Annotated in this window: 95 protein-coding genes (1 of these 95 running past the window's edge); 60 read left to right on the top strand and 35 right to left on the bottom strand. The window is 70.2% G+C overall.

All coding sequences use genetic code 11. The features are described from left to right. On the bottom strand, positions 1 to 147 hold the 5' end (the start) of the coding sequence (locus tag NLX83_RS33595; protein WP_254239277.1) for a ScbR family autoregulator-binding transcription factor. The gene continues 513 nt to the left of window position 1, outside the view; 147 of the gene's 660 nt are visible here — the first part of the coding sequence; the start codon lies at positions 145 to 147; its stop codon lies beyond the left edge, outside the window. Between the two features lie 106 nt (positions 148 to 253). Between NLX83_RS33595 and NLX83_RS33590 the strand changes: the two genes are divergently transcribed. Then, positions 254 to 1231 carry a ScbA/BarX family gamma-butyrolactone biosynthesis protein gene (locus NLX83_RS33590; RefSeq protein ID WP_254239276.1) on the top strand — a complete coding sequence of 326 codons (978 nt, stop codon included), beginning with the start codon at positions 254 to 256 and terminating at the stop codon, positions 1229 to 1231. 154 nt (positions 1232 to 1385) lie between these two features. Here NLX83_RS33590 and NLX83_RS33585 read toward each other — a convergent pair whose 3' ends face one another. Next, positions 1386 to 2594, bottom strand: coding sequence for an aminotransferase class V-fold PLP-dependent enzyme (locus NLX83_RS33585; protein WP_254239275.1), 1209 nt, complete (start codon positions 2592 to 2594; stop codon positions 1386 to 1388). Between the two features lie 267 nt (positions 2595 to 2861). Here NLX83_RS33585 and NLX83_RS33580 point away from each other — a divergent pair, with 267 nt between their 5' ends. The 7 genes from NLX83_RS33580 (at position 2862) to NLX83_RS33550 (ending at position 14376) form a co-directional block, all read left to right on the top strand. Further along, complete coding sequence (locus tag NLX83_RS33580; RefSeq protein ID WP_254239274.1) at positions 2862 to 4454, top strand: hypothetical protein; 1593 nt, start codon at positions 2862 to 2864, stop codon at positions 4452 to 4454. A 134-nt stretch (positions 4455 to 4588) separates the two neighbouring features. Beyond that, positions 4589 to 6139 carry a sugar ABC transporter ATP-binding protein gene (locus NLX83_RS33575; protein ID WP_254239273.1) on the top strand — a complete coding sequence of 517 codons (1551 nt, stop codon included), beginning with the start codon at positions 4589 to 4591 and terminating at the stop codon, positions 6137 to 6139. Then, positions 6136 to 7164, top strand: coding sequence for an ABC transporter permease (locus NLX83_RS33570; protein ID WP_254239272.1), 1029 nt, complete (start codon positions 6136 to 6138; stop codon positions 7162 to 7164). The genes NLX83_RS33575 and NLX83_RS33570 overlap by 4 nt, the downstream gene beginning before the upstream one ends. Positions 7165 to 7223: 59 nt before the next feature. Then, entirely contained in the window at positions 7224 to 8171 is a 948-nt protein-coding gene (locus NLX83_RS33565; RefSeq protein ID WP_254239336.1) for a substrate-binding domain-containing protein, read from the top strand. Positions 8172 to 8298: 127 nt separating this feature from the next. Beyond that, a complete protein-coding gene (locus NLX83_RS33560) occupies positions 8299 to 10908 on the top strand; it encodes a glycoside hydrolase family 172 protein (protein ID WP_254239271.1) in 2610 nt (869 codons plus the stop codon). An 84-nt stretch (positions 10909 to 10992) separates the two neighbouring features. Beyond that, positions 10993 to 11655, top strand: coding sequence for a YwaF family protein (locus NLX83_RS33555; protein ID WP_254239270.1), 663 nt, complete (start codon positions 10993 to 10995; stop codon positions 11653 to 11655). A 117-nt stretch (positions 11656 to 11772) separates the two neighbouring features. Continuing rightward, positions 11773 to 14376 (top strand): glycoside hydrolase family 172 protein, encoded by a 2604-nt coding sequence (locus NLX83_RS33550; protein ID WP_254239269.1) that lies wholly within the window; start codon positions 11773 to 11775, stop codon positions 14374 to 14376. 168 nt (positions 14377 to 14544) lie between these two features. Here the strand turns inward: NLX83_RS33550 and NLX83_RS33545 are convergent, their stop codons facing one another. Further along, entirely contained in the window at positions 14545 to 15540 is a 996-nt protein-coding gene (locus NLX83_RS33545) for a LacI family DNA-binding transcriptional regulator (RefSeq protein ID WP_254239268.1), read from the bottom strand. Positions 15541 to 15662: 122 nt separating this feature from the next. Between NLX83_RS33545 and NLX83_RS33540 the strand changes: the two genes are divergently transcribed. From NLX83_RS33540 to NLX83_RS33530, 3 genes are read left to right on the top strand one after another with little or no spacing between them, the layout of a single operon-like run. After that, the gene (locus NLX83_RS33540) at positions 15663 to 17078 is read left to right on the top strand and encodes an L-fucose/L-arabinose isomerase family protein (protein WP_254239267.1); all 1416 of its coding nucleotides are present in this window, start codon (positions 15663 to 15665) and stop codon (positions 17076 to 17078) included. A 6-nt stretch (positions 17079 to 17084) separates the two neighbouring features. After that, positions 17085 to 18656: a family 43 glycosylhydrolase gene (locus tag NLX83_RS33535; RefSeq protein ID WP_254239266.1), complete on the top strand. Its 1572-nt coding sequence runs from the start codon at positions 17085 to 17087 to the stop codon at positions 18654 to 18656. Continuing rightward, a complete protein-coding gene (locus tag NLX83_RS33530; protein WP_374118842.1) occupies positions 18637 to 20157 on the top strand; it encodes an FGGY-family carbohydrate kinase in 1521 nt (506 codons plus the stop codon). Before NLX83_RS33535 ends, NLX83_RS33530 begins: the two co-directional genes overlap by 20 nt. An 81-nt stretch (positions 20158 to 20238) precedes the next feature. Here NLX83_RS33530 and NLX83_RS33525 read toward each other — a convergent pair whose 3' ends face one another. The 3 genes from NLX83_RS33525 to NLX83_RS33515 all read right to left on the bottom strand — a co-directional run bounded on the left by NLX83_RS33525 (position 20239) and on the right by NLX83_RS33515 (position 23121). Further along, complete coding sequence (locus NLX83_RS33525) at positions 20239 to 20667, bottom strand: hypothetical protein (protein ID WP_254239264.1); 429 nt, start codon at positions 20665 to 20667, stop codon at positions 20239 to 20241. Positions 20668 to 21002: 335 nt separating this feature from the next. After that, on the bottom strand, positions 21003 to 21734 hold the full coding sequence (locus tag NLX83_RS33520) for an SDR family oxidoreductase (RefSeq protein WP_254239263.1): 732 nt from the start codon (positions 21732 to 21734) through the stop codon (positions 21003 to 21005). Continuing rightward, on the bottom strand, positions 21724 to 23121 hold the full coding sequence (locus NLX83_RS33515) for an LVIVD repeat-containing protein (protein ID WP_254239262.1): 1398 nt from the start codon (positions 23119 to 23121) through the stop codon (positions 21724 to 21726). The genes NLX83_RS33520 and NLX83_RS33515 overlap by 11 nt, the downstream gene beginning before the upstream one ends. A gap of 83 nt (positions 23122 to 23204) precedes the next feature. Between NLX83_RS33515 and NLX83_RS33510 the strand changes: the two genes are divergently transcribed. The 23 genes from NLX83_RS33510 to NLX83_RS33400 all read left to right on the top strand — a co-directional run bounded on the left by NLX83_RS33510 (position 23205) and on the right by NLX83_RS33400 (position 50467). Next, positions 23205 to 24713: a peptide ABC transporter substrate-binding protein gene (locus NLX83_RS33510; protein WP_254239261.1), complete on the top strand. Its 1509-nt coding sequence runs from the start codon at positions 23205 to 23207 to the stop codon at positions 24711 to 24713. A 216-nt stretch (positions 24714 to 24929) separates the two neighbouring features. Further along, positions 24930 to 25670, top strand: coding sequence for a peptidoglycan recognition protein family protein (locus NLX83_RS33505; RefSeq protein ID WP_254239260.1), 741 nt, complete (start codon positions 24930 to 24932; stop codon positions 25668 to 25670). 7 nt (positions 25671 to 25677) lie between these two features. Next, on the top strand, positions 25678 to 27327 hold the full coding sequence (locus NLX83_RS33500; RefSeq protein WP_254239259.1) for a phage tail sheath family protein: 1650 nt from the start codon (positions 25678 to 25680) through the stop codon (positions 27325 to 27327). Positions 27328 to 27340: 13 nt separating this feature from the next. Then, positions 27341 to 27874 carry a phage tail protein gene (locus tag NLX83_RS33495; RefSeq protein WP_254239258.1) on the top strand — a complete coding sequence of 178 codons (534 nt, stop codon included), beginning with the start codon at positions 27341 to 27343 and terminating at the stop codon, positions 27872 to 27874. After that, positions 27871 to 28581, top strand: a complete 711-nt coding sequence (locus tag NLX83_RS33490; protein WP_254239257.1) for a hypothetical protein — start codon at positions 27871 to 27873, stop codon at positions 28579 to 28581. The genes NLX83_RS33495 and NLX83_RS33490 overlap by 4 nt, the downstream gene beginning before the upstream one ends. Then, positions 28578 to 29363, top strand: coding sequence for a hypothetical protein (locus NLX83_RS33485; RefSeq protein WP_254239256.1), 786 nt, complete (start codon positions 28578 to 28580; stop codon positions 29361 to 29363). The genes NLX83_RS33490 and NLX83_RS33485 overlap by 4 nt, the downstream gene beginning before the upstream one ends. Beyond that, a complete protein-coding gene (locus NLX83_RS33480; RefSeq protein ID WP_254239255.1) occupies positions 29360 to 30565 on the top strand; it encodes a DUF4255 domain-containing protein in 1206 nt (401 codons plus the stop codon). Before NLX83_RS33485 ends, NLX83_RS33480 begins: the two co-directional genes overlap by 4 nt. Further along, entirely contained in the window at positions 30565 to 32592 is a 2028-nt protein-coding gene (locus tag NLX83_RS33475) for an ATP-binding protein (protein ID WP_254239254.1), read from the top strand. Before NLX83_RS33480 ends, NLX83_RS33475 begins: the two co-directional genes overlap by 1 nt. Beyond that, on the top strand, positions 32589 to 32828 hold the full coding sequence (locus NLX83_RS33470; RefSeq protein WP_254239253.1) for a hypothetical protein: 240 nt from the start codon (positions 32589 to 32591) through the stop codon (positions 32826 to 32828). Before NLX83_RS33475 ends, NLX83_RS33470 begins: the two co-directional genes overlap by 4 nt. Further along, complete coding sequence (locus NLX83_RS33465; protein WP_254239252.1) at positions 32818 to 34281, top strand: eCIS core domain-containing protein; 1464 nt, start codon at positions 32818 to 32820, stop codon at positions 34279 to 34281. The genes NLX83_RS33470 and NLX83_RS33465 overlap by 11 nt, the downstream gene beginning before the upstream one ends. An 11-nt stretch (positions 34282 to 34292) precedes the next feature. Then, on the top strand, positions 34293 to 35279 hold the full coding sequence (locus NLX83_RS33460) for a hypothetical protein (protein WP_254239251.1): 987 nt from the start codon (positions 34293 to 34295) through the stop codon (positions 35277 to 35279). Next, complete coding sequence (locus NLX83_RS33455; RefSeq protein WP_254239250.1) at positions 35279 to 35884, top strand: hypothetical protein; 606 nt, start codon at positions 35279 to 35281, stop codon at positions 35882 to 35884. The genes NLX83_RS33460 and NLX83_RS33455 overlap by 1 nt, the downstream gene beginning before the upstream one ends. Next, the gene (locus NLX83_RS33450; RefSeq protein ID WP_254239249.1) at positions 35881 to 36531 is read left to right on the top strand and encodes a hypothetical protein; all 651 of its coding nucleotides are present in this window, start codon (positions 35881 to 35883) and stop codon (positions 36529 to 36531) included. The genes NLX83_RS33455 and NLX83_RS33450 overlap by 4 nt, the downstream gene beginning before the upstream one ends. A 3-nt stretch (positions 36532 to 36534) precedes the next feature. Continuing rightward, positions 36535 to 36897, top strand: a complete 363-nt coding sequence (locus NLX83_RS33445; RefSeq protein WP_254239248.1) for a LysM domain-containing protein — start codon at positions 36535 to 36537, stop codon at positions 36895 to 36897. Beyond that, positions 36887 to 38014 (top strand): hypothetical protein, encoded by a 1128-nt coding sequence (locus NLX83_RS33440; protein WP_254239247.1) that lies wholly within the window; start codon positions 36887 to 36889, stop codon positions 38012 to 38014. The genes NLX83_RS33445 and NLX83_RS33440 overlap by 11 nt, the downstream gene beginning before the upstream one ends. Continuing rightward, positions 38011 to 38550 carry a phage baseplate assembly protein V gene (locus NLX83_RS33435; protein ID WP_254239246.1) on the top strand — a complete coding sequence of 180 codons (540 nt, stop codon included), beginning with the start codon at positions 38011 to 38013 and terminating at the stop codon, positions 38548 to 38550. The genes NLX83_RS33440 and NLX83_RS33435 overlap by 4 nt, the downstream gene beginning before the upstream one ends. A 10-nt stretch (positions 38551 to 38560) precedes the next feature. Then, positions 38561 to 38890, top strand: a complete 330-nt coding sequence (locus NLX83_RS33430) for a hypothetical protein (RefSeq protein WP_254239245.1) — start codon at positions 38561 to 38563, stop codon at positions 38888 to 38890. Then, positions 38890 to 39252, top strand: coding sequence for a GPW/gp25 family protein (locus NLX83_RS33425; protein WP_254239244.1), 363 nt, complete (start codon positions 38890 to 38892; stop codon positions 39250 to 39252). Before NLX83_RS33430 ends, NLX83_RS33425 begins: the two co-directional genes overlap by 1 nt. Further along, positions 39249 to 42095, top strand: coding sequence for a putative baseplate assembly protein (locus NLX83_RS33420; protein ID WP_254239243.1), 2847 nt, complete (start codon positions 39249 to 39251; stop codon positions 42093 to 42095). The genes NLX83_RS33425 and NLX83_RS33420 overlap by 4 nt, the downstream gene beginning before the upstream one ends. After that, positions 42092 to 45439: a putative baseplate assembly protein gene (locus NLX83_RS33415; protein WP_254239242.1), complete on the top strand. Its 3348-nt coding sequence runs from the start codon at positions 42092 to 42094 to the stop codon at positions 45437 to 45439. Before NLX83_RS33420 ends, NLX83_RS33415 begins: the two co-directional genes overlap by 4 nt. Next, positions 45439 to 47580, top strand: coding sequence for a hypothetical protein (locus NLX83_RS33410; RefSeq protein ID WP_254239241.1), 2142 nt, complete (start codon positions 45439 to 45441; stop codon positions 47578 to 47580). Before NLX83_RS33415 ends, NLX83_RS33410 begins: the two co-directional genes overlap by 1 nt. A gap of 12 nt (positions 47581 to 47592) precedes the next feature. After that, positions 47593 to 49008 (top strand): DUF6519 domain-containing protein, encoded by a 1416-nt coding sequence (locus NLX83_RS33405; protein WP_254239240.1) that lies wholly within the window; start codon positions 47593 to 47595, stop codon positions 49006 to 49008. Position 49009: 1 nt separating this feature from the next. Next, on the top strand, positions 49010 to 50467 hold the full coding sequence (locus NLX83_RS33400) for an eCIS core domain-containing protein (RefSeq protein WP_254239239.1): 1458 nt from the start codon (positions 49010 to 49012) through the stop codon (positions 50465 to 50467). Here NLX83_RS33400 and NLX83_RS33395 read toward each other — a convergent pair. Beyond that, a complete protein-coding gene (locus tag NLX83_RS33395) occupies positions 50464 to 51417 on the bottom strand; it encodes an aldo/keto reductase (RefSeq protein ID WP_254239238.1) in 954 nt (317 codons plus the stop codon). The genes NLX83_RS33400 and NLX83_RS33395 overlap by 4 nt on opposite strands. A 242-nt stretch (positions 51418 to 51659) precedes the next feature. Here NLX83_RS33395 and NLX83_RS33390 point away from each other — a divergent pair, with 242 nt between their 5' ends. From NLX83_RS33390 to NLX83_RS33370, 5 genes are all read left to right on the top strand, one after another. After that, positions 51660 to 52472, top strand: coding sequence for a helix-turn-helix transcriptional regulator (locus tag NLX83_RS33390; protein WP_254239237.1), 813 nt, complete (start codon positions 51660 to 51662; stop codon positions 52470 to 52472). Positions 52473 to 52534: 62 nt separating this feature from the next. Continuing rightward, the gene (locus tag NLX83_RS33385; RefSeq protein ID WP_254239236.1) at positions 52535 to 53713 is read left to right on the top strand and encodes a type III PLP-dependent enzyme; all 1179 of its coding nucleotides are present in this window, start codon (positions 52535 to 52537) and stop codon (positions 53711 to 53713) included. 64 nt (positions 53714 to 53777) lie between these two features. Then, on the top strand, positions 53778 to 54155 hold the full coding sequence (speD, locus tag NLX83_RS33380; protein ID WP_030431858.1) for an adenosylmethionine decarboxylase: 378 nt from the start codon (positions 53778 to 53780) through the stop codon (positions 54153 to 54155). Between the two features lie 50 nt (positions 54156 to 54205). Further along, positions 54206 to 55024, top strand: coding sequence for a spermidine synthase (locus tag NLX83_RS33375; RefSeq protein ID WP_254239335.1), 819 nt, complete (start codon positions 54206 to 54208; stop codon positions 55022 to 55024). Positions 55025 to 55121: 97 nt separating this feature from the next. Further along, complete coding sequence (locus NLX83_RS33370) at positions 55122 to 56396, top strand: glycosyltransferase 87 family protein (protein WP_254239235.1); 1275 nt, start codon at positions 55122 to 55124, stop codon at positions 56394 to 56396. Here the strand turns inward: NLX83_RS33370 and NLX83_RS33365 are convergent. The 7 genes from NLX83_RS33365 to NLX83_RS33335 form a co-directional block, all read right to left on the bottom strand. Further along, positions 56335 to 57216 carry a TIGR03620 family F420-dependent LLM class oxidoreductase gene (locus tag NLX83_RS33365; protein ID WP_254239234.1) on the bottom strand — a complete coding sequence of 294 codons (882 nt, stop codon included), beginning with the start codon at positions 57214 to 57216 and terminating at the stop codon, positions 56335 to 56337. The genes NLX83_RS33370 and NLX83_RS33365 overlap by 62 nt on opposite strands. A 52-nt stretch (positions 57217 to 57268) precedes the next feature. Then, complete coding sequence (locus tag NLX83_RS33360; protein ID WP_254239233.1) at positions 57269 to 57871, bottom strand: TetR/AcrR family transcriptional regulator; 603 nt, start codon at positions 57869 to 57871, stop codon at positions 57269 to 57271. Between the two features lie 114 nt (positions 57872 to 57985). Beyond that, a complete protein-coding gene (locus NLX83_RS33355) occupies positions 57986 to 58639 on the bottom strand; it encodes a peptidoglycan recognition protein family protein (protein ID WP_254239232.1) in 654 nt (217 codons plus the stop codon). 190 nt (positions 58640 to 58829) lie between these two features. After that, the gene (locus NLX83_RS33350; RefSeq protein ID WP_254239231.1) at positions 58830 to 59798 is read right to left on the bottom strand and encodes an ABC transporter permease; all 969 of its coding nucleotides are present in this window, start codon (positions 59796 to 59798) and stop codon (positions 58830 to 58832) included. Beyond that, positions 59795 to 60760 (bottom strand): ABC transporter permease, encoded by a 966-nt coding sequence (locus NLX83_RS33345; protein WP_254239230.1) that lies wholly within the window; start codon positions 60758 to 60760, stop codon positions 59795 to 59797. The genes NLX83_RS33350 and NLX83_RS33345 overlap by 4 nt, the downstream gene beginning before the upstream one ends. Further along, a complete protein-coding gene (locus NLX83_RS33340) occupies positions 60753 to 62306 on the bottom strand; it encodes a sugar ABC transporter ATP-binding protein (protein WP_254239229.1) in 1554 nt (517 codons plus the stop codon). Before NLX83_RS33340 ends, NLX83_RS33345 begins: the two co-directional genes overlap by 8 nt. 187 nt (positions 62307 to 62493) lie before the next feature. Next, complete coding sequence (locus NLX83_RS33335) at positions 62494 to 63594, bottom strand: ABC transporter substrate-binding protein (RefSeq protein WP_254239228.1); 1101 nt, start codon at positions 63592 to 63594, stop codon at positions 62494 to 62496. 270 nt (positions 63595 to 63864) lie between these two features. Here NLX83_RS33335 and NLX83_RS33330 point away from each other — a divergent pair, with 270 nt between their 5' ends. The 3 genes from NLX83_RS33330 to NLX83_RS33320 all read left to right on the top strand — a co-directional run bounded on the left by NLX83_RS33330 (position 63865) and on the right by NLX83_RS33320 (position 70872). Then, entirely contained in the window at positions 63865 to 64887 is a 1023-nt protein-coding gene (locus tag NLX83_RS33330) for a terpene synthase family protein (protein ID WP_254239227.1), read from the top strand. 155 nt (positions 64888 to 65042) lie between these two features. Beyond that, positions 65043 to 67184, top strand: a complete 2142-nt coding sequence (locus NLX83_RS33325) for a serine/threonine-protein kinase (protein ID WP_254239226.1) — start codon at positions 65043 to 65045, stop codon at positions 67182 to 67184. A 190-nt stretch (positions 67185 to 67374) separates the two neighbouring features. Continuing rightward, positions 67375 to 70872 (top strand): S8 family peptidase, encoded by a 3498-nt coding sequence (locus NLX83_RS33320; protein ID WP_254239225.1) that lies wholly within the window; start codon positions 67375 to 67377, stop codon positions 70870 to 70872. Positions 70873 to 70881: 9 nt separating this feature from the next. Here the strand turns inward: NLX83_RS33320 and NLX83_RS33315 are convergent, their stop codons facing one another. The 5 genes from NLX83_RS33315 to NLX83_RS33295 are packed head-to-tail and all read right to left on the bottom strand — an operon-like array spanning position 70882 to position 76275. Then, a complete protein-coding gene (locus NLX83_RS33315) occupies positions 70882 to 71511 on the bottom strand; it encodes a uridine kinase (RefSeq protein ID WP_254239224.1) in 630 nt (209 codons plus the stop codon). Positions 71512 to 71519: 8 nt separating this feature from the next. Continuing rightward, positions 71520 to 72125, bottom strand: coding sequence for a GTP-binding protein (locus tag NLX83_RS33310; RefSeq protein WP_254239223.1), 606 nt, complete (start codon positions 72123 to 72125; stop codon positions 71520 to 71522). Then, the gene (locus NLX83_RS33305; protein WP_374118841.1) at positions 72106 to 72621 is read right to left on the bottom strand and encodes a DUF742 domain-containing protein; all 516 of its coding nucleotides are present in this window, start codon (positions 72619 to 72621) and stop codon (positions 72106 to 72108) included. Before NLX83_RS33305 ends, NLX83_RS33310 begins: the two co-directional genes overlap by 20 nt. A gap of 31 nt (positions 72622 to 72652) precedes the next feature. Further along, a complete protein-coding gene (locus NLX83_RS33300) occupies positions 72653 to 73078 on the bottom strand; it encodes a roadblock/LC7 domain-containing protein (RefSeq protein ID WP_254239222.1) in 426 nt (141 codons plus the stop codon). Then, positions 73075 to 76275 (bottom strand): sensor histidine kinase, encoded by a 3201-nt coding sequence (locus NLX83_RS33295; protein ID WP_254239221.1) that lies wholly within the window; start codon positions 76273 to 76275, stop codon positions 73075 to 73077. Before NLX83_RS33295 ends, NLX83_RS33300 begins: the two co-directional genes overlap by 4 nt. 769 nt (positions 76276 to 77044) lie before the next feature. On the opposite strand from NLX83_RS33295, the gene NLX83_RS33290 reads away from it, so the two are divergent. The 4 genes from NLX83_RS33290 to NLX83_RS33275 are packed head-to-tail and all read left to right on the top strand — an operon-like array spanning position 77045 to position 80538. Then, a complete protein-coding gene (locus NLX83_RS33290) occupies positions 77045 to 78079 on the top strand; it encodes an ABC transporter substrate-binding protein (protein WP_254239220.1) in 1035 nt (344 codons plus the stop codon). Between the two features lie 14 nt (positions 78080 to 78093). Beyond that, positions 78094 to 78861, top strand: coding sequence for an ABC transporter permease (locus NLX83_RS33285; RefSeq protein WP_254239219.1), 768 nt, complete (start codon positions 78094 to 78096; stop codon positions 78859 to 78861). Continuing rightward, on the top strand, positions 78858 to 79670 hold the full coding sequence (locus NLX83_RS33280; protein ID WP_254239218.1) for an ABC transporter permease: 813 nt from the start codon (positions 78858 to 78860) through the stop codon (positions 79668 to 79670). Before NLX83_RS33285 ends, NLX83_RS33280 begins: the two co-directional genes overlap by 4 nt. Position 79671: 1 nt before the next feature. Then, complete coding sequence (locus tag NLX83_RS33275) at positions 79672 to 80538, top strand: ABC transporter ATP-binding protein (protein ID WP_254239217.1); 867 nt, start codon at positions 79672 to 79674, stop codon at positions 80536 to 80538. A 448-nt stretch (positions 80539 to 80986) separates the two neighbouring features. Here the strand turns inward: NLX83_RS33275 and NLX83_RS33270 are convergent, their stop codons facing one another. Continuing rightward, positions 80987 to 82009 carry a LacI family DNA-binding transcriptional regulator gene (locus tag NLX83_RS33270; protein ID WP_254239216.1) on the bottom strand — a complete coding sequence of 341 codons (1023 nt, stop codon included), beginning with the start codon at positions 82007 to 82009 and terminating at the stop codon, positions 80987 to 80989. A gap of 66 nt (positions 82010 to 82075) precedes the next feature. Then, complete coding sequence (locus tag NLX83_RS33265) at positions 82076 to 82636, bottom strand: hypothetical protein (protein WP_254239215.1); 561 nt, start codon at positions 82634 to 82636, stop codon at positions 82076 to 82078. A 90-nt stretch (positions 82637 to 82726) separates the two neighbouring features. On the opposite strand from NLX83_RS33265, the gene NLX83_RS33260 reads away from it, so the two are divergent. Continuing rightward, a complete protein-coding gene (locus tag NLX83_RS33260; RefSeq protein ID WP_254239214.1) occupies positions 82727 to 83404 on the top strand; it encodes a response regulator transcription factor in 678 nt (225 codons plus the stop codon). Next, complete coding sequence (locus tag NLX83_RS33255) at positions 83401 to 84777, top strand: sensor histidine kinase (protein WP_254239213.1); 1377 nt, start codon at positions 83401 to 83403, stop codon at positions 84775 to 84777. The genes NLX83_RS33260 and NLX83_RS33255 overlap by 4 nt, the downstream gene beginning before the upstream one ends. A gap of 88 nt (positions 84778 to 84865) precedes the next feature. Here the strand turns inward: NLX83_RS33255 and NLX83_RS33250 are convergent, their stop codons facing one another. Continuing rightward, positions 84866 to 85498 carry a TetR family transcriptional regulator gene (locus NLX83_RS33250; RefSeq protein WP_254239212.1) on the bottom strand — a complete coding sequence of 211 codons (633 nt, stop codon included), beginning with the start codon at positions 85496 to 85498 and terminating at the stop codon, positions 84866 to 84868. A gap of 83 nt (positions 85499 to 85581) precedes the next feature. Here NLX83_RS33250 and NLX83_RS33245 point away from each other — a divergent pair, with 83 nt between their 5' ends. Further along, the gene (locus NLX83_RS33245; protein WP_254239211.1) at positions 85582 to 86598 is read left to right on the top strand and encodes an NADP-dependent oxidoreductase; all 1017 of its coding nucleotides are present in this window, start codon (positions 85582 to 85584) and stop codon (positions 86596 to 86598) included. Positions 86599 to 86642: 44 nt separating this feature from the next. On the opposite strand, the gene NLX83_RS33240 is transcribed toward NLX83_RS33245, so the two are convergent. The 7 genes from NLX83_RS33240 to NLX83_RS33210 form a co-directional block, all read right to left on the bottom strand. Next, complete coding sequence (locus NLX83_RS33240) at positions 86643 to 87875, bottom strand: SAM-dependent methyltransferase (protein WP_254239210.1); 1233 nt, start codon at positions 87873 to 87875, stop codon at positions 86643 to 86645. Positions 87876 to 87949: 74 nt separating this feature from the next. Then, on the bottom strand, positions 87950 to 88687 hold the full coding sequence (locus NLX83_RS33235; protein ID WP_254239209.1) for an amino acid ABC transporter ATP-binding protein: 738 nt from the start codon (positions 88685 to 88687) through the stop codon (positions 87950 to 87952). Beyond that, a complete protein-coding gene (locus NLX83_RS33230) occupies positions 88680 to 89528 on the bottom strand; it encodes an amino acid ABC transporter permease (RefSeq protein ID WP_254239208.1) in 849 nt (282 codons plus the stop codon). The genes NLX83_RS33235 and NLX83_RS33230 overlap by 8 nt, the downstream gene beginning before the upstream one ends. After that, a complete protein-coding gene (locus tag NLX83_RS33225) occupies positions 89525 to 90391 on the bottom strand; it encodes an ABC transporter substrate-binding protein (protein ID WP_254239207.1) in 867 nt (288 codons plus the stop codon). The genes NLX83_RS33230 and NLX83_RS33225 overlap by 4 nt, the downstream gene beginning before the upstream one ends. Positions 90392 to 90698: 307 nt before the next feature. Next, a complete protein-coding gene (locus NLX83_RS33220) occupies positions 90699 to 91889 on the bottom strand; it encodes a cation:proton antiporter (protein WP_254239206.1) in 1191 nt (396 codons plus the stop codon). Positions 91890 to 91901: 12 nt separating this feature from the next. Next, the gene (locus NLX83_RS33215; RefSeq protein ID WP_254239205.1) at positions 91902 to 92384 is read right to left on the bottom strand and encodes a cation:proton antiporter regulatory subunit; all 483 of its coding nucleotides are present in this window, start codon (positions 92382 to 92384) and stop codon (positions 91902 to 91904) included. A 25-nt stretch (positions 92385 to 92409) separates the two neighbouring features. Further along, the gene (locus NLX83_RS33210; protein WP_254239204.1) at positions 92410 to 92934 is read right to left on the bottom strand and encodes a winged helix-turn-helix domain-containing protein; all 525 of its coding nucleotides are present in this window, start codon (positions 92932 to 92934) and stop codon (positions 92410 to 92412) included. Between the two features lie 53 nt (positions 92935 to 92987). On the opposite strand from NLX83_RS33210, the gene NLX83_RS33205 reads away from it, so the two are divergent. The 5 genes from NLX83_RS33205 (at position 92988) to NLX83_RS33185 (ending at position 96844) form a co-directional block, all read left to right on the top strand. Next, a complete protein-coding gene (locus NLX83_RS33205; RefSeq protein WP_254239203.1) occupies positions 92988 to 93635 on the top strand; it encodes an O-methyltransferase in 648 nt (215 codons plus the stop codon). 80 nt (positions 93636 to 93715) lie between these two features. After that, positions 93716 to 94390 carry a (d)CMP kinase gene (cmk, locus tag NLX83_RS33200; RefSeq protein ID WP_254239202.1) on the top strand — a complete coding sequence of 225 codons (675 nt, stop codon included), beginning with the start codon at positions 93716 to 93718 and terminating at the stop codon, positions 94388 to 94390. Further along, positions 94387 to 95088: a lysophospholipid acyltransferase family protein gene (locus NLX83_RS33195; protein ID WP_254239201.1), complete on the top strand. Its 702-nt coding sequence runs from the start codon at positions 94387 to 94389 to the stop codon at positions 95086 to 95088. Before cmk ends, NLX83_RS33195 begins: the two co-directional genes overlap by 4 nt. Beyond that, positions 95085 to 96491: a ribosome biogenesis GTPase Der gene (gene der, locus NLX83_RS33190; protein WP_254239200.1), complete on the top strand. Its 1407-nt coding sequence runs from the start codon at positions 95085 to 95087 to the stop codon at positions 96489 to 96491. The genes NLX83_RS33195 and der overlap by 4 nt, the downstream gene beginning before the upstream one ends. Then, positions 96488 to 96844 (top strand): DUF952 domain-containing protein, encoded by a 357-nt coding sequence (locus NLX83_RS33185; RefSeq protein WP_254239199.1) that lies wholly within the window; start codon positions 96488 to 96490, stop codon positions 96842 to 96844. Before der ends, NLX83_RS33185 begins: the two co-directional genes overlap by 4 nt. Before the next feature lie 290 nt (positions 96845 to 97134). Here the strand turns inward: NLX83_RS33185 and NLX83_RS33180 are convergent, their stop codons facing one another. Together NLX83_RS33180 and NLX83_RS33175 are read right to left on the bottom strand one after the other, a co-directional pair. Continuing rightward, positions 97135 to 98622 carry an alpha/beta hydrolase gene (locus NLX83_RS33180; protein ID WP_254239198.1) on the bottom strand — a complete coding sequence of 496 codons (1488 nt, stop codon included), beginning with the start codon at positions 98620 to 98622 and terminating at the stop codon, positions 97135 to 97137. 57 nt (positions 98623 to 98679) lie between these two features. Continuing rightward, positions 98680 to 99738: an SDR family oxidoreductase gene (locus NLX83_RS33175; protein ID WP_254239197.1), complete on the bottom strand. Its 1059-nt coding sequence runs from the start codon at positions 99736 to 99738 to the stop codon at positions 98680 to 98682. 71 nt (positions 99739 to 99809) lie between these two features. On the opposite strand from NLX83_RS33175, the gene NLX83_RS33170 reads away from it, so the two are divergent. The 3 genes from NLX83_RS33170 to NLX83_RS33160 all read left to right on the top strand — a co-directional run bounded on the left by NLX83_RS33170 (position 99810) and on the right by NLX83_RS33160 (position 102533). Further along, complete coding sequence (locus NLX83_RS33170) at positions 99810 to 100739, top strand: LysR family transcriptional regulator (RefSeq protein WP_254239196.1); 930 nt, start codon at positions 99810 to 99812, stop codon at positions 100737 to 100739. 172 nt (positions 100740 to 100911) lie between these two features. Next, complete coding sequence (locus NLX83_RS33165) at positions 100912 to 101784, top strand: GNAT family N-acetyltransferase (RefSeq protein ID WP_254239195.1); 873 nt, start codon at positions 100912 to 100914, stop codon at positions 101782 to 101784. Then, positions 101781 to 102533 (top strand): hypothetical protein, encoded by a 753-nt coding sequence (locus NLX83_RS33160; protein WP_254239194.1) that lies wholly within the window; start codon positions 101781 to 101783, stop codon positions 102531 to 102533. The genes NLX83_RS33165 and NLX83_RS33160 overlap by 4 nt, the downstream gene beginning before the upstream one ends. On the opposite strand, the gene NLX83_RS33155 is transcribed toward NLX83_RS33160, so the two are convergent. Then, positions 102505 to 103704 carry an RCC1 domain-containing protein gene (locus NLX83_RS33155; protein ID WP_254239193.1) on the bottom strand — a complete coding sequence of 400 codons (1200 nt, stop codon included), beginning with the start codon at positions 103702 to 103704 and terminating at the stop codon, positions 102505 to 102507. The genes NLX83_RS33160 and NLX83_RS33155 overlap by 29 nt on opposite strands. A 101-nt stretch (positions 103705 to 103805) precedes the next feature. Beyond that, on the bottom strand, positions 103806 to 106949 hold the full coding sequence (gene ileS, locus NLX83_RS33150; protein WP_254239192.1) for an isoleucine--tRNA ligase: 3144 nt from the start codon (positions 106947 to 106949) through the stop codon (positions 103806 to 103808). 638 nt (positions 106950 to 107587) lie between these two features. On the opposite strand from ileS, the gene NLX83_RS33145 reads away from it, so the two are divergent. Further along, positions 107588 to 109177 (top strand): glycosyl hydrolase family 18 protein, encoded by a 1590-nt coding sequence (locus tag NLX83_RS33145; protein ID WP_254239191.1) that lies wholly within the window; start codon positions 107588 to 107590, stop codon positions 109175 to 109177. A 22-nt stretch (positions 109178 to 109199) separates the two neighbouring features. On the opposite strand, the gene NLX83_RS33140 is transcribed toward NLX83_RS33145, so the two are convergent. Continuing rightward, the gene (locus NLX83_RS33140; protein WP_254239190.1) at positions 109200 to 109988 is read right to left on the bottom strand and encodes a hypothetical protein; all 789 of its coding nucleotides are present in this window, start codon (positions 109986 to 109988) and stop codon (positions 109200 to 109202) included. Beyond that, positions 109985 to 112708: an ATP-binding protein gene (locus NLX83_RS33135; protein ID WP_254239189.1), complete on the bottom strand. Its 2724-nt coding sequence runs from the start codon at positions 112706 to 112708 to the stop codon at positions 109985 to 109987. Before NLX83_RS33135 ends, NLX83_RS33140 begins: the two co-directional genes overlap by 4 nt. A 156-nt stretch (positions 112709 to 112864) precedes the next feature. On the opposite strand from NLX83_RS33135, the gene NLX83_RS33130 reads away from it, so the two are divergent. Both NLX83_RS33130 and NLX83_RS33125 read left to right on the top strand, forming a co-directional pair. After that, on the top strand, positions 112865 to 114034 hold the full coding sequence (locus tag NLX83_RS33130) for a S8 family peptidase (protein WP_254239188.1): 1170 nt from the start codon (positions 112865 to 112867) through the stop codon (positions 114032 to 114034). Further along, positions 114031 to 115173, top strand: a complete 1143-nt coding sequence (locus NLX83_RS33125; RefSeq protein WP_254239187.1) for a S8 family peptidase — start codon at positions 114031 to 114033, stop codon at positions 115171 to 115173. The genes NLX83_RS33130 and NLX83_RS33125 overlap by 4 nt, the downstream gene beginning before the upstream one ends. Positions 115174 to 115343: the final 170 nt, after the last annotated feature.

The following is a 115343-nucleotide window of genomic DNA, read 5'->3' as shown; positions in this document are numbered from 1 at the left end:
GTGGAAGTAGAGCGCGCCCTTGGTCACGCCCGCGGCCTCGCACACGTCCTGCAGGCTCGTTCCCCGGAAGCCCTTGTCGTCGAAGGTGGTCGCCGCGGCTTTGATCAGCTTGGCCCGGGTCAGCTCCGCCCGTTCCTTTTTGCGCATTGGCGCTCTCCATCATGCTAATTGGGGAAAGCTCGCATACCTACCCGCCGGTATGCTAAACGAACTCCGGAAGCGTCCCCCGTCAGGGACTCCAGGTGCTGGAGCGATGACAGTTATGACGTCCTTCACCCAGAACGTGCTCGGTTGCCGGTGTTGCCTTCTCCAATCGATACCAGATCCGCCCAGTCCGCTATTCCACAGCACGGTCGACCGGCGGCTCGTGCACCGCGCCGCCGTGCACGAGGTCCTGCTGACCGGCTGGGCCCGGACCGCCGGTGACCGCTACATGATCGGTGCTCAGTGGCCCCGAGACCATAGTTTCTACCGACCGGTGCCGCCGGGGGCGCACGATCCCCTGCTCGTGCTGGAGACCGTGCGGCAGGCCGGGCTGCTGGTCGCGCACGTCGGCGAGGGTGTGCCGATCTGTCACCACTTCGTCATGCACTCCATCGGCTACGACGTCGATCCCCGGCTGCTGCGGCTCGGGACGGTGCCCGCGGACCTGACCATCGACGTCACCTGCCAGGTGCACAACCGTCGCCCGACCGGGGCGGTCAAGCTGGGCATTCGCACGCTGATCGCCAGGGACGGCGAGGTGCTGGGGGCCGGGTTCGGCGAGATGACCTGCCTGCCGGAGGCGGTCTACCGCAACCTGCGGGCCCGTTCCCTGCCGCCGGGCGGGGTGGGGGAGGGGGCCTGCCCGCCCCCGGTCGAGCCGCACCTGGTCAACCGGCTGCGCGCGGCGGACGTCGTGCTCAGCCCGGGTGCGGGCCCGCTGGCGTGGCGGGTGCGGGTGGACCGCGATCACCCGGTGCTCTTCGACCACCCGCTGGACCACGTGCCGGGAATGCTGGTGTTCGAGGCGATGCGGCAGGCACTTGCCTACACCGGGCGGGGGCTGCTGCCGCTGGGCTGCCACGCCGAGCTGGCCAGGTACGTGGAGCTGGACCCGCCAGCGGAGGTCGTGCTGCGGCCCGGTGGCGGTGATCCGGTGTTCGATCTCGAACAGGGCGGGAAAACGGCGGGAACGGTGTCCTGGTTTATGTCGCCGGGCGGTGGGTGGAGAGTTCCCAACCCCCGTTGATAATGTGGGCGGAAGTTGATCTTCATGATTCGGTGATCGATTCATGTTTGCCGCTTCCGGTGAAATCTGGTCGGCAATTCCCTACCAATTCCGAGGGGTGGACCGTTGTCCGCGGCGCCCGTCCTCGGCTACGCGCGAGCCACTCGAATCGCACTCAAGAGGTGGCGAGGGCGATCGTGCCGGCGGGGGTGTCGGAGTGCACGGAGAACCTGAGATAGCCGGGGCGCGCGGTGGCCACGACGCCCAGTTCCCGCAGGCGTTCGGTGACGGCGGTCCACCGGGGTTCGGCGAGGCGGACGGAGACGATGCCCGCGCGGTGCTGCGGCTCGGCCGGGGTGAGCAGGTCGGCGCCCGTTGACAGCAGGCGCTCGACCAGCAGGTCGGCGTTCGCGGTCACCGCCTCGGCGACCGCGTGTTGGCCCGTCCGCTCCAGCTCGGTCAGCGAAGCGAGCAGGCCCGTGATCGCCAGCGGGTTGAGCATCGTCATCGTCACCCGGCCCGCGTCGGCCAGCGCCGGGTGCTCGGTCGCGTCGAAGACGGCCCGGTCCTCGACGCCGGACCACCCGGTCAGCCCGTCGGAGAGCCGGTCCAGCGCCCGCGGCGACGCGGCGAACAGCGCGGCACCCCAGCCGGAGCGCAGCCACTTCTGCCCGCCCGCCACCACGACGTCGGCCAGGTTCCACGGCTGGTCGCTGACGCCGAAGCCCTGGATCGCGTCGACGACGAGCAGCCGGTCGCCGATCACCTCGCGCAGCGCGGGCAGGTCCGCGCGGCGGCCGGTGCGGTAGTCCACCGCGCTGACCGTGACGGCGACGGTGTCCGGGCGCAGTGCCGCCGCGACGCGCTCCGGCGAGGTGTGGCCGTCCGGGTTGTCGAGGAAGTCGACGGTGAGGCCGCCGCGCTCCTGGGCGCGCAGCCACGGGTAGACGTTGGCGGGGAAGTCGTGCCGGGGGACCAGCACGCGCCCCGGGCCGTCCAGGCCGAACGCGACGTGGAACAGCCCGGCGCTGGTGGACGGCACCAGGGTGACGCCCGCCCGGTCGAAACCGGTCAGCCTCGCCGCGATGTCCGCCGCGGCGTTCTCGCGGTCGTGCAGTTCGTCGACGACGCCCGGTGCGCCCGTCGCCGACAGGCGGACCGCGTCCAGCAGCGCGTCGCGCACGGCGGGCGGCGGTGGGCCGAAGCGCGCGAAGTCCAGGTAGTGCGGGGAGCCGGTGTTCGACCATGGCGTTCCTGCGGTTTCGAACGCGGCGGTTTCGGACAGGGCTGTTTCGGACAGGGCTGCTTGCTGGTGCGCGGGGCCGGATCGGGTGGTGCGGGGCGCCGGGTTCGAGTGGGTTGCCGGGTTGGGCTGTTGGGACACGGCGTCATCCTCATGCAGGGCGTCGGTGGCGCGGGCCGGGGACGTTCAGTGTCCCCAATGGTCTGTTCGGGGCTGGTGGCCGCCACCCGGGCTAGCCGGTCGATCACCGGCTGTGTCCACTGTGGATGATCGCGGCGGGTGTGCCCGATCGGACGCGTTGACCTCGCCGGGCGGGGCGCGGTTGCATGATTTCCAACCGCCCGGTGCAGTCCGGGAGGAACAGACCTCACTCCCCGGCAGTGCCGCCGGGGGTCGGGAGGAGGCTCCGTGCCGGAGAACGTGCTGCCGGAAAGATCGGTGATGCCGCCAGAACAGCCCGTGCTCGGTCGGCGCGGAGTGCTCATGGGACTCGGTGGCCTGGGGGCCTTGGCGGTGCTGGGCGGTACGCCCGCGCTCGCGGCGGTGGCCCCGGAGCGGGGTCCGCTGGACCTGCGTTTCCGCGTGACGGACCAGTTCCGGCCGTTCGACCTGATCGCGCCGGGCTTCGAGCAGTTCGACACCGCGACTGCGCGGGACCGGGCCGTCGCGGCCGCCCACGGCGTGCGGATCAGTGACGACGGCGCGGTGCGGCTGGCGGGGGACACGCTGCTGATCACGTCGTCGGGCCCGCGCGCGCCGTTCTGCTCGGTGCTGGTGGAGGTGGCCTCGCTCGCGGCCGACTCCAGTGTCGTCGCGGGGATCGCGTTGGACCAGGCCAACTCCGTGCTCGTCAGGTACAGGTCGGACGGCTCGGCGACGATCGAGGTCACCGTCGGCGGCAAGCGGACCATTGTGGACTCGGCGAAGCAGGTGCCGTTGCGCGCGCCGTTCCGATTGGCGTTCGTGCTCAACGAGAACGCGGTCACGGTGCTCGTCGATCCGACCAACACCGGCACCGGGTGGACGCCGTTGGTCAGCGAGCGCGAGGGTGTCTCGGGCCTGGTCGATCTCCGAGTGCCGGACCGGCTCCGGGCGATGCGCTACGCCTTCGGCGGGTCGGGGACGAGCACGCTCGGGCGCGTCCGAGCGGGCTACTTCGGTCAAGCCGGGTTGCGCGACGGGCACCTCGTGCAGACGGCGGAGGGCAAACCGCTCATCCGCGACAACAAGATCTACTTCACCTTCACGTGCGCTGGACTGGGATTTTTCCAGCAGGCGCACTGGGGTGTGTGGGCGATGGACATCTCGGACCCCCGTCGCCTCGAACAGGTCTCGCAGCTGTTCTTCCAACGCGATGGGGTGATCGTCGGGGACCACGCCGGGCAGGTCGTGTACGACGAGCGCAGAAACCGGTACATCGTGGCGATGAGCTCTTGGGGCGACTTCGCGTTCAACGGGGTGCACGTGCGCCACGTGGAGACCGCCGCGAACGTGCTCTCGGGCGTGCACGTGCTGCGCACCGCGCGGTTCCCGCTGCCGACCGCGGTCAGCGCGTGGGACCCGTCGCTGACCAGGATCGGCGACCGGTGGCACGTGGCGTTCGTGGAGAGCCCCCGGCAGTCCCCGGTGTTCGAGTTCCACCCGGCGCTCGCGGTCGGCCCGCCCGGCGGGACCTACCACCAGGACCTGCGGTTGCGTCGCGCGGACACCTCGCTGGACCAGACCGAGGGCACGATCATCCAGCGGGTCGGCGACCAGTGGTACCTCTTCGCCAGCGACGGCGACGCCCGCGAGTACCGCGTCTACGACCTGGAGACCATGAGCTACCTGGGTTCGCTGGACGCGCCGTACCGCACCAACATCCCGCACCCGCAGCTGGTGGAGGTGCCTTCGGCTGGAGGCCCGCGCTGGTGGCTGGTGACCTTCGACGGGACGCAGTACGCCGAGGGCGTCCTCGGCTACGGCGGGCACGGGGACGTCCTGGTGATGCGGGACGGCTGAGACGAACGGTGGAAAAGGCGCGTCGTGCCCGTGCTGTGACCGCGTGACGCTTGACACACCGGTGGGCCGGTCATAGCGTCCGCAGTAATCGTTTTCCCGTAACGTGCCGTTCACTTCGTCCGGTGGAGCAGGGTATGGCCAACGACGCACCGAGGCTGGTCCGCATGACCGGCATCGGCAAGCGCTACGGCGGCGTTCTTGCCTGCCAGGACGTGGATTTCGACATCCGCGCCGGTGAGGTGCACGCGCTGCTCGGCGAGAACGGCGCGGGCAAGTCGACCCTGATGAAGATCCTGTCCGGGGACATCACCGACTACTCGGGCGAGATCGCGGTCGAGGGCGCCCCGGCGCGCTTCGGCGGTCCGGTCGACGCGCAGCGCGCGGGCATCGCCATGATCCACCAGGAGCTCGACCTGGTGCCGGGGCTGTCGATCGCGGAGAACCTGTACCTGGGCCGGGAACCGCGCACGCGGATCGGCACCGTCGACGGCAGGCAGATGCGGGTGTGGACGCAGGCCCTGTTGCGGCGCATCGGGATCGACCTCGATCCGCGCCGCCCGGTCGGCGAGCTGCGGGTGGGCGAACAGCAGCTGGTGACCATCGCCCGCGCGCTGTCGCTGGACGCCAAGGTGCTCATCATGGACGAGCCCACCTCCGCGCTGTCGACCGCCGAAGTTGAGCAGTTGTTCGCCGTCATCGACGAACTGCGCCGCGAGGACGCGGGCATCGTCTACATCTCGCACCGGATGGACGAGATCGGCCGCGTCGCCGACCGCGCCACGGTGCTGCGCAACGGCCGGATCGTCGAGGAGTTCGACGCCAGGTCGATGACCGCGGAGCAGGCCGCCGAGGCGATGGTCGGCCGCCCGGTGCGGACGCTTTTCCGCGCCTCGCACGGGGAAGCGGGCGAGGAGCTGCTGCGCGTCGAGGACCTGACGGTGCACCCGCGCCGGGTCCGGTCCGGCCGCAACGAGCCCGCCGGGATCAGCCTCACGGTGCGCCGGGGGGAGATCGTCGGGCTGGCCGGGTTGCTCGGCGCGGGCCGCACCGAGCTGCTGGAGACGTTGTACGGGGCGGGATCCGCCGGTCGCTGGGACGGCCGCGTGCTGTTGGACGGGGTGGACGTGCGGCCGAGGGGTCCGCGCGCCGCGCTGGCCAAGGGCATCGCGTTCGTGCCGGAGGACCGGCGGATCAGCGGCCTGGTGCTGGAGCACTCGGTGCTCGCCAACACGGTTGTGTCCATTGTGGACAAACTGCGGACGGCCGGGCTGGTGGTGTCGCGGCGGGCCGAGCAGGCGAACGCGGCGGAGAGCGCGAAACGCCTGCGCGTCAAGCTGTCCTCGCTCGCCGACCCGGTCGGCACGCTCTCCGGCGGGAACCAGCAGAAGGTGGTCTTCGGCCGGATGCTGCTGACCAAGCCGAAGCTGCTGCTGCTGGACGAGCCGACCCGCGGCGTGGACATCAACGCCAAGGCGGAGATCTACCAGCTGCTCGGCGAGATCGCCGGGCAGGGCATCGGGGTGCTGCTCGCGTCGTCGGAGCTGGCCGAGCTGATCGGCGTCTGCGACCGGGTCGTCGTGCTCCGGGGAGGGCGGAACGTGCGGGAACTGCGCACCAGTGAGATCGGGGAGGCGGACCTGCTCGCCGCCACCATGGGCGAGACCGCGGCAGGGGGTGCGCGATGAGCCCGGACCCGGACGTGACCGAGGTGACCGAGAACGGCAGGCGCCGGATCGACTGGCGGGAGACGCTGTTCTCCTTCCAGAGCTTCTTCGGGCTGATCGCCGTCTTCGTCGCCGCGATCGTGTTCTCGCCGAGGCGCAACGGCGAGATCCTGTTCCTCACCAGCGACAACCTGTTCAACGTGGTGCGCGCGGTCTCCGAGATCGGCATCATCGCGATCGGGATGACGTTCGTGATCCTGGTCGGCGGCATCGACCTCTCGGTCGGCGCGGTGCTCGGGTTGTCCGCGGTGGGCTCGGCCGTGCTGCTGGTGCACGACGACCTCGGGGTGTTCCCCGCGGTGCTGATCGTGCTCGCGGTCGGCCTGGTCTTCGGTCTGCTGCAAGGAATGGCGAGCGCGCTGTTCGGCATCCAGGCGTTCATCGTGACCCTCGCGGGGTTGCAGATAGCCAGGGGCCTGGCGCGGATCTGGTCCGACGGGCAGGGCGTCGCGATCGCCTACGGCGACGGGCCGAACGAGGCGCCGGTGACGTTCTCCCTGCTGGGCGAGCGCACCTTCGGCGGCGTGGTGCCGATCCCCGCGCTGATCTTCGCGGGGCTGGCCGTGCTGGCCATCCTGTTCCTGCGCACCAGCGCGTTCGCCCGGCATCTGTACGCGGTGGGCGGCAACGAGAAGGCGGCGCGGCTCTCCGGTGTCCCGGTGAACCGCGTGAAGATCATCGTGTTCGGCATCTCGGGTCTGCTGGCCGCGCTGGCCGGGATCGTGCATGCCGGGCAGCTCAACCAGGGCAGCCCCAACGACGGCGCGGGCTACGAGCTGGACGCGATCGCCGCCGTGGTGATCGGCGGGACCGCGCTCACCGGCGGCCGGGGCTCCGTGGTGGGCACCGTGACCGGTGCGCTGCTGCTGGGCGTGCTGAACAACATCCTGGCGTTGAACAACATCGACGCCAACGTGCAACTCCTGATCAAGGGCCTGGTGATCGTGGCGGCTGCCGCATTGCAACGACTGCGGCCTTCGTCATGAACCGCCCGTGGAAAGGGATTTTCGACGTGAAGAGAACGATCGCATTCACCGCCTGCCTGATGCTCGCGGTCACCGCGTGTGGCACGACGAGTCAGAACAGCGGCAAGGGCCCGGCGACGCAGGCCAAGTGCGAGGGCACCGGCGGCAAGTACGTCATCGGGATGAGCCAGGCCAACGTGGCCGAGCCGTACCGGCAGCGGATGGACGACGACATCCGCACCGCGGCGGCGAAGGTGCCGCAGTTCGAGGTGAAGTTCGCCGATGCCGCGCAGGACAACGCTAAACAGGTCTCCGACGTGGAGAACTTCCTGACCCAGCAGATCAACCTGCTGATCATCAGCCCGAACGAGGCGACCCCGCTGACCGCGGTGGTGAAGAAGGCCTACGACAAGGGCATCCCGGTCCTGGTGCTGGACCGCAAGGTGGACGGCGACGCGTACACGAGCTTCATCGGCGCCGACAACCGCGACATCGGCCGCCAGGCGGGCAAGTACGTGGCGGAGAAGCTGCTGCCCAACGGCGGCAAGCTGGTCGAGCTGAAGGGCCTGCCGGGCTCCACGCCCGCGCAGGAGCGCAGCGAGGGCTTCCACGAGACGCTCGGCACCAAGGTCCAGGTCGTGGCGACCGGTGTCGGCGACTGGTTGCGGGAGAAGGGCCAGCAGCAGCTGGACGCGATCCTGAAGGCCAACGCCGAGGTCGACGTCGTGTACTCGCACAACGACCCGATGGCCGAGGGCGCCTACCTGGCCGCGAAGGCCGCCGGACGGGAATCGAAGATCAAGTTCATTGGCATCGACGCGCTGCCGATTCCATCCGGTGGGGTGAAAGCCGTTGAACAGGGCCGGATCTCGGCTACGTTCACCTACCCCACCGGCGGCAAGGAAGCCATCGCTGCCGCCAAGACGCTCCTGGTGGACTGCAAGCAAGTCGAGAAGAAGCAGACCCTGCCGACGCAGTTGATCACCAAGGAGAACGCCGAGCGGGTGTACCGGGAGGCGAACGGTTAGTCCCTGCCACGTCCTTTGAGGACATTCGCCAGTGAGGGGGCGGATCATGCGCAGACACGTTGACCACCTTGATCCAATGGGACCCGGACATCGCCGCAAGGGACGGCACCGGACACTCAGGCTCCTCATGTCACTGGCCTCGGTCGCGGCGTTGTCCTTCGCGGGCACCGCCGTGACCCCCGCGCAGGCCCAGCCACCGGCCGTTTCGGCCTTGCCCACCGGCAAGGGGCCGGTCGGCTGGGCCACCTACCGGCAGCTCGACTCGGTCGGCACGCTGCGCGGCGCGGTGGACACCCGGCAGTTCTCCGGCTACGACCGGACCGGGCGCAACAACGACGGGTTCGACGGGCAGTTCTCCTGCCTGCGCATGATCGGCAGCAACTGCGTCATCGCCGAGCGCACCGGCGCCGGGGAGATCGAGTCGATCTGGTTCACCCGGGACGACGGCGTGGTGGCGCGGACCGGCTGGATCAGGATCGAGCTGGACGGCACCACGGTGCTCGACGCGCAGCTGCAGGACGTGGTGGACGGCAAGCTCGGCGCGCCGTTCGTCTGGCCGCTGGTGGGCAACCGCGCGGACACCTCCGGCGGCGTGGTCATCAAGGTGCCCATGCCCTACCGGCAGTCGATGCGGATCACCACGCAGAACAACCCGTTGTTCCAGCACGTGGTGTACCGCAACTTCGCCGACGCCGACGGGGTGTCCACGTTCAACCGGTCCGACCAGGCCAACGACGTGATCGCGAAGCTGCGCGCCTTCGGCCTCGCCGATCCCAAGCCCGCCAAGTGGAACGCCACCAGCAACCGGTCCACTGTGGACATCAACCCGGGCGCGACGGCGCGGGTGGGCGAGCTGACCGGGCCCGCGCAGATCACCCAGCTGAAGGTGCGCCTGCCGCAGGTTCAGGCCAGCCCGCACGTCAACGACGACGGCAGGGCCTTCGGCGCGGGCGGCGAGAGCGCGTTCCGGGTCGCGGTGGACCCGCGCAACCAGGGCGTGCGGCTGACCCGCCGGTTCGACCCGCACATCGAGGAGCAGCGGGCGAGGTTGTTGGTGGACAACGCCTTCGTCGCGGACTGGTACCACGGCCCGAAGTCCCGGCCGACGCTGTGGGCCGACCAGTCGATCGACATCCCGCCGCAGTTCACCTCGGGCAAGTCGCGGCTGAACATCCGCAACCAGTTCGTCTCGTCGTCTTTAGACTTCAACGAGTTCCGCTACGACGTGCACAGCATGGTGAACGGCACCTGGGTGCGCACGGACGTGATGGACATGGGCTCCGACCGCCCCGGTGAGGAACTGAGCCACGGCTACCGCGTCACGCAGCAGAAGTGGGAGGGGCGGCACTACTTCAACTACCCCTTCGACGCCGGGCAGATCTCCGCGTCGGACGCGGTGCTCGCCGGTGCGCGGCTGCGGATCTCCTTCGACGGTCGGACCACTGTGGACGCTCCGATCGGGGAGTTCTTCGGTTCGGGGCTGGGTGAGTACGACACGCGGTCGCTGATGTTCTCCATGGACTCCACAAGGGACGGTTGGTACACCGCGTGGTGGCCGATGCCGTTCGCCGAGCGGGCGGTGGTGGAGGTCGTCAACACCAGCGGTGTGCGGATCTCCGACGCCTCGGTGGAGCTGACCTGGGCGGCCGACAACGCCATCCGGGATCGCTTGCTCCCCAACGGAACGCTTGGCTACTTCAACGCCACGCACCGGCAGGGGCCGACCGGGCACGCGAAGGACTGGATCTTCGTGGACACGCCGGGCCGCGGGGTGTTCTACGGGGTCACGCACTCCATGCGCGGCCGAATCCCGCTCAGCGCCGAGGTTCCCCGGCTCTACCTGGAAGGTGACGAGCGCGTCTACACGGACGGACTGCTCACGCCGGTCCAGCACGGCACCGGCACGGAGGACTTCTACGAGTCCGGGTGGTACTTCCGCACAGGGTCGTTCGCGATGCCGTTGGCGGGCTACCCGGCGCACGAGGTCGGACGGGACGGCTGCGTCTACGACTGCACCGGCGCCTACCGGCTGATGATGCCCGACGCGATCCCGTTCAACACGGGGCTGCGCTTCGGCATCGAGCACGGGCCGGTCGCCGACGTCGCCGCGGACTACAGCTCCACGGCGTACTGGTACGGCCAGCCGCGGTGGGCCCTGCGCAGCACGGACGGGCTCAACCCGACCGACCAGGCCAGCAGGGACCAACACGGCTACCGCGCGGCGGGCGAGACCTCCGGGCACCTCACGTCGGTGTTCGAGGGCGACGACGACCACGCGACCGCGGGCGGGCGGGTCACCGAGGCCACCGGCCCGATCAGCTTCACCGTCGCGGTGGACCAGAACAACTCGGGCGTGCAGATCATCCGCACGGCCGACCAGGTCCGCTCGTACCAGCAGGCACGGGTGCTGGTCGACGGGCAGTTCGTCGGCGTGTGGCTGATGTCCTCGGGCAACATGTTCCAGCGGTGGTTGCAGGACACGTTCATGATCCCGTCTCGGTTCAGCGCGGGGAAGCGGATGCTGGCGATCACCCTGGAGCCGCTGCCCGGTTCGCCGCCCTGGTCCTCTTCGGACTACCACATCAGGTCGTGGGTGGATCCCTTCGAGCCGGGCCGAAGTGGCGCGCAGCAACGGATCGAGCCGCCCGCGCTGGACTGGCGCGCGAAGGACCTGGGTCCGCACGTGCTCGGACCGCGTGACCCGATCTCGACGAAGGAAGGTCAGGTAGGCCGCTAGTCCCGGCGTTGGATTCCCTGAACGACCCGTTCAGGGAATCCAACGCCCCGAACTCCGGTGAAGGGACTGGGTTAGAGTTGTCGCGTGTTCGAGCCGTACGGCCTCTCGCACGGCATCGTCGCCGTGGTGTTCGTGGCGGTGACGGCGCTGCTGCTCGTCTTTCGCACGGCGTGGACCAGCCGCGTGCTCGCGATCGTGATCGTGGCGGTGCAGCTGCCGTTCCAGATCCACACGATGTTGCCGGGGCAGTGGGACATCGCGTACTCGCTGCCGTTGCAGCTGTGCGACCTCGCGCTGATCGCGGCCGTCTGTGCACTGTGGACACACAGCCCGGCGGCCACGGCCCTGACCTACTACTGGGGCCTCACGCTGACCGCGCAGGCGCTGCTCACCCCGGCCTACCGCGGCCCGGACTTCCCGGACTGGCAGTTCCTCATGTTCTGGGGGATCCACCTGTTCACCATGTGGGCCGCGATCCACCTGACCTGGGGAATCGGCATCCGGCCGGACTGGCACGGCTACCGGCTCACCCTGGTGGCGACGGCGGTCTGGGCGTTGATCATGTTGATGCTCAACGGTGTGATCGGCGCCAACTACGGCTTCCTCAACGCCAAGCCGGGCGGCTCGGTGCTCGACCTCTTCGGCCCCTGGCCGCTCTACCTGGTGGTCGCCGCCCTGCTGCTGGCCGGTGTCTGGGCCCTGATCACCGCGCCGTTCACCCGCGCGGCCTCGCACAGCTCTCGCTGAAACCCTTTCACACCCGGCACTTGCGAACATCCGACATTTCGCGTGACCGTGTGCCCGCTCCCTGGTGTGCGCTCGATTCCTGCCTTGCGTTTCCACATCCGCAGAGATGGGTTGACCATGCGTAAGAAACGTCCCTTACTGTCCGCACTCCTGCTCGCGGTCCTGGCGATGGCGACCGCCCCCGAGGTCTCCGCCCAGACCGCCCCCGCCGACAAGGGGCCCCTGGGCTGGGCCACCTACCGCCAGCTCGACGGCATGGCCGCGCTGCGCGGAGCCTCGGAGACCCGCCAGTTCTCCAGCTACGACCGCACCGGCCGCAACAACGACGGTTTCGACGGCAAGTACTCCTGCCTGCGCCAGGACCTGGGCGGCTGCGTCATCGCCGAGCGCGCCGGGGCCGGTGAGATCGGCTCGATCTGGTTCACCCGCGACGAGGGCGTGGTCACCAGGACCGGCTGGATCAAGGTGGAGCTCGACGGCCGGGTCGTGCTCAACGCCCAGCTCCAGGACGTGGTCGACGGCAAGCTCGGCGCGCCGTTCGTCTGGCCGCTGGTGGGCAACCGCGACGACACCTCCGGCGGCGTGGTCATCAAGGTGCCCATGCCGTTCCGCACGTCGATGAAGGTGACCACGCAGCACAACCCGCTCTTCCACCACGTGGTCTACCGGAGTTTCCCCGACGCCGTGGGGGTTCCGGCCTTCGACCCCGCGGACCGGGCGACCGACGTGGTCGACAAGCTGCGCTCCTTCGGCCTCGCCGACCCCAAGCCCGCGCGTCCCGGCTCGCACACCACCCGCTCCACCGCGGACATCGAGCCAGGGGCGACCGCGCGCCTGGCCGAGCTGTCCGGGCCCGCGCAGATCGGCCAGCTGCGGGTGCGGCTGCCGCAGGTGGTGCCCGGCCCGGCGGTCGACGACGACGGCAGGGCGTTCGGCGCGGGCGGCTCCAGCACCTTCACCGCCGCGGTGAGCCCGGAGAACTCCGGGGTGCGGCTGACCCGCCGCTTCGACCCGGACATCGAGAAGCAGCGGGCGAACCTGCTGATCGACGGCCGCCCCGCCGGGCAGTGGTACCACGAGTCCAGGATCGGCCCGATGACCTGGGCCGACCAGTCCATTGACGTTCCGGCCGCGCTCACCGCGGGCAAGTCGAAGGTGGTCGTGCGCAACGAGTTCGTATCGTCCACTGTGGACTACAACGAGTTCCGCTACGACGTGCACAGCCTGGTCAACGGCACGTGGGTGCGGACCGACGTGGTCGACCTCGGCCACAACCACCTCAGCGTCGAAGCCGCGCACGGCTACCGCGTCGAGCGGCAGCAGTGGCAGGGCAGGCGGCACTTCTACTACCCGACCGATCCCGCGCAGGTGACCGCCTCCGACGAGGTGCTCGCCGGGGCCCGGCTGCGGATCAGCTTCGACGGGCAGACCACCGTGGACGCGCCGATCGGCGAGTTCTTCGGCTCCGGGCTCGGCGAGTACGACGTGCGGTCACTGATGTTCTCGATGGACCCGCACAAGGACGGTTGGTACACCTCGTGGTGGCCCATGCCGTACGCGCAGCGGGCCGTCGTGGAGATCGTCAACGACAGCGGTCGCCGGATCACCGGGGCCTCGCTCGAAGTGACATCGGCGGCCGACCGCGCGGTCCCGGAGAGGTTGCGCGCCAACGGTTCCCTGGGCTACTTCAACGCCACGCACAAGCGCTCGGCCACGGAGAACGGCAAGGACTGGATGTTCGTGGACACCGCCGGGCGCGGCGTGTTCTACGGCGTCACGCACTCCATGCGCGGCAAGCTCCCGCTGGCCGTCGAGGTGCCGCGGCTCTACCTGGAGGGCGATGAACGCGCCTACGCGGACGGCCTGCTGACGCCGATCCAGCACGGCACCGGCACGGAGGACTTCTACGAGGCCGGGTGGTACTTCCGCACCGGCGCGTTCGCCATGCCGCTGGCCGGTTACCCGGTGCACGAGATCGGTGGCGACGGCTGCCAGTTCGACTGCACAGGCGCTTATCGGTTGATGGTGCCGGACGCGATCCCGTTCTCGACGGGGCTGCGCTTCGGCATCGAGCACGGGCCGCTGGCGGACGTGCCCGCGGACTACAGCTCCACCTCGTACTGGTACGGCCAGCGGCAGTCCACGCTGCGCGAGACCGACCGGCTCAACCCGACCGACCTGGCCAGCCGCGCGGAGCACGGCTACACGGCGGTCGGCGAGACGGTGAGCAAGGTGACCTCCAGCTTCGAGGGCGACAACGACCACGCGGTCTCCAGCGCGCAGGTCACCGCCGCCACGGGCGCGATCGGCTTCAAGGTCGCGGTGGAGCCGGGGAACTCGGGCGTGCAGCTCGTGCGCACGGCCGACCAGGCGCGGGCCGGACAGCGGGTCGAGGTGCTGGTGGACGGCACGGTCGCGGGCACGTGGGCGCAGCCCTACGGCAACGCCGAACACCGTTGGCTCCAGGACACGTTCACGATTCCGGCGCAGCTCAGCGCGGGCAAGCGAGCGCTGTCGATCACGCTTCGGCCGGTGTTCGGGTCGGCGCCGTGGACCGCGTCGGACTACCACGTGCGGTCCTTCGTCGCGCCGTTCGACTCGGGCGGTGTCGTGACCCAGGTGGCGCCGCAGGGCATGGACTGGTCGCCGAAGGACCGCGGGCCGATGATCCGCACCGAGCGCGACCCCGTCTCGCCGAAGAACGGCACGACCGGCGGGTGATGTTGTGGCGCGGGGTCTAGAATGCGTGCATGCGCTTCTCGGCCCCGCGTCCCCATCCGTAAGCTCGCGTGGTCCAAACCAATCCCGTTTCGTACTCATAACGGGATTTGGGAGCGCTCTCTTTCCCGGCAAGAGTACGAAACGGGAAAACGACGGCCCTGGCGGAGGTTAGGTGCGGCGCGAGCTGCCGCGGACGACCAGCTGGGCGGAGAGCGTTGTGGTGGTGGGGTCCTTGTGGGAGCCGGTGACGCGGTTCAGCAGGAGCTGCGCGGCCAGCGTGCCGATCTCGTAGGCGGGCTGGGCCACCACGGTCAGCGGCGGGTCCAGCAGCTCCGCCCAGGGCGCGTCGTCGAAGGCCACCACGCCGACATCGCGGCCGGGCCGCAAGTTCAGCTCCGCCAACGCCTGTAGCACTCCGACGGCCATCGCGCTGTTGGCGACGAGCAGCGCGTCCGGCGGCTCCGGTTGCGACAACAGGTCCAGCGTCGCCTCGCGCGCGCCCGCGGATCTGTACTCCGAGCGCCGCACCAACCTGGTCGCGCTGCGCTGTTTCGCGGCCCGCAGGCCGTCGCGGTACCCGGCGAGGCGGTCGTCGGCGGTGCGCACCCCGGACGGGCCGGTGAGACAGCCGATGACCCGGTAGCCCTGCTCCGCCAGGTGCACGGTCGCCTGCTTGGCCGCCTGGCGGCTGTCCACCAGCACCGTGTCGGTCGGCTCGCCGGGCAGCGGGCGGTCCACCGCGACGATCGGGGTTCGCCTGTCCCGCAACGCCTCCACCGCGCCGGGCACCCCGGAGGGGGACAGGATCACGCCCGCCATCTGCTCCTCGATCGCCACCTCGACGTAGCGCCGCTCCTTGGCCGCCTCCTCGTCGGTGTTGCACAGCACCACCGAGTAGCCCGCCGCCTGCGCCACGTCCTCGACGCCGCGGGCTATCGCGGTGAAGAACGGGTTCTCCACGTCGGAGATGATCAGCGCCAGCACCGCGGTCTCGCGCCTGCGGAGGTTGCGCGCCAACCCGTTCGGGCGGTAGCCGAGCTCCCGCGCCGCCGCGACCACCCTGGCGGCCAGCACCGGGTCGACCGAGGATTTCCCATTCAGGGCACGGGAAGCCGTCGCCGTGGAAACGTTGGCAAGTGCGGCGACATCGCTGATCGTCGTCATCGCGGGGGCTCCTCGTGCGCCATCGGCCTATTGACAGCCGTCAGCGCTGAGCATAGCTTCCGAGAAAACGATTGCTCGTGTTCTGTCGGCGTTTGCCGCCAATCGTGACCCTGGAGGGCACAGTGGCCCGGATCGGCGTGATCAGTTTTTCCGACGGTCGTGACTACGTCCACGACGGCATCCGCGAGTTCATCGCGACCACCGAGGACAAACTGGTCGACCGGCTCACCGCGGCCGGTCACGAGGTGGTGCGCGGCAAGGAGATCGTCGCCACCAACACCGGCGCGAGCGCCGTGGCCCGGCAGGTCGCCGCGGCCGGGGTGGACCTGACCGTCTTCCACTACGCGGTCTGGGCCTTCCCGCACTTCACCATGCTGGCCGCGGGCGCGACGCCCGGACCGCTGCTGCTGCTGTCCAACATCGACCCGGTGCAGCCCGGCATGGTCGGCATGCTCGCCGGTGGCGGTGCGCTGGACCAGATCGGCCGCGTGCACACCCGGCTGTGGGGAGACCCGGACGAGCGCGCGCTGATCGACAAGATCGGCGTCCAGGCCACCGCCTCGTCGGCGGTCGCCTCGCTGCGCGGGTCGACGTTCGGCCGGATCGGCGGGCGCCCCATGGGCATGAACACCGCGGTGGCCAACACCGACCAGTGGCAGTCGGTCTTCGGCGTGGACGTCGAGGAGATCGACCAGTGGGAGATCGTCCGGCGCTCCGAGCTGGCCGACCAGAAGGAGGTCACCCAGGCGCGCGAGTGGCTGGAGACCAACGCGGCCGGGGTGCACTACGACGGCAAGAAACTCACGCCGGAGCTGCTGGAGCGGCAGATCCGCTCGTACCTGGCGATGCGCGAGCTGATCGAGGAGTGGAACCTGGACTTCTCCGGCATCAAGGGCCAGCCGGAGATGACCCAGTACTTCGCCACCATGGACATCGTCGAGGCGTTCCTCAACGACCCCTATGACTGGAACGGCCCCAAGGAGACCCACGTCTGCGCCACCGAGGCGGACATGGACGGCGCGCTGACGATGCAGCTGCTCAAGCACATCGCGCGCACGCCGGTGCTCTTCGCCGACGTCCGGCACTACCACGCCGACCGCGACATCTGGGACCTGTGCAACTCCGGCCAGCACGCGACCTGGTACGCCGCGCGCAGCGACGACCCGCTGGAGAACCTGTCCAAGGTCCACTTCTACCCGGAGGTCTTCTTCTTCCCGGCGGGCGGCGCGTCCGTGCACCACCTCGCGGCGCCCGGGCAGATGACGCTGGCCCGGCTGACCCGCCGCGGCGGGAACTACCGGATGCACCTGATGCTGGGCGACTTCGAGACCTACGACGACGAGACCAACACCAAGCTGATGCGCCAGTCCACCTTCGAGTGGCCGCACGCGTTCGCGCGGCTGGACGCGAAGGCCGACGACTTCCTCTCGCGCTTCGGCGCCAACCACATCCACGCGGTCCCCGGCGATCACCGCGCCGAGGTCAGGGCCGCCTGCGAGCTGCTCGGAGTGGAGTTGGACGAGTTCACCAGGGGGTGAGCGGAGATGCCCGCGCTGCCGGACGGAGTTTCCCTTCAGGAGTACAGCGAAGTCCGAGACGAGGTGAGCGCGGGCGAATGGCGCCATCTCTACGACCCGACGATCGGTGAGGACCGCAACTGGTACCTCAACGACCACACGTTCGTCCGCGATGCCGGTGGCACCTGGCACATGATCGGCATCACCCACGCGGAACCGTTGAACCCGTTGGACGAGAAGCACTTCGCCCACGCGACCGCGCCCTCGCTGCACGGTCCGTGGGCGAAGCAGCCCTTCGCGATGAGCGTCGACCCCGGCTACCACGGAGAAGCGCACCTGTGGGCGCCGCACATCGTCCTCCACGACGGCCGCTACTACATGTTCTACTGCGGCGGCGACGCCGACCACAGCTTCTACGCCATCAACCTGGCCACCTCGACCGACCTGCGGACGTGGACGCGCCACCCCGGCGGACCGCTGTTCCGCGACGGCTTCGACGCCCGCGACCCGTTCGTCACCCGGATCGACGGGCGCTGGGTCATCTTCTACACCGCCACCGTGTACCCGGACGGCGGCAACTTCGTCGTCGCCTACCGCACCAGTGACGACCTGGTGCACTGGAGCGGCCGCAAGTTCGCCTACTCCGAACCGCTCGGCGGGGTGATGACGGAGTCACCGTTCCTGGTGCGGCGCGGCAGCGACTGGTACCTGTTCATCGGCCCACGCCGCGGCTACGTGGGCACGGATGTGTTCCGCAGCAAGGACCCGCTGAACTTCAACGCGAACTCGTGGGTGGGCAACCTGCCCTCGCACGCCGCCGAGGTGATCTTCGCCGAGGGGCGGCACTGGGTCACGCACGCGGGATGGGGCCAGCGCGGGGTGTACCTGGCCCCGCTGAACTGGCAGACCACGTTCCGCGGGGTCCGGGTCACCGCGCCGGACTACCGCGTCGACCTGCAGACCTCGCCGACCTCGGAGCTGCGCGAGCTGTCGGTGCGGATGCGCGACGGCACGTGGCGCAACGTGCTGGACAACCACCACCGCGGCTCCGGGCCGTACCTCGGCATCGGCCTGTTCGGCGCGACCGAGAAGCCGCGCGCCGCCCCGAAGGTCTCCGTTCAGGGTGGAACCGTTGCGCTGCAAGGGGTTCCGATCGGCCAGGAGAAGATCACGGTGGACTGGAAGCTGGACTTCCACGCCGACAGCTTCGACAGCTCGCTGACCTGGCACGTCGCCGCGCCGACCCGGAACCCGTTGTGGGAGCTGGCGTTCTCGATGGACACCTGGCTCGGCACGCTCGGCGACGACCAGGTGTTCCCGCGTCGCGGCGACGCGCCGGGCTTCACCCGCTGGGCGATGGCGACCGGGTTGTCGGTGACGATGGCGATGGCCTACCGCAGGGGCTCCGCGTGGGCGGAGGCCAACCGGTGGTACTCCGACGGGGAATCCTCGATCTGCTGGCAGCCGGTGTGGCAGCCCAACGGCGGCTCGATCGCGCCGGGTGACTACTTCGGCGGCACCTGGCGGATCGGGGTGAGCGCGCGGGCCCGGGACCGCGAGCTCGCCGAGCGGCTGGCCAATGGGATCAACACACACTAGGAGCGTTGGCGTGACGAACGAACTGCTGCTCGGGGTGGACATCGGAACGTCGAGCTCGAAGGGCGTTCTGACCACAGTGGACGGTCGCGTCGTCGCGCGCGCCGATCGTCCACACGGGACGTCAACACCACACCCGGGGTGGTTCGAGCACGACGCGGAGACCGTGTGGTGGCAGGACTTCGTCGAGATCACCAGGGAACTGGTGTCCAAACTGGACGGACGTTCACTGGTCGGCATGGCGGTCAGCGGGATCGGTCCCTGCCTGCTGCCCGCCGACGCTTCCGGCACGCCGTTGCGGCCGGGCATCCTCTACGGCGTGGATACCCGCGCCACCAAGGAGATCGACGAGCTGACCGAGGAGTTCGGCGCGGACGAGGTGCTTGCCCGCTGCGGTTCCCGGCTGACCAGCCAGGCGGTCGGCCCGAAGGCGCGGTGGCTGGCCCGGCACGAGCCGGAGGTCTACGGCCGCACCAGGATGCTGCTGATGGCCAGCTCGTTCCTGGTGCACCGGCTGACCGGGCGGTACGTGCTGGACCACCACTCGGCCAGCCAGTGCACGCCCATGTACGACCTCGGCGCGCGGGACTGGGCGCACGACTGGGCCGCTTCGGTCGCGCCCGGGTTGCCGTTGCCGGAACTGGCCTGGCCGACCGAGATCGTCGGCCGTGTCACCTCGGCGGCTGCTTCGTTGACGGGGCTGCCCGAGGGGCTGCCGGTGACCGCGGGCACGGTCGACGCGTGGGCGGAGGCGGTCAGCGTCGGCGTCCGGTCGCCCGGCGAGACGATGATCATGTACGGCACGACCATGTTCCTCGTGCAGGTGCTGACCGATCCGCGTCCGCACTCCGGGCTGTGGGGGACCTGCGGGGCTTTCCCCGACACCTACACGCTCGCGGCGGGCATGGCCACGTCCGGTTCGGTCACCGACTGGCTGCGCGGACTGGTCGGCGGTGAGTTCGGCGGGCTCGTCGCGTCGGCCTCTTCGGTGCCGCCCGGGAGCCGGGGCCTGTTGGTGCTGCCGTACTTCGCGGGGGAGCGGACGCCGCTGTTCGACCCCGACGCGCGCGGGATCATCGCCGGGCTGACCCTCGGGCACGGGCAGGCGGAGCTCTACCGCGCCGCGCTCGAAGGGATCGGCTACGGCGTCCGGCACAACCTGGAGGCGATGGCGGCCGCGGGCGGGGACGCGGCGCGGCTCGTCGCGGTCGGCGGTGGCACGCAAGGCGGTCTGTGGACGCAGATCGTCTCCGACATCACCGGTCAGCGCCAGGACGTCCCGGCGGAGACGGTGGGCGCGTGCCTCGGCGACGCGTTGCTTGCCGGAGTGGCAACCGGTGCGGCGTCCTCGCCCGACACGTGGAACCCCGTGGCGTCCACGGTGAAGCCGGATCCCGCGCGGCATGAGCGCTACAGCGCCTACTACGCGCGCTATCGCGAGCTGTACACGTCGACGATGGGCATCGCGCACTTCCTGGCGGACGAGCACCGCGCCTCATCCTGACGCCCGTCGTTCGCCCGTTTCGTACTCATAGCGGCCGGTGAGAGCGCTCTTTTCCCGCTAAGAGTACGAAACGGGAAAGCTTTAGGCGGCTGTGCGGTGGCGGCCCGCGGGGCGGACCGGGTTGCGGCCGACGTCTTCCGTGGTGTGCGAGGTGCGCGGGAGCCGGAGGCTCTTCGTGCCGCGGCGGAACGGGTTGCGCGAGCGGCTTCGTGACTGTGCGTTGCCCAGCGCCGGGATCGGGACCGTGGGCGGTTCGAGACCGCGGGCGATCACGACGGGCCCGCGGTGGCGGTGGCGGCCGTGGTACGGCGAGCGCGGCTCGGCCGGGGGCTGCGTGCGGCTGGCGCGGACGGCCTCCGCGGTGCGGTGCGTGCGCCAGGCCGTGACCAGATCGCGCAGCGGGTGCGCGCGGTTGAGGCCGATGAAGGACAGCCTGTTCAGGACGTGGAAGCGGTGCAGCACCGCGAGCGTCGTCATGACGAGCAGGGGCGGCAGGGTGAGCTCAAGCATCGCGGCACGCTCCTCGTGCCACGGGTGGATGCGCGTTGCTGCCCATGCCTCGGGTCACCTCCGGTTGGTGCGGACGACGCAGTGGCGTGCGACCGGAGGAGGAGCGTAATGCATGTTGCACTCCGACTGGCGCATGCAAACGAGTGCGTTTCCGACTCGTCACCCGTTACTACCAGTGACCGTCGTGCTCGCCCTCGGCGCTCCACGCCCACCCCACGCCAATGTCGCGTTTGGGGCGTTGGAGTCCCTGAACGACTCGTTCAGGGACTAAACGTGGGGGGTTGGGGGTGGTTTGAGACTGTGGGGGTGGGGGTTGGGGGGTCTTGAAGACCGCGTCACGCGTGGAGGCCGCCGGTCGCGTTGAGGATCTCGCCGGTGAGCCAGCGGGCGTCGGGGCTCGCGAGGAAAGCGACCACGTCGGCGACGTCGGAGGGCTGGCCCACGCGGCCGAGCGTGGTGAACTGGCTCAGCATCTCCAGCACCTCGGGCGTGTTCGAGGAGAGCAGCAGGTCGGTCTCGGTGGTGCCGGGGCGGACCACGTTCGCGGTGATCCGCCTCGGCCCGAGCTCGCGCGCGGCGACCTGGGTGATCAGCTCGGCGGCGGCCTTGCTGGCGCCGTAGGCGGACGTGCCGGGGAACGGGAGGTGCACGTTCGCGGTGGAGATCGTGATGATCCGGCCGCCGTCGCGCATGTGCCGCGCGGCGTGCTGCACGGCCAGGAACACCGCCTTGGTGTTCAACGCGATGAGCAGGTCGAAGTCGGCCTCGGTCAGCTCGGGCAGCGGCTTGGGGATCGCCGTCCCGGCGTTGTTGACCAGGATGTCGAGCCCGTCGAGGTGTTCGCCCGCGGCCTCGAACAGCTTCTCGACCGAGCCGGGCTCGGAGAGGTCGCACCGGACGCCGTGCGCCTTGCCGCCCTCCTCGGCCACCAGGCGCTCGACCTCGGCCGCAGCCGAAGCGTTGCTGACGTAGTTGAACACCACGTGCGCGCCGTCGCGGGCGAGGCGGCGCACGATCGCCCGGCCGATGCCGCGCGAGCCGCCGGTGACAACAGCATTACGAGTCACAGCTTGCCCCGGTGAACCTCAGGATGTCCACGCCGCGCGCGTTGTCGGCGACGAAGAGGAGGCCACGGTGCCACAGCGGCTGCCACGAACGCGCGTCAGCCGGGCGGAAGTAGCCGACCTGCCTCGGCCTGCTCGGATCGCTGATGTCCAGGAAACGGGTGCCCTGCCCGTAGAAGGACTGCGCGAGGATCTTGCCGCGCACGTCGAGGTAGTGCGCCGAACAGTCCCCACTATTGGGGTCGCTGCCCTCCTGGCCCGCCACGCTCCAGGTGCCGATCGTGTTCAGCCGGTAGGGCTTCTCCGGGGTGGAGCGCCAACCCTCACCGCCGTAGGACCCCTTCAGCGAGGAGATCACCAGCACGCCGTCCGCCGCGCAGCCGTCGGCGAAGTTCTCCTCGGTGGCGAACACGGTCTGGCCGTAGCCCCACGCGCCGACGTCCGGGCCGTCCACGACCTTGCGGCCGACCGGGCGGTAGCTGTTGTGCAGGAACTTGCTGGTCGCGGACAGCTCGGAGATCCCGCCACCGGCGAAGGGCACCGGGTCGACCGCCGTGGCCCTGCGGAACTTGCGCTGCACCGGGTCGAAGCGCAGGCCCTCCGTCCAGTACCCGCGGACCCCGCCGCGGCCGGAGACCCAGGCGACGCCGTCCGCGTCGACCTGCACGTCGTGCGCGTAGTCGGTCTTGCCGTCGTTGCGCGCGGTGTCGATCGGGTTCGGGAAGACCTTGGGGTTGCGCGGGTCCCGCACGTCGGTGACCCACACCGGGCGCCCGCCCCAGTCCGCGGGCATGTGGCTGGCCTTGGCGGGGCCGCCGGTCCACAGGTAGCGGCAGTCGTTGACGCAGCTGGTGGTGTGGCCCGCGGGGATCTCCACGAAGGTGAGCGTGGTGAGCTTCGCCGGATCGGCCGCGTCCACGATGTAGACGCCGGACCTGCCGGTCGCGGTGGTGCCGCCGAACGCGCGCGGATCGCGGGCGAGGAAGATCAGCTTCCGCTCCGGGTCGAGCTCGGTGTCCTCCATCTCCCACATGCCGGGCATCGAGATCTCGCCGAGCGGGCGGGGCTTGGCGGGGTCGGCGGTGATGTCGTAGGACCTCAGCCCGAACTCGCCCGCGACGATCATGACGTCCCGGTGCGGGTGGGAGTACTGGAGGAAGTTGACCGAGATCGCGCCCTGCGCCTCCGGCAGCGTGCCGAGCAGCTCCACGTTCTTGACGGCCCCCTTGTCGGGCACGGTCTTCGCGCCCTTGACTCCTCCTGCGGAGTGCGAATGGCCCGATTCCGGTGCGGTGCCGAAAGCCGGGGCGTCCCCGCACGCCCAGGCGGGCACCCCCATCGCGAGGACGACCGCGGTGATCGCGGTGAGCAACCCGAAGCGCCTCGGCATCACGTACCCCCGTCGATTGATGTCCGTGTGGGAACTTAGAACTGTGAACGATTTCTCTCAAGGGTTTTCGTAGGCTTCAGGCCATGCGTCGCACACTGGCTGCTCTGGCTGTAGGAACGCTCCTGCTGGCGGGGTGTTCCGGCGGCCCGTCCGCCGAGCCCGGCGTGCTCTCCGTGGGCGTGCGCGAACCCACCAGCCTGCTGCCCGGCCGCGTGGCCGACCTGTCGGGGCGCCAGATCGCCGGAGCGCTGTGGGCGCCGCTGACCGAACTGGGCGCCGCGGACCAACCGCCCATTCCGGTCGCGGCCGAGTCGGTCACCGGTCCGGACCGTCTCTTGTGGACGATCGTGCTGCGGCAGGGGTGGCGTTTCCACGACGGGAGCCCCGTTACCGCGCGGTCCTACGTGGGTGCGTGGGAGGCGTCCATGCGCGAGGGCTGGCCGGGCGCGCGGGTGCTCACCCAGCAGCTCCGGGTGGCCGGGCTGCGCGCGGTGGACGAGCGCACCATCGAGGTGCGGCTGCACCGGCCGCTCGGCGAGTTCCCCAAGGCGTTGACCTCGCCCGCCCTGCTGCCGTTGCCCGAGTCGGTGCTCGCTTCGCGGGACTGGGACCGTTTCGCGGAGCGCCCGATCGGCAACGGGCCGTTCCGGCTGACCGCGCCGTGGACGCGCGGCAAGGGGGCTCGCGCCGAACCGTTCGCCGGGTTCGCCGGTGCCGTGCGGCCGAAAGCGCACGGCGTGGACTTCCGGGTGATCAGCGATCCCGCCGACCAGTACGAGCAGGTCGGCGACGGCACGCTCGACCTGGCGACGGAGGTCCCGACCGTCCGGCACGCGGCGTTGCAGCAGCAGTACGCGGACCGGCATTGGAACTGGCCCTCCCCCGAGGCCACCTATCTCGCGTTTCCGTTGGGGGACAAGCGTTTCGCTGACCCATCGGTGCGGCACGCGATCTCGCTGGCCATCGACAGGGCCGCACTGGCGACGGGACCGCTCGGCCACCAGGTCACGGCGGCGGCCTCGTTCGTGCCGCCCGCGCTGACCGGCGAGACGACTCCCGGCACCTGCCGCCCGTGCACGCACGACGCGCAGGCGGCTGGAGTGCTGCTGCGCCAGGGCGGGACGGAACTCCGCGGGCTGACGCTGTACTTCGAGTCGGAGGAGGCGGGCCAGCGCGGCTGGGTGTCGCAGATCGCGGAGCAGCTGCGGTCCGGGCTGGCGCTGTCCGAGGTCCAGGTGCGCGGCCTGTCCGCCGAAGAGTACCGGAAAGCCTTGTCCAGCAAGGCTTTCGACGGGCCCTACGTGTACCGCGCCGATGCCGGGTACCCCAGTCCGCAGGCGTTGCTCGAACCGCTGCTGAGCGGCACCAACTCCGATGTGGACGCGATGCTCGGTGAGGCCGCCGCGGCGGCACCGGCGGCCGCTTCGCGGTACTACCGGCTCGCCGAGAACACCGTGCTGCGCGATCTGCCGATGACGCCACTGTGGAGCGCGCACGGGCACCTCTACTGGGCCAAGGGGATTTCCGGCGTCGTCACCGATCCCACGCGCGGCGTGCTGCTCGACCGGATCGAGGTCCTCGGCCGCCCCTAAAGGCGCGGCGGCTTCCTCAAAGTGCACGCCCGTTCCTGATTCCTTGTTGCGAACGGGAATCTCCCCGACCCTCGGTGTCGAGCCACGCCAGTTCCGCGTGGCACGGCCGTGGGGGTCTGAATGCCTTATCTGACATGGATGGCCGACGTCCTGCGCGATGCGGGACTTCGGGTCGTAGAAGTGGACGGCTGGCAGAGCCGGGGAAATCGCAGAGGTATGAGCGACGTCCGCGGCGTGCTGCTGCACCACACCGGAGGCTCGGGCGCGGGCAACTTCCCGGCGCTCAACTACCTGATCCAAGGTGAGCTGCCCGCCAAGCCGCCGCCCGTGGCCAACCTCGGCCTGGCCCGCGACGGCACCTGGTACACGATCGGCGCCGGGCTCGCGAGCCACGCCGGTCGGGGCAAGTGGCCGGGAATCCCCACCGACAACGGGAATCCCCACCTGATCGGGGTCGAGGCCCAGTCCACCGGCAAGGGGGACTGGACCCCGGAGCAGCTGGAGAGCTACCCGCGCGGCGTCGCCGCCCTCCTCCGCCACCTGGGGCTGCCCGCCGACCGCGCGATCGCCCACAAGGAGTGGCGGCCGGGCGACAAGATCGACCCGGCGGGGTGGCCGGGCGACATCAATGGATTCCGCGACACGGTTCGCGCTTACCTGGAGGACGACATGCCGCTCAGCGACCAGGACATCTACCGCATCTGGGACTTCAAGGCGCACGAGCTGAACAACCCCGCCGCCGTGCACTCCGCCGCGGTGTGGCTGGTCGGCGCCAACATGGGCGCCTGGCAGGCCGAGAAGCAGCTCGTGGGACTGCGCACCGCCGTGGAGAAGCTGGCCGAGGCCGTCGGCTCCGCCCAGGGCGTCAACCCCGACGACCTGAAGAAGGCCATCAGCGACGCCATCGCCGAGGCCGCTCCGCCCGCCCTGGCGGCGCCGGGCAACGGCGAGGGGTGATCGGCCCATGCCTGTGAACCCGACGTATCCGGGCGTCTACATCCAGGAACTGCAGAGCACGGTCCGCACGATCACCGGTGTGCCGACCTCGGTCGCCGCGTTCGTCGGTCCCGCGCTGCGCGGTCCGATCGACAAGCCGGTGCACATCACCAGCTTCGCCGACTTCCAGCGGATCTTCGGCGGGCTGGACCGCAGGTACAAGATGAGCCTGGCGGTCTACCACTTCTACAACAACGGCGGCGCGGAGGCGGAGATCGTCCGGGTCGCCGGTCAGGTGGACGACCCGGACAGCACCAAGCCGGAGGACAAGGTGAAGTCCTACCCGGCGAAGGTCGAGCTGGGGGATGAGCCGCAGACGGGGGAAGGCGAGCCGGGCGGCAACGTGGTGGTCGTGCTGCACGCGTCCGGTCCCGGTGACTGGGGCCGGAACCTGAAGGTCCGGGTCGACCACAACACGATCGAGAAGCTGGACGGGGGCAATCCGGCGAACCCGAGGCTCTACAACCTCACGATCCGGGACGAGGACGCTGATCAGGAGGAGCGCTTCCTCAACATCAGCGTCGACGACACCGACGCGCGCAGCCTGAAGAACGTGCTGGCGGGCTCGCAGCTCGTGGTGCCGGGCACGCCCCCGCCGTCGACGACGCCGCGCAAGGTTCCCTACAAGAGCCTTGACAAAGCGCCCGACGCTGATCAAGAGAAAGACGTGTGGAAGAACCCCAAGTGCCACGCGAGGCTGAAGGGTGGCGAATACGCGGAGCCCGCGCTGGGTGACTACCTCGGGGACTCGATCGCCAAGACCGGTATGAACGCGTTGCGGGACGCGGACATCTTCAACATCCTGTCCACGCCCGACTTCCCGTTCACCCCCGAGACCGACACCGAGCTCGACAAGATCGCGAAGTTCTGCGTCGAGATGCGGGCGATGTTCATCCCGGACCTGCCGCTGGCCTCGATCGCCGCCGCGTCGGCGGAGGCCGACAACTTCCCGATCAGCCGGGCCAACCGGAAGAACGCCGCGCTCTACTTCCCGCAGCTGAAGATGGCCGATCCGACGCAGGACTACGCGGTCGTGGACACCTTCAACTCCGGTGTCATGGCCGGGGTGTGGGCCCGCACGGACGTCGAACGCGGCGTGTGGAAGGCACCCGCCGGCACGGACGCCTCGCTCGGAAGCGTTGTCGCGCCGTCGGTCCAGATGAACGACCTGGAGAACGGGGTCCTCAACCCCAAGGCGGTGAACTGCCTGCGGCAGCTGCCGGTCTACGGGAACCTCTCGTGGGGCGCGCGGACCATGGCCGGGGCGGACGTCGCCAACGACCAGTGGAAGTACCTGCCGGTGCGGCGGCTGGCGCTGTTCATCGAGGAGAGCCTGTTCCGCGGCACGAAGTGGGTGGTGTTCGAGCCCAACGACGAACCGCTGTGGGCCTCGATCCGGCTCAACGTGGGCGCGTTCATGAACAACCTGTTCCAGCAGGGCGCGTTCCAGGGCACCAACCCGGACGAGGCGTACCTCGTCAAGTGCGACAAGGACAACAACCCGCAGAACCAGATCGATCTCGGGATCGTGAACATCCTGGTCGGCTTCGCCCCGCTGAAGCCCGCGGAGTTCGTCGTCATCAGCATCCAGCAGCTCGCCGGCCAGATCCAGGTCTGAGAGGAGTAGGGCGATGCCACAAGTCTCAGCCAAGGGAATCCCGGTCGATCCCTACAAGAACTTCCGGTTCCGCGTGCGGTACTCCGACCGCAGCGACTACATCGCGGCGGTCAGCAAGATCTCCGGGTTGAAGCGCTCGACGGAGGTGGTCAAGCACCGCGCGGGCGGTGACCCGACCACCAGCCGCAAACTGCCGGGGCGCACCGAGTACGAGGCGGTCACCCTGGAGCGCGGGGTCACCTTCGACACGGAGTTCGCCAACTGGGCCAACTCGGTGTGGAGCTTCCGCAGGGCGGGCGGCGGGGTAGCGACGTCACTGGCCACCTTCCGCAGGGACCTGGTGATCGACGTGCTCGACGACGGCGGCAGCGTGGTCTCCAGCTACAGCCTGCACCGCGCGTGGGTGTCGGAGTACCAGGCACTGTCCGATCTGGACGCCAACGCCAACGCGGTGCTGATCGAGCACATCAAGCTGGAGAACGAGGGCTGGGTGCACGAGGGCCCGAAGGGGCCGCCCGCTGAGACGAGCTTCCAAGATCCGTCGTGATCGCGGTGGCTCCGTCGTTCTCCGAAGCGGAGCTGCTGTCCTTGTGGGAGAAGGGTTTCTCCCTCGGGGCGGCGGGCAGGGCGCTGGCGCTGGCCGAGGCGGGCGGCGGTGCCGAGCCGGGCACCGCCGCGGACCTGCCGATCGGGCGGCGGGACGCGATCCTGCTCTCGCTGCACGAGTCCTGGTTCGGTGAGCGGCTGCGCTGCTCGGTGACCTGCCCGTCCTGTCAGGGGCGGCTGGAGACTGAAGTGTCCACTGTGGACCTCCGGGTCTCCGCCGGGACAACGGGTCCGGTCCTCTCAGGCGGGCTGGAGCTGGACGTCCGGCCGGTCAGCACCGCGGATCTGCTCGCGGTGCGGGACCGGCGGGCGTTGCTGCTGCGGTGCGTCCGCTCGGCCAGGAAGGGCAAGCGGGCGGTGCCTCCGGCGAAGCTGCCGGAGGAGGCGTTGGACGCGGTGGCCGCGGCGCTGCCGGAGCTGGACCCGCAGGCCGACGTGTCGCTCGGGATGAGCTGCGCGTCGTGCGCGCACGAGTGGGGCGCGCCGTTCGACATCGCCGGGTACCTGTGGGCGGTGCTGGACACGCACGCCCGGCGGCTGTTGTACGAGATCCACGAGTTGGCGACCGCTTACGGCTGGACCGAGCGTGAAGTTCTCTCGGTCGGTCCGGCCCGGCGGCGGTTCTACCTGGAGGCGGCGCGGACATGACCACGATTCCCCAGCCGGACTTCGTCGGCAGGCTGCTCGGTGACGGCGCCGAGCTGGCCGTGCGCCCGCTGCTGCCCTCGTTGTTCGACCCGGTTCCGGTAGCCGAGCCGTCGCCGGAACCTGGTGTTCAGCACCAGCATCGGCCAAGTCCGCAGCAGAAGGACGCAGAACCGGTGATCCTCCGGCCCGAGGCGGTCGTCCCGGAGCTGGCGCCCGGGCCGGTGGACACGGCGACACCGGTGCACCCGGCTCCGGAGCCTGTGTCAACCCGGACTCCGTTGCCGCGTCCGGAAACGGAGCCGGTGGTCGCGTCACCGCCTGTCAGGGCTGCCCTGCCGGATAGCCCGGCGGCGGTGAGAAAAGACGTTGCACCACAACAGGAAAGCGTCCACGCGCCGAAGGCGGCCGAGGTCCTGCCGACGACTCCGGTCAGGAGGTCGCGACGGGCGCCCATCGTCGTCGCGACAACGCCACCGAAGGAGATCGCGGTGCCGGTTCTCCACGAGGTCGTGAAAAGCGTTGTGCAGCAGGAGAAAGCCGCTGTCACGCCAGTCATCCCGGTAGTCACCCCGGTCGCTCCGGTGGCGCCGATCGCGGAGGCACCGCGGCCGGTGGCGCCGAGGCGGTCGCGGCCAGTGGAACAGACGGTGCACATCACCATCGGCCGCGTCGAGGTCAAGGCGGCCGCCGAGAAGACGCCCGAACGCCGGGCACCGGCACGGCGGCAGCCCACCACGAGCCTGGAGGACTACCTCCGCCGCCGGGGAGGGGGCACGTCATGAGCAACCACCTGGCGATCAGGGCGGTCACCGAACTGCTGCTCGGGCGAATCCAGACGGTGGTGGGGGAGCTCGGGGCGAGAGCGAGCGCGTTCTCGCCGGACAAGGCCGCGGCCGAGGCCACCACACTGGTCAACCTGTTCCTGTACCAGACCACTGTGGACGGTCACTGGCGCAACGAGCCGTTCCCGGGCGCGCGCACCAGGGCGGGTGAGCGGCCGAGGCCGCCGCTGCCGCTGGTCCTGCGCTACCTGGTCACCCCGTTCATCAACCAGGGCGACGACCTGCCCGCGCACGAGCTGCTCGGCGCGGCGATGCGGGAGCTGCACGACTACCCCGAGTTCAGCGGCGAGGACCTGGCCGGGGGCAACGTCAAATCCGACGTCGCCAAGGAGGTCGAGTCGGTGAAGATCTCGCCGATCTCCATCTCCACCGACGAGATCTCCAAGCTGTGGTCGGCTTTCCAGACCCAGTACCGGATCACCGTCGGCTACGAGGTGCGGATCGTGCTGATCGAGAGCAGGCGCGGGGTCCCGGCGGCGCCGCCGGTGCTCCGGCGGGGCAAGGACGATCGCGGACCGGTCGTCGAAGGCAGCGCGGCGCCGCCGTTCCCGTTGCTCACCGCGGCCGACCTCGCCGACAACGACGTGCTGGCCGGGGAACCGTTCGTGCTGCGCGGGCTGAACCTGACCGCCGGTCCGGCCAAGCTCCGGCTCACCCACCCGGTGGTGCCGAAGGCGGTGGAGCTGACGGGTAACCAGATCGCTGTCACCGCAACAGAAGTGCGTGCCGTGTTCCCGAATGATCCCGATCTCGGCGGTGGGCTCTGGTCGGCGGCCGTGCACCTCGACACCCCGGAGGGCGAGCGGGTGACGAACTCGGTGCCGTTGCCGGTGGGCGCGGGGATCACCGCGGGTGTGCCGAGCGAGGTCAGCCGGGATATCCAAGGTGTGGCGACGATCCAGGTCTCCACCAAGCTGAGCGTGCACCCGGGGCAGCGCGCGTTCCTGTTGGTGGGCCCGTACACCGTCACCGCGGAGCCGATCACGGACGCCACGAGGTCGCTGGTCTTCAGGATGGCCAATGCGAAGCCCGGGTCCTACCTGACGCGGTTGCGGGTGGACGGCGTGGACAGCCGGATCATCATCAGGCGCCCGGACGTGCCGCCAGTCTTCGACGAGAGCCAGAAGGTGGTGATCGTCTGATGGACCTCGCCTGGCTCCAGAACAACGACCGCTACCTCTCCGCGTCCCTGAACTGGTTGCGGATGCGGCTGACGCTGGCGATCGACAACCGAACGGTCAGCACCGTGGTCCCGCCGCCGCCCGAGCAGCGCTCGCGTTGGTGGGGATCGAGGCCACAACCCGTTGTGGCGCAACCACAACAGAGGATCTCGCCCCGAGCGGTGGAGCAGGCCGCCGCTGCTCGCACGCAGGCTGCAGCGATCTCGCCGGAGCCGGCGCTGCACACGGTCGCGCGGTTGTTCGGGCTCTCGGACTTCGAGCGGGACACGCTGTTGTTGTGCGCGGCCATGGAGCTGGACCCGGCGTTGGGCGGATTGTGCGCGCAGGCACACGGGAACTCGGGCATGGCGTACCCGACGCTCGGGCTCGCGCTGAGCGTGCTGCCGGAACCCGCGTGGGACGTGGTCGCACCGCATCGCGGGCTGCGCAGGTGGCGGCTGATCGACATCGTGCAGGGCGCGGGCCAGCCCTTGGTGACGGCGACGCTGCGCGCGCAGGAGCGGATCGTCAACTACCTCAAGGGGTTGAACTACCTCGACGACCGGTTGGAGCCGCTGGTCGCGCCGCTGACGGCAAGGGCGGGACTGGCTCTGCCGCAGTCGCAGCTGGAGGCGGTCGCCCTGCTGCGGGACGAATGGCTCAACGGCGGCAACGCTGTCGTGCAGCTCGTCGGCGCGGACGAGGCGAGCAAGCGCCTGGTGGCCGCGCGCGCCGCCGCCGAGGTCGGCCTGGTGCCCTACCGGCTGGAAGCGGCGCTGCTGCCCGCCACACCGTCCGAATTGGACGAAATGGCCCGGCTGTGGCGGCGCGAGGCCGCGATGCTGCCGCTGGCGCTGTGCCTCGACGCCGCCGAGCTCAGCGAGGAGATCGGGAAGTTCTCCCCGGTGGCAAGGTTTCTCAGCCGGATCGGCGGGGCGAACGTGCTCATCGCGCGGGAGAGCTGGCCGGAGCTGGGCAAGCGCACGGTCGTCGTCGACGTGTCGCCGCCCACGGCAAAGGAACGCGCCGAGGCGTGGCGTGGCGAACTCGGCGGCGGCGCGCCCGCGGAGTTGGTCAGCGAGCTGGCGGGGCAGTTCGCGCTCGATGTCGGGGCTATCGCGGAGATCGCCGCCGGAGGCGCGCAGCGGGACCGGTTGTGGCGGGCGTGCCTGCACGGGACCCGGCCGCGGCTGGACTCGCTGGCGCAGCGGCTGGAACCCGCGGTCGGGTGGGACGACCTGGTGCTGCCAGAAGAGGAAATGACCGTGCTGCGCCAGGTCGCCGCGCAGGTGGCCAACCGCGGCACCGTCTACGACGAGTGGGGCTTCGGCGAGCGGATCGTCCGGGGGCTCGGCGTGAGCGTGTTGTTCAGCGGTCCCAGCGGTGTCGGCAAGACCATGGCGGCCGAGGTGCTGGCGGCGGAGCTGGACCTCGACCTCTACCGGATCGACCTCTCCGCCGTGGTGAGCAAGTACATCGGTGAGACCGAGAAGAACCTGCGCCGGCTGTTCGACGCGGCCGAGACCGGTGGCTCGATCCTGCTCTTCGACGAGTCGGAGTCGTTGTTCAGCAAGCGCAGCGAGGTCAAGGACGCGCACGACCGCTACGCCAACATCGAGGTCGGCTACCTGTTGCAGCGGATGGAGGCCTACCACGGCCTCGCCGTCCTCACCACGAACCTGCGCAGCGCACTGGACGTCGCGTTCCTGCGGCGGCTGCGGTTCACCATCGACTTCCCGTTCCCCGGGGTGGAGCAGCGGCGCGAGCTGTGGCGGCGCGCGTTCCCGGCGAACGCGCCCAGCATCGGCCTGGACTTCAACCGGCTCAGCCAGCTCCAGACCACCGGCGGCATGGTCCGCAACATCGCGCTCAACGCGGCGTTCCTGGCCGCGGGCGGCGGTGGCGTGATCACCATGCCGCTGGTGCTCCAGGCCGCGCGGACCGAGTTCCGCAAGCTCGAGATCCCCTTCCAGGAACGGGATTTCGTCTGGACCGGTGATGCGCGATGACCAGGATCGAGGTGCACATCGACCAGCTGGTGCTCGAAGGCGTCGACCGGCGGCACATTGGCGCGATCCAGGAAGCCGTGCAGGCGGAGCTGGGTCGGCTGCTGGGGAACCGGACCACGTGGGCGGATCACCGGGTGCGCAAGGCTTCCGCTGAAGTCCACAGTGGACTTTCCGGAGCGGAGTTGGGCCGGTCCGTCGCGCGGTCGGTGTACGGGGTGATCCCACATGGCCGGTGAACACACGCGGATGGCTCGTGCGGTGCAGAACGAGGACCAGTCGTTCCGCTTCGCCCAGGGCGGTGAGCGCCTGCCCGAGGAGGCGCGCCAGCACATGGAAGCGCGGCTGGGCGGGGACTTCGCTCAGGTGCGGGTGCACACCGACCAGGCGGCGCACCAGGCCGCGGTGGACCTCGGTGCCGAGGCGGCGACGGTCGGCGACCACATCCTGTTCCGCGACGGCCACTTCGGGTCCGACCTGTTGCGGCACGAGCTGGCACACGTGCTTCAGCAGCGGCATGAAACCGTTGGTGGAGAACAGATCGCGCCCGGCCTCAAACTGGGCAGCGAGCGCTTCGAACGGGAAGCCGACGCAACGGGACCCATGGTGAAGTCCGGCGGTGGAACCCGTGAGCTGGTGGTGCAGCGGAGCGAGGTGCCGGAAGGCGCTGGGGAACCCGCGCTCGGTGACTGGCGGGAGTCTGACCGTCTCAACTGGACGGACACGTGGAAGAAGGCTTGCAAGCACAACCTGGAGAACGTGCGGAGGGACCAGTACCACCAGGTCGCGGAACGCCGGGACTTCTACCGCTGGTTCTTCGAGGAGGTCACCAAGAAGGGCCATGAGACCAAGTGGCCGCTCGCCGCGTACGCGGTGGCCAGTGGCGCGGCCGAGGTGGTCGACACGGGAGGCGCGAAGGAGAAGGTGTCCCCGATCACCAACGACATCCAGGCGATGGTCCGGCAGGGCAACCAGGTCATCTTCGACGACGTCCTGCCGAAGCTGAAGGCCCTGTGGGAGTTGAAGGACCCGCTCAAGGGCGACGCGGCGACCGCATGGGACGCGCACACCCTCGCCGAGGAGCAGAACCTGATCAAGGGCGTGTACAGCGAGGCTCCGGAGGCGGCCAGGACCGGGTTCGGGGAGCTGGCATCGGGCCGTGGAGCCCGGCTCAACGCGGGCAAGACCTTCGGGCTCGGCAGGATCGAGGGATTCCCGATCGAAGGCCACCCGAGCGTCATCGGCGGGGAGATGCCCAACTTCACCGGCGACATCATGAAACCCGAGGACCGGTGGAAGTACGGCATGCGGGTGGGCGCGCACTTCTCCGCCCCGCCGACGAGACGCCGCCTGTTCAGGGCCGACCGCGCCCCCGCCCCCGATCCGACGACCTCGATGCCCCAGGTGGGGCCGGACTACACCGGCGGGGCCGCCCTCGGCCGGGTCAACACCATGCCGAAGCTGCACCAGCTCGACGCGTTCCTCAACGACCTCGACGTGAAGGAACGCGAGGTCGGCGATCTCATCCGGGCGCTCCCGGCCAACGAGCAGCGGTTGTTCGACAAGAGCCCGTGGAGGCTGCGCAAGCTCGCCGAAGCGCTGAGCCGCGAGGAGATGGAGTACGCGCTCCACCTCAGCACGCACATTCCGGACAAGGTCAAGGCCGACTTGATCAAGGCCGCGGGGGACTGAGGGGGTGCGTCATGGGGGATGAGCGCGAAGCGAAGAAGGTGCCTGCCAGCCCGGCCGCGACGGCGTGGCGGCCGAAGCAGGCCGGACCGATGACGGCTGGACCGACGATGACTGGACCAGGCGCGACGGCGATGCAGGGCGACTTCAGCTCGGTGCCGTCGCTCGGCGGCGACCTCCGGCTGAACATCGCGTCGTTCGACGGGTTTGACAAGGGCGGGGCGAAGGTCACCGCGATGCACCGCAAGGACGCGGAGTTCGTCGCGATGCAGCTGACGAGTTGGCTGAGCAGGACGCCCGGCATGCGGTTCTGCATCATCGGCCACGGCTCGGTGGACCTGGGATCGCGGCGCGCCAACGAGATCCGGCGGCTGCTGATCGCGGCGAAGGTCCCGGCGCACGTGCTCACCGTGGACACGATGCCCGGAGCGGATGACGGCCGCGTCGAGATCAGGGTGCTGAGCGGGCTTCCCGACGCACCGCCGCGGCCGGTTCCCGACATCGGGCTCACCACGCTGCCGTCGGCGGGACCGGTCCGGACCCAGCCGACGTTGCCGTCCGCTCCGGCGCCCACACCCGGTTCGCAATGGCGGAAAGACCCCGATCCGTTGCCGCGAGGGAAAGAGCCTGAGCCGACCAGGCCAGGTAGCGCGGGTGACGTCCTCAAGGCGGGGAGCAAAGTTCCCGTCGCCGCCACGGCGATCGAGCTGCTGACGAAGGTCGCCGAACAACGCTGGCGCGAAGCGGTCACCAAGATGAAGGCGGGCGAGTGGGTCGCGCTCGGCGCGGTGGCCGGGAGCCTCGCCGGTGGGCTCACCGTGGGCTCCATCCAGGACCCGGAGGTCGGCGAGTTCGTCGTGCGGATGATCAAGACGATCAGCCCGTCGCTGCCGGTTCCGGGCGCGGACAAGGTCAAGGTCCAGTTCCTGCCGAACTACTCGCGGAGCACGGTCGGTCCCTCGGACATCGGCATCAGCTTCCAGATCACGGGGAGCTTCTGATGACGTCACGGGAACCGACGCGGAAGCAGGACGCGGCACCGACGCGGAGGTTGGTCGTGCCGCCGAACGCGGTGCCGCCATTCGGCATCACCCCGCTGAGCCTTCCGTTGTCCGCACTGTCCCAACAGGACAGACAGCAGCTCGCGTCAACACTGGAAGCTCAGGTGGGCCGCAAGGATTCGAAGCTGACCCAGTTCCAGATCTTCGAGCTGCGCCACTACGCCGTCCTGCTGCGTTCGGCGACCGTGCGAGCCCTGCCGATGGTGCAGAAGCGCCGTGGTGCGCTCGACCGGAGAGACCCGGAACAGCCAAGGCGCGGCGAGGAAGTCGATCCGACGCGGCCCTTCCAGTGGTCGGATCTGTTCCGGCTGCTGGGAGAGGTCGGCCTGGACGACGTCCTCAGCCGGTACACCTCGGTTCTCGACCGGGCCTTCGAGAAGGTGTTCGGGTTCGACCCGGACCTGAAGCTGGAGACCCTGGCACCGACCGGGACCGTCCAGCCGGAGGCCGAGGAGCCCGACGGCGCCGCTCCGGAAGCGGAGCACGGCAAGGACCAGTACAAGCCCGATGGCGGCACCGCTGTGGTGAGTGGGAGATTTCCGTGAGCGTTCAAGGGATTTCGCCGAAGGTGGTGCGCGGCGGCTTCGTGCTGTCCTACCCGGGCGGGCCGCGGCGGGTGATCGTGTTCCAGTACAACCCGGACACGCTCACCAGGACGATGAAGCCGCAGGTGCCCCCGGACGAGCCGGGCGACCGGCTGGAGGCGTTGCGGCTCAAGGGACCGCCGCAGGAGAACTACAAGTTCGACGCGGAGATGGACGCCGCCGACCAGCTGGAGCGACCCGAGGTGGAGCGGCACGGGCTGCACCCGGCGCTGGCCGCGCTGGAGGCGTGCTTCTCGCCGACGCTGGCGCAGCTGAACCGGGAGAACGACCGGGCGGGCGAGGGCGTGCTGGAGATCGAGCCGATCGAGGGGCCGCTGACCCTGTTGGTGCTGGGCAGAAACCGCGTGATCCCGGTGCGGATCACCGAGTTCAGCGTCACCGAGGAAGCCTTCGACATCGAGCTGAACCCGATCCGCGCCAAGGTGTCCATCGGCGCACGGGTGCTGACGGTGGACGACGTCGGCTTCTCCCACCCCGCGGGGTTGCTGTTCAAGAAGAACCTCCAGGCGCGACAGGACCTGGCCGCCCTGCACTTCACCGGCGGGGGCGCCGAGGCCGCCGCACTGGACCAGCTGGCCGGAGGCTGAGCGATGTTCTCGATAACCAGTCGTTACCTTGGACTTCCGACCGCGGAGCTGGCCCTGCCGGACGGCCGCGTGGTGACCTACGTGCGCAGGCGCATCCTGCCCGATCCGAACTCGCTCGGAGTGGTCGGAGAACACGTGGTCGCGCCCGGCGAGCGGCCGGACCACATCGCGCACAAGGTCTTCGGCGACGCCGAGCTGGCGTGGCGGCTGGCCGACGGCAACGGCGCGTTCGAGCCCGAGGAGTTGACCGTCCATCCGGGACGGAGGCTGCGGATCACGCTGCCGCAGGGGATTCCGGGCAGCGGCGGCGCGGGCTTCTCGCTCGGCGCACCGCCCACTCCACCGGCGGGTGGCCATGTTCACTGACCTCCAGGTGCGCCTGCTCATCGGCAAGGTGGCGGTGATCCCGGCGCCCGCCGCGCTGACCGACGCGCTCCAGTCCATCCAGGTGACCACCAGCGACGGCTCGCGCTCCGGCTTCCGGCTGGACTTCGCCGTCAGCAAGCGCTCGATCATCACCAGCACGCTGATCCCCGCCGGGCTCTTCGACCCGAAGACCAGGGTGATCCTGGTGGCGATCGTCAAGGGCATGCCGCAGGTGCTGGTCGACGGCGTGATCACCCGCCAGGACATGAACCCCGGCAACGATCCCGCCGGGTCCACCTTCACCGTCACCGGCGAGGACCTGAGCCTGCTGATGGACCTGACCCACGAGCACTCCTGCTACCCGGGGCTCCCGGTGCAGGCCGCAGTGATGAAGGCGCTGACCAAGCCGAAGTACCTGATGTACGGGATCGCGCCGGTCGCCGTCAGCCCGGTGATCCAGGTGACCTCCAGCATCCTCAACAAGATCCCGATCCAGTCGTCGACGGACCTGGCCTACGTCAGCGGGCTGGCCAAGGACGTCGGTTACACCTTCTACGTCGAACCGGGTCCGCTGCCCGGGACGAACGTGGCGTACTGGGGACCGCAGGTGCGGGTCGGCGTCCCGCAACCGGTGCTGACGGTGAACTCCGGCACGGCGTCCAATGTGGAGTCACTGAGCTTCAGCTACGACGGGCTGTCGAAGGTGCGCTACACCGTGCCGGTCACGCTGCCCGACACCAAGATCGGGTTCGACATCTCGGTACCCGACATCAGCCTGCTCCAGCCGCCGCTCGCCCCGAAGCCCGCACTCGCGCTCCGCGAGAAACCCCTTGAGGAGACGCACAAGGCGGACTTCGCCGAGGCCGCGGTGCTGGGCCTGGCGCGCACGCAGAACGTGGCCGACGCGATCAGCGGCCAGGGCAAGCTGGACGTGCTGCGGTACGGCCACGTCCTCAAGGCCCGCGGCCTGGTCAGCGTGCGCGGCGCCGGGATCGCCTACGACGGTTTCTACTACGTCAAGAGCGTGAACAGCGAGATCAAACGCGGTGAGTACAAGCAGAGCTTCACGTTGAGCAGGGACGGCCTTGGTCCCCTGAGCCCGGTGGTGCCGACATGACCGAGATGAGCACTGGGGGCAACGACCTCCAGCAGAAGAAGTACTACGGCCGCTACAAGGGCGTGGTGCGCAGCAACTTCGACCCGCTGGACCAGGGGCGGCTGCTGGTCGCGGTGCCGGAGGTGCTCGGCAACGACCCGTGCATCTGGGCCTCCCCGTCGACCCCACTGTCCACTTTGGGCGGTGGTGGTGCGTACATGCGGGCGCTCGAAGGCGCGGGCGTGCTGGTCGAGTTCCTGGACGGCAACCTCGACTATCCGATGTGGACCGGCTTCTGGCGCGGCACCTTCGCCGACACGCCCGCGGCGGTGAAAACGGCCAACCCCAAGGCTTCGGTGATCGTGCTGGCCACCTCGGCGAAGAACTCGCTGGTCATCGACGACACCCCGGGGGTGGGCGGGATCACGCTCAAGGTCGGCGCCTCGGAGATCTCGGTGACCGAGCAGGGGATCAAGCTCCGCTGCGGTGGCTCGTCGATCGAGCTGCTGCCCACCGGGCAGGTCAGCGTCAACGGTCCCGCGCTGACGGTGCTGTGAGGGGGAGACGATGCCGGGATTCCTGTTCCACCAGAACAACAAGGTGACCTGCCCGCACGCCGGGGAGGTCAAGGTGAACTCGCCGGGGCAGGCGCGGGTCATGGTCAGCGGTCTCCTGGTGGCCGGGGCGGGCTTCCAGAACGAGGTCATCGGCTGCTCGCTGCCGCAGGGCCCGTGCGTCAAGGTCAAGTGGGCCAACCTGGCCACCAGGGTCAAGGTTTCCGGGCAGCCCGTCGTGCTGTACGAACCGGCCGCCGGGGTGGGAAACGGGGCGACGGAGAGTTCTTCGCCCGGTCCGCCGCAGGGCGCTGGTGTCCAACCGAGAGTCCGGGGGCTGTGATGCACGTCGACCACCCGCTGCACTTCGACCACCGCGGCCGCACCGCGCGGACCGACCACGCCGGGCACGTGCGCGACATGATCGAGCAACTGCTGTTCACCGCGCCGGGGGAGCGGGTGAACCGCCCGGACTTCGGGTGCGGGCTGATGGAGCTGGTGTTCGGGCCGAACAGCCCGGAGCTGGCCGCTGTGCTGGAGGCGACCGCGCACGCCGCGCTGCTCCAGTACCTCGGTGACCTGATCGTCGTGGAGGCGTTCAGCGTCCGGGCCGAGGACGCCACGTTGAGCGTCCGGCTGGTGTACCGGCTCATCGCCACCGGCGAGCGCCGCACGGAAGTCTTCGAGAGGAGTGGTTACCGATGACCTCACAGCTCGATTGCGGCGTTGACGGGCGTCGGGCGAAGCTCCGCGCCAGTGGCCGCAACGGTTTCGACGCGGTGGAGGTCAGCGCGGACCAGCGCGAGCTGACCGTGCTGCTGTTCGGTGAGACGCCGGACGACCTGCGCAAGGAGAACTTCCGGGTGCTCGGCGGCAGGCGGGTCACCGGGGTCGAGGTGATCGCGCTGACCCGGCTGGGCACCGAGGAGCCCGACCTGGAGGACCGGATTCGGCTGACCGTGGACCGGATCGGCGACTTCTCCACGTACACGCTGATCGCGGTGGACGCCGAGACCGGCAAGCCGCACCCGTGCTTCGACCCGCGGTACGCGCGGATCGACTTCAGTTTCAAGCAGAACTGCCCGACGGACCTGGACTGCAAGGCGGCTCCGCCCGCTCCGGGCCCGGAGCGGCGCGCGCCGACCATCGACTACCTGGCCAAGGACTACGCCAGCTTCCGGCAGCTGATGCTGGACCGGCTCAGCCTGACCATTCCACAGTGGACGGACAGGCACGTCCCGGACGTCGGGCTGACGCTGGTCGAACTGCTCGCCTACGTGGGGGACCAGCTCAGCTACCGCCAGGACGCGGTCGCCACCGAGGCGTACCTGGACACCGCGCGCGAGCGGATCTCGGTGCGCAGGCACGTGCGGTTGATGGACTACCCGATGCACGACGGCTGTGCTGCGCGGACCACCGTGCACGTCGCCGTGGACGGCCTGGTCGAACTGTCCGAAGGGGACTACCGCTTCATCGCGCTCGACCCGGACGTGCTCTACAAGCGGCACGCGCTGCGTGAGCTGGACCTGCTGACCAACAAGGTCCCGCCGGAGTCCTACGAGGTCTACCGCCCGTTGGTCGACGGTGATCTCACGTTGCGCGAGCCGCACAACAAGATTCCACTGTGGACTTGGGGTGGCCAGGAACGCTTCCTTCCCAAGGGGAGCACGGCAGCGACCCTCAAGGACGACTGGGCCGACGAGAAGTGCGAGCGCAGGCTGCTCAGCCTGGAGCCCGGTGATCTCCTGCTGTTCGAGGAAGTCCTCGGACCGAACACGGGCAAGGAGGCCGACGCCGACCCGAGCCACCGGCAGGTGGTGCGGCTGACCTCGGTGGAGGAGTCGGTCGATCCGCTCTACGACGACCAGCCGCTGCTGGAGGTCACCTGGGCCCCCGAGGACGCGCTGACCTTCCCACTGTGCTTGTCCAGCAGGGATTCCGACTGCTGCGAGGTGGAGAACGTCAGCGTCGCGCGGGGCAACATGGTCCTCGTCGAGCACGGCCGCCCGATCACCTGGTGCGATGGCAAGGACGAGGAGATCTGCGTTCCAGAGCGGGACACGGAGCGGGTCTGCCCGGAGCGCGACGGCTTCGGCTGTGACGACCAACCCGTCGAGGTGCTCGCCTATCCGCCGATCAGCACGCCGTTCCGGGTCATGCTCAAGCAGTCGCCGGTCACGCAGCGCGCGGCCTTCGGCGACTACGAGCAGATCGCCGAACGGCAGGCCGACATCCTGCTGCGCATCCCGGAACAGGTGCGGGAGCGCGTTCGCGAGCTGTGGAAGGCCGTCCGCGGCGGACATCGCCCCACCAAGGACGAGATCGCCGAACTCACCCTGGTCTTTGGTGCGAAACCGTTGCGGCGCGTCCGTAAGTACCCACTGTCCACTTTGGTCAGGTTGCTGTCGGACTTCGACGAGCTGCTACACGCGAAGCTCCGCCGGGTGCGGCTGCTGGCCCGGCGTGCTCGCTGCGGCGTGGTGCTCGACGACGGCGTAGTCGCGGAGATCGAGCAGTCGTGGAACGACGACCTCGGTCACCAGCTCCACCCTGATCGCTCCCTCTTCCTCGGGCCTGTGGTGGACGCGCTTCGGCCGGACGCGCGGACCGCGCTGCCGGATGTGGTGCTGACCGATGGTTGCGAGACGTGGACGCCAAGGCGTGATCTGCTTGGCAGCAGTGCGTATGACCGGCATTTCGTCGGAGAGCTCGACGACGAGGGCAAGCTGTGGCTGCGCTTCGGTGACGGTGTGCACGGCAAGGCCCCGGAACCCGGCTCGATGTTGGTGGCCCACTACTGGATCGGCAACGGCGCCGCGGGCAACGTCGGGCGCGAAGCGATCACTCGTCTCGTCTGTCGCAACACGGACGCGGGCGGTGTGCTCAAGGTCCGCAACCCGCTGGCGGCTCGCGGGGGCACCGAGCCCGAACCGCTGTCGCAGGTAAGGGATCGGGCTCCGGTCGAGCCGCGCCTGCGGTTGCTCCGCGCGATCATCGCGGAGGACTACGCCGCCCTCGCCGGGCAGGTGCCCGGGGTGCAGCGCGCCGCCGCGAGCCTGCGGTGGACCGGGAGTTGGTACGAGGCACAGGTCGGGCTCGACCCCGCCGGTGGCACCGAACCGTCCGAGGCGCTCATCGACGCGGTGCGGGACCGGCTGCGCCGCTACCGCCGCATCGGTCACGATCTCCTTGTGGGACCGGCGAAACTGGTGCCACTGCACATCGAGATGGAGATCTGCGTCGCGTCGAACCACATCGCCTCGCACGTCAGGGCCGCGGTGCTGCGCGCGATGAAGGCGTTCTTCCACCCCGACAACCTGACCTTCGGTACCCCGGTCCGGATGAGCGCGGTGGTCGCGGCCGCCGCGGCCGTGCCCGGGGTGCGCGGCGCGTGGCTGACGAAGTTCCAGCGGCAGTTCGCGCCGCCCAACGGAGAGCTGGAGAACGGCGTGCTGCCGATCAGCGACCTGGAGGTCGCGCAGCTCGACAACGATCCCGTCCGGCCGGAGAACGGCAAGCTCGTCGTGCGTGTTGGAGGCGGCAGATGAGCACGAAACAAGACTGCTCCTGTGGCTGCCAGGGCGTGGAAGTGTCCACGCCGCAACGCATCCACAACCGTCCCGGGCTCGGCGCGCTGCGCTACCGGGTCGGCGCGCACGGCACGTTCCTCGACACGATGCTTGCCAGGTTGGCAAGTCGTCGCGAGCTGGACGGGCTGACCGAGCGCGGCACCGACGACTTCTCGATCGCGTTGCTGGACGCGTGGGCGGTGGTCGGCGACGTGCTCACCTTCTACACCGAGCGCATCGCCAACGAGGGCTACCTGCGCACCGCGACCGAGCAGTGGTCGGTGGAACAGCTCGGCCGCCTCGTCGGTCACAAGCCGCGTCCCGCCGTCGCGTCGAGCGTTTTCCTGTCGTATGACCTCGAACCGAACCAGGAGACGCTGATCCCGGCCGGATCGCGGACCAACAGCGTCCCGCCGCCCGGTGGCGCGCCGCAGACCTTCGAGACGGCCGAGGACATCCAGGCCAAGGCGGCGTGGAACGACCTCGGCGTCCGGAGGTACTACCCGTTCGACGTCCGGCCCGGCTTCGCGCCCGGACTGCAGAAGATCTTGGTCAAGGGCATCACCGCGAACCTCACCGGAGGCGAGCGCCTGGTGTTCGACTACGGCGTCGCCGCGGAGCCGGACCGCGCCATCGTGGTGTCCAGCGAGGCCAAGAACGAGCAGGGGCACACGGTCGTCAAGCTGGACAGCTACATCGGCGGCGACATCGAAACCGCGGGGCTGCTGGCTCAGATGCTGAAAGCCGCCGCGGCGGCGCTGGCGCCAACCACTCCGCGGACGACCTTCAGCGGTCAGATCAACTCCGAGTACATCACCAAACTCGTCGCGGAGTTCCCCCAGCGGCCGGAACCGACAACGGACCCCGTCGTCAAGCTCCGGAAGGTGCTGACGTTCCTGGCGCCGTTGCAGGAGGCTTTGGCGGTCGCGGAGGGGAATGCGCTGGCGCATCCCGACTGGATCACCGCAGTGGAAGCCATCACCACGAACCTCTACGACTTCCTGGTGCGGGCGTTCGCCCTCGCGGGGCTGCGCCCGCCGGACGAGCCGCCGGTGGGCTGCGAGTGCTCGGGCGGCGGGGCCAGGCTGCTGTTCGACGGCGCCGACGAGTGCACCTGCGAGGCGTTGCCGGAGAACGACCCCACCGCGATCGTCGCGCTCGCGCGGCTCATCTCCCCGTTGACGAAGGAGCCGTCGAGGCCGCCCGCGGGCTCGTCCAACCTGGGGCGCTCGGTGAAGGACGCGTTCGCGCCGGGCTCGGACGTGGGCGCGCAGTTGATCACCGCGGCGGAACCGCGGCTCCAGCCCACGCTGTACAAGGCATGGCGCAAGCTGGAACTCGCCGATCCGGCCAAGCTGAACCGGCTGTTCGTGTTGCGGCAGAACACCACGGTGTTCGGCGCGACCTACCAGCCCGCGGTCGGCTCCGGCACTGGGGCGCGGGCGCTGCCCTACGACCCGGAGGGCGCTTCGAGACCCGAGGAACTCGCGCTGTCCGGTCCGTACGACGGGATCACCCCGGGGAGCTGGGTCCTCATCGAGGATTCGGGAAGACCCAAGACCGAGACGACGCCGGAGATCCCGGCGCGGCACTTCTTCCGCAAGGTGAAGGCCGTCACGCAGCGCGTGGTCTCGATGGACGTGACGATCAACAGGAAGGCCGAGCGGGTGTCCGCGACGGTCACGGTGCTCACACTGGAAACGGCCTGGCGAGCGGAGGAGGAGAGCCACGAGACGATCGCCCGGTGCACGGTGCGGTTCAAGGCCGACGAGCTGACCCCGCTCGGCGACCCGATCTCCAGTGATGTCAAGGGAAAGCGGATCCAGCTGGGCGAGCTGCACTCGGACCTGCGCAGCGGCCGCTACCTGATCGTCTCCGGCGAGCGCTCCGACCTGCCCCGCCGGATGCGCGGGGTGCGGGCCAGCGAGCTGGTGATGATCGGCGGGGTCCAGCAGTCGGCGGACACCCAGCCCGACAGCAGGAAGCCGACCCCGGGCAGCAAGCCGCTGACCACGTTGGTACTGGCCGAAGAACTGGCCTACACCTACCACCGCGACACGGTTCGGGTGCACGGCAACGTGGTCGAGGCGACGCAGGGAGAGAGCCGTCTCGAAGTGCTCGGCAGCGGTGACGCCAGTCAGGCCAACCAGAGCTTCCCAGTGCGTGGCACGCCGATCACCTGGCTGCCGTCCGACACGCCACTCGGCGCGACGAGCACGCTGCGGGTCAGCGTGAGCGGTGTGAGGTGGCACGAGGCGGAGGCCGTGAGCCTGCTCGGGCCCACCGATCGCGTCTACCTGACGAAGTCGATCGAGGGCGGAGCGACCTCGGTGACCTTCGGCGACGGCGTGCACGGTGAGCGGCTGCCGACCGGGCCGGAGAACGTGCAGGCTCGCTATCGCGCCGGGGCGGGGAACGCGGGCAATGTCGACCCCGACACGATCACGCAGCCGGTCAGCAGGCCGCGCGGGGTCTCCGGGGTGAACAACCCGATCGCGGCCAGCGGTGGCGGCGATGGGGACGGCCCGGCGGACGCGCGCCGGGTGACGCCGCTGCGCACAATCGCCTTGGACCGCTTGGTTTCCGTCGCGGACTACGAGAGCTTCACCAAGGCCCGCGCGGGAATCGGCAAGGCCAGCGTCCGCGAGCTCTCCGACGGTCAGCGCGATGTCGTGCACCTGACGATCACGGGCATCAAGGACGCGCGCATCGATCCGTCGTCACGGCTGTACCGGTCGCTCGTGGCTTCGCTGAGCCATTTTGGCGAGCTCAACCTTCCGGTCACTGTGGACAGTCGCGAGCTGAAGGTGCTCGTGCTCAGCGCCGGGGTGAAGGTGCACCCGGACTACGAGTGGGAGCTGGTCGAGCCGAAGATCCGCGAGAACCTGTTGCACCGCTTCGGCTTCGCCGCGCGCGAGTTGGCCGAGCCGGTGTACCAGAGCGAGGTCGTCTCGGTCATCCAGGCCACCGCGGGCGTCGACTACGTCGATGTGGACGTCTTCGACGGCGTCTCGGGGCGGCTCACCCCGCAGGAGATCGTGGATCTGGCGAAGGACCTGAAAACGCCGAAGGTCGTGGTCCCCGCCCGCCCGGCGCGCCTGGTGGACACCGAGCACACGGTCAAGACGGACGCGGAGACGCTGACCTCGGTCGCCGCGCAGTACGGGCTGGACCTGGCCGGCCTGGTCGAGCTGAACCCGCGGCTGAGCTCGCTCGACCTGAAGGCGCAACAGAAACTCGTCGTCGCGCGGGGCATCGCCCCGGCCCAGCTGGTGATCTTCAGCCCGGCCGTGCGGGACACGCTGATCCTGCGGAGGCTGTGATGAAGGACCTGTACGAGCTGCTTCCCGCGGTCCACCGCGTGAAGGACTCCGAACGCGGCTACCCGTTGCGGGAACTGCTCGGGGTGATCGAGGAGCAGGCCCGGCTGGTCGGGGCGGACCTGGACCAGCTCTACGCGAACTGGTTCGTCGAGACCTGCCAGGACTGGATCGCGCCCTACATCGGCGATCTGGTCGGCTACCGCCCGCTGGAGGGACCGGGCGAGGAGGGCCCGCCGGGGCTGATCTCCGCGCTGGCGCCGCGCCGGGACATCGCGAACACGATCGCCAACCGCCGCCGCAAGGGAAGCCTCGCGCTGCTGGAACAACTCGCGCTCGACGTGGCGGCCTGGCCCGCCCGCGCGGTGGAGTTCTACCGCCTGCTGGGCCGAACCCAGCCCGTGCGGCTCTACGGCACCGACGCCGGGATGAACGCGGTTCGCCGCCGCAGGGGAGGACTGGTGGACCTGCGGCACGGTGACGCGCTGGACCGGCTCTCCGGCGGCAGAACGCTGCATGCCGGGCTGTCCGGCCCCTTCGACGAACTGAGCCACACCGTCGAGGTCTCGCGTGCGTCCTCACGACGGCGGCAGGGCCGCACGAACATTCCCAACGTCGGCGTGTTCCTGTGGCGACTGCGCCCGTACTCGGTGACCAAAGCACCGGCGAACTGCGAGGAGCGCAAGAGCGCGACCTACACGTTCTCCATTCTGGGCAACGAAATCCCGTTGATCACCAAGCCCGTACCAGAACCATCCACTTTGCACATTGCCGCCGAGGACAATGTTCCGGCGTTCATCCGTAGGCGCGCGTTCGAAGAGCGCACGGCGGACTACTACGGCGAAGGCAAGAGCCTCTGCATCTGGCGCGGTGACCAGGAAGAACCGGTGCCACTGAGCGCGATCGTGCCCGCGAACCTCAGCGGGGGCGGCTATCGACCGCAGCCGGGACAGGTCGCCGTCGACCCCGAGCTGGGCAGGTTCGTCTTCGGCGGGCGCCCGCCGGACTCCGGGGTCTGGGTGACCTACCACCACGGCTTCTCCGCGGACATCGGTGGGGGCGAGTACTACCGCGACCTGAGCGGCGACGAGGACGCGGAGCCCTACTACGTGGGTGGCGACGAGGGCCATGAGCGGATCATGGACGCCGTCAACGAATGGCGCCAGGAGCGCGAGAAGCACCCGCACGCCGTCATCGAGATCCGCGACAACGGCGCCTACCAGGAGCAGATCGATCTCGACGTGCGCCCGGGGGAGCGCCTGGTTCTCCGTGCCGCCCAAGGGAAGCGACCCGTTCTCCGGCTGCTCGACTGGTACAGCAACCGTCCTGACGCGCTGAGGATCATCGGGCCGGAGTGCGAGCCCGACGACGCCGACTGCTGCGCCAAGCCCGAGGTGGTGCTCGACGGGCTCGTGATCACCGGGCGCAGCGTGTGGGTGACCGGATGGCTTGGCAGAGTGCAGATCCGGCACTGCACGCTGGTGCCCGGCTGGTCGTTGGACCAGCACTGCGAGCCCGCCTTCGAGGAGGAGCCCAGCCTCGAACTCGTGGACACCACCGCGTGCACCGAGATCGGGCACAGCATCCTCGGCACGATCCGGGTCACCCAGAACGAAGTCACCGCGGAGCCCTCGCCGATCTTCCTGTCCGACAGCGTGCTCGACGCCACCGGCGAGGACCTGGACGCGCTCACCGGCCCGCAGGACTGCCACGCGCACGCGGTATTCAGCGCCGCACGGTCCACTGTGGTCGGACGACTGCGCACCCACCAGATCGGCTTGGTGGACAACAGCATCCTGCTCGGCGAGGTGTGCGTGGCGCGCCGGATGGACGGCTGCGTCCGGTTCAGCTGGGTCGAGCCCGGCTCGCGCACCCCGCGACGGCACGAGTGCGAGCCGGAGTCCACAAAGGATGGTGACGTCGGCAGGCTGCGGCCCCGGTTCACCAGCCTGCGCTACGGCCAGCCGGGCTACGCGCAGCTGGCGCTCGACTGCTCCGAGGAGGTCCGCCGCGGCGCCGACGACGGCTCCGAGATGGGCGCGTTCCACGACCTGTTCCAGCCGCAGCGCGAGGACAACCTGCGCGCCCGGATCGACGAGTTCACACCGGCCGGCTGCGACGCCGGGCTCTTCTTCGTTTCCTAGGGGGACTTTGCCATGCACGGAGATTTCTCGCGGGCGAGCTTCGACCGCAGTAAGCACTACTCCGGGGTGCTGGCCCAGCAGGGGCGGGTCACCCTGGACGCCGACCTCAACGAGCAGGCCGCGATCCAGCAGCACCTGCTGCGCATGTTCGTCACCGACGTGGTCGGGCAGCACGCGGGCCCGGTGGCCGACCTGGGCTTCGAGATCACGCTGGACGCGACCGCGCGCGGCAAGGTCCAGATCGGGCGCGGCCGGTACTACGTCAACGGCGTTCCCGCGGAGAACGAGACGGACGTCGACTTCTGGGAGCAGCCGGAGCGCTACCTCGACCAGGTCGTCGACTCCAGGGAACTGCCGCCCTCCGACAAGGCGTACCTGGTGTACCTGAAGGTCTGGGAGCGGATGCTGACCTCCGTGCAGGACCCCGCTCTGCGTGAGGTCGCGCTCGGCGACTTCGCCCCGGACACCGCCGTGCGCGGCAAGGTGAGCTGGCAGGTGCACGCCATCGACCGGGTGCCCGGCCAGATCTTCTCCGAGCTGCAGGACCCGACCCGGGCCAAGGTCCAGGAGGTGTGGGACAAGTGGCGCGCGGAGGAGGACAAGCTCACCGCACGGCTGAAGGTCAGCGCGAAGACTCCGGCTGATGCCAAGGAAAGCCCGTGCAACGCGGCGCCGGACGCGCGCTACCGCGGCTTGGAGAACCAGCTGTACCGAGTGGAGATCCACAAGAGCGGCACGGCGAATGGCGACACCAAGGCCACCTTCACCTGGTCCCGGGAGAACGGCTCGGTCGTGTTCCCCGTCGCCGCCGTCTCGGGCCAGAAGGTCCGCCTCGCCGCCGCGGGCCGGGATCACAAGCTGGACCTCGACGTCGGTGACTGGGTCGAGTTCGTCGACGACGCGTCCGCGGTTCGCGGCCAGTCCGAGTCGCTGCTCCGCGTCGAGGACATCGACGCCGAGCGCCAGTGGGTCACGCTCAGCGGTCCGCCGCGGCCGACCCGCGCGACGCTGCACCCGTACCTTCGGCGGTGGGACCAGCGCCCGGAGAAGAAGCCGGAGGACGGCACTTCGGGGCCGTACCTGGCGAAGGACAACGCGATCGAGTTGGTCGAGGACGTGTGGATCGATCTGGAGGACGGCATCCGGATCATGTTCGAGAAGGGCGGCGCCTACTCGTTCGGCGACTACTGGCTCATCCCGGCGCGCACGCTGCTCGGCGACGTCCAGTGGCCGCGGGACGCGACTGGTGGTCCGGCTTTCGTCGAGCCGCACGGCGTCCCCTGCTACTACGCGCCGCTCGCTTTCGTGCCCAACACCTCCGGCGCCCCGCTGGACCTCCGCAACCAGTTCCCCGCGCAGTCCGTGCCGGTCCCGCCCGCTCCGGTCGAGGAGTCCGCGAAGCGCACCCGCAAGCAGCCGGGTTCGTGACGTGTCCGGCGACCGCGAACACGTGACGAGGGCTCCGCGGATCGTCCACGATGTCCTGCGGACGCCGGGCCTGCCGCTGGAGGACTCGGCCCGGCAAGTGATGGAATCGCGGCTGGGCAAGGATTTCAGCCAGGTTCGCGTGCACACCGACCAGCAGGCCGCGGATTCCACCGGAGCTGTGGGGGCGAACGCCTACACCGTGGGCAACCACATCGCGTTCGCCCCCGGCCGGTACCGGCCGGGCTCCGTGGACGGGGACCGCCTGCTGGCGCACGAACTGACGCACGTGATCCAGCAGCGCGGCGCCCTCCCGTCCTCGGACCTGATGGTCGGCGCCGAGCACCACGCGAGCGAGAGCCAGGCGGACGCGGTGGCTCACGGCGCCGCGTGCGGTCACATCGCGTCCCAGGCGCCGGTGGTGGCACGTCAGGTCGCGCCGTCCTGGGGCGCGGCGTACGGAGGCAAGGAACCCGGCAGCTACCAGGCGGTCAAGAAGGGGATCGATCCGCTGACCCCGTCCAGCCGACCCACCGCCGCCCGCAAGCACGCCGGAACCAGGGTCGGCACGATCGTCGTGTCCGCCGCGGCCGTGCTGTCGAAGCCGGAAGCCGGGGGCAAGCACACGTTCCTCCTGCCGCCGGGGCGAAGAGTGCTCGTCGGGCCGCCGGAGAACGGGTTCCTGCCGCTGCGCACCCTGCCCGACCTCGCGAAGCCGAGGGGCTGGGTCGAGGAGAGCGGTGTGGACGTCCCGGACCTGCCCCCGCCGGTGACCGAGCACCAGCTCACCCAGATCGACCCGCAGTGGAAGCAGAAGGCGGTCGGCAACGCGCCGAAGTCCATGAGCGAGTCCGACGTGACCACCAAGGTCCTCGGCTACCTCGACAAGATGAACGAGGCGTTCACGCTCTTGAAGATCGACACGATCGAGGCGAGGGCGCTGTTCGTGGCGAACACGCTGATCGAGGCATGGGCGTTCAGCAGGTTCACCGAAGCCCAGCTCACCAACCAGACGTTCGAGGACGACCCCACGAAGCTCGGCACCGACACCAGCTACTTCGAGCGGATGTACCCGCCGAGCCGAGCGGTGCGCGCCGAGATCAACCCCGACGGCAAGAGCTGGGCCTTCCGCGGTCGCGGCCCCCTCCAGGTCACCGGTCGCGGCAACTACCACCAGACGATCGCCGTCCTGGAACGAGCCGCCGAGCAGTACCGCGCCGAGGGTGACACGGCGGCCGCGGACCGCTGCCAGGCCGCGGTGGACGCGATCAAGGGGGACCCGAAGGAAGCCGCCCGGCCCGAGTACGCGTTCCTGTTCTCCGCCGCCTTCATGAAGGGCAAGCGCGGTGACCGTTCTGGCACGAGCTTCTCGTGGATGGGCGCACAGCCCAAGCAGGGCGACAAGGAGACCTTCGTCAACCGGGCGCTGAAGGTCTTCGGGGACACCGCCGACTGGATCTAGAGCTTCCCCGCGACGGCGCCGAAGACGAAGGGGCTCGTCTCGCACTCCGCGATGAAGTCGGCGGGGAAGCCGCGTTCGAACTCCACCGCGGAGTCCAGCCGCCGCATCACCTCGTCGGGCAGCACGACGCTGACGACGTTCTCCGCGATCTGCTCGGCGTTGCGCGCGCCGACGAGGGGCAGCACCACGGGCGACTTCTGCCTGATCCACGCGAGCGCCACCTGGGACGGCGTCGCGCCCAGTTCCGCTGCGGCAGAGCGGACCGCGTCGGCCGCGGCGCGCTCGCGCGGGGAGAGCTTCGCCGGGTCGACGCGGCGGGACGCTCCGCCGGAGAGCAGGCCCGCGGCGAGCGGACCCCACGCGGTGACGCTCAGCCCGAGTGCCTCCGCCATCGGCAGCAGTTCGCGTTCCACGTCGCGCCGCACGAGGTTGTAGGGCACTTGAAGACCCGCGAACGGGGTCCAGTCGCGCCACTCCGCGAGCGTGTTCGCCCGGCTCACCACCCAGGCGGGCGCGTCAGAGATCCCGACGTAAAGGATCTTGCCCGCGCGGACCGCGTCGTCCAGCGCGCGCATCGTCTCCTCCAGCGGCGTGTGGCGGTCCCAGATGTGCACCCAGTACACGTCGACGTAGTCCGTGCGCAGCCGTCGCAGACTCCGTTCGAGGGACAGCCGCAGGTTCTTGCGGTGGTTGCCCGCGCCGTTGGGGTCGGCCGCGTCGCGGGACAACGTGTACTTCGTCCCGATCACGAAGCGGTCGCGCTCCTGGATCGCCGCGCCGAGCAGGCTCTCGCTCTCCCCGTAGGCCGACGCGGTGTCGAGGAAGTTGCCGCCCGCGTCCGCGAACGCCTCGATCGTCTTCCTGGTCTGCTCCGGGTCCTCGAAGGTCATCGTGCCGAGAACGAATTCGGACACGCGCAGGCCGGTCCGGCCGAACAGTCGATAACGCATACCCCCACCCTCCGCCTCCGCCCTTCCCCAAGGGAGGCCCTCCCAGGGACCCCCATCCCCACCGTTATGCCCTGAACGGGTCGTTCGGGGACCTCAACGCCCCCAACGACCCGTTCAGGGACCTAACGTGCTGAATGAGTCATTGAGGGGGCTCAACGCACCGAATGACTCATTCAGCACGTTCAACGGAACGAATGAGTCATTGGGGCGGGGTGTCGTGGGGCGCTTCTAGACTCGGGGGTGTGGCCGAGAATGCGCTGGGGACCTTCCTGAGGGCTAGGCGGGAGGCGACGGCGCCCGCCGAGCCGGGACCGCGCCGCACTCCGGGTCTGCGCCGGTCGGAGCTGGCCGAGCTGGCGAGCATCAGCGTGGAGTACCTGACCCGATTGGAGCGCGGCAGCGACCGCAGGCCCTCCGGGCAGGTGCTGGGCGCGCTCGCCGACGCGCTCCGCCTCGCGCCGGACGAGCGCGTGCACCTGCACCGCCTCGCCAAGATCGCGGACGGGGCGGTGTGCACGCAGTCCACGCCGCCGGAGCGGGAGGTGCGTCCCACCGTGCGCGCGCTGCTCGACCAACTGGAGCTGGCGTTCGTCGCCGACGCGCAGGGCGATCTGCTGGCGTGGAGCGACGGCTTCGGGGAGCTGGCCGCCGCGATCGGCCTCCTCGACGCCGAGTACCCCAACCTCGCGCGGTTCGTGTTCACCGACCCCAGGGCGCACACGGCCTTCCCGGAGTGGGACCGCGTCGCCGACACCCACGCCGCGGCACTGCGAGCGGCCGCGGACCTCGCCGACCACCACGCCGCCGCCCTCGCCGAGGAGCTGTCGATCACGGCGGGCGCGGAGTTCAGCCGCAGGTACGCCGCGGCCGGGGTCCTCCCGTCGTGGACGGGGGACGAGCTGTGGGGTGAGCTGCGGCTGGCCTACGAGAACCTCGCCCTGCCCGGCACCGAGGACCAGCGCCTGGTGATCTACCTACCGACTCAGGCGAACACCCCGTGGGAGAGATCACTTCCCCGGCGGGGCACCGCGACTCGGTTCCCGGGCGCACCATGACCTAAAGTTCTCCGGCGGCGCTCCCGTCGGGTGCGGCGAGTGACGGGAGATCAACAAGCGGAATGTCCGAGAGCCTTGCCACCGCGGTAGCTGCGGAGACGACGAACCACCCCAGTGCCCGCATCAGGCGTTTCCTGGACACCCACCGCCCGCCGACCCCCTGCCTCGTGCTCGACCTCGACGTGGTCGAGCACAACTACCGGAGGCTGCGCGCCGCCATGCCGGACGCGCGGATCTTCTACGCCGTCAAGGCGAACCCGCACCCCGACGTGGTCCGGCTGCTCGTCGGGCTCGGCGCGTGCTTCGACGTCGCCAGCACCGGCGAGATCGACCTGTGCCTCGCCCAGGGCGCCGCGCCGGAGACGATCTCCTACGGCAACACCATCAAGAAGGCCGCCGACATCGCCTACGCGTACGCGCGCGGAGTCCGGCTCTTCGTGCTCGACAGCGCCCAGGACGTCGCGCACCTCGCCGAGCACGCGCCCGGCGCCTCGGTGTTCTGCCGCGTGCTGGTCGAGGCGGACGGCGCGCGCACGCCCTTCGGCAGGAAGTTCGGCTGCGCCCCGGAGATGGCGATCGAGCTGCTCCGTGACGCGGGGGAGCGCGGACTGGACGTGCGCGGCGTGTCCTTCCACGTCGGCTCGCAGCACGTCGACCCGTCCGCGTGGGAGCTGGGCATCGCCCGCGCCGCGCAGGTCGCCGCGGCGGGCGTCCCGGTGCACCTGGTCAACCTCGGCGGCGGTTTTCCTTCGACCTACACCGAAGAAGTGCCCGCGCTCACCGAGTACGCGGCGGCCGTCGAACGCGCGCTGGACCGGCACTTCCCCGACCGCCCCGACCTGATCATCGAGCCGGGCCGCGCCCTCGTCGGCGACGCCGGGATGATCCGCTCCGAGGTGGTCCTGGTCTCCAGGAAGTCCGTCGAGGACCCCCACCGCTGGGTCTACCTCGACATCGGCCGGTACAACGGCATGGCCGAGTGCGAGGGCGAGGCGATCGCCTACCGGCTGCGCACCACCCACGACGGCGGGCCGGACGGGCCCGTGGTGGTCGCGGGGCCGACCTGCGACGGCGACGACGTGCTCTACCAGCGCACCGCATATCGGTTGCCGCTCGCGCTGGCCGCGGGCGACCATGTCGACATCCCGTGCACCGGCGCCTACACGGCGAGCTATTCCTCGGTGTCCTTCAACGGTTTCCCGCCCCTGTCGACGCACGTCATCGGGGCGAAGCAGATCTAGCTCCAGCCGGAGTCCGCTGGGAGAGTTCAGGGAGGTTGAGTAGGTGTCCACTGCCTCAGGGCCGGTGCAGACGCAGGCCCCAGTCGTGGGTCTGTTCACCGGGCAGCACGTCCTCGCCGAGTTCGCGGGGATCGACGCGTCGCTGCTCGACGACGAGCTCTTCCTGCGCCGAACCCTGGAGCACGTGCTCGACCAGGCCGGTGCGACCGTCTGCGACGTCTCGTCCAAGCAGTTCGAGCCGCAGGGCGTGACCGTGCTCGCGCTGCTGTCGGAGTCGCACGCGTCGATCCACACCTACCCCGAGATCGGGGCGCTGTTCGTCGACGTGTTCACCTGCGGCGACCGGGCCCGGCCCGAGCTCGCCGTCCGGCTGCTCGCCGAGGCGCTCGGCGCGGCCACCGTGCAGACCAAGACCATTCACCGCGGTTGGGAGACGAGTTGAGCACCATCACCAGCGAGGGCCGCTGGATCACCGAGCCGCTTGCCGAGGGCATGGTCCGGCAGTGGCGGATGGACGACGTGATCTGGGAGGGCCGCACCGCCTTCCAGCACGTGGTCATCGGCAAGACCTCCCAGGGCGTGTCGCTGTTCTGCGACAACGACCGGCAGAGCACCGAGTACAGCCAGCTGACCTACCACGAGGCGCTGATGGTCCCCGGCCTGCTGCTGGCGGACAAGATCGACCGCGTGCTCGTGGTCGGCTCCAGCGAGGGCGTGGTCTGCCACATGGCCGTGGCCGCGGGCGCCACCCGCGTCGACCACGTGGACATCGACGAGGAGTGTGTGCGCGCGTGCGCCCGGCACCTGCCCTACGGCTACACGCCGGAGCAGGTCGACGCCGCGGTCGCCGGTGACGGGCCGATCAAGCTGCACCTCACCGACGGCTGGCAGTTCCTGGTGGACGCGGTCGAGGCGGGCGAGACCTACGACGTGGTCTTGGTCGACCTGCCGGACGAGCGCGAGGAGTTCGCGCAGCACAACCGGCTCTACGAGACCGAGTTCCTGAAGATGGCGCGTTCCGTGCTCGCCCCCGGCGGCGTGGTGATCTGCCAGGCGGGCTGCCAGACGATGTGGCGCAACACCACCCTGATCCGCTCGTGGCAGCGCTTCAGCGAGGTGTTCGACACGGTGGCGTACTACGGCTCCGACGAGCACGAGTGGGCCTACCTGTTCGGCCGCGCGGACTCGGTGGCCGACCCGACGGAGAAGATGATCTCGGCGCTGCCGTCCTGCGGCTACCGCCCGGAGACCGTCGACGCCGACGCCCTCCGCGGCAACACCGTCCCGCCGTTGCTGGTCCGCACCGCCTAGACCTGGCCAGGAGTCCCCCCGCAAGTCGAAGGGTTCGATGCGGGGGGACCTCACACCGCGTAAGCCGGTTGGCGTAGTGCCGTTTAGTGTGGGAACCATGTCTTCTGTGGTCGCGTCCTCGTCGGCGCAGCCGGGCGACGCCCGGGAACTGCGGCTTCCGGCGTGGCTGCGGGTGATCGCCCCGCTCGTGCTGCTGGCCGCGCTCGCCGCCTACGCGGTCACCGCCGCGATCTGGCCGGGCCACCTGATCATGATCGACGTGCAGGTGTACGCCGCGGGCGGGGACTTCGTGCTCAGCGGCAGGCCGCTCTACGAGAAGCCGGTGCTGCACGCGCTGGAGTTCACCTACACGCCGTTCGCCGCACTGGTGTTCACCCCGCTCGCGTTCCTGCCGCTGTGGCTGCTCAAGACGCTGTCGCTGCTGGCGAACCTGGCGCTGCTGTTCGGCGCGATCTGGATCGCCTTCCGCAGGCTGGGCTACCACGCCAACCGGAACCTGGTGTTCCTCGGCGTGCTGCTGACCGGCCCGCTGTTCTGGCTGGAGGCGGTGCGCACCACGGTCTGGCTCGGCCAGATCAACCTGCTGCTCATGGTGATCCTGTTGTGGGACTTGACGAACCGGGCGGGCGGCAGGTGGCAGGGGGTCGGCGTCGGCATCGCCGCGGGCATCAAGCTCACCCCCGCGATCTTCATCGTCTACCTCCTGCTCACCGGCCGCTTCCGCGCGGCGGGCGTGGCCACCGCGACCTTCCTCGGCACGATCGGCCTCGGCTTCCTGCTGATCCCCTCCGACGCGCTGAAGTACTGGACCGGCACGTTCTTCACCTCCGGCCGCGTCGGCCCGACGGTCTGGCCCAGCAACCAGTCCGCGCGCGGCATGATCGCCCGTTTCTTCGACACCAACGAGCCCCCGGCCCTGCCGTGGATCCTCGTCGCGGGCGCGTGCGGCCTCGCCGGGCTCGGCCTGGCCGCGTGGGTCACCAAGCGCGGCAACGAAGTGCTCGGCGTCACCCTGTGCGGCCTGACCGGCACGATGGTCTCGCCGTTCTCGTGGTGCCACCACTGGGTCTGGTTCGTGCCGCTGTCGGTGTACCTGTGCGTGCTCGGGCTGCGGTACCGGGACAAGCTCGCGTGGGGCGCGCTCGCCGCCGTGTACCTGCTCGGCTTCTCCTGGTTCGGCAAGGCTTTGAAGCCCGGCGAGCTCGGTCCGCCCGACACCGGGCTGTTCCTCGTCGAGGCCCCGGCGTGGCTGGAACCGTTGACCCGCAACGCCTATCTGGTGATCTTCGTGATCGTGATCGCCTTCGTGGCTATTCGCCTGCGCCGCGAAGAGCCGGGGCGAGCTCCCGGAGTTGGCGCCGCGCGGAGCTGAACGTGCCGAGGGCCTGCACCGCGACGTGATCCGCCCCGGCGTCGAGGTGTTCGCGCACCCGAGCGCGGATCGCGTCGACGTCTCCCCACGCGACGATCGCGTCCACCAGCCGGTCGCTGCCCGCACCCTCCACATCGGACTCGTCGAATCCGACCCACCGCAACGCGTTCACGTAGTTCGGCATCGACAGGGAGACCGCCGTGTGCTCCCGGGCGATCTCCCGCGCCCGCACCGGGTCGGTCTCCAGCAGCACGGCCTGCTCGGCCGCGAGGACCGAAGTGGTACCCAGTACCAATCGGGCCTGGTGACTGTGCGCGGGCGGCATGAAGTACGAGTGAGCACCCGCCGTGCGGTCCCGCGCCAGCTCCAACATCTTGGGACGCAGCGCCGCCAGCACGCGGGGTGTCGGCTCCTGGGGCGCGGGCGCGGTGTACTTGGCGGCGTCCATCGCGTCGAGGTAGGCGCGCATGGTGGAGATCGGCTTGCCGTAGTCGTGACCGCGCCCGGACACCTGCGACATGTGGCTCACGCCGAGCCCGTGCAGGAAGCGCCCGGGGAACGCCTCGCTGAGCGTGTCACCGCCCGCGCGCATGGCCGTGGCGTCGCGCGCCCAGATGTTGGAGATGCCGGTGGCGACGGTGATCCGCTTCGTGGCGCCGAGCAGCAGCGCGGCGTTGCTCAGCGATTCCTTGCCGGTGCCCCCCTCGCCGAACCAGAGCGCGCCGTAGCCCAGCTCCTCGGCCTCCTGGGCCAGTTCCCTCGCCTCGGCGGCAGAGCCCCACACGAACGCACTCGACCAGACTCCGACGTGCCCGAGCATCGCATCCTCCAAATAATGACTGATCGGTCATGAATTAGGGCAAAAAAAAGGATCACCGCAGCGCGCGCATCGCGGCTTCGGCGACCTCGGTGAGCTGGCGCGGGTCCGACGCGGTGCGGCCGAGCTGCCACAGGCCCTCGATCACCGTGCCCACGTAGCGGGCGAACGCCCTCGGCGGGGCCGCGGTTGACTGCCCCTGCGCGCGGGCCAGCTCCAGCGTCTCGGTCAGGCGGTCCTCCCGCCAGCGGTAGTGCCCGGCGATGATCCCGGCGACCTGCTCGTCGCCGGGGAGCATTTCCAGTGTGCTGTTCGCCAGCAGGCAACCGCGGCATTCGTCCATGTGCTGCATGGCTTTCCGGGCTTGCCGGAGCAGTAGCGCACGGATGCCCTCCAAGGGGGTCGCCGCGTTCGCGAGATCATCTTCAACTGCCGCGGCGGCCAGTCGGGCGTGCCTGCGCAGCGCCGCGAGGAACAGGCGGTGCTTGTCGCCGAACGCGCCGTAGAGGCTGCCGCGGTGCAGGCCGGTCGCCGTGGTCAGGTCGGTCAGCGAGGTCGCGTGGTAGCCGCGTCGCAGGAACGCCTCGCCGGCGGCGTCGAGCACCGCGTCCTCGTCGAACTCCCGAGGACGACCGGGACCCGTGCGCGCAGCCGTCATGCCGATGAGTTTATGACCGAGCAGTCATCATTTGCAAGGCGGGGCCTGGAGGGCCACTCAGCTGCCCCAATGGTGGCCCTCCAGGATGTAGCCGCCCCTGTGTGGTTCGTGCGGTCAGAGCTTCGCCCTGACCTCGGATCGCAGCTGAGCGAGCTTGGCGTAGAACTGGTTGCCCGGACAGGCCGTGGCGAAGTGGTCGCGGTGCCCGCTGATGTTGCTCGGCGAGATCCCGTACTGGTAGCAGACGTACGCGCACATGTTGACCAGCGCGTTCCACTGCGCGGTCGTGGGCACGGCGCTGGTGTAGGTGCCCTCGTTCTCGATGCCGATGGAGTTCTCGTTGAACCCGGGGCAGTGCGCCGCCTTGATCATCTGGGTGCGGCCGCGGAGCGTGCTCAGGCTGCCCTTGCGGCCCTCCATGACGTGGCCGCCCCTGCTGATGGTGAAGTGCTGGCCGGTGTCGGCCCAGCCCTGCCCCATGTGCCCGGCCTGGCAGTTCCGCGCCACCTGGAAGGCGTGCGCCTGCGTGTAGGTGGTGCTGTTCGGGTTCGCCATGTGGTGCACGAGGATGCGGTTGGGCCGGTGGTTCAGCGTGGTGATGCCGCTGACCGCCCTGGCACCCCACTCCGCGCAGGTGAAGATGCGCGGGGACGCGGGCGCCGCGAGCGCCGTCGCGGGCGTGATCAGCTGCCCGGCCGCGGCGAGCGCGCCCACCCCGGCCATGGTGCGGAACAGGGAACGGCGGTCGAGCGAAGGGGTGCCTTCCATCGGAGCCTCCGGACACGTTGCAGGGAACGTCAGCCTTTCCCGCCTCGCTTGTCCGGTACTTGTTCACGCTTTCAAACCGCGCACACCCCTTCGCCCCCTTGACACGCACGGTGGTCCGGCGGTCTTCAAGTACCCCCGACCACCCCTCCACAAGTCTTCAACCGCCCCCAACCCCCGAGCGGCCGAGGCGTTAGCGGCGGGCTCGGGAGAGCAGGGTCTGCAGGACCACGACGGTGATCAGCACGGCGCCGCTGACGACGGCCTGGAGGTTGGAGTTGAAGCCGCCGACCTGGTTGATCAGGTCCTGGATCACGAACAGCAGCGCCACGCCCGCGAGCGTGCCGCTGACGCTGCCCATGCCGCCCGCCAGCAGCGTCCCGCCGATCACCACCGCGGCGATCGCGTTCAGCTCCAGTCCGACGCCGATCACGGTGACGCCCGACCCGAGCTGCGCGGCGTTCATCGTGCCCGCGAGCCCGGCCAGCGTCGCCGACAGCACGTACACGCCGACCTTGGTGGAGGTGACCGGCAGGCCCATCAGGTTCGCCGCGTCCTCACCGCCGCCGATGGCGAACAGCCGCATGCCGAACCTGGTGCGCTGCAACACGATTCCGCCGACCGCGTAGAGCAGCACCACGATCAGCACCGGCACGCCGACGCCGAGCACGCTGCCCTGGCCGAGCTGGAGGAACGCGGACTCGCGTGGCACCAGGTAGGTCTCGCTGCCCTCGGCGGTGAGGAACTGCAACAGGCCGCGGGCGAACAGCAGCCCGCCGAGCGTGACGATGAACGGGGCCAGTTTCGCGCGGCCCACCAGCAGTCCCTGCACCAGGCCGATCGCCGCGGCCACCGCGAGCGGCACCAGCAGCGCCGCGATCGGGCCCCACCGCGCCGAGTACGCGGCGAGCACCCCGGACAGCGCGTACACCGATCCCACGGACAGGTCGATGCCGCCGGAGACGATCACCATCGTCATGCCCAGCGCGATCACCGCGAGGAAGGACGCCTGCACCGCGAGGTTGCCGAGGTTGTACGCGGTCAGGAAGGTGTCGAAGGCCAGCCCGCCGACCACGAGCAGCAGCACCAGCACGCCGAGCGCGCCGTGCCGCTGCACCAGTCCGGCCAGGGCTCCCGAGCGGGTCTGCTGTGAAGTGCTCACGACGCGTTCCTCTCCCGCTGCACCAGCACCGCGGCCACGATGATCAGCGCCTGCGCCATCTGCGCCACCGAGGCGGGCACGTCGTTCTTGATCAGCGTCGCGGTGATCAGCTGCATCAGCACCGCGCCCGCCACCGTGCCGAGCACCCGCACCCGCCCACCGGACAGCGGCGTCCCGCCGACCACCACGGCGGTGATCGCGGAGAGCTCGATCAGCTCGCCGAGTCGGGACGGGTCGCTCGCGGTCAGCCGCGCCGTCGCCAGCACACCGGCGATCGCGGCGAGCACCGCGCACAGCACGTACACCCCGAGCAGCACCCGTTTCACCGGCAGCCCGGCGAACTCCGCGGCGCGCGGGTTGCCGCCGACCGCGACCAGCTGGCGGCCGAAAGTGGTGCGGCTGACCAACAACGACACCAGCACCACCAGCACGACCGCGACCAGGACCGTGTACGGGACGCCGAAGGCCGAACCCGCGCCCAGCTCCCGGATCTCGGGGTTGCGGACCTCGCGCAGCTGGCCGCCGGAGATCACCAGCGCCAGTCCGCGCCCGCCGACGAGCAGCGCCAGGGTGGCCACAATTGGCTGCACACCGATGAAAGCGACCAGCGAGCCGTTGAGCAGCCCGGCCGCCGCGCCCACCGCGAGGCAGATCACCACGGCCACCACCGGCCCGTAGCCCAGGTACATCGGCAGCATCGCGGTGGCCAGCGCCATCACCGAGCCCACCGAGAGGTCGACGCCCTTGGTGCCGATGACCAGCGCCATGCCCAGCGCGACCACGAGCACCGGGACCACCTGGACCGCCTGCGTCCGCAGGTTGTCAACGGACAGGAAGTTCGGTGTGATCGCCAGGTTGACCACGACCAGCAACCCCAGCGCCACGTAGACGCCGTAGTCCCGCGCCAGCCCAACGAGATGGGCGCGCGACCCGGGCCTGATGCCCGCGGTCACCTCACTCATCGGCCCCTCCCTCGGCGATGGCCGACATGACGCCGTCCACGGAGACCTCGGAGTCGGTCAGCACCGCCACCGACGACCCGTCCTTGAGCACCACGATCCGATCCGCTCCCTCGACCAGCTCCTCCAGGTCCGAGGAGACCAGGATGATGCCGAGCCCCTGTTCGGCCAGATCGTCCACAAGGGACTGGACCTCGGCCTTCGCGCCGACGTCGATGCCGCGCGTGGGCTCGTCCAGCAGCAGCACCTTCGGGCTCATCGCCAGCCAGCGGGCCAGCATCACCTTCTGCTGGTTGCCGCCGGAGAGCTCGTTGACCTTCTGCTCCGGGCTGGAAGCCTTGATGCGCAAGCGTTCCATGAACGTCGCGACCACCTTGTCCTGCCGCGCGCGGGAGACGATCCCGGCCTTGGAGAGCCTGGGCAGCGCGGCCAGCACGATGTTCTCCCGGACCGACAGGTGCGGGATGATGCCCTCGGCCTTGCGGTCCTCCGGCACCAGCACGATCCCCGCCCGGATCGCCGAGGCCGCGGAGCCGCGCCGCACGGTCCGGCCGTCGACCTCGATCACCCCGGCGTCCAGGGACTGCAGTCCCACCAACGCTTTCACCGTCTCGCTGCGCCCGGAACCGAGCAGTCCGCCGAGCCCGAGCACCTCGCCCGGCTTCACCGAGAGGTCCACCGCGCCGAGCACCCCGCGCCGGGACATGCCGGTCGCCCGCAGCAGCGCCGTCGAACCGGTCTCGTGGTCACCGCCGAAGGCCGTCGTGCCCTCGCGGCGCACCTCGCTCAGCGGCCTGCCGAGCATGGTGGAGACCAGCTCCAGCCGGGTCATCTCGTACATCGGTCCACTGTGGACGAGCCGCCCGTCGCGCAGCACCGTGACGGCGTCGCAGATCTGGAACAGCTCCTCCATCCGGTGGCTCACGTAGACCACCGCGACATCGCGCTCGTGCAACCTGCGGATCAGCTCGAACAGCGTCTCCACCTCGCGCGGCTCCAGCGACGAGGTCGGCTCGTCCATGATCACCACGCGCGCGTCGGCGCTGACCGCCCGAGCTACCGCGACCATCTGCTGCACACCGAGCCCGAGCGAGCCGAGCTGCCGCCGCGGGTCGACGTCGATGCCGAGGTCCTCCAACAGGTTCTCGGCGTCGCGGCGCATCCCGCGGAAGTCCACCAGTCCGAAGCCCGACCGCGGTTCCCGGCCGAGGTAGAGGTTGTGCGCCACGGTCATCGACGGCACCAGGTTGACCTCCTGGTAGACCGTGCTGATGCCCGCCTCCTGCGCCGCGGCGGGCCGGGCGAAGGACACCGGGGCGCCGAGGTAGTGCAGCTCCCCGTCGTCCGGTTGGTACACCCCGGTCAGCACCTTGATCAGGGTGGACTTGCCCGCTCCGTTCTCGCCGACGAGCGCGTGCACCTCGCCCGCGCGCAGCCGGAAGTCGACCCCGCGCAGGGCGTGCACGCCCGCGAAGGACTTACGGATTCCCGACGCCTCCAGCACCACCTGTGCCGTCGGCTCCTCCGACATGTCCTCCGAGGACGACATGGTGACCCCTCACTGTCGTGACCACTCTCGGGTTCGTGTGTCTTCAAGTACCCCGGACCCCTGCCCCGAAGGTCTTTAACCGCTACCAACCCGGACGCGTCGCCGGGGTATGTGGCGGTTGAAGACGGTGCGGACGGGGGTGCGGGGGACTTGAAGACGGCCATACCCCGGCGATGGGCCGGTTCGGCTAGTAGGCGTTCGCGACCTCGGCCTTGGCGTTGGCGCTGTCGTAGGACTTGTCCTGGATGATCACGGTCGGCGCGATGGTCTCGCCCGCGTAGAACTTCTGCGCGGTCTGGAAGGCCAGCGGGCCGAACCGCGGGTTGGACTCGATCACCGCGTTGAGGTCGCCCGCGATGATGCCCTCCACCGCGTTGCGGGTGCCGTCCACGGAGACGATCTTGATGTCCGTCCCCGGCTTCTTGCCCGCCGAGCGGACCGCGGTGACCGCGCCGAGCGCCATCTCGTCGTTCTGCGCGTAGATCGCGGTGATCCCGGGGTTGGCCTGCAACAGCTGCTCGGTGACCTGCTGGCCCTTCTCCCTGGCGAAGTCACCGGTCTGCTCGGCGACGATCTGCAGCCCGGGGGCGCTGGCCTTGAGGTAGTCCTTGAAACCGCTGGTGCGGTCGGTGGTCACGTTGTTGCCGGAGGAGCCCAGCAGGATCGCCACCTTGCCGTTGCCGCCGGTGACCTTCGACATCGCCTCGCCGGCGCGCCTGCCCTGGTCGACGAAGTCCGAGCCGATGAAGGTCAGGTAGTCCTTGCACGGGGCCGCGGAGGACAGCTTGCGGTCCACGGTGATCACCGGGACCTTCTTCTCCCGCGCGGCGCGCAGCGCGGGCTCCAGTCCCTCGGAGTTCAGCGGCGCGACGATCAGCAGCTGCGCGCCCTGGGCGAGCATGCTCTGGATGTCGGAGATCTGCTTGCCCAGGTCGGAGTTGGCGTTGGTGGTGATCAGCCGCGCCCCGACCTTCTTCGCCTCCGCGGTGATCGAGGCGGTCTCGGCGATCCGGAACGGGTTGGCCTCCTTCTCCGACTGGGAGAAGCCGACGACGGCCTTGGTCAGGTCCACCTTGTCCACGCCGTACTGCCCGAGCGCGCAGCCGGGCCCGCCCGCGTCCTGCGTCCTGGTCACCTGCTGGCCGCCGGAGCCCGCGCCGGGATCGGCGCCACCGCCCTCGGGATTGGCGCAGCCGGTCAGGGTGAGCAGGGTCGCAGCCGCCAGCGCGGTGCCCATCCGGAGGCCGCGGGCGCGGCCGGATACGGGGGTCGAACGATCGGCGTTCATGCGATCGGCTCCTTCGTACAACGGCGTAGTCGGAGATCTTTCGGCAGCGTGCGGTGTTGTGGTCTAGCTCTCAATACCAGTCTGGACCGTCGAACATGCCCCCGAAGCGGACAGAAGTAATGAGATTGATGGCAACGGCCGTTCATTTTTGGACAAAAGTGGACAGTCGTTGATCAGACTGCGTCGCTTCGGGTGAACCGGCAGCCCTGGGATTGACCGGGCGGCCGAGCGCAGTTTGATGGGAGACCGGCAGGTGAGGAGAAGTCCCGCATGACCACGTCGCCCGCGCTCTCGCGCCTCTACCGCCCCATCGCCCCCGCCGTCCACCCGAGAGCCGCCGAGCTCACCGAGACCACGCTGAGCTGGCTCGACACCCACGGGCTGACCGGAGCGGACCCCGGCCTGGTGGACTTCACCGCGCGCACGCTCCCGGACGCGCTGCCCGAGCGGGCCGAGCTGGTCGCGCGCTACACCTGCTGGGCCGCGCTGCTGCGCGCGGACCTGCTCGCGGCGCCCGGCGGATCGGCGGAAATCCTCGACCGAGTGGTCCGATTCGGTCACGTGCTCGACGCGCCCGAGGCGCCGGTGTCCGGCGGTGATCCGTTCGCGGTCGCGCTGTGCGACCTGCTGCGCCGCGGTCGCCGCATGGCGTCCCCCTTGCAACTGCGGCGGTTCACCGACGCCGTGCGCTCGTGGTGGCTGGGCCTGGCGGCGGAGCGGGCCGGGGCCGAGCGCGGCTGGCGGCCGGGCCTGGCCGACTGGACGGTGCTGCGGCCGCAGTGCGGTGGCGCGGCGGCGATGAGCGTGAAGGTCGAGCTGGCGCTCGGGCCCGAGGTTCCGGAGTGGGAGCTCAACGGCCCGGTCGCCCGTGCCGCGATCGAGGCGGCGTGGACGGTGGCCCTCGCCGATCTCGACCTGCACGCCTGCCACCGGGGGCAGGCGCCCGCGCTCAACCTGGTCTCCGCTCTGCGGGCCGACGATCCGGGGCTGTCGGCGGCCGAGGCGTTCGACGCCGCCGTGGACGTGCGTGACCGGGCGCTCGCGCTGTTCCTGCGCCTGCGCGCGCAGCTGCTGCCGCTGTCCGGTCCGGCGATGCGCCGGTACCTGGCCGGGGTGGGCCGCGCGGTGGCCGGGACGACCGAGTGGCGGTTCGGCCCGGCGCCGGGCGGCCCCTCGATCCCGGACTCTTCCGCCGGGAAACTGCAACCTCTCGCCGTGTCAACCGTCTCGTGGTGGTGGGACCAGCTCGACGCGGGCGCGCGCGTGCCGGGCCCACGCGGCCCCTTCGGTTAGGACTTCACCGACGATCTTGTGCTCTTCGTGACTTCTGGCCCGCTGTTCTCACGACGGCGCGACATGAATGTCAGGGAAACGAATAGGGTGGAGTCGTCGCGGAGCGTGGCCGCGCGGGCGGGGACCCGCGTCCAGTCACGTTCGAGGAGGGATCAGTGGAACCGCTCAAATCGGTGCTGGAAGGCCTGCACCGCTTGTTCGGGTTCGACGTCTGCCCGGGTGACTGGGCGTGGACGCTGGTGGCCGCCGGAGCGCTGTTCGGGCTCATGCCCACGGCGGGCGCCGCCACCATCGCACTGACCCGCAAGGTCGTCGGCAACCGGACCTCGGTCGCGACGCTGGTCCCGTTCGGGCTGATCGCGGTCGTGAGCACCTGGGTCCTGCCGCAGCTGGCCATGGCGGGCACCTCGAACGTGCTCGTCTCGATGCGCGCGGGCTACGACAGCCTCGCCGGCTCGAAGACCCTGTTCTCCGGTGTCTGCTTCGGCGCGGTCACCCAGGGGGATCTGCTGACCAACCGCGCGGTCGGCACCGTGCTCGCCAACGCCAGCTGGCACAGCTGGGTCGCCTGGCCCGCGCTGGTCGGCGTGCCGGTGCTGATCCTGATCTCGGTGTTCTTCCAGGGCATGCTCGCCTTCCGCAAGGGTGCCCGGTTCCCCGTGTGGTTGTTCACCGGCTCCTTCGCCGCGCTGTTCTTCCTCACGCTGAACGAGAAAGCGGGTGCGATGGGCTTCCTCTGGGCAGGGTTCCTGCTGGCCGCGATCATCGGGCCGATCCTCATCTGGCTGATCGGCAGCCCTGGTCAGCGGGCCATCGACCGCGCCTCCGACGCCGCCCGCGCCCGTCGGGAGGCGGCACGGGAAGATCGTGCCCCGCAGCTTCGCGAGGCGAAGCCAGCCATGGCAGAACACGGAGCCGACCAGGTGGATCGCCGGGCCATCCCGCAAGCACGACCGCAGCCGCAACAGGCCCCCGCGCCCACCAGGGTCGAGCAGCCCCAGCGCAACCAGCAGCACCCGCCCACCAGGGTGGACATGCAGCCGCCGCCGTACCAGGCCCCCCAGCCCCCGCCGGTCCAGCCGTCCGGCCCGCCGCAGGGCAGGCCCGGACTGGCCAACACCCCCGGCCCGCTGCCCTTCGCCCTCGGCGGCCCGCCGCCGAACCCGGCCCCGTCCTCGATGGGCATGGCCGCCGGGGCCGCCGCGATGGCCGCCGCCGCGGGCGTCGCGGGCTCCGGCAAGGCCGAGATGCCCCAGGCGAGCGGGCGGTTCCGGCGGATCCGCCAGCTCGGCGAGGGCGGCTTCGGCAAGGTGTGGCTGGCCATGGACACCAACCTGGGCCGCACCGTGGCGATCAAGCTGGCGCACGCCCCCGACGCCGAGGCCGAGGAGCGGATGCTGCGCGAGGCCCGCGCGCTCGCCTCGATCCGGCACCCCAACTGCGTCCGGGTCTACGACCTGGTCAACGAGGGGGAGGGGCTGGCCATCGTGATGGAGTACATCGAGGGCCGCTCGCTCAGCGAGGTGGTCTCCGACGACGGGCTGCTCGACGACGTGATGGCGGCCCGGCTCTGGGTCACCATGGCGGGCGCGCTCAGCTCCGCGCACAGCAAGGGCGTGCTGCACCGGGACATGAAGCCCTCCAACGTGATCGTCGACGACGCCGCGATCGCGCACCTGATCGACTTCGGCATCGCCCGCAAGCGCGGCGACTCCACGCTGACCGCGGCGGGCTTCATGCTCGGCACCCCCGACTTCATCGCCCCCGAGGTGGCCGCGGGCAAGAGCGCCAGCCCCGCCTCGGACGCCTGGCAGCTGGCCGCCACGATCAACTACGCGCTCAGCGGCCAGCCCCCGCGCGGTGACCAGGGCGACCCGGCGTCGGCGCTGCTGGCCGCGGCGCGCGGCGGCGGGGAGCTGCACCTGCCGGAGAAGAGCGCGCACCGCGCCATGCTCGCGGCCGCGCTGCAGCCCGACCCGTCCCGCAGGCCCACCCTCGGCACCATCGAGCGCGAGGTCGGCACCTGGCTCAGCCGCGGTGGTTTCAAGCAGGACGGCCCGGTCACGACGATGATCCACAAGTCGCAGCTGGCCAAGACCCGCGTGGCCCCGCCCAAGCCGCACCCCACCCCGCCCCAGGCCGCCCCCACCCAGAAAACCCCCGGCAGCAACCCCCTTGGCGGCAGTCCCCACAGCAGCAACCCCCTGGGCGACGAGACCAAGCGGGTGGACGAACACCACCGCCCACCCCACCCCGGCCCCGGCCGCCGCGGCCCCACCCCCACCCGCAAGTTCTGACCCAGCGCGGGTTTCGCCCGTTTCGTACTCATAGCGGGAAAGGGAGCGCTCCCAAATCCCGGCAAGAGTACGAAACGGGAGTTCGACGCGGATCGAAGTTGTTGAGCTGAGCCAACGGAAGCGCGGCTTGTGCGCGTAGGTGTTCTTCGGAACGGGGGCGCTGGGCTCCCCGTGGACGAGGGGAGCGTGCATGCGGGCTCGTTGGGTGCCCTTGACGGTATTGGTCGCCTTGACGGCGTCGTTGGTGGTGGCGCCGAGCGCGGTCGCCCAAGAGGCGGCGCCGAAGGAGCGGACGGTCACGCTGCTCACGGGGGACAGGGTCGTGGTGCGCGGTGCCGACGTGGTCGGTGTGCGGCCGGGGCCGGACCGCGACGACATGGCCTTCCACAGCCTCATCCTCGACGGGAAGCGGCACGTGTACCCCGCCGACGCGTTGCCGCTGGTGCGGGAGAACCGGCTCGACGACACCCTGTTCAACGTCACCGAGCTGATCAGCCAGGGCTTCGACGACGAGTCCTCGCCGGTGCTGCCGGTGCTGATGACCCGGCAGCCGCAGCGGGCGCGCGCGGTCCCTAACGCGGGGACGGTGACGAGGGACCTGCCGGGGCTCGGGATCACCGCCGTGGCGCAGCCGAGGGCGCGAGCGGGGGAGTTCTGGGCCTCGCTGAACGGGCCGTCGCTGCGGGCGCCGCAGGCGAAGGTGTGGCTCAACCGCAGGCTCCAGCCGAGCCTGGACCAGAGCGCCGGAGTGATCGGCGCGCCCGAGGTGTGGCGCGCCGGGGGCACCGGGGCCGGGGTCCCGGTCGCCGTGCTCGACACCGGGTACGACCGGAAGCACCCGGACCTGGCCGGGCGGGTGACCGCCTCGAAGAGCTTCCTGGCCCAGGAGCCGGTCGACGACACCAACGGCCACGGCACGCACGTCGCGTCGACCATCGCCGGTTCGGGGCCGCGGTTCCGGGGGATCGCGCACGAGGCCAAGCTCCTCGTCGGCAAGGTGTGCGGGAACACGGGCTGCCCGGAGGACGCGATCCTCGAAGGCATGCAGTGGGTCGCTGACCAGGGCGCCCGCGTGGTCAACATGAGCCTCGGGGGTCCGCCCACCGACGGCACGGACCCGTTGTCCCAGGCGGTGAACACGCTGTCGGCGAAGTCCGGAACGCTGTTCGTGATCGCCTCCGGCAACTCCGGCCGGGACGAGGCCGTCGAGTCCCCCGGCTCCGCCGACGCCGCGCTCACGGTCGCCGCGAGCAGCAAGTCCGATGTGCTCGCCCCGTTCTCCAGCCGGGGCCCGCGCACGGGTGATCACGCCGCGAAGCCGGACATCGCGGCCCCGGGCGTGGACATCGTGGCGGCGCGGGCCGCGGGGACGCTGCCGCAGTACGCGGTGAGCGAGTCCTACGCGCGGCTGTCGGGCACGTCCATGGCCACGCCGCACGTCGCTGGCGCGGTCGCGGTGCTCGCGCAGCGGCACCCGGACTGGAAGGGCGAGCAGCTCAAGGCCGCGATCATGGGCGCGGCGACCCCGCTGAACGGGGCGAGCGTGTTCGGGCAGGGCGTCGGCAGGCTGGACCTCGCGCGGAGCTTCCAGCAGCAGGTCCGCGTCGAGCCCGCGTCGCTGTCCATGGGCGGCGGAGCCGAACCGGTGCACAAGAAAGTCCGCTACACCAACGATTCCGACAAGCCGGTCACGCTCAAGCTGGACCTGCCCGCGCAGGGCGGACTGTTCACAGTGGACAGTAAAGAACTCGTCGTTCCCGCGAAGGGCTCGGCCGAGGTGACCGTGACCGCCGACTTCCGCAAGGGCGCCGGACTGGCCGGAGTTCGTTTGACCGCAACGGCTCCGGGCGTTTCGCTGCGCACCTCGGTGGTGGCCGAGGTGGGCCGGAAGACGCACATCCTCACCGTGAAAGCCTTCAGCCACAAGGGAACCCCGGACCCGAGCGTCTCGCTCCTGTTGCAGGACCTCGACACTGGCAAGACCCGCTTCCTGCGCTCGGCCAGCGAGGGGGTGGCCGAGGGCCGCTACCGCGTGCTCGGCCAGGTGATCGACGTGGAGTTCCCGCCGGGCTACCCCTACGGCGTCTTCACCGACCGGGTGAAGTTCGCCCAGGAGATCACGGTCACCCGGGACGCCGAGGTGGTGCTCGACGGCCGCGACGCCAAGCCCGTCGACGTGCGCGTGGACGATCCCGAGGCCGTGCAGACCCCGCTCCAGCTGGGCCACGAGGTCGGCGTGCTCTCGCAGCTGCCGGGCAAGGGGCTCACCGGGATCACGATGCTGTCCAAGCCGGGCAAGGAGTTCGTCGTCCCCAGCAAGCCAATGGCCGGACTTTCCTTGTACAGCAACACTTCCTGGAACCGCCGGGTGCTCTCCGCGGTGTTCGGCGACGTGGAGATGGAGCCCGCGGACATCAACCCGCTGGGCTTCCGCGGTGACCTGTCGGCGAAGGTCGTCGACGTCGGCAAGGGCACGCCGGAGGAGCTGGCCAAGGTCGACGTGCGCGGGGCGCTGGCGCTGTTCGCACCGGGCCGCCTGCCCACCGTCGAGATCGCCAAGCGCGTCTCCGCCATGTACGCGGCGGGTGCGGCGGGTGTGCTGGGGGAGAACGCTTTCGCCACGTACGACCCGGCGTGGACCGGGCCGACGCTCTCCGTGCCGGAGAACAAGACCACGCTCCTGCGCGAGGCCATGCAGGCCGGGCCGGTGACCGTGCGCGTGCGCGGCATCGCCAACCCGCCCGCCGCCTACGTGCTGCACGACCGCGTCGCGGGTGCGCTGCCGAACGGCGTCGCGTGGCACCACTCCGCGCGCGACCTCGCCAAGGTCAGGACCAAGGTGCACTACCCCGGCACCGGCCAGGTGCGCACTGCCGCCGAGGGCGTGGTCAACGTCGCCGGCGTGTGGTTCGCCTCGAAGATCCCGTTGCGGGCCCCGGCGGAGCTGGACATGTTCTTCACGCCGGACCTGCCGTGGCTGACGGTTAGCGCGCTCGGCGTGGACGCGGACGGCCAGCCCTACGGCATCCAGGAGACGGCCCCGACGGTCTTCACGAAGGGTCGGTCGTACGGCCTGGACATGTTCAAGGCGCCGTTCAACCCCGAGCTGAGCCGTGACGGGGTGACGCGCGACGGGAACAAGCTGCGCGTCGAGCTGCCGATGTTCACGCAGTCCGGGGCGCAGAGCCCGATCGGCGCCTTCAGCCCGCCGCACGACAAGGGCACCACCACGCTCACCGTGGGGGGCAAGAAGATCGGCGGCAGCGACGTCCCCGGTATCGCCACCGTCGACGTGCCCGCGCAGCGCCTGCCGTTCGAGCTGCGCGTCGACGCCACTCGCACCATGCCCGGCGTCGAGGTGGGCACCGGGTCCAGTGCCGTGTGGAAGTTCCACAGCGGGCACACGGGCAGGTCCGTCCCGGTGGCGCTACCGGACGTGCGCTACGACCTCGACCCGGAGCGCGCGAAGCCGGGCGAGTTCACCTTCCGCGTCAGCGGTGGCAAGGCGATCACCGTGCAGATCTCCACGGACGACGGCAAGACCTGGGCGCCGGTACCGGTACTGCCGTCCGGCGAGGTCAAGGTGGTCAACCCCGCCAAGGGTTTCGTGTCGCTGCGCACCACGGCGCTCGGCGCTGACGGAGCCTCGGTGACGGAGACGCTGATCCGCGCGTACCGGGTGAGCTGAGGGGTTCTCTCAGTCCCGTTCCACCACCGCGGGATGGCGGGGATCATCCGCTCGCACAACGAGGTCGGCCAGCAGTCCCGGGTCGACCTCGTTGTCGTAGCGGGCGAAGGCTCCCAGGGTCCACTGCCGCTCCGGCGGGGTGCGCCTGGCGAGGGCCGCCTCGGAGAGCCACAGGTGCACCACGAGGTCCAACGGCAGTCCCTGGCCGAGCAGCAGCGGCCCGTCCAGCACGACCACCCCGCCCTCCGGGACGTCCACATAGGACGCTCGGCTGGCGCGGTCGGTCGCGGCGTCCCACAGGCTCGGCAGCACCCGCCCGGAGCCGCCGGGCGAGAGCGGCTCCAGCAGCTCCCTGGTGATGCCCTTGACGTCCAGCCAGTCCTGGTAGAACGCGTCCGGATCGGTGCGCCCGTGCTCGAAGCGCAGCGACGCCGGTCGCAGGAACCCACTCGCCGACGCGCGCAGCACGGCACGCCCTCCGAGCTTCAACGGCTCCACCAGGGCGTCGGCCAGCACGGCGGGAGCGGCGGCCTCGGCCCCGTCCACGGCGACCCGGACCCACGCCTGGCGCGGGAGGTCCAGCACCCGCCCGGCGATCTCCTCGAGCAGCCGCTCGGGCGTCACCGCCCTGACGCGCACGGGGTGGGTCAGGCCATCGGGCGCACGGTCATGGACTGCTGGATCGCGTACTCCACGAGCGTGATCAACGCCTGCTTCGTCGACTCCTTGGTGCGCGCGTCGCAGACCACCATCGGCACGGAGTCGTCGATGGTCAGCGCCTCGCGGACGTCCTCGATGCGGTGGTGCAGCATGCCGTCGAAGCAGTTGAGCGCGACGATGTAGGGCAGCTGCCGGTCGTCGAAGAAGTCGATGGAGGCGAAGGCGTCGGCCAGCCTGCGGGTGTCGACCAGCACCACCGCGCCGATGGCGCCGCGGACCAGGTCGTCCCACATGAACCAGAACCGGTGCTGGCCGGGCGTGCCGAACAGGTACAGGATCAGGTCCTGGTCCAGCGAGACGCGGCCGAAGTCCATCGCCACCGTGGTGGTGACCTTGTTCGGCGTCGCCGAGAGGTCGTCCACCCCCGCGCTGGCCTCGGTCATCACCGCCTCGGTGGTCAACGGCACGATCTCCGACACCGACCCTACGAAGGTCGTCTTGCCGACGCCGAAGCCACCGGCCACCACGATCTTGGCCGAGGTCGTCGCCCGGCTGGTGTCCGGTGTGTGCGGATCAAAGCCTGCGGAGCCCACTGAGCACCCTTTCCAGGAACGCGATCGAGGGCTGGTCACCGGACACCAGACCGTTCTGGTGCACCTGGACCAACCCCATCGTCGCCATGTCGCCGATCAGTACCCGGACCACGCCCAGCGGAAGTCGCATGCGGGCGGCGACCTCCGCCACCGACCGGGTCTCGATGCACAACCGGCTGATGGATCGGTGCTCGGCAAGCCCGATGGCTTCCCTGTCGCCCGCGGCGTGGTCGCTGGTGCGGACCAGAGCCTCGATCGGAAGATCGTAGTCGGGTCGCGTCCGGCCGCGCGTCCGGGCGTAGGGGCGGGCGAGCATACCGGTTTCCGTCAGCGGTGTGCGCAGCTCGTGCCTGCCCTCGGGCTGCTCGGCGAAGCCCCCGAGATCGGCCCGGTAGTCCTCCGCGCCGTACTCGGTGGAGTGCTGCCCACCGTGGGTGTAGAGCTGCGACCAGTTGTCGCCGGTGTTCTCCGGGTCGTAGTAGGAGCCCGTGCTCATCTCGCCACCTCCCGAGTCGCGTCGGCCCACATCAGCGGAATCCTCTGCCGCCACCCTGGAGCTGGGCGCGCAGCTCGGGCGTCAGCTGCTGGCCGACCCGCTCGACGAGCATGGTCATCTCGTAGGCGACCAGCCCGATATCGCAGTTGGGCGCGGCCAGCAGCGACAGGCAGGAGCCGTCGGAGACCGACATCAGGAACAGGTAGCCCCGCTCCATCTCCACCACGGTCTGGGCCACCTCGCCCGCCTCGAAGCAGCGCGCGGCTCCCTGGGTGAGGCTGACCAGCCCGGAGGCGACCGCGGACAGCTGCTCGGCGCGGTCGCGCGGCAGGCCCTCGGAGCCGGCGAGCAGCAGACCGTCCGCCGAGACCACGACGGCGTGCGCCACTCCGGGCACTCGCTGCACGAACTCGGTGATCAACCAGCCGAAGCCGCCCGGCTGTTGCGGGATGGTCACTTGTCCTCCTCCTGTCGCGCGGCACCGTTGGCCGGCGCGGCACCGTTGGGTGCGTGCGTTCCGTTGGAGCCGGCGCGCTCGCCAGCAAGCTCGTCGATCCTGGCATGCCGCCCGCGCCGCAGTCCCTGCTGGAAGCTGGACATCCGGCCGCGCACCGCCTCGGCGGAGCGGGTGGGCTGGGCGGGCTGGGGGTGGGGCGCCGCGGTGGACTGGGCCGGGCCCGCGCTCCTGGTCGGCGGGGCGGAGCGGCGCGGGGCGGCCGGCTTGATCGAGCCCGGCATCAGCTTCGCCTTCGGCACCCGCTTGGGCAGCCCCGCGGGGGTCACCGTGTCCTCGGCCGGGGCGTTGAGCATCGTCTCCACCGCGCGCCAGCCCTCGTCACCGGCGGAGCGCCAGGCGTTGGCCCTCGGCGGGGCGGGGATGGTCTCCCGGCGCATCACCGGCTCCACCGCTTCCACGGGCGCGGCGGGCGCGGGCGGTTCGGCCACCGGCTCCGGTTCGGCGACCGGCTCGGGCGCCGGGGCCCGCTCCACCGGGGCGGGCAGCGCCTCGTCGGCGGGCACCGGGCGCGGCGGCGACGGGTGCGGGAACTCGCCGTCCGGGTTCTCCACCGTCTGGAACCACTGCGACAGGATCTCTTCGTAGATCGGCAGCCGCTCGGTCGGCGCGTCCACCTCGGGGCGCTCGACCTGCGGGAACGGGTTCTCGAAGGACCCGGTGTGCTGGGCCGGGCTCTCCTGGTGCGCCGCGAACAGGTTCGAGCTGTCCACTTCGGACGGAGCGGGTTCCCTTGCCGGAGCCTCGCTCTGCTCGACCAGCGACGGCGCCAGGCGCCGGGCCAGTGCCCTCGGCCCGCCGACCCGCACGTGCTCGCCGGAGTCCTCCAACGGGGAGACCGGGGGCGCTTCCGCGGGCTGCTCCACCTCGGCGACGGGCACCGGAGCCGGAGTGGGGGCCGGGGCGGGCGTGTGCTCGGGTACCGGGTCCACCGCGGGGTTGGTCGCGGTGAACCACTCCTGCTGCTCCGGGAGGTGCTGCTGCGGCTGGCGCTGCGGCATCGGCGGCGGGAACTGCCCGAGGGGCTGCGCCGAGGTCGGGTACATCGTCGTGTCCTGAGCGGACGGCAGCACGACCAGCTCGGCGGGCACGGTGATGATCGCCCTGGTGCCGCCGTCGATGTACTCGCCGTTGTGCAGCCGCACCCGGATGTCGTGCCGCTTGGCCAGCCGGGCGACCACGTACAGGCCCATCCGGCGGGACACCGCGACGTCGATGTCCGGCGGCTCGGCCAGGTTCTGGTTGGCCTCGGCCAGCTCCGCGTCGCTCATCCCGACGCCGCGGTCGGTGATCTGGATCGCCAGGTCCTTCGAGCGCAGCTGCGCGACGCTGACGTCCACCGGGCTCTGCGGGTCGGAGAACACCGTGGCGTTGTCCAGCAGCTCCGCGGTCAGGTGGATGAGGTCGTTGACCACCCGGCCCTGCACCAGCACGTCCGGCGCGGCGGTCAGGTTGATCCTGGCGTAGTGCTCGACCTCGGAGACCGCGGCGCCGATCAGCTCGGCGACGGGCACCGGGGCGGAGAGCCGCTTGCCGAGCCCGCTGCCGGAGAGGATCAGCAGGTTCTCGCTGTTGCGGCGCATGCGGGTGGCGAGGTGGTCGAGCACGAACAGGCTGGACAGCGCGTCCGGGTCCTGCTCGTCCTGCTCCAGCTGGTCCAGCACGGACAGCTGCCGCTCCACCAGCGTCTGGCTGCGCCGGGAGAGGTTGACGAACATCGCGTTCACGTTGTCCCGCAACAGGGCCTGTTCGGTGGCCATGTGCACGGCCTGCTCGTGGACGGCGTCGAAGGCGCGCGCCACCTGGCCGATCTCCTCGCGGGTGAACACCTTCACCGGGTGGACCGCGGACTTGGCCGCCTCGGCCGGGTTCGGGTCGTCGAGGATGCGCCTGACCGTCTCCGGCAGCCGCTCGTTGGCCACCGCCAGCGCCTCGGTGCGCAGCACCCGCAGCGGGGCCAGCAGCGAGCGGACCACGACGGCCATCAGCAGCAGCGCCACCAGCAGGGCGATCAGCACCAGCGCCGCGTCCCGCGTGGCGTGGGCGACCGCGGCGGCGGCGAGGCCGTCGGCCTCGGTGCGCAGCGCCTCCAGCAGCGTGTTCTCCACCCGGCTGAGCAGGTCGCTGGTGACGCCCGCGACCCGGTTGTACTCGTCGCCGGGGATGTCGAGGGAGTCGTCGTTGGCGCCCTTGATCACCGAGATCTGCTTGATCCGCTGCCGGGTGTCGACGTCGCTGCCGCTGACCGTGCCGAGGAACAGCTGCCGCTCCGAGGGGGTGGCCACCGCCTGGAAGTCCGAGACCGCGGCGTCGTAACCGGAGTTGGCCGCGCGCAGCTCGTCGAGCTGCCCGGCGCGGAACTCGTCGTGCGTCGCGGCCATCTGCATGAGCGCGTTCTGCTGCGCGACCCGCTCCTTGGCCTGGGTCAGCGCCTGGATCGCGGTGGCGGCCCTGGACAGGGAGTGCTCGGAGACCGAGGCGCTGACCTCGCGGCCGAGCTGCACCAGCGCGTCGAGGATGGAGGAGTAGACCGCGTGCACCGCGATATCGGCGTAGGAGGTCGTGTCGGCGACCAGGCGCAGGGGGTTCAGTGCACTGAGCCGCTGGATACCGCGCTTGTAGCGCTCCTCGCTGGCGGCGTCGTCGTACTCCAGGGACTCCATCGCGCGGTTCAGGTCGTTCACCGCGGTGTTCACGGTCTCGAACTGGTCGACCATGGGTTTGCGGTCGGTGCTGCGGCCCGCCGCGACCCTGGCCACCACGAGGGTCCGTTCCTTCTGCAGCGCGTGGATCACCGTCGTCACCTTGCGGGCGACGTCGACCTGGGCGACCGTGCGGCCGAAGTCGTCGGCGCGGGCCAGCTCGTCCTGCACGCGCAGGGTGCCGAGGACCAGCGCGGTGATCGTGGGCACGAGCAGCACCACGGCCAGCCGGTTGCGCAGCCGCCAGTTGCGCAGCCGCCAGCGGGCGTCGTCACGCCGGTCGGGGTGGGCGGGGATGGGTGTCGCCTCGGACACCGGAGGTGTTCGCCGCTGTGCGTGCGTCGAGGAGGGCCCACCGCCGTCGCCGTCATCGGCGGATGCGGTGGACCGGTTCGGGGCACCCTTGCGGGACGCGATCCTGCCGGGCTGATCGGGCACTACGTGAACACTCCCCGGATCAGAGCTAAGCGGCTCCCCCCGTACGGGACCCAGCTCGTACGGACAACTTTCAGCGCAAGGTAGCGAAGAAGAACCGTCCTGTCAGCCTTGGGACCTTCAGTTAGGAAGGAGATGACATTCGTGTTGTTGATTTGACGCTCAACCATGGCCTTGTCTAGACCCTTATGGCTCGGACGAGTGATTGCCTGGCTACCCTTGGTGAGCCGGCGCGTCCGGCAGAGCAGATCCCCAGCTGAGGAGCCCAGTATGAGCCGTTCCGGCAGCCGCCGTGAACAGGGCCTATGCCGTCCGGCTCGTTCGCTGTCCCGGCGCGGCGCGCTCGGCGCCCAGCCGTTCGCCCAGCCGTTCGCCCAGCCGTTCGCCCCGGTCGGCGGCCGCTCGCGGGCCCGCGGCGGGCCGAGTCGCCCGTTGGGCGCTCCGCCTCGGCTGATGACTCGGAATCGTCTCGGATCCCGCCCTTCGACGGGTTTCGCATCGAGCGCTCCTGTGCCGGACTACTCCGAACGGGGAACAGAGGAGAATTTCATCCGGCGTGTCATCCATCAGGAGGGTGGTGGTGGCTCTCCGTCCACAATCGCCCGGAAGCGATTACAGCGCGTTTCCGTTGACCTCAAGGAAATGCAAAGCGCACGATCTTCGCGAAACGAGAGAGCGTTCTTTCTTCCCGTACGGGCTTGACCCGTCGAGGCGGCCGAACGTTAGGTAGGCCCCACCCACCCCGGCAACTCCGAAGCACTGGAGCACAAGCATGAACCGACGCGGCATCCCAGGCGGGCCGTCGTCCCGACCCCGCACGCGGGTCCTCGGCGCCGTCCTCACCGTGGCCGCCCTGATGGCGAGCCTCGGCGGCTGCGGCCTGCTGGGGGGCTCCTCCGGCGAGGACAAACCCTCCGGCGACGGGCAGAACATGAAGATCCGCCTGGGTCTGGTCAAGGTCGTCGATGTCGCGCCCGTCTACATCGCGCACCAGGCGGGCTTCTTCAAGGCCGAGGGCCTCGACCTGGAGCTGATCCCGCTGACCACCTCCGCCGTCGGCATCGACAAGATGGCCGCGGGCGAGATGGACATGGTCCACGGCAACTACGTCTCGATGTTCACCGCGCACGCGAAGAAGGTCGTCGACCTCAGGTGGGTCGCCGACTGCTACGCGGCCAAGCCGAACGTCTGGATGACCATGACCTCGCCGAACTCGTCGGTGAAGTCCATGAGCGACCTGCCCGGCAAGAAGGTCGCGGTCACCACGACCAGCAACCTCGCCGACATGACCGTCTGGTCGGTGCTCAGCGCCCACAACGTCGACGCCAAGCAGCTCAAGTACGTGCAGATGCCATTCACCGAGATGGCGGCCGCGCTGAAGAACGGCAACGTCGACGCCGCGGTGATGGCCGAGCCGTTCATCACCCAGGCCGCCAAGAGCATGGGCGCCGTCCGGGTCTTCGACGCCGCGTCCGGGCCGACCGAGTCGATCCCGATGGCCGGCTACTCCACCAACGCCAAGTTCGCCGCGGAGAACCCGAAGGCGCTCGCGGCCTTCCAGCGCGGGCTGGCCAAGGGCGTGGAGATCGCCAACTCCGACCGGGCCCGGGTCGAGGCCGCCGTGCAGGGCTACGCGGGCATCGACGCCCAGACCGCCTCGATCATGAACATCGGCGCCTACCCGACCTCGCTGGAGGCGGCCAGGCTGCAGCGCGTTCCGGACCTGATGAAGGACTTCGGCATCCTCAGCGAGCGCATCGACGTCAGCGCGATGGTGCTGCCGCAGGCCCCGGTCCCGGCCAGGTAGGGGTCGAGGGGTCCGTGCGCGCCGCCTTCCGGGGGCTGGTCGGGGTCGCCGTGCTGCTCCTGCTGTGGGAGCTGCTCAGCAACTCCGATCTGGTCCCGCCCGGTTACATCCCGCCGCCGACGGTCATCGGTGCCACCCTCGTCCGGCTGCTGCTGGACGGGGTGTTCGTCTACGACGTGATCGCCAGCGTGCTGGCGTGGGCCATCGCCCTGGGCGTCGCCATCGCCGTCGCGGTGCCGCTCGGCCTGGTGCTGGGCAGCGTGCCCGCGGTCCGGCGGGCCACCAGGACGGTGGTGGAGCTGATGCGCCCCATCCCGTCGGTGGCGATGATCCCGCTGGCCATCCTGCTCTTCGGCGGCGGTCCCGAGGCGAAGATCGTGCTCGCGGTCTACGCCTCGGTGTGGCCGATCCTGTTCAACACCATCTACGCCCTCGACGAGCTGGACGAGCAGCTGGTGGACACCGCGCGGGCCTTCGGCACGAGCAAGCCGAGGATCATGGCGACGGTGGCGCTGCCCAGCGCCGCGCCGTTCGTGATGACCGGGATCAGGACCGCGGCGGCGATCGCGCTGATCGTCGTGGTGAGCACGGAGCTGCTGGCCGGCGCGACGCTGGGCCTCGGCCAGTTCATCCTCACCGCCAGCAGCGGCGGCGGCCGGATGGACCTGGTCTTCGCGGGAACCGTAGTCGCCGGGCTGATCGGCTACCTGGTCAACGCGGGGCTGGAGTGGGTGCAGCGGCGGTTCTTCGCCTGGGGCGCCCGGACGGGGGAGACGGTGTGAGGCGGCTGCGGAGCGCGGCGTCCGGCTGGATCGTGCTGCTCGTCCTGGTGGTGCTGTGGGAGACCGCCACCAGGATCGCGGGCAGCCTGTACTTCCCGCCGCCGAGCCAGATCGCCGAGACCGCGCGGCAGATGTGGTTCAGCGGCCCGGTCTCCAGCCTGTTCCTGACCGACGTGGTCTTCGAGGACCTCTTCGCCAGCGTCGCGCGGATGCTGGGCGGCTGGGCCATCGCGGGCGTGCTCGGTGTCGCGCTCGGCGTGCTGCTGGGGCGCTCGGCCACCGCGATGGACTACTGCGGGCCGATCATCTCCTTCCTGCGGGCGATCCCGCCGCCGACCCTGGTGCCGGTGTTCCTGGCGCTGTTCACCCTCGGCACGCCGATGCAGCTGGCCACGATCGTCTTCGGCACGATCTGGCCGATCCTGCTGAACTCGGTGGACGGGGCGCGGTCGGTCGACGAGACCAAGACCGAGACCGCCCGCGCCTTCCGGGTGTCCACAGTGGACTGGATCTTCGGGGTGGTGCTGCCCGCGGCCTCGCCGAAGATCTTCGCGGGGCTGCGGATCAGCCTGTCGCTGTCCCTGGTGCTGATGGTGATCTCGGAGCTGGTCGGCTCCACCGAGGGCATCGGCTACCGGCTGCTGTACTCGCAGCGCCAGTACGACTTCCCGGCGATGTGGGCGAGCATCGTCCTGCTCGGCGTGCTGGGATTCCTCTTCAACACGGGCCTTTCGGCCATCGAACGCAGGGTGCTGGCCTGGCAGCCGGCCCACCGCCAGGCCGCGCTCGCGGCCGGAACGGGAGCATGACGTGAGCACGATGCTGGAGGTCACCGACCTCGGCCACCGCTACGGCGACCACACCGCTATCGACCGGCTGTCGTTCACAGTCGCCGCGGGCGAACTGGTGTGCATCGTGGGCCCGTCCGGCTGCGGCAAGTCCACGCTGCTGCGCACGCTGTCCGGGCTGGTCGCCTCGACCACCGGGCACGTCGCGCTGCACGGCGACGAGGTGCGCGGCGTCCCCGACGACCTCGCCGTGGTCTTCCAGGACTACAGCCGCTCGCTGTTCCCGTGGCTCACCGTGCAGCGCAACGTCGAGTTCCCGTTGAAGCGCAAGGTTTCCCGCGCCGAACGCCGGGCGCGCGCCGCGGAGGCGCTGGAATGGGTCGGCCTGTCCGGCGCGGGCGCGAAGTACCCGTGGCAGCTCTCCGGCGGCATGCAGCAGCGGGTGGCCATCGCCCGCGCCCTCGCCTACCGCCCGGCGCTGCTGCTGATGGACGAGCCGTTCGCGTCGGTGGACGCGCAGACCCGCTTCGAGCTGGAGGACCTGCTGCTGCGCGTGCGGCGGGAACACGACACCACCATCCTGCTGGTCACCCACGACATCGACGAGAGCGTGTACCTCGGCGACCGCGTGCTCGTGCTGTCGAAGTCCCCGGCGACCATCGTCGCGAACCTCAAGGTCGACCTGCCCGCCGAGCGCGACCAGATCACCACCAGGGAGTCCGACACTTTCGTGGCGCTGCGCGCGGAGACCGCGCGGCTGCTGCACGGCGGCGGCACCGTGCGCCCGCGCGTGCAGGCCGACCCGGAAGGCGTCGCCGCCCGCTTCCTCGCCGCCGAGCGCGCCGAACAGGCCGCCCAGGCGTCGAAACGGCACGCCGCCCAGAACTGACCCCAACCCCACTCCCAGCCGTTGTGCCCTGAACGGGTCGTTCGGGGCCCTGAACGCCCCCAACGACTCGTTGAGGGCATCTAACGCCCCCAACGACTCGTTGAGGGCATCTAACGCCCCCAACGACTCGTTGAGGGCATCTAACGCCCCCAACGACCCGTTCAGGGCTTTCCAACGTGCTGAATGAGTCATTGAGGGCGCTCAACGTGCTGAACGAGTCGTTCGGGTAGTTGAGCGCACCGAACGAGTCATTGGGACGCCTAGTGCTCTGACCAGGTCATTGAGGGCCTTGAAGCACCTGAATGAGTCATTGAGGTACTCCAGTGCCCTGAACGGGTCGTTGAGGGCTCCCAACGCCCCGAACGACTCGTTGAGGGCATCTAACGCCCCGAACGACCCGTTCAGGGAATCCAACGCACCGAATGACTCATTCAGCACGAAAGGGAGGTTAGGCGGAGGCGCGTTTGGTGAGGGTGGTGGGGAGGAAGCGGCAGTGCGGCGCGAGGGCCTCGCCGTCCAGGAGGGCGTGGAGGTCGGCGACCATCTCCGCGACCATGCCGGTGGGGTCCTGGCGCACCGCGGTCAGCGCGGGCTGGGCGGACGCGGCGATCGAGGGGTGGTCGTCGAAGCTGACCACGGAGACATCGCGCGGTACCGCCCGCCCGGCCCGGCGGAGCGCGGCCAGTGCGCCGACGGCCATGTGGTCGCTCGCGGCGAAAACGCCGTCGAGGTCGGGCACGCGGGCGAGCAGCTCGGTCATGGCGCGCTCGCCGCCGTACCTGGTGAAGTCGCCCTCGGCGCTGCGCAGTCGGACTGCGGCCTCGTCGGCGCCGGTCACCTGGCGCCAGCCTTCGAGGCGGTCGACGGCGGCGCGGTGGTCCAACGGGCCGGTGATCGTGACGGTGTTGCCGCGGCCTCGGCCGACGAGGTGCCGCGTGGCCAGCTCGGCGCCGCCGAGGTTGTCGGCGTCGACGATGTGCAGCCCGTCCTCGGGCAGCCACGGGCGCCCGCCGAAGACCACGGGCATCGGCAACCGCCGGACCTGGTCGGGCAGCGGGTCGTCGCGGTGCGGGCTGAACATCAGCACGCCGTCCACGTGCCCGGCGCGGAGGAAGCGCTCCACCCGCTCGGCCTGCTCGGGGCGGTGCGCCAGCAGCAGTGCCATCTGCTGCTGGTGGCGGGCCAGCTCGTGGCAGGCGGTGCGCACCACGGCGGCGAAGAACGGGTCGTCGAAGATCATGCTCTCCGGTTCGGAGAGCACCACCGCGACCGCCCCGGTGCGCCGGGTGACCAGGGAGCGGGCTGCGGCGTTCGGCGTGTAGCCCAGTTCGGCCGCGGCGGCGAGCACCACCGCCGCGGTCTCCGGGCTGACCCGCGGCTGGTTGTTGATCACGCGGGAGACCGTCGCCCTGGACACCCCGGCCCGGACCGCGACGTCCTCCAGGGTGGGTGGTGCTGCCGAACGCCGCACGCCTCGCCGCCTTCCGTCCGTACTGAACGAAAGTAGCTTAGCGCTTCTACCTGCCTGGAAACGCTCTCATTTCGGGAGTTGGCGAAGGCGCTCCACCTTCAGGACGGCTCCGGCCTCAGCCGCCGTTCCGACCGCCGCGACCAGGTCGCCGACCTTGGGCTTCTCCGTGATCGCGGTCAGGTCGAGCGTCTGCGCCAGGCCGCCCGCGGTGACGAGCGTGGCCCGCTGACCGTTGAGCGCGGTGACGGTGCCCTTCGCGTGTGCGCGTGTCAGCACCACGGCCAACGCCTTGCCGTCCTTGTGGGTCACGGTGACGCGCTGCCCGGCCTTGAAGTCGCCGAGCGTGCGCATACCGCGGACCTTCGTGGCGTTGTCGGTGGTCAGGGACAGCTCGCCGCCCCCGTCCTTGGTGATCTTGAGGGTGCCCTGGCCGACCGCGGCGACCGTGCCGATGACGACCGGGTTCTTGGCCTTCTTGTGCTTGCCGGGCTTGGCTTCCGCGTGCACGGCGATCGGCTCGGAGCCCTGTGCGAGCGCGATGCCGCCGACGGTGCCCAGGCTGAGCGCGAGCACAATGCCCGCGCCCAGCACGGCGCGGCGTTTCCTGCCTTGTGCTTGGTTGTCCATGGCGAGCAGCGTCGCGCACAAGGCGGCGCGGTGACGCGTGTCGCGGCGGTCTTTCAGCGACTCTTCAGTCTGAGCCCCGAGAATGGCCCGGTGAGCGAGCCAGCCAGGGTCCTTGTCATCGAGGACGCGGAGACGATCCGGATCGCCGTCCTCGCCGCACTCGCCGACGCGGGTTACGCGGTCGCCGGGCACCCGGACGGGGCCACGCTGGAGGAGGAGCTGCAGCAGTTCCGCCCAGACCTGGTGGTGCTGGACGTGATGCTGCCGGGCCGCGACGGCTTCGCCCTGCTGGAGGTCGTGCGGCGGCGCAGCGAGGCGGGCGTGGTGCTGCTGACCGCGCGGGACGCGGTGAGCGACCGGCTGCGCGGGCTGCACGGGGGCGCCGACGACTACGTGGTGAAGCCCTTCGAGCTGGAGGAGCTGGTCGCCCGGATCGGCGCGGTGCTGCGCAGGCTCCGCCGGGTGCCGTCGGTCGTGCAGGTCGGCGACCTGGTGATCGACGCCGACTCGGGTGTGGTGCTGCGCGGCAGTGAGCAGATCGAGGTGACCGCGACCGAACTGCGGCTGCTCGGGTACCTGGCCGCGCAGCGCGGTCGGGTGGTCAGCAAGACCCAGATCCTCACCGGGGTCTGGGGCTACGACGACTACGACCCGAACCTGGTGGAGGTCCACGTGAGCGCGCTGCGGCGGAAGCTGGAGGCGTACGGCCCCCGCCTGCTGCAGACGGTGCGCGGCCTCGGGTACGTGCTGCGGGCAGACGAGTCGTGAACACGCGCAACGTCGGGCTGCGCACGTTCTCGCTGCGCAGGCGGGTCACCCTGATGGTGATCCTGGTCGTCGGCGTCGCGTTGCTGGCCATGGCCTTCGCGGTGCAGACCGCGTTCCAGCTCCAGTCCGCGCGCGAGCTGGACCGCAAGGTGGAGGCCAAGCTGGCGCAGCTGGATCGCGTCGTCAAGGTCCGCATACTCCACCCGACCGACTTCTCGGCCAAGTACAGCTCCAACGGCGTGACGGTGGTCGTGCGCAGGCCGGACCGGAAGCTGTTCAACTACAACGGTGAGGTCGACTCGATCGCCGAGCTGGGTGGCAGGGTCCAGCTGGAGAAGCCGGTGGGCTTCGGCTACAGCGTCATCCTGCTGACCGACTCCCCTGAGCCCGCGCAGAACCGCCTGCGCAACGTGCTGCTGCTGGTGGGGCTCGGCACCCTGGGGCTCACGGTGATCGTGCTGGTCGTGTCGATCCGCCTCGCGCTGCGGCCGCTGGAGGTGATGGCGGGGCTGTCCCGTTCGATCGCGCTCGGCGACCGCGGCCGTCGCCTCGCCCCGATCCGCACGAACACCGAGCTCGGCCGGACCGCCGTGGCCTTCGACCAGATGCTCGACGCGCTGGAAGGGGCCGAAGCGCACGCGCGCGCCTCGGAGCAGCAGACCCGCCGCTTCGTCGCCGACGCCGCCCATGAGCTGCGCACGCCGCTCGCCGGTGTGCAGGCGGCGGCGGAAACGTTGGTGCGCTTGGGGCCTGGCGCGCAGCAGGACGACGTGGAGCGCATGCAGGTGATGATGGTGCGCGAGGCCCGGCGCGCGACCCGCCTGGTGGAGGACCTGCTCGCGCTCGCGCAGATCGACGCGGGTTTGGAGCTGCGGTTCGAGGCGGTGCACCTGCTCGGGCTCGTCGAGTCCGAAGTGGAGCGGCTGAGCCTGCTCGCCCCGTCGCTGGACGTGGAGGTCTCCGGCGACGACCCGGTGGTCGCCGGGGATCCGCTGCGCCTGGGGCAGGTGGTGGGCAACCTGCTGGACAACGCCCGCAGGCACGCCTCCGCCGAGGGCGTCGTCCACGTCCGGGTCACCCGCTACCCGCAGCACGTGGAGCTGGTGGTGCTGGACAACGGTCCCGGAGTGCCCGCTGCGGAGCGCGAACGGATCTTCAGCAGGCTCGTCCGCCTGGACACCGCGCGCACCACCGGCAAGGCGGGGGCGGGCCTCGGCCTGTCCATCGCCAAGGGCATCGCGCGCGCCCACGGCGGCGACCTCGCGTGCGTCGAGCCTCCGGCGGGTCACCGGGGCGCCGCGTTCCGGCTCGTCCTCCCCGTGACCACCGCTCAGGACCTCCCCACGGCCCCCATCCCCGCCGTGACCCCCTGACACCCGCCCCAGTCGCTTTTGCCCGTTTCGTACTCTTAGCGGGATTTGGGAGCGCTCTCTTGCCCGCTATGAGTACGAAACGGGAGTTCTAGAGCCAGGCGGACCAATCGGTGGGCAGGGTCGCGGTGGCCAGGCGGAGTGCCTTGTCGACGGTGGCGCGGAGTTGGGCGTCGTCGCAGGTGTCGCCTCGGCGGCAGGCGATCTCCACGCCGAGGCGCGCGCTGGTGAAGACCAGGCGGACCAGCAGGTGGCAGCGCATGTCCGCGCCCGCGTCGACGCCCTGGCGCTCGGCGATGATCAGTGCGAGCCGGTCCTCGGCCGCGGCGGCGCGGCGCAGCGAGGCGGCCAGCAGGGTGGGGCTGCGGGCGATCAGCTGATGGGTGGCGCTGAACCGCTCGGTCCCGCCCTCCTCGGCGAAGAGCCGGTCGAGCATGGCGTTGTGCGCGGCCCGCAGCGCGGTCAGCGGCGCCTCGTCGGCCGGGCGGGTGGCGAGCGCGGTGATCGCGTCCTCGTCCATCGCGGAGAGCTGGCCGAGCGCCACGTCCTCCTTGCCGTCGAAGTAGCGGAAGAAGGTGCGCGGCGAGATCTCCACCGCGGCGGCGATCTCCTCGACCCTGGTGGCGTCGTAACCCTTGGCGGAGAACAACTCCAGGGCGGCGTCGGTCAGCGCCGCGCGGGTGCGCCGCTTCTTCCGCTCGCGCAGTCCTGGCTCGGTGGTCACATCCTGATTGTGCCACCTCGCGGACCCGGAGATGACATGGTATGTTTTTTGTCAGTCGATGACAGAATTTTGAGGAGTGCGTGATGACCCTTCCGACAGACGGTGTCGAGATCCGGCTGGCCTCTCGCCCGGAGGGCTGGCCGACCTCGGAGAACTTCACCATCACCAGGGCCGCGGTGCCCGCCGTCGGTGCTGGTCAGGTACTGGTGCGCAACCTGGTGATGAGCGTGGACCCCTACATGCGCGGCCGGATGAGCGACGCGAAGTCCTACATCCCGCCGTTCGAGATCGGCAAAGCGCTCGAAGGCGGTGCGGTCGGCGAGGTCATCGCGTCGGAGTCGCCCGATCTCGCGGTCGGCGACGTCGTGCTGCACGACCTCGGCTGGCGCGAGTTCGCGGTGGTCGACGCCGGGAGCGCGGTCAAGGTCGACCCAAGTTTGGCTGAGGGCGCCTACGGTGTTTTCCTAGGCGTGCTGGGCATGCCGGGCCTGACCGCCTACGCGGGCCTGCTCAAGGCGGCCGAGTTCCGCGAGGGCGACGTGGTGTTCGTGTCCGGGGCCGCGGGCGCGGTCGGCGCGCTGGTCGGGCAGATCGCCAGGCTGCGCGGTGCCGCGAAGGTGATCGGGTCGGCCGGTAGCGCGGAGAAGGTGGCGCACCTGAAGGACGACCTGGGCTTCGACGAGGCGTTCAACTACAAGGACGGGCCCGTGCTGGAGCAACTGGAGAAGGCCGCGCCGGAAGGCATCGACGTCTACTTCGACAACGTGGCGGGCGAGCACCTGGAGGCCGCGCTCAGCGTCGCCAACCAGGGCGCGCGGTTCGCGCTCTGCGGCGCGATCTCCCAGTACAACGAGAAGAACGAGGTCGTCGCGCCGCGCAACCTGTTCAACGCCATCACCAAGGGCATGAACCTGCGCGGCTTCATCGTCGCCGAGTACTCCGACGTGAAGGAGCAGTTCTTCGCCGAGGTCGGCGGCTGGCTGGCCGAGGGCAAGCTCATCGCGCGGGAGACCGTCGTTGAGGGCCTGGAGAACGCGCCGACCGCCTTCATCGACCTGATGCGGGGAACCAACACCGGCAAGATGCTCGTGAAGATCTGACCACCGGCGAGCCCGGCCGTTCCCCGTGACGGCCGGGCTTTCGCCTACGCGGTCTTGGTGATCCCCAGCTGCCACACGTCGATGTAGCGGGCGCGGAAACCGGCCTCGCAGTACGCGAGGTAGAACTCCCACATCCGCCGGAACGTGGAGTCGAAGCCGAGGTCCGCGACCTGCTTCCAGCGCGCGGAGAACCGGTCCCGCCACTCGCGCAACGTCTGCGCGTAGTGCGGGCCGAGCGAGCGCTGCTCCACCAGCCGCAGGCTCGTCCGCGCGAGGTTGTCCTCGATCGAGCGCAGCGACGGCAGCAGCCCACCGGGGAAGACGTACTTCTGGATCCACGTGTAGGTCCGCCGCGTCGCCAGCATCCGGTCGTGCGGCATCGTGATGGCCTGCAAGCCGATCCGCCCGCCGGGCACCAGCAGCCGGTCCAGCGCGCCGAAGTAGGTCGGCCAGTACTCGCCACCGACCGCCTCGATCATCTCGACGGACACGATCGCGTCGTAGCGGCCCTCCGCGTGCCGGTAGTCACGCAGCTGCACCTGGATCAGGTCGTTCACCCCCGCCGCGCTGATCCGCTGCTCCGCCAAGGCTTTCTGCTCGGTGGAGATGGTCAGCGAGGTCACCTCGGCGCCGCGCTGGGCGGCCCGGATCGCCAGCTCGCCCCAGCCGGTGCCGATCTCCAGCATCCGCGTGCCCCGACGCACACCCGCGTAGTCGAGGATGCCGTCGATCTTGCGGCGCTGCGCCTGGGCGAGGTCGGCGGAATCGGGGGTGAACCACGCCGACGAGTACGTCATCGTCTCGTCCAGGAACGTGGCGAACAGGTCGTTGGACAGGTCGTAGTGCCGGTGGATGTTGTCCCGCGCTCCGTCGACGGTGTTGCGCTCGGCCGACGGTTGCTGCCGCTCCACCACGCGGCGGAAGGCTTGCAGCGGTTTGGGAACCAGCGTCGCCATCCGCCGCGCGAACGGGGTGAGCACGTCGGCGAGCCTGCTGCTCGTCCAGTCCCCGGCCATGTAGGACTCCCCGAAACCGATCTTGGAGTCCACGCCGAGGCGGTGGAAGAAGGTCGTGGGCCGCAGTATCCGCATCATCGGCGAGTCCGGGCCGCCGGCGCCGAGCAGGTGCCCGCCCGGCAACCGCACCTGGATCGGCAGCGTCCGCACCGCGTGCCGGAACAGCCGCTCGGCGATGCCCGCGCGCAGCGGGCCGGGCGGGGGAGCGGCCAGCCCCGGCCAGCGGAGGATGTCGGGCCCGGGCGGGTGAATCGAGGTCACAGCGCCTCCTCACGGTAGGAAAGCCACGCTGCGATCCTGCACCCCTGGGCCCGATTCGGCACTTGTTGCGTCTACTACAACCGTCCAGCCTGGATGATCCTCGAAAGAAACTGTTGCGTGCGCGGGTGTTCTGGGGCTTCCAAGATCTGGGACGGCGGCCCGGACTCGATCAGCGCGCCGCCGTCGAGGAAGCACACCCGGTCGGCGACCTGCTTGGCGAAGCCCATCTCGTGCGTGGCCATCAGCAGCGTGGTCCCGCTCGCGGCCAGCTCGCGCACCAGCGTCAGCACCTCGCCGACCAGTTCCGGGTCCAGCGCGCTGGTGATCTCGTCCAGCAGCAACAGCTTCGGCTCGTAGGCCAGCGCACGCGCGATGGCCACCCGCTGCTGCTGGCCGCCGGAGAGCCGGTCCGGGTACGCCTTCGCCTTCTCCGCCAGGCCGACCTTGGCCAGCAGCTCCATCGCGCGGTCGCGGGCCTGCCGCTCGGGGACCTTGTGCACGACCTTCGGCGCGAGCATCACGTTGTCGAGCACGTTCAGGTGCGGGAACAGGTTGAACGCCTGGAAGACGATGCCCATGCCGCGGCGCGCGTGGTCGGGGTTGGTGCGCGGGTCGGAGATGTCCGCGCCGTCCAGCACGATCCGGCCGTCGTCGATCTCCTCCAACAGGTTCACGCACTTCAGCAGCGTGGACTTGCCGGAGCCGGAGGAACCGATGAGCACGACGACCTCGTGCTCGGCGACGTCGAGGTCCACGCCGTCGAGCACGAGGTGCGTGCCGTAGCGCTTCACCAGGTTGCGGACTTCAAGCACCGGGGCCTCCCGCGTTCTGCCGCCGCGCCGCGCGCCGGGACACCCAGTCCGCCAACCGGCTGGACGGCACCGCGAGCAACACGAACAGCAACCCCGCCACCACGTACGGGGTGAAGTTGTAGGACGTGGCCGACTCGATCTGCGCCGCCCGCACCGCGTCCACCGCGCCCAGCACGGAGATCAGCCCGCAGTCCTTCTGGAACGCGACGAAGTCGTTGAGCAGCGGCGGCAGCACGCGCCGGACCGCCTGCGGCAGCACCACGATCCGCATCGTCTGCGAGTGGGTCAGCCCGAGCGAGCGCGCCGACGCCAGCTGCGAGGGGTGGACCGACTCGATGCCCGCGCGGAAAACCTCTGCCACATAAGCGGAGTAGACGAGCACCAACGCGATCGAGCCCAGCACCACCGGATCGTTGGGGATACCGCTCAGCCGCAGTCCCGGAAGGCCGAAGCCGATCAGGTACAGGCAGATGATCAGCGGCAGCCCGCGGAACAGGTCCACGTAGGCGATCGCCAGCGCGCGCAGCGGGAACCACACCGGCCCGCGCAGCGTGCGCACGGCGGCGATCGCCAGGCCGATGACGAGGATCAGGACTCCGCACACCACGAGCACGCGGACGTTGAGCCACAGGCCGTCCAGCAACGCGGGCAACGACTTCTTCGCCGTCTCCCAGTCGAAGAAGGACGCCTGGACGCGTGGCCACCCCGGGGCGTTGGTGATCGTCAACCATGCGGCGACCGCGAAGACCACAGTGGACGCCAATGCGACCACTGTGGACTTTTGCGCGCGAGAACGCTTGTACGCCAAGCGTTCCAGTTGGAGTTGGCTGGGCGCGCTCACGTCAGCCTGGGCGCCTTGCCCGCTTCGGCGAGCCACTGCTTCTCGGCCTGGGTCAGCGTGCCGTCCGCGCGCAGGGCGTCGACGGCCGCCGACACGCACCGCGTCAGCGAGCTGCCCTTGTCCAGCACGATGCCGAACTGCTCGGTCTTGCCGCCGCTCGCCGGGAGCTGCCCGACGATCACGGCGTCCTTCAGCTCGGCCGAGGTGATGTAGAACGCGGTCGCCAGGTCGACCACGATCGCCTGCACCTGGTTGTTCCGCAACGCCTGCTTGGCATCGTCGTTGGTGTTGTAGACCGCGACCTGCTGCGTCGGCTGCACCTGCTTGGCCGCCGCGTCGTAGCTGGTGCTGCCGACCTGCGCGCCGAGCTTGAACTCCTTGAGCGCGGCGACCGTCGTGGCCTTCGCGGCCGGGGAGGACTTGAACGCGACGACGGCCTGGGTCACGTCGTAGTACGGGGTGGAGAAGTCAACGGCCTTGCGCCGGTCCTCGGTGATCGAGAACTCGTTGAGGTCGGCGTCGAAGGACTTCGGCCCCGGCTGGATGGCCGCGTTGAACGGCACCCGGACCCAGTCCACCTCCGCCTTGGCGTAGCCGAGCTTGCCCGCGACGGCGTAGGCGACCGCGGACTCGAAACCCTTGCCGTTGGCCGGATCGTCGCCGGAGAACCACGGCTCGTAGACCGGCTGGTCAGTGCCGAACGTGAACTTGCCGGGGGTCCTGGTCTTCATGGCGGTTTTGGCGCAGTCGCCGATACCCGGGGTGGCGGGACCTCCGGAGGCGGCGGGCGCCTGCTCCTCGACGGGAGCACACCCCGCCACCACGACGAGCACGGCGGCGAACAACCCAGTGACAGCACGCATGCCCGCATCTTCCCCCATCGCGGACGCCCCGCCCCACAATGCGGGACGAAGGCGCACCCTCCCACCCCAATGACTCATGCAGCACGTTCCGCCCACGCCAATGACGCGTTTGGGGCGTTGGATTCCCTGAACGGGTCGTTCGGGGAACCCAACGCCCCCAACGACTCGTTCAGGGCCTAAACGTGGGGGGTTGGGGGTGGTTTGAGACTGTGGGGAGGGGGGTTGGGTGTACTTGAAGACCGGCCAACGTTGAGTGGGGCGGGATGATGGGTGTCTTGAAGGGGGAGTTCGGGGCACAAAGGGCTGGTCAGGATTCGGCGCCTGCTAAGCGGCGTTGGCGGAGGGACCACGCCCACCGGGCCATGGGCTCGACGACGCGCGCGGCGACGGGGCCGAAGACGGCCATGAGGAGCACGTAGGCGGTGGCGAGCGGGGCCAGGCCCTGGTCAACGGCGCCGCTGGCGACGGCGAGGCCCGCGATGACGATGGAGAACTCGCCGCGCGCCACCAGGGCCGCGCCCGCGCGGAGCCTGCCGAGGCGCGCGATGCCTTGGAGCTTGGCGGCGAACCACCCGGTGAGCATCTTCGTGGCGGTGGTGACCAGCGCCAGAGCGATCGCCACGCCGAGCACGGGCGGGATCGCCTTCGGATCGGTGTTGAGGCCGAACACCACGAAGAACACCGCGGCGAACAGGTCGCGCAGCGGTTCGAGGAGCCGGGTGGCGTTCTCCGCGGTGGAGCCGGAGATCGCGATGCCGAGCAGGAACGCGCCGACCGCCGCCGAGACCTGGAGCTGCGAGGAGACGCCTGCGACGAGCAGCGCGGCGCCGAGGACGCGGAGCAGGAACACCTCGGGCTCGGGGGAGTCCACGAGCGCCGAGACGAAGCGGCCGAACCGCAGCGCCACGACGAGCACCACGGTGACGGTGACGAGCGCGATGCCGACGGTGGTGAGGCCGCCGACGAAGCTCACCCCGGCGAGCAGCGCGGTCAGGATTGGCAGGTAGACGGCCATCGCGAGGTCTTCGAAGACGAGCACCGACAGCACGACCGGGGTCTCCCGGTTGCCGAGCCTGCCCAGGTCGCCGAGCACCTTCGCGACGATGCCCGATGACGAGATGTAGGTGACGCCCGCCATCACCAGCGCGCCGATCGGGCCCCAGCCCAGCATCAGCGCCACCACCGCGCCGGGCAGCGCGTTGAGCACCAGGTCGATCAGCCCCGCCGACCACGACCGGCGCAGGCCGGTGACCAGCTCGGCCGCCGAGTACTCCAGTCCCAGCAGGAGCAGCAGCAGGACGACGCCGAGCTCGGCGGAGATCTCGGTGAAGCCCTCGATGCCGTTCAGCGGCAGCACGCCGCCGTGGCCGAAGGCCAGCCCGCCGACCAGGTACAGCGGGATCGGCGAGATCCCGATCTTCCACGCCAGCCTGCCGAGCAGGCCGAGCCCGAAGAAGACGGCGCCGAGTTCGATGAGGGACAGTGCGACGTTGTGCATGCGCGGCCCCTCTCAGCCTCTGTCGAGCCGCTCGGCGGCCTTGCTGATCCCGTCCGGGGTACCCACCACGACGAGCAGGTCGCCGCCGGCGAAGCGGAAGTCGGGCGTGGGCGAGGGGTGGGCGGTGGCCGCGCGCATCACCGCGACGACGGACACGCCGGTGCGGGTGCGCAGCTCGGTGTCGCCGAGGGTGCGGCCGTCGAAGCGGGAGCCGGGCGCGATCGGCAGGTGCGCGGTGGAGATGCCGCTGACCTCGGCGTGCTGCCGCTCCAGGTGGTTGACCAGCTGCGGCGCGCCGAGCAGGCTCGCCAGCGTGCTGATCTCCTCCGGGCTCAGCGGGATGGACGCCACGCACGCGTCCGGGTCGTCGGTCTTGGAGACGATCAGGTCGTACCGGCCGTCCCGGTAGCTGACGATGCCGATCCGGCGTCCGGAACGGGTCTGGAAGTCCTGGCGGGTGCCGATCCCCGGAAGCGGCGTCACCTCGACATGCACGAGGTCCACCCTAACAATTGCGCGTTCAACGATCCGGCTCCGGCGGGAGCGCGGGGATGTCGGCCCGGTGCAGGCTCAGCAGCAGCGTGTACGCCAGCCCGGTCGGATCGTCGGGCAGCGTGCCCTCCTCCGCCCACTCGCCGAGCCGCCGCGCCAGCTCGGCCGCGCGCTCCGGTGTGATCCGCAGGTGTCGTAGCCGCGTCGCGGCGGGCTCGCCCGGCAGCAGCTCGGCCAGCGCGGTGCTGATCATCACGCGCGCCCCCGCGCCCGGCTCGGCGTCGGCGCCCACCACCAGGCCGTCACCGACCGGCTCGTAGTACTGCTCCGTCCCGCCGCGCACCCGCCGCGTGCCCGCCAGGCGCAGCAGGCCCGCCTCCTGGAGCACGCCGACGTGGTAGCCGACCGTGCCCTTGGTCGAACCGAGCGCGGCGGCCAGCTGGGCCAGCGTGGCCGGGCGCTGCCGCAGCATGATCACCATGCGGTGCCGCAGCGGGTGACCGAGCGCCTTGAACTGCTCGGCCGTGCGCAGCACCACGGGTTTGCTCTCCACCGGGCAAGCATAAGTGTCTAGGATGGTCGACACTTACGTCTTGGAGGACATTCGTGGACATCGTCGCCCCCGCCGTCAGCGACTACCTGCTGGAGAACTGCTCGCCAGCCGACGACCTGCTGCGCGAGCTCGCCGAGGAGACCAGGGCCAAGCTGCCCGACGCCGCGATGATGCAGATCTCGCACGACGAGGGCGAGTTCCTGACCATGATCACCCGGCTGATGGGGGCGCGCCGCGTGGTCGAGGTCGGCGTCTTCACCGGCTACTCCTCGATCTGCATCGCGCGCGGCATGCCCGCCGACGGGCACCTGCTGGCCTGCGACGTCAGCGAGGAGTGGACCGCGATCGCGCGCGGCTACTGGGAGCGCGCGGGGCTCACCGACCGGATCGAGCTGAGGGTCGGGCCCGCGCTGGAGACACTGCGCGCCCTGCCCGTCGATCCCGTGCTGGACATGGCGTTCATCGACGCGGACAAGGTCGGCTACCCCGACTACTACGCAGAGCTGGTGCCGAGGCTGCGGCCGGGCGGGCTGATCGTGCTGGACAACGTGCTGCGCGGCGGCCGGGTGTTGAACCCCGATCCCGACAGCGCCGCCGACGTGACGATCAACCGGCTGAACAAGTTCATCGTCGAGGACGAGCGCGTCGAGTCGGTGATGCTGCCGGTGCGCGACGGCGTCACACTCGCCCGCAAGCGCTGACGTCGGACCCGCAGGGCAGAATCACGCTGAAGCTTTCGCCGTGACTGTTCTAGGAGGGCATACCTGTGGGAGTCGTTGCGATGGACGGTCCCTCCGGTACGGGCAAGTCCACCGTCTCCCGGCGGCTGGCCACGGCCCTCGGCGCCCGCTACCTGGACACCGGTGCGATGTACCGCGCGGTGACCCTGGCCGTGCTGCGGGCGGGCATCGACCCGACCGACGCGGAGAAGGTCGCCGAGGTCGCCGAGCGCGCTCGGCTGGAGATCGGCACCTCGCCCACCTCGCCCACGGTGCGCCTGGACGGCGATGACGTCGCGGCCGAGATCCGGGGGCCGGAGGTGACCACCGCCGTGTCCCCGGTCTCGGCGGTCGCGCGCGTGCGCGAGCTGCTCGTCGGCCAGCAGCAGGCGATCATCGCCGACGCCACCGCGGCCGGGCAGGGCATCGTGGTCGAGGGGCGCGACATCGGCACCACCGTCGCGCCGGACGCGTCGCTGAAGGTCTACCTCACCGCCTCCGCCGAGGCCCGCGCCCGGCGCCGCACCGCGCAGGACACCGCTTCCGGGCGAGTGTCCACTGTGGACGCTACCCTGGCCGACGTGCAGCGCAGGGACCGCTACGACTCCACCCGCGCGGTCTCGCCGCTGCGGCAGGCCGAGGACGCCGTCGAGGTCGACACGACCGAACTGGACATCGACGGGGTGCTGGCCCGGTTGCTGGAGCTGGCCGGGCCGCGCGGGCTGCGCACCGGATGAGCGCTGGAGGCGCGACGGCCGAGGGGACCGGGCTGCCGGACGGAGCCTGGCCGAGGCTCCACGACGCGTGCCGCCGTCTGGGCGGCCTGGTGGTGCACGTACTATTCAGGGTGCGGGTGCACCGCGGGGCGCTGATCCCGCGGACCGGCCCGCTGGTCCTGGTGTCCAACCACACCGCTTTCCTGGACGGCCCCGTGCTGTTCTGCGTCCTGCGGCGGCGTTCGGTCTTCCTGGTCAAACACGAGAACTACCGCGGCCTGCTGGGCCGGTTCCTGCGTCGCCTCGGTCAGCTGCCGGTGCGCCGCGGCACGCCGGACCGCACGCCGCTGCTCACCGCTGTGCGCCTGCTGCGCTCCGGTGGGGTGGTCGCCGTGTTCCCGGAGGGCACCAGGGGTACCGGAGAGGTCGTCCAGGCGCAGCACGGCGCCGCGTGGCTGGCCCGCTCCGGTGAGGCACTGGTGCTGCCGGTGGCCTGCCGGGGCATCCGGCGGCCCCCGGGCTCGCGCAGGCGCTTCCGCCCCAGGGTGGACGTGCTGGTCGGCGAGCCGTTCGCGGTGCCGATGGGCAAGGGTCGGGTGGTGCTCGCCGCCGCGACCGAACGGGTGCGTTCCGAGCTGTCCGGGCTCGTCACCGAGCTGGACCGGCTGCTGGCCGGCGAGCTGGGCGCACCGAAGAAGGCGAAAGGGGAACGGGCGTGACCGGGTTGGACGGCACGTGGACCGACGAGGCGGACTGGGCGGCGATCGAGGCCGCGGCCGAAGCGGGGGCCGACACCAGCGCGGAGCCTCCGCAGCCGGTGCTGGCCATCGTCGGCAGGCCGAACGTCGGCAAGTCCACCTTGGTGAACCGCATCCTCGGCCGCCGCGAGGCGGTCGTACAGGACGTTCCCGGTGTGACCCGCGACCGGGTGTCCTACGACGCGCTGTGGAGCGGACGCCGCTTCACCGTCGTGGACACCGGTGGCTGGGAGCCGGACGCCAAGGGCTTGCAGGGCGCGGTGGCGCTCCAGGCGGAGTTCGCGATGAAGACCGCCGACGCGATCCTCGTGGTCGTGGACGCCACGGTGGGCGCGACCAGCACGGACGAGGCCGTCGCGCGGGTGCTCCGGCGCTCGAAGCGGCCTGTGCTGCTGGTGGCGAACAAGGTCGACGACCAGCGGTTGATGTCCGAGGTGGCCTCTCTGTGGTCGCTCGGCCTCGGTGAGCCGTACGCGGTCAGCGCGCTGCACGGCCGCAGCTCCGGCGACCTGCTCGACAAGATCCTGGAGGTGCTGCCGGAGACCCCGCGCGAGGTCTTCGGCGCCGGGTCCGGCCCGCGCCGCGTCGCGCTGGTCGGCAAGCCCAACGTGGGCAAGTCCAGCCTGCTCAACAAGCTGGTCGGCGAGGAGCGCTCGGTCGTCCACGACGTCGCGGGCACCACCGTGGACCCGGTCGACTCGCTGGTGGAGCTGGACGGGCAGGTGTGGCGCTTCGTCGACACCGCCGGTCTGCGCCGCCGGGTCAACCACGCGCAGGGCGCCGAGTACTACGCCTCGCTGCGGACCCAGGCGGCCATCGAGTCCGCCGAGGTGGGGATCGTGCTGCTGGACGCCAGCCAGCCGATCTCCGAGCAGGACCAGCGGGTGATCGGGATGGTCGCCGAGTCCGGCCGCTCACTGGTGGTGGCGTTCAACAAGTGGGACCTGGTCGACGAGGACCGCAGGCTCCAGCTGGCCAAGGAGATGGACCGCGACCTGGCCCGCATCCCGTGGGCCGAGCGGGTCAACGTCTCCGCCCGCACCGGCCGCGCCGTCGCCAAGCTGGCGCCCGCGCTGCGCACCGCGCTCAACTCGTGGGACTACCGGGTGCCGACCGGCCAGCTCAACACGTGGCTGTCCGACCTGACCGCGGCCACCCCGCCGCCGGTGCGCTCCGGCAAGCAGCCGAAGATCCTCTTCGGTACCCAGGCCGGGACCCGCCCGCCGACGTTCGTGCTGTTCACCTCCGGCTTCCTGGAGGCGGGCTACCGCAGGTTCATCGAGCGCAAGCTGCGGGAGAGCTTCAGCTTCACCGGCAGCCCGATCCGCGTCTCGGTGCGCGTGCGGGAGAAGAAGCGCAAGTGATCCTGCACTTCTGCCCGCGGTCGGAGTGGGACGCCGCGCTGTCATGCGGCGTCTACCGGCACCCCTCGCTGGACGAGGTGGGGTTCATCCACTTCTCCGACCCCGGCACGGTGCACCTCCCGGCGAACGCGTTGTTCCCCGGGCGCACCGACCTGGTGCTGCTGGAGATCGATCCGTCCACTGTGGACGTTCCGCTGCGGTGGGAGCCCGGGCACGGCGACGCGCCCGGAGGTCCCTGGTTCCCGCACCTCTACGGCGAGCTCCCGGTGTCACTCGTGGTCGGAGTGCACGACTTCCCGCCCAACGCCGACGGCACCTTCACCCTGCCGCCCGCCCTCGCCCGCCGCCCCTGACCCTCACGCCGCCCTGACGCACGCACGCCCCTTGTGCACGCACGCCAATGCCGCGTTTGGGGCGTTAGATTCCCTGAACGAGTCATTGGGGGCGTTAGATTCCCTGAACGGGTCGTTCGGGGCGTTGGGTTCCCTCAACGGGTCGTTCAGGGCATAACGGCGTGGGGGTCGGACGTGGGTGGGGCGCGATTCGTGCGTGCGTCAATGTCGCGTTTGGTGCGTTGGAGTACCTGAATGAGTCATTGAGGGCGCTCAAGTACCTCAATGACTCATTCAGGGCATAAGGGGCGTCAGGGGGTGACGTCGTCGGAGCAGGTGGCTCCGCGTGCGGGTAGGCGGAGGTCGGCGAGGTACGCCGTGATGGCCGCCTTCGAGCAAGGGCTGTGGTAGAAGCCGGTGTGGCCCTCTCCGTCGAAGGTCAGCAGCCGCGCGTTGGCCAGCGTGCGCGACAGGGCGACGGAGTCGACGTACGGGGTGTCGGGGTCACCGGTGGTGCCGACGACGAGGATCGGCGAGGAGCCCCGAGCGTGGAACGGCCCGGCGTAGCGGCTGCGCTGCTCGGCGGGCCACTGCACGCACGCGGTCGCGTGGGCGTGGTCGTAGTTCGGTGGGGCGTAGGCGAGCGCGGGCCCGGCGAGGGGCGCTTCGCGCGCGGCATAAGCCAATCGGGCCTGGAGCAGCGCCATGTTCCGGGGGAACGCGCGGTCGGCGCACTCGACGGAGACGTTGGCGGCGAAGAACTCGGCGTTCTCGTCGGCGGGCAGCACCAGCGGGCCGGTGCCCTGCTGGGCCTTCACCAGGTTCTCGGCCATGCGGACCCACGTGGACTTCCCGCCGTTGAGCGCGAAAACGACTTCGAGGGTCATGGTCGCGCCGTTGGCGCCGTTCACCGGCTTGGCGTCGAGGGCGGCTTGGAGCGCGGTGAACGCCGCGGCGGGGTTCCCGTTGCCGAAGGCACACTTCGCCGGAGTCGCGGAGCACCAAGCGAAGAACCGATGAAGCGTCGCCTCGATCGCGTCGAACTGGGTGATGTCGTAGGCGTACGGGCTGTTCGCGTAATGCTGAGGGTCGTAGCCGCCGTCGAGCACCAGGGCGCGGGTGCGCTGCGGGAACAGGTTCGCGTACACGGTGCCGATGTAGGTGCCGAACGAGAAGCCCAGGTAGCTGAGCTTGGGGTCGCCCACGGCCGCGCGCAGCAGGTCCATGTCGCGAGCGACGTACTCGGTGCCGATGTAGGGCAGCAGGTCGCCGCTTTCCCGTTGGCACGCCTGGACGAACTCACGTCCACTGTGGACGGAGCGAGCGAAGGAGTCCGCGGCGGGACGGGATGACGCGGTGGCCCACGCGGCGCCGTAGGTCTTGGGGTCCTGGCACTTCACCGCGCGGCTGTCCGCGACGCCGCGCGGGTCGAAGCCGATGATGTCGAAGCGGGCGCGCAGCTCGGCGGGACCGGTCTTGGCCAGCGAGCGGGCCGTGCCGACCGCGGAGCCGCCCGGTCCGCCCGGGTTGACGAACAGCGAGCCGATGCGCCGGGACTGGTCGGCGGCGGGCTTGCGCAGCACCGCCAGGTCGATCGTGCCCAGCCGCGGCCTGCGGTAGTCCAGCGGGACGCGCGCGGTCGCGCACTGGAAGCCGTCGTGGCAGGCGGTCCAGTCCAGCTTCGGCACCTCGACCCCGGGCAGCCCGCCGGGCGGGGGTTCGGCGGCCAGCGCCGCGCCGCCGGTCGGCACCAGCAGCGCGACTGCCAGCGCGAGGCCGAACGCCTTGTGACGTAACAAGTTCTCTCCTTGGAACGCAGGGGTAGGAGGGGAACTGTGCCCCACCCCGGCGAAATGTCAAGGGATGATTCGACGCTTGCGCAGGTCGGCGAAGATGTCCAGGAACATCCGCTCGGTGTCGACGAACTCGTGGAAGCCCGCGCGCCGGGCCTTGCCGCCGTCGGCGAACACGTCGTAGTCCCAGGAGAAGACGAAGTCACCGAAGCCCCACGAGGAGACCTCCGCGTAGGAGTGCGGCTCCAACCGGTGTTGGGCGATCATGGATTTCCACAGCGGTTCCTTGTCGGCCATCACCGTTTCCAGGGACATCGGCAGCGGTGGCGCCACCTCCAGGTCGAAGAAGTCCGCGATCTTCGGCCACATCTCGCTCCACCGGAAGAGATCGCCGTTGTTGATGTTGTACGCCTGGTTGGCGCAGCGCGGGTCGGTCGCCGCCCAGACGGTCGCCCTGGCCAGCAGTCCGGCGTCGGTCATCTCCAGCAGCGAGTGGTACGCGCCGGGCTTGCCGGGGAACCGCAGCGGCAGCCCGAGCTGCTTGGAGATCGACGCGTAGACGGCGATCACCATCGCCAGGTTCATCGGGTTGCCCAGGGCGAATCCGGCGACCACGGACGGGCGGATCGCCGACCACGTCCAGCGCTTGCCCGCCTGCCGCCGCTCCAGGAACTGCTGCTGGTCGACGTTGAACTCCGGCGGCATGTGCCCGGCGTCGTCCTCCCGCGCCGGGGTCTTGAACGGCCCGAGGTGCGCGCCGTAGACCTTGTAGCCCTGCATGAGGCTGACGTGCCGGAGTCCCGGAGCCACCGGCTCGATCGCGTCGACGACGTTGACCAGCATCGCCAGGTTGGGCGGCACCAGCTCCGCCCACGTCGGCCGGTCCTGGTAGGCGGCGTAGAAGACGTGCGTGACCTCGCTGAGGTCGCTGAGCTTGGCCCGCGTGTCCTCGGCGTCGAGCAGGTCCACCGCGACGTGCCGCACCGTCGCCGTGTCCGTGCCCCCGCGCCGGGAGAGGCCGATGATCTCCCAGTCCGGCAGCGTCGTCAGGTGCTCCACCAGGTTGCCTCCGATGACCCCGTTCGCCCCGACCACGAGGGCGACCTTGCGTTCGTTCTGCATGGCTCCACCCTGCGCCGACCAGTACTGATAAATCCAAGGCTTAGTTCTCATGAAGCCAATAAGATGTGTTCATGACGAGCTTGCGTCAGCTGGAGTACCTGGTCACGGTGGTGGACGAGGGGTCGTTCACGCGTGCCGCCGAACTGCTGCACGTCACCCAGCCCGCGCTGTCCCACCAGGTGCGGGCGCTGGAGCGGTCGGTCGGCGGGCCGCTGCTGGAGCGGCTGCCCAGGACGGTGCGGCCGACGCCGATGGGCCGGGCCATGCTGCCGCACGCCAGGGCCGCGCTCGCGGCGGCGGAACGGGGTCGTTGCGCCGCCAGGCAGGCGTCCGGGCTGGAGTGCGGTGAGCTCCAGCTGGCGACGCTGTACTCGGTCAGCCTCGGGGTTCTCCCGCCGGTGCTGCGGTGCTGGCGGCGGGAGAACCCCGACGTGCACATCCGGCTCTTCGAGCACCGGCACGCCGACGAACTGCGCGAGGCCATGGCGGCGGGCGAAGCCGATATCGCTGTGGGGCCACCACCTTCCGGCTGGGAAGGTCCTACTAGGACGATCGGCGAGGAGGAGTTCGTCGTGGTCGTCCCGTCCGACGACCCGTGCGCGGGCGCGGGCACCATCGAGCTGAGCGCGCTCGCCGAGCGGAGCTGGGTGCACTACGCGCCGGGGCACGGGCTCGCGAGCGTGCTCGACCAGCACTGCGCCGCCGCCGGGTTCCAGCCGCGCGCCGCGGTGCGGACCGATCAGACCGCGACCGCGCCGATCCTGGCCGCCGCGGGGCTCGGTCCGGCGCTGGCTCCGGCGAACGTGATCCCGCCGCACTTCGACGGGTGCGTCCTGCGCCCCGAGCCGCCGATCCGACGCGTGCTCGCCGCGTACACCCGCAGCGCCCCGGACCCGTTGACGAGCGCTTTCATCGACACTCTCGCCGCCAACGCGTGCGTGACGCCGGAACACCTGCGCGCAGTTCGCACGTCTTCAAGTACCCCCAACCCCCGCTCCTGAGGTCGTTAACTGCCACATACGTTTGCCGGTCGTGGTGGCAGCATGGGGGTTTGTAGCGGTTAGAGACGCCCTCAGTGGGGGTTGGGTGTACTTGAAGACCGCGGTACTCCGAGGAGGGGCAGCGTTGAGTGATTTTCGTGTGCGTGCGTACCGCTCTGCCGATCGTGAGGCGGTGAGCGAACTGCTGCTGGCCCAACGTGATCGGCTCGTCGCGGCCGATCCGCGCCTGTCGCCGACGGGGGAGTTCGCGGAGGGCGACGGCGCGCTCGTCGTCGAGGACGACGGGATCATCAAGGGCTACGTGTGCCCGGTGCCCTACGAACTGGGCCCGGACGATCCGTTGGCGGCCTTCCGACCGGCCAAGGGCACGCGGTGGGAACAGCTGGTCACGACCGAGCCGCGCGCGTTGTCGTTGCTCGGCGAGACCGCTGGCTCGGAGACCATCAGCCTGACGTGGCCCAGCGCCGATCGCGAGACCGCCGACCACCTGGTGGAGATCGGGCTGAAGCCGTCGTCGGAGTACGCGTTGCGCCCTGCCGGGCCGTTGGCCGCGGGGCAGGCGAGCGACGTGACGGTCCGGCCCGCGAGGAAGGAGGACTTCCCCGCCGTGCTTGAGCTCTACCGTTCGCTGATGAACTTCGAGCACGAGATCTCCGCCCACATCCGGCCGACCCCGGCCGCGGAGCGAGCGACGTGCGCCTCGTTCGACCTGGCCGTGGCCGCCCGCGAGGACAACTTCTGCGTCGTCGCGGAGCGCGAGGGCTCGGTGATCGGCTTCGTGCAGGGGAAGATCGCGGACGTGTCGTTCGGAATGTTCCCCCCGGGCCGCTACGCCTACCTGGATCTCGTGGCGGTTCGGCAGGGCAGCCGGGGCGCGGGGATCGGCAGGAGGCTGGTGGCCGGGACGCTGGACGCGCTGGCCCGGCACGAGGTGCTCGGTCAGACGTTGTGGTTCAACCCGAACAACCCCTTGTCGAGCAAGTTCTGGCCCGCCATGGGATTCCGCCCGATCCTGACGGTGTTCCGCTCCGGGACGGGCCGGTGACGCGCTGGCTCCCGCCCCTGTCCGCCGCGCTGCTCGTGATGGTCTACGCGGTGCTCCGCAACGCCTTCCCGCTGCGCGACTTCAGCCAGCCCCGGCGCGAGGAGCTGTGGTGGGCGGTGCTGAACCTGGGAATCTTCGACCGGGCCGACGACAACCGCGTTCTGTCGTTGCCGTGGAGCACGTTCGGGCTCGCGGTGCTCGCGCTCGCGGTGGTCGTGGGCTGCCACTGGTGGCGGCACCGGGGCAACGCGTGGCTCGCGCTGCCCGCCTTCGTGGCCTTCCTCGCCGTGCTGTCGGCCGTGAAGTCGTTGTCCTTCAACGACATCGCCGTCGCGATGGGCGTTGTCGTCGTCGGAGTGGCCTTGGTCTGCGCCGGGGTGTACCTCTTCCGGCGCGACCGCTGGTGGGGCCTGGCCGGAGTGCTCGGGGTGAGCCTCACCGCGACCGTGCTGCGTCCCGTCGACGGGTTCCTGCTGGTGATCTTCGCGGTGCTGATGGCCTACGCGGTGGTCGAGCGCGGCGCCGTGCTCGCCGTGACCTCGGCGGCGTACCTGGCCGTGCTCTGGTGGCCACAGTGGACACTCGACCACGGCGCCGGGGGCCAGTTCCTCAGCGCGGACCAGCTGGACCCGTTCTGGCTCACCGCGCGTGTCTACGCCGGGCCGGTGATCGTCCTGCTCCTCGGCGCGCTCGTGGCGAGCGCGCCGAGGCTGAACAGGGTCACTCGTGCACCAGACGACCCCACATGAAGATGTCGCCGCCCTTGTTCACGAGGTTGAACAGCCCTCCGGTGGTGCTGAACCCGGTCACCCCGGACGTGAGCTCCTTGCGCTTCTCGCACATCGAGCCCTCGCCCCAGCTGATGATCGCGTCGCCCTTGGCCACGTGGGTGCAGCGGTTGCCACCGTAGGCGGCGTCGACGCCGGACTGCGCCCCGGCGGGAACGTCGACCGTGCCCCGCCCGTGCAGGGTCCAGGCGATGAGCCTGCCGTTCTTCAACGCCAGCCCGATGGTCTCGGCGGCGGAGATGGCGGAGACGCCGGACTGCGCCTCGGCGGGCACCGTCGGGGTGGACTCCGGGTCGACGCGGCCCCAGACGATCACCTTGCCGTTCTTCAGCGCCAGGCTGATCGACCCGGCGGCCGCGATCGCGCTCACGCCAGAACGCGCCTCGGCGGGCACGTTCGCCTGACCGCTGATGTTGTTGCCCCAGGCCAGAACCCGGCCGTTCTTCAGCGCGAGGCCGTGCGACCGGCCCGCCGCGATGGCGCTCACCCCGGAGGTGGCCTCGGTGGGCGGCACACCGGCGTACTCCCGTTCGCCCCAGCCGAGGACCTTGCCGTTCTTCAGCGCCAGCGCGTGCCCGTGACCCGCGCTGATCGCGGTGACCCCGGAGGTCGCCTCGGCGGGAACGTCGCGCTGGCCGTAGTGGTTGCCGCCCCAGGCGGTGACCTTCCCGCCCTTCAGCGCCAGGCCGAAGTCGTAGCCCGCGCTGACCGCGCTCACACCCGACCGGACCTCGGCGGGCACGGTGATGTTGCTGAACGCGCCGTAGTCACAGTTGTCGGTGTCCTTGCACAGCCGGACCTTGGGCGGGCCGAGCCAGGTTTCCTGCGCGCTGGCCGTCACCTGACGGGTGCCGGGGCCGCACTGGCGCTCCGAGGACGTCCAGTAGTAGGTGCCCGGCCGTGACCCGAAACCGGGAACGCCGACCTGCATGAAGTAGCACATCACCGGGTCCGGGTCGGTCACGGTGATCGAGCCGGTGGAGGTGGAGACCTGGTTCTCCGAGACGACGGTGCCCGAGCCGCTCGCGCCGGGGATGCTGAGGTTCCAGGGCTCCGGGGCCGCCGCCGTCGCCGTGCCCGAGGTGACCAGCAGCGCCATCGCGGCGGCCAGTGCCGCACTGAGTCTTCGCATGGCTGCAAAGTAGGAATGCCGCTTATCGACGTCGTATCAGAACACCGACGCGTGTCCCCCGAAATGGGGCGGCCCGGAGATGACCGGGCCGCCCCACGCGGCTACTGCTTCGCGACCGCGACGGTGACCTTCACACTGTCGCCGACGGTGCCCGCGAAGCCCTCGGTCGGCGCGTAGGACACCGACGTGGTGAGGGTTTCCTCGGCGACGAAGGACTCGTGCGCCTTGACTGCGGCGACCACCTCGGCGGGCGCGTCCACGGTCAGCGAGATGCGGTCGGAGACGTCGAAGTCGGCGTCCCGGCGCGCCTGCTGCACGATCCGCACCAGGTCGCGCGCGACGCCCTCCGCGGCCAGCTCCGGCGTGACCTCAGTGTCCAGCAGCACCAGGCCGGAGCCACCGGGCAGCTCCGCCGCGGCACCGGAGTCCTTCGCGACGAGCCGCCGCTCGTACTCCGTCTCCAGCAGCTCGATCCCGGCCGCGACGACGGCGCCGTTGTCCGCGGTCGTCCACTCGCCCGCCTTGACCGCCTTGATCACCTTCTGGACGTCCTTGCCGAGCCGCGGGCCCGCCGCGCGGGCGTTGACCGCGACCTCGAACGCGCCGTGCGCGGCCACGTCGGTGTCCAGCTCGACGGACTTGACGTTGACCTCGTCACGGATGATGTCGGCGAAGTCCTCAAGCGCCGCAACGTCTTCGGCCGCGACCAGCAGGCGGGACAGCGGCAGCCGCACGCGCAGCTTGTTCGCCTTGCGCAGCGACGACGCCGACGAGCACACCTGGCGCACGCGGTCCATCGCGGCCACCAACGCGTCATCGGCCGGAACCGAGTCGGCCTCGGGCCAGTCGGCCAGGTGCACCGAGCGCTCGCCGGTGAGCCCGCGCCACACGGCCTCCGACGTCAGCGGCAGCAGCGGCGCGATGACCCGGCAGGTCACCTCCAGCACCGTGTGCAGCGTGTCGACGGCGTCCTGCTCGCCTGCCCAGAACCGGTCCCGCGAACGGCGCACGTACCAGTTCGTCAGCACTTCGAGGAACTCGCGCACCGCCTGGCACGCTCCCGCGACGTCGCAGACGTCCAGACCGCGCTGCACGTCCGCGACGAGCTGGTTGGTCTTGGCCAGCACGTAACGGTCGAGCACGTGCTTGGAGTCCGTGCGCCACTTGCCTTCCACGCCCGCCGCGTTCGCGTACAGGCTGAGGAAGTACCACGAGTTCCACAGCGGCAGCACGGCCTGGCGCACCGAGTCGCGGATGCCCCGATCGCTGACGACGAGGTTCCCGCCGCGCAGCACCGGGCTCGACGTGAGGTACCACCGCATGGCGTCGGCGCCGTCGCGGTCGAAGACCTCGTTGACGTCGGGGTAGTTGCGCAGCGACTTCGACATCTTCTGGCCGTCGGAGCCCAGGATGATGCCGTGCGAGACGCAGGTGCGGAACGCGGGCCGGTCGAACAGCGCCGTCGCCAGCACGTGCAGCAGGTAGAACCAGCCGCGGGTCTGGCCGATGTACTCCACGATGAAGTCACCGGGGTAGTGGTGCTCGAACCACTCGGTGTTCTCGAACGGGTAGTGCACCTGCGCGTAGGGCATCGAGCCCGAGTCGAACCACACGTCCAGCACGTCCGCGACCCGGCGCATGGTGGACTTCCCGGTGGGGTCGTCCGGGTTCGGGCGGGTCAGCTCGTCGATGAACGGGCGGTGCAGGTCGGTCAGGCGCACGCCGAAGTCGCGCTCCAGCTCGTCCAGCGAGCCGTAGACGTCCGTGCGCGGGTACGCGGGGTCGTCGGAGACCCACACCGGGATCGGCGTGCCCCAGTACCGGTTCCGCGAGATCGACCAGTCGCGCGCGTTCTCCAGCCACTTCCCGAACTGGCCGTCCTTGATGTGCTCGGGGTACCAGGTGATCTCCTGGTTGAGCTCCACCATGCGGTCCTTGAAGGCGGTGACCTTGACGAACCACGACGACACCGCGCGGTAGATCAACGGGTTGCGGCAGCGCCAGCAGTGCGGGTACGGGTGCTCGTAGGTCTCGTGCCGCAGCAGCACGCCGCGCTGCTTGAGATCCCGGATGATCGCCGGGTTCGCGTCGAAGACCAGCTGGCCCGCGTAGTCGGTGACCTCGGCGGTGAAGCGGCCCTTGCCATCGACGGGGGTGACCGGCACGATGCCGACCGCGTCGGTGACCGCCTTGTCCTCCTCACCGTAGGCGGGCGCGATGTGCACGATGCCCGTGCCGTCCTCGGTGGTCACGTAGTCCGCCGACAGCACGCGGTGCGCGCCCTCGTGCCCGGTGAAGTACGGGAACGGCGGCTCGTAGCGCAGGTTCAGCAGCTCCGCGCCGGTGTGCCGCGAGACGACCTCGGGCGCCTCCCCCAGCTCCTTCGCGTAGGCGCCGACCCTGGCCTCCGCCAACAGGAAACGGTTTCCTTGGGAGTCGCGCACGACGACGTAGGAGACCTCAGGGTGCACGGCGACGGCGAGGTTCGACGGCAGCGTCCACGGGGTGGTGGTCCAGATCAGCAGCTGTGCGCCGTCGATCGGGGAATCGTTGCCGGACATGCGGAAGCCCACGGTGACCGCGGGGTCCTGACGGCTCTTGTAGACGTCGTCGTCCATCCGCAGCTCGTGGTTGGACAGCGGCGTCTCGTCCCGCCAGCAGTACGGCAGGACGCGGTAGCCCTCGTAGACGTAACCCTTGTCCCACAACTGCTTGAAGGCCCAGAGCACCGACTCCATGTAGCTCACGTCGAGCGTCTTGTAGTCGTTGTCGAAGTCCACCCAGCGGGCCTGCCGGGTGACGTAGTCCTGCCACTCGTTCGTGTAGCGCAGCACCGACTCGCGGCAGGCGGCGTTGAACGCGGCCACGCCCATCTCGTCGATCTGCGACTTGTCGGTGATGCCCAGCTGCCGCTCGGCCTCCAGCTCCGCGGGCAGGCCGTGGGTGTCCCAGCCGAAGCGGCGCTCCACGCGCTTGCCGCGCATCGTCTGGTAGCGCGGCACCATGTCCTTGACGTAGCCGGTCACCAGGTGCCCGTAGTGCGGCAGGCCGTTGGCGAAGGGCGGGCCGTCGTAGAAGACGTACTCGTTGGCGCCGTTCACCCCGGCCTCGCGCGCGTCGATGGTGGCCTGGAAGGTCTTGTCGGCCTCCCAGTAGGCCAGGACGTGCTTCTCCAGCTCGGGGAAGGACGGCTGCGGTGACACCCCAGCGGTGTTCGGGTCGGCGCTCGCCTTCGGGTAGGCCATGGTGCGCTCCTCGCGGTTCGTCTCGGCGTGCACAAACCGCGGGGACGAAGCCCCGCCGTGCCCGGCGTGCTCCGCGGTACCACCCCGCTTGCCCCGCGAACGGGGCCACTCTTGGCAAGGCTGTGACGGGCCGACCCGTCCGGTTCTACTGGGAGCTGGCGCTCTGTTCTTCCGGAGGCTCCCCGGTGATGGCCGGATCAACGCCTTTGGTCAAGGTTAACGCGCCGCGTCACGCCCTTTTCGCCGACCCACGTCCAGGGAGCTCGCGCACACATCGCGGTCGAGGTCGGCCGGTCTTCAAGTACCCCCAACCCCCCTCTGCACAGTCTCAAACCACCCCCAACCCCCAACGCTTTTTCCCTGAACGACCCGTTCAGGGAATCTAACGCCCCCAACGACCCGTTCAGGGCACTCAACGCCCCAAACGCGTCATTGGCGTGGGCGGGAACGTGCTGAATGAGTCATTGGGGCGGTGGGTGGTGGAGGAGCGGGAGCGGGGCGTGGCGTTCGGCGCAGTGCGGTGGGCTGGTCGGTGGCAATCGGGTCGCGAAAGGGCTTCACTTCTTGACCTCGCGGTGGTCTAGACCACATCTTGAGCCAACTTGTCCGCGCCGCCGCCCGGTTCGGAATGAGGATCGATGACCAAGATCAGATGGCACGTGGCAGCGTTGTGCGGGATGGTCACCGCACTGGTCCTGGGCCTGGTCGCGGTGGCACCCGCCAGCGGGGCGACCGGCGTGACCGCCACCTTCTCGAAGTCCTCGGACTGGGGCTCCGGCTACGAGGGCAAGTACACGATCACCAACGGTGGCGCGTCCGCCATCAGCTCGTGGGCGGTGGAGTTCGAACTGCCCACCGGGCACACCGTCGGCTCGGTGTGGGACGGCACGAAGAGCACCAACGGCTCCCGCGTCACCGTCAGGAACTCCTGGAACGGCAACGTGGCGCCCGGCGCCTCGGCCAGCTTCGGCTTCAACGTCAGCTACACCGGAGCCTCGGGCTCGCCGGTCTACTGCCGCGTCGACGGCGGGGCCTGCGACGGTACCGGCACCACGCCGACGACGACCACGCCGCCGCCGGTGACCACGACGAACAACCCGGGCCCTGGCGGCAAGATCAACCTGGGTTACTTCGCGCAGTGGACGGTCTACGCCCGCAACTACCACGTGAAGAACATCCACACCTCGGGCTCGGCCGCGAAGCTGACCCACATCAACTACGCCTTCGGCAACGTCAGCAACGGCCAGTGCGTCCTCGGCGACGCCGACGCGGACACCGGCAAGTTCTACGACGCCAACGCCTCCGTCGACGGCGTCTCCGACACCTGGGACACCGGCGCGCTGCGCGGCAACTTCAACCAGCTGCGCAAGCTGAAGAAGATGTACCCGCACATCAAGGTGCTCTACAGCTTCGGCGGCTGGACCTGGTCCGGCGGGTTCGGGCAGGCCGCGCAGAACCCGGCCGCGTTCGCCGAGTCCTGCCACAAGCTCGTCGAGGACCCGCGCTGGGCGGACGTCTTCGACGGTATCGACATCGACTGGGAGTACCCGAACGCGTGCGGCCTGACCTGCGACACCAGCGGGTTCTCCTCGTTCAAGAACCTCTCCCAGGCGCTGCGCACCCGCTTCGGCTCCAACTACCTGGTCACCGCCGCGATCACCGCGGACGGCAGCAACAACGGCAAGATCGACAAGGCCGACTACGGCGGCGCCGCGCAGTACCTCAACTGGTACAACGTGATGACCTACGACTACTTCGGCGGCTTCACCCCGCAGGGCCCGACCGCCCCGCACTCGCCGCTGACCGCCTACCCGGGCATCCCGGCGGAGGGCTTCAACTCCGACGCGGCCATCCAGAAGCTCAAGGGCAAGGGTGTCCCGTCGGCGAAACTGTTGCTGGGCATCGGTTTCTACGGCCGCGGCTGGACCGGCGTCACACAGAGCGCACCCGGCGGCAGTGCCACCGGCCCCGCCCCCGGTGACCAGGGCGAGGCGGGCATCGCCGACTACAAGACGCTCAAGACGCGTTGTCCCGCAACGGGAACCGTGGGTGGCACGGCCTACGCCAAGTGCGGCAACGAGTGGTGGAGCTACGACACCCCCTCCACCATCGGCGGCAAGATGAACTACTCGAAGACGCAGGGCCTCGGTGGCGCGTTCTTCTGGGAGCTGTCAGGCGACACCTCCAACGGCGAACTGATCACCTCGATGAGCAACGGACTCAAGTAGCACAGACCCGGGGCCGGTGGCGTCAGTCACCGGCCCCGTTCCATTCGCCGGTCACTCGGTCGAGGCTTACCAGCACAGGAAAAGCCCGAGGCCCCGGATCGTTGGGCCGCCAGCCCTGTGGTGCCAGACCGATCTCCACGCCGTACGGCTCGGTCTTGGTGACCCGGCCGGTCCAGAACGGGCTGCGCTCCAACAGGCCCGCGCACAACTCCCACGACGGCTCGGTGATCGTCCCGCCGTCCTCGATGCCCAGCGCGCTCGCCGCGAACAAAGCCATCAGTCGCGCGAAAACCCTTGGTGCGACGGACGAATCCCGGCTCCGCACGGTGACGTAGCAGTCGTCGTCGCCATGCAGGTGCGTGCCGAAGCCAGTTCCGCTCGTGACGGCGTCGACCACGGTCTCGGGCGAGCGTTCGCCGTCCCAGTCCACGATGTCGACGGCGTAGAGGGTCCAGTCGGCGAGGAACGGGCGCAGGTCCTGCCGCGCCAGCACCAGCAGCGGCGCCACCGTGCCGATGTCGTGCGCGATCGCGGGCACGTTCTGCTCTTCGGCGATCTCATGCGGCGGCAGACTGCGCAGATCCTCGTCCAGCCAGCTGTTCTGACCGACGTTGAGCAGCGCGACGTTCTCCGCCCACGGCAGCGCGTCCACGATGTCGTAGACCGTCGACGCCGTACCGTGCACGATCCACGGTTCGCCCGCTCGCGGTGGCACCACCTCGATCGACAGCGGGAACCTCGTCGAGTCGATGCCCGCCCGGTTGACGTCGAAGGCGTTCCACTGGTCGATCCGCACCTCCCGGCCGGTCATGCCAGTAACTCGCCGCGCGAACTCACCCCGAGCTTGCGCAGCGCGCGTGCGACGTGCTGCTCGACGGTTCGTGGGGATAGGAACAACACGTCGGCGATCTCCCTGTTCGTCCGGCCCTGCGCCAGCAACCGAGCCACATCCTGCTCCCTTGGGGAGAGCTCGTTGCCGTAGCCCCGCCGTCCGCGTCGCGAGGGCGTGCCCCCGCCGTGTCCGCGCAGCAGGTGCCTGCACCGGGCGGCGTCCCGGGTCGCGCCGAAGTCGTCGAAGGTCTCGGCCAGCGCGGCCAGCTCCTCCGGTCCGGACCCGCTGTCGATCCGGCACAGCAGCTCACGTTCGGTGGCCAGCGCCGCGAAGTACGGCGCGCCGATCTTCTCGTACCGAGTCGTCGCCGCCCGGTGCAGCTCGATCGCCCCGGTGGTGTCCCCGCGCGCCCGCGCCAGCTGCGCTCGGCAGGTGAGCAGCGCGGCCGCGGGTAGCGGGGCGTCCAATCCGGCGAGGTTGGTTTCCAGGTCGTCAACCAAGCGGTAGGCGTCGTGCTCCCGGCCAGTGCCGAGCAGCGCGGTCACCGCGATCGGCGCCATATCACCCGACCAGGCCCAGATCCCCTTGTCCCGCAACAACTTCAGCCCATCGTCGGCTGCCTGCGCCGCGGCTTCCGGATCGCCCTTGGACAGCCACATCCTGGTCAGGCCCGCACACGCGTCGATCGCGACCGGACCGATGGCGTCGCTGGGCCGCGTCACACCGGTCGCGGCGAACCACCGCGCGGCGTCGTCCCATTCGCCGCGCGCGACCGCGAGCAGGCCCAGCACGAGAGACAGCTCGCTCGAGACCGGGAACAGGTCGTGGTACTCGTCGAGCAGTCGCACGCAGCGGTCGGCCAACCCCGACCACGCGCCGGTGAACCAGTCCAGCCGCGCCTGGGTGGCCCGCGCCGTGCTGACCACGAACGGCGCTCCGCAGTCGTTGGCCAGCCGAAGTCCGCTGACCAAAAGCTTTCCCGCCCACTCGTAGTGCCCGACCGAAGCGCACGCGTCCGCCAGGTTGCAGTGCGCCCGCGAGAGATGTCGCTGCTCAGCCGCCGTCGACACGTCCGCAGGAAGCTCGGCGAGCAGGTCCTCGACCCCGCCCTCGCCGATGTGCATCCGCGCCCCGAGTTGGCTTGCCAGCAAGGAAACCCGGAGTTCGGCGTCGGCGCAGTCGGTGATCGCGTCGCGCAACTGCTCCTGCCACCGCCGCAGCTGGCTGAGCGGGGCGGAGCCCAGGAACGGCTGCGCCAGCACGGCGACACCCTTGACCGCGAGGTTCGGCCGTTCGGCGAGTTCGCGGACGGCCAGCTCGATCTCGGCGAGCCCGGCCGCGAGGTCGCCGTCCTGCCGGATCAGCAGCATGCCCATGAACAGCCGCACCTCCCCGCGCACCGCCGTGGCCAGCCGCCGGTCGCCGAGCAGCCGCCGCAGCGTCGCGATCGGGTCGAGCTGGTCGATGCCGACGTGCGCGGCCTGGCCGAGGCGGACCGCGAGCCGGTTGACGTCGTCTGCGGCCAACTCCGGCTCCTCCAACAGGCGTTGCAGGAGATCCGTCGCCGTGGCGTGGTCGCCGGACTCCGTGGCCTGCGTGGCGGCGGCCTCCCCGTAGCGCAGCCAGTTCGCCAGCACTCCGGCCTTGCGGCTGTGCTCGGCCAGGCGCAGCAGCGGTTTCGGCTCGCGTCGTTCGAGCACGCGCAGCGCGCGCAGGTGCAGCTCGCATCGGTCGGGACCGGCAACGGCGTCGTGAACCGATTGCCGGGCAAGCGAATGCCGGAATCCGTAGCGGCATTCGCCGACCTCGCGGAGCACCCCGGCGGCGAGCGCGGCGGTCAGGGCGGTGCGGCAGCGCTGTGGAGTCAGCCCGGCGACCTCGCCGATGACCTCCGCGGTCTCCGGCGTGCCGAGCACCGCCGCGGCCTGGGCGGCGCGGGTCGCGGTGACGGGCAGGCCGTCCAGCTTCTCCAGCACCGCCGCGCGGACCAGCGGCGGGACCTCGTCGGAGTGCGACCGCAGGACCTCCTCCACCACGAATGGGATTCCGGCGGTGCGCTCGTGCAATGCCTCGGCGGAAACCGGTTTGTCGCCGAGCAACGCGCGGACCTCGGGAATGGTGAAGGGACGCAGCGTGATCAGCACGTCCGGGGCCCGGAAGAGCATTCCGCCCGGCGCCTCATCGCCGCGAAAGGTAATCACGATGGCCAGTTCCGGAGGCGGATCGTTGATCAGGAACCGCACGAGTCGGCGGGAGTCGTCATCCGCCCAGTGCAGATCTTCGATCACCAACACCGTCGGCCCGAGCGCCCTGAGGAGTTCGCGCACGGCGCGGAAAATCCGGTGCCGCTCGGCCCTCGGACCGCCGGTGGTCCCGGGTTCCGGGGGCAGAAGAGGGGCGAGTTCCGGAAGGAGTTTTCGAAGCGCTCCGGCGATCGCGCTAGGCCGTTCGGCTGTGGATGTTACGCCGTGCAGGGCATCGAGGATTGCGCCGTAGGGAAACGGTTCGCGACACTGTCCGATGAGGATGGTGCGGTCGAATTGGACAAGTGCTTCCCGGATAAGGCGGCTCTTGCCAACGCCCGCTTCGCCCTCGACCACGGCGATCGCGGCGGTTCCCGGCCGGAGGACCGCTTTCAGCGCGTCCAGTTCGGCGGCGCGCCCGACGAACACCGAGGAGCTGGTTCGCAGTTGCGCCATGTGTCCACCTCCGTGCCCGCTCGGGGGAAAAGATCCGTATGCCTACGTATGCCTACCCGGATTGTTCAAACCGGAGTACCCGCCGGAAGGTGAATGAGTACATGGCCGTCAGTCACCCCTGCCCGACGGCCATCAGTGTGAAACGGAGTGCGAAACATGCGACGTGACATCCTTGCCGCCGCCGCTCTCGCGGCGCTCGTCGTGACCACCGGCCAGGCGGGCGCCGCGCCCGCCGAGGGCCAGGTCCGCAACGCCAACCAGCCCGGCTCGGTCCCCGGCAGCTACATCGTGGTGCTCAAGGACGGGCCCGGCATCAGCTCCGCGGGCATCGCCGCCAAGGTCGGCGCCGCGGTCGAGCGCGAGTACACCGCGGCCCTGCGCGGTTTCTCCGCGAAGATGGACGAGAGCGCCGCCAAGCGCCTCGCCGCCGATCCCGCGGTCGAGTACGTGGAGCAGGACGGCTTCGCCTACGCCTACGACACGCAGAACAACGCGACGTGGGGCCTGGACCGCGTGGACCAGAAGAACCTGCCGCTGGACACGAAGTACAACTACGCCAACAAGGCCGGCAACGTCACCGCGTACATTGTGGACACTGGCGTGCACAAGGCGCACAGCGAGTTCGGCAGCCGGGCCAGCGACGGCTACGACTTCATCGACAACGACGCCATCGCGCAGGACTGCAACGGCCACGGCACGCACGTCGCCGGAACCGTCGGCGGCACCACCTACGGCGTGGCGAAGGACGTCAAGCTCGTCGGCGTCCGCGTGCTGAACTGCCAGGGCCAGGGCCAGTGGTCCCAGGTGATCGGCGGCATCGACTGGGTGGCGAAGAACGCCAAGAAGCCCGCTGTCGCCAACATGAGCCTCGGGGGCGGCGTGAACACCTCCGTCGACAGCGCCGTGAGCAAGGCCGTCCAGTCCGGCGTGACCTTCGGTGTCGCCGCGGGCAACAACAACGGCGCCGACGCGTGCAACACCAGCCCCGCGCGCACGCCGGAAGCGATCACCGTCGGTTCGACCGACCGTTCCGACAATCGGTCGTCGTTCTCCAACACCGGGCGCTGCCTGGACATCTTCGGCCCGGGATCGAGCATCACCTCCGCGTGGCACACCGGTGGCACCAACACCATCAGCGGCACCTCGATGGCCACCCCGCACGTCGTCGGCGCGGCCGCGCTCTACCTGTCCGGCAACGCCGCCGCGACGCCCGCGCAGGTCGGCTCGGCGCTCACCGGCAACGCCACCAACGGCGTCGTGAAGAACCCGGGCGCCAACTCGCCGAACAAGCTGCTCTACACCGGCTTCATCGGGACGCGGCGGTGAGGTTGCTCATCGCGGTAGTCCTGCTTTCCTTCGGCATTCCCGGAACCGCATCGGCCACAGCGGACTTCGTTCCCGCGAAGAACCCCGTGCCCGGTAGCTTCCTGGTGTCGCTGAAGGAGGACGCCGCGGCCGTCTCCGCTTCCCGTTCCCTGGCCGGGCGGTACGGCGGGACCATCAAGTCGGTGTTCACGGTGGCCATGCACGGCTTCGTCGTGCGTGACCTGTCCGTCGGAGCGGCACGTCGCCTGGCCGCGGACCCGTTGGTGCGCAAGGTTTTCCAGGACGGCACCGCGCGCATCGCGGACACGCAGGCGAACCCGACCTACGGCATCGACCGCATCGACCAGCGGAACCTCCCGCTGGACAAGAAGTACACCTACAACACCACGGCCCCCAACGTGACCGCGTACATTTTGGACACTGGGATCCGCAAGACGCACAACGAGTTCGAGGGCCGCGCGGCGGACGGGTACGACTTCGTCGACGAGGACCCGATCGCCCAGGACTGCCACGGCCACGGCACCCACGTGTCGGGCACGGTCGGTGGGAAGACCTGGGGCGTGGCGAAGAAGGTGAAGCTCGTCGCGGTCAGAATCCTCGGCTGCAACGGCAGCGCACCGGACTCCGACGGTGTCGAAGGCATCGAGTGGATCGCCAAGAACGCCGCGAAACCCGCGGTGGTCAACGGCAGCTTCACCTTCGACACCCCCGCGATCGGCGACGAGGCCATCGGCAGGCTGACCGCCGCGGGCATCCCCTTCGTCGTCGCCGCGGGCAACAGCTCGGCGGACGCGTGTTCCGCTGGTCCGGCGAAGGTGCCCTCGGTGATCACCGTCGGCGCGACGGACAGTTCGGACAACAAGGCCTTCTTCTCGAACTACGGCCGCTGTCTGGACATCTTCGCTCCGGGCTCGGGGATCACGTCGGCTTCTCATGGAAGTGATTCTTCGTCCGCGACCATGAGCGGGACGTCGATGGCCAGTCCGCATGTGGCAGGCGGAGCGGCGTTGTATTTGGCTTCTCATCCCACGGCCAGTCCTGCGCAGGTTTCTCAGGCGTTGGTGGATGGTGGGACCGCTGGGGTTGTTCGCAATCCTGGTGCCGGGTCGCCTAATAGGTTGTTGTATACGTTGGGTTGATGTTTGAGGGGCGCCTTCTGGTGAGGGCGCCCCTCTTTCTTTGGTTTGGCTTCCAGCGCTCGTGGGCTGGGCTTCCAGCCTGCGTCGGTACCAGCGTGGGGTCGGCTTGACCTGGGGCCCCTTGCGCGTGCCCTTGGGCCTCACGGGGGCACGGGATGAAACCCCGGCCC

The organism is Allokutzneria sp. A3M-2-11 16, assembly GCF_024213555.1.
GTDB lineage: Bacteria > Actinomycetota > Actinomycetes > Mycobacteriales > Pseudonocardiaceae > Allokutzneria.
This window is presented reverse-complemented; position numbering and strand designations above follow the sequence as displayed.

Bases quoted from the DNA above. Each gene is read 5' to 3' on its own strand.
- NLX83_RS33590 (WP_254239276.1), top strand. From the start codon at position 254: ATGACAGTTATGACGTCCTTCACCCAGAACGTGCTCGGTTGCCGGTGT.
- NLX83_RS33575 (WP_254239273.1), top strand. From the start codon at position 4,589: ATGGCCAACGACGCACCGAGGCTGGTCCGCATGACCGGCATCGGCAAG.
- NLX83_RS33570 (WP_254239272.1), top strand. From the start codon at position 6,136: ATGAGCCCGGACCCGGACGTGACCGAGGTGACCGAGAACGGCAGGCGC.
- NLX83_RS33565 (WP_254239336.1), top strand. From the start codon at position 7,224: ATGCTCGCGGTCACCGCGTGTGGCACGACGAGTCAGAACAGCGGCAAG.
- NLX83_RS33560 (WP_254239271.1), top strand. From the start codon at position 8,299: ATGTCACTGGCCTCGGTCGCGGCGTTGTCCTTCGCGGGCACCGCCGTG.
- NLX83_RS33550 (WP_254239269.1), top strand. From the start codon at position 11,773: ATGCGTAAGAAACGTCCCTTACTGTCCGCACTCCTGCTCGCGGTCCTG.
- NLX83_RS33545 (WP_254239268.1), bottom strand. From the start codon at position 15,540: ATGACGACGATCAGCGATGTCGCCGCACTTGCCAACGTTTCCACGGCG.
- NLX83_RS33535 (WP_254239266.1), top strand. From the start codon at position 17,085: ATGCCCGCGCTGCCGGACGGAGTTTCCCTTCAGGAGTACAGCGAAGTC.
- NLX83_RS33530 (WP_374118842.1), top strand. From the start codon at position 18,637: ATGGGATCAACACACACTAGGAGCGTTGGCGTGACGAACGAACTGCTG.
- NLX83_RS33525 (WP_254239264.1), bottom strand. From the start codon at position 20,667: ATGCTTGAGCTCACCCTGCCGCCCCTGCTCGTCATGACGACGCTCGCG.
- NLX83_RS33515 (WP_254239262.1), bottom strand. From the start codon at position 23,121: ATGCCGAGGCGCTTCGGGTTGCTCACCGCGATCACCGCGGTCGTCCTC.
- NLX83_RS33510 (WP_254239261.1), top strand. From the start codon at position 23,205: ATGCGTCGCACACTGGCTGCTCTGGCTGTAGGAACGCTCCTGCTGGCG.
- NLX83_RS33505 (WP_254239260.1), top strand. From the start codon at position 24,930: ATGAGCGACGTCCGCGGCGTGCTGCTGCACCACACCGGAGGCTCGGGC.
- NLX83_RS33500 (WP_254239259.1), top strand. From the start codon at position 25,678: ATGCCTGTGAACCCGACGTATCCGGGCGTCTACATCCAGGAACTGCAG.
- NLX83_RS33495 (WP_254239258.1), top strand. From the start codon at position 27,341: ATGCCACAAGTCTCAGCCAAGGGAATCCCGGTCGATCCCTACAAGAAC.
- NLX83_RS33485 (WP_254239256.1), top strand. From the start codon at position 28,578: ATGACCACGATTCCCCAGCCGGACTTCGTCGGCAGGCTGCTCGGTGAC.
- NLX83_RS33480 (WP_254239255.1), top strand. From the start codon at position 29,360: ATGAGCAACCACCTGGCGATCAGGGCGGTCACCGAACTGCTGCTCGGG.
- NLX83_RS33475 (WP_254239254.1), top strand. From the start codon at position 30,565: ATGGACCTCGCCTGGCTCCAGAACAACGACCGCTACCTCTCCGCGTCC.
- NLX83_RS33470 (WP_254239253.1), top strand. From the start codon at position 32,589: ATGACCAGGATCGAGGTGCACATCGACCAGCTGGTGCTCGAAGGCGTC.
- NLX83_RS33465 (WP_254239252.1), top strand. From the start codon at position 32,818: ATGGCCGGTGAACACACGCGGATGGCTCGTGCGGTGCAGAACGAGGAC.
- NLX83_RS33460 (WP_254239251.1), top strand. From the start codon at position 34,293: ATGGGGGATGAGCGCGAAGCGAAGAAGGTGCCTGCCAGCCCGGCCGCG.
- NLX83_RS33455 (WP_254239250.1), top strand. From the start codon at position 35,279: ATGACGTCACGGGAACCGACGCGGAAGCAGGACGCGGCACCGACGCGG.
- NLX83_RS33445 (WP_254239248.1), top strand. From the start codon at position 36,535: ATGTTCTCGATAACCAGTCGTTACCTTGGACTTCCGACCGCGGAGCTG.
- NLX83_RS33440 (WP_254239247.1), top strand. From the start codon at position 36,887: ATGTTCACTGACCTCCAGGTGCGCCTGCTCATCGGCAAGGTGGCGGTG.
- NLX83_RS33435 (WP_254239246.1), top strand. From the start codon at position 38,011: ATGACCGAGATGAGCACTGGGGGCAACGACCTCCAGCAGAAGAAGTAC.
- NLX83_RS33430 (WP_254239245.1), top strand. From the start codon at position 38,561: ATGCCGGGATTCCTGTTCCACCAGAACAACAAGGTGACCTGCCCGCAC.
- NLX83_RS33425 (WP_254239244.1), top strand. From the start codon at position 38,890: ATGCACGTCGACCACCCGCTGCACTTCGACCACCGCGGCCGCACCGCG.
- NLX83_RS33420 (WP_254239243.1), top strand. From the start codon at position 39,249: ATGACCTCACAGCTCGATTGCGGCGTTGACGGGCGTCGGGCGAAGCTC.
- NLX83_RS33415 (WP_254239242.1), top strand. From the start codon at position 42,092: ATGAGCACGAAACAAGACTGCTCCTGTGGCTGCCAGGGCGTGGAAGTG.
- NLX83_RS33410 (WP_254239241.1), top strand. From the start codon at position 45,439: ATGAAGGACCTGTACGAGCTGCTTCCCGCGGTCCACCGCGTGAAGGAC.
- NLX83_RS33405 (WP_254239240.1), top strand. From the start codon at position 47,593: ATGCACGGAGATTTCTCGCGGGCGAGCTTCGACCGCAGTAAGCACTAC.
- NLX83_RS33395 (WP_254239238.1), bottom strand. From the start codon at position 51,417: ATGCGTTATCGACTGTTCGGCCGGACCGGCCTGCGCGTGTCCGAATTC.
- NLX83_RS33385 (WP_254239236.1), top strand. From the start codon at position 52,535: ATGTCCGAGAGCCTTGCCACCGCGGTAGCTGCGGAGACGACGAACCAC.
- NLX83_RS33375 (WP_254239335.1), top strand. From the start codon at position 54,206: ATGGTCCGGCAGTGGCGGATGGACGACGTGATCTGGGAGGGCCGCACC.
- NLX83_RS33370 (WP_254239235.1), top strand. From the start codon at position 55,122: ATGTCTTCTGTGGTCGCGTCCTCGTCGGCGCAGCCGGGCGACGCCCGG.
- NLX83_RS33365 (WP_254239234.1), bottom strand. From the start codon at position 57,216: ATGCTCGGGCACGTCGGAGTCTGGTCGAGTGCGTTCGTGTGGGGCTCT.
- NLX83_RS33360 (WP_254239233.1), bottom strand. From the start codon at position 57,871: ATGACGGCTGCGCGCACGGGTCCCGGTCGTCCTCGGGAGTTCGACGAG.
- NLX83_RS33355 (WP_254239232.1), bottom strand. From the start codon at position 58,639: ATGGAAGGCACCCCTTCGCTCGACCGCCGTTCCCTGTTCCGCACCATG.
- NLX83_RS33345 (WP_254239230.1), bottom strand. From the start codon at position 60,760: ATGAGTGAGGTGACCGCGGGCATCAGGCCCGGGTCGCGCGCCCATCTC.
- NLX83_RS33340 (WP_254239229.1), bottom strand. From the start codon at position 62,306: ATGTCGTCCTCGGAGGACATGTCGGAGGAGCCGACGGCACAGGTGGTG.
- NLX83_RS33335 (WP_254239228.1), bottom strand. From the start codon at position 63,594: ATGAACGCCGATCGTTCGACCCCCGTATCCGGCCGCGCCCGCGGCCTC.
- NLX83_RS33330 (WP_254239227.1), top strand. From the start codon at position 63,865: ATGACCACGTCGCCCGCGCTCTCGCGCCTCTACCGCCCCATCGCCCCC.
- NLX83_RS33320 (WP_254239225.1), top strand. From the start codon at position 67,375: ATGCGGGCTCGTTGGGTGCCCTTGACGGTATTGGTCGCCTTGACGGCG.
- NLX83_RS33305 (WP_374118841.1), bottom strand. From the start codon at position 72,621: ATGAGCACGGGCTCCTACTACGACCCGGAGAACACCGGCGACAACTGG.
- NLX83_RS33290 (WP_254239220.1), top strand. From the start codon at position 77,045: ATGAACCGACGCGGCATCCCAGGCGGGCCGTCGTCCCGACCCCGCACG.
- NLX83_RS33265 (WP_254239215.1), bottom strand. From the start codon at position 82,636: ATGGACAACCAAGCACAAGGCAGGAAACGCCGCGCCGTGCTGGGCGCG.
- NLX83_RS33245 (WP_254239211.1), top strand. From the start codon at position 85,582: ATGACCCTTCCGACAGACGGTGTCGAGATCCGGCTGGCCTCTCGCCCG.
- NLX83_RS33225 (WP_254239207.1), bottom strand. From the start codon at position 90,391: ATGCGTGCTGTCACTGGGTTGTTCGCCGCCGTGCTCGTCGTGGTGGCG.
- NLX83_RS33220 (WP_254239206.1), bottom strand. From the start codon at position 91,889: ATGCACAACGTCGCACTGTCCCTCATCGAACTCGGCGCCGTCTTCTTC.
- cmk (WP_254239202.1), top strand. From the start codon at position 93,716: ATGGACGGTCCCTCCGGTACGGGCAAGTCCACCGTCTCCCGGCGGCTG.
- NLX83_RS33195 (WP_254239201.1), top strand. From the start codon at position 94,387: ATGAGCGCTGGAGGCGCGACGGCCGAGGGGACCGGGCTGCCGGACGGA.
- NLX83_RS33175 (WP_254239197.1), bottom strand. From the start codon at position 99,738: ATGCAGAACGAACGCAAGGTCGCCCTCGTGGTCGGGGCGAACGGGGTC.
- NLX83_RS33170 (WP_254239196.1), top strand. From the start codon at position 99,810: ATGACGAGCTTGCGTCAGCTGGAGTACCTGGTCACGGTGGTGGACGAG.
- NLX83_RS33155 (WP_254239193.1), bottom strand. From the start codon at position 103,704: ATGCGAAGACTCAGTGCGGCACTGGCCGCCGCGATGGCGCTGCTGGTC.
- ileS (WP_254239192.1), bottom strand. From the start codon at position 106,949: ATGGCCTACCCGAAGGCGAGCGCCGACCCGAACACCGCTGGGGTGTCA.
- NLX83_RS33145 (WP_254239191.1), top strand. From the start codon at position 107,588: ATGACCAAGATCAGATGGCACGTGGCAGCGTTGTGCGGGATGGTCACC.
- NLX83_RS33140 (WP_254239190.1), bottom strand. From the start codon at position 109,988: ATGACCGGCCGGGAGGTGCGGATCGACCAGTGGAACGCCTTCGACGTC.
- NLX83_RS33135 (WP_254239189.1), bottom strand. From the start codon at position 112,708: ATGGCGCAACTGCGAACCAGCTCCTCGGTGTTCGTCGGGCGCGCCGCC.
- NLX83_RS33130 (WP_254239188.1), top strand. From the start codon at position 112,865: ATGCGACGTGACATCCTTGCCGCCGCCGCTCTCGCGGCGCTCGTCGTG.